Origin of the sequence: Streptomyces sp. NBC_00104 (genome assembly GCF_045160825.1) — a bacterium.
GTDB lineage: Bacteria > Actinomycetota > Actinomycetes > Streptomycetales > Streptomycetaceae > Streptomyces.
The window spans coordinates 5116248-5230901 of sequence record NZ_CP108215.1; the positions used below are offsets into that span (position 1 = coordinate 5116248).

General features: G+C 70.9%; 98 protein-coding genes and 4 pseudogenes (2 of these 102 running past the window's edge). 47 read left to right on the forward strand and 55 right to left on the reverse strand.

Annotated elements, in window-relative coordinates; all coding sequences use genetic code 11:
• Positions 1-458, reverse strand: partial view of a hypothetical protein gene (locus OG272_RS22435; protein ID WP_405894621.1) — the beginning only. Its footprint begins 1258 nt before the window's first position; 458 of the gene's 1716 nt are visible here — the first part of the coding sequence; its start codon is at positions 456-458; its stop codon lies off the left edge, out of view.
• A gap of 156 nt (positions 459-614) precedes the next feature.
• Complete coding sequence (locus OG272_RS22440; protein ID WP_326581977.1) at positions 615-1997, reverse strand: transcriptional regulator; 1383 nt, start codon at positions 1995-1997, stop codon at positions 615-617.
• Between the two features lie 362 nt (positions 1998-2359).
• Here OG272_RS22440 and OG272_RS22445 point away from each other — a divergent pair, with 362 nt between their 5' ends.
• From OG272_RS22445 to OG272_RS22460, 4 genes are all read left to right on the forward strand, one after another.
• Positions 2360-3043 carry a bifunctional DNA primase/polymerase gene (locus OG272_RS22445; RefSeq protein WP_327729102.1) on the forward strand — a complete coding sequence of 228 codons (684 nt, stop codon included), beginning with the start codon at positions 2360-2362 and terminating at the stop codon, positions 3041-3043.
• An 89-nt stretch (positions 3044-3132) separates the two neighbouring features.
• The gene (locus tag OG272_RS22450) at positions 3133-3948 is read left to right on the forward strand and encodes an ABC transporter ATP-binding protein (RefSeq protein WP_405896056.1); all 816 of its coding nucleotides are present in this window, start codon (positions 3133-3135) and stop codon (positions 3946-3948) included.
• Complete coding sequence (locus OG272_RS22455; RefSeq protein ID WP_405894623.1) at positions 3945-5651, forward strand: transporter; 1707 nt, start codon at positions 3945-3947, stop codon at positions 5649-5651. The genes OG272_RS22450 and OG272_RS22455 overlap by 4 nt, the downstream gene beginning before the upstream one ends.
• Before the next feature lie 77 nt (positions 5652-5728).
• A complete protein-coding gene (locus OG272_RS22460) occupies positions 5729-6109 on the forward strand; it encodes a helix-turn-helix domain-containing protein (protein ID WP_326581974.1) in 381 nt (126 codons plus the stop codon).
• On the opposite strand, the gene OG272_RS22465 is transcribed toward OG272_RS22460, so the two are convergent.
• From OG272_RS22465 to OG272_RS22480, 4 genes are all read right to left on the reverse strand, one after another.
• Positions 6106-7269, reverse strand: coding sequence for a GDSL-type esterase/lipase family protein (locus OG272_RS22465; protein ID WP_327729099.1), 1164 nt, complete (start codon positions 7267-7269; stop codon positions 6106-6108). The genes OG272_RS22460 and OG272_RS22465 overlap by 4 nt on opposite strands.
• Positions 7270-7444: 175 nt before the next feature.
• Positions 7445-7903, reverse strand: a complete 459-nt coding sequence (locus OG272_RS22470; protein ID WP_326581972.1) for a nuclear transport factor 2 family protein — start codon at positions 7901-7903, stop codon at positions 7445-7447.
• A gap of 28 nt (positions 7904-7931) precedes the next feature.
• Entirely contained in the window at positions 7932-8297 is a 366-nt protein-coding gene (locus OG272_RS22475) for an antibiotic biosynthesis monooxygenase family protein (RefSeq protein ID WP_327729097.1), read from the reverse strand.
• A 20-nt stretch (positions 8298-8317) separates the two neighbouring features.
• Entirely contained in the window at positions 8318-8941 is a 624-nt protein-coding gene (locus tag OG272_RS22480) for an NAD(P)-dependent oxidoreductase (RefSeq protein WP_405894625.1), read from the reverse strand.
• Positions 8942-9537: 596 nt separating this feature from the next.
• Between OG272_RS22480 and OG272_RS22485 the strand changes: the two genes are divergently transcribed.
• Complete coding sequence (locus OG272_RS22485) at positions 9538-9975, forward strand: VOC family protein (RefSeq protein WP_005474438.1); 438 nt, start codon at positions 9538-9540, stop codon at positions 9973-9975.
• 48 nt (positions 9976-10023) lie between these two features.
• Here OG272_RS22485 and OG272_RS22490 read toward each other — a convergent pair.
• The 5 genes and pseudogenes from OG272_RS22490 to OG272_RS22510 all read right to left on the reverse strand — a co-directional run bounded on the left by OG272_RS22490 (position 10024) and on the right by OG272_RS22510 (position 17380).
• Positions 10024-11215: pseudogene (locus OG272_RS22490) on the reverse strand (IS110 family transposase).
• A gap of 247 nt (positions 11216-11462) precedes the next feature.
• On the reverse strand, positions 11463-13109 hold the full coding sequence (locus OG272_RS22495; protein ID WP_326581969.1) for a SpoIIE family protein phosphatase: 1647 nt from the start codon (positions 13107-13109) through the stop codon (positions 11463-11465).
• A gap of 777 nt (positions 13110-13886) precedes the next feature.
• Entirely contained in the window at positions 13887-14519 is a 633-nt protein-coding gene (locus OG272_RS22500) for a helix-turn-helix domain-containing protein (protein WP_405896057.1), read from the reverse strand.
• A 216-nt stretch (positions 14520-14735) separates the two neighbouring features.
• Positions 14736-15671 carry an alpha/beta hydrolase gene (locus OG272_RS22505; RefSeq protein ID WP_328223406.1) on the reverse strand — a complete coding sequence of 312 codons (936 nt, stop codon included), beginning with the start codon at positions 15669-15671 and terminating at the stop codon, positions 14736-14738.
• A gap of 1016 nt (positions 15672-16687) precedes the next feature.
• Positions 16688-17380, reverse strand: a complete 693-nt coding sequence (locus OG272_RS22510; RefSeq protein WP_316727666.1) for a metal-dependent transcriptional regulator — start codon at positions 17378-17380, stop codon at positions 16688-16690.
• Positions 17381-17894: 514 nt separating this feature from the next.
• Between OG272_RS22510 and OG272_RS22515 the strand changes: the two genes are divergently transcribed.
• The 5 genes and pseudogenes from OG272_RS22515 to OG272_RS22535 all read left to right on the forward strand — a co-directional run bounded on the left by OG272_RS22515 (position 17895) and on the right by OG272_RS22535 (position 24476).
• On the forward strand, positions 17895-18650 hold the full coding sequence (locus OG272_RS22515; RefSeq protein ID WP_327729092.1) for an SIS domain-containing protein: 756 nt from the start codon (positions 17895-17897) through the stop codon (positions 18648-18650).
• A 189-nt stretch (positions 18651-18839) separates the two neighbouring features.
• On the forward strand, positions 18840-20330 hold the full coding sequence (locus OG272_RS22520; protein ID WP_405894628.1) for a PAS domain-containing protein: 1491 nt from the start codon (positions 18840-18842) through the stop codon (positions 20328-20330).
• Between the two features lie 96 nt (positions 20331-20426).
• A complete protein-coding gene (locus OG272_RS22525) occupies positions 20427-21098 on the forward strand; it encodes a maltokinase N-terminal cap-like domain-containing protein (RefSeq protein WP_405894630.1) in 672 nt (223 codons plus the stop codon).
• A 548-nt stretch (positions 21099-21646) separates the two neighbouring features.
• A pseudogene (iscB, locus tag OG272_RS22530) lies at positions 21647-22953 on the forward strand (RNA-guided endonuclease IscB).
• A 494-nt stretch (positions 22954-23447) separates the two neighbouring features.
• Positions 23448-24476, forward strand: coding sequence for a 2-oxoglutarate and iron-dependent oxygenase domain-containing protein (locus OG272_RS22535; RefSeq protein ID WP_327729088.1), 1029 nt, complete (start codon positions 23448-23450; stop codon positions 24474-24476).
• Positions 24477-24518: 42 nt separating this feature from the next.
• Here OG272_RS22535 and OG272_RS22540 read toward each other — a convergent pair whose 3' ends face one another.
• Positions 24519-25619 (reverse strand): citrate synthase 2, encoded by a 1101-nt coding sequence (locus OG272_RS22540; protein WP_327729087.1) that lies wholly within the window; start codon positions 25617-25619, stop codon positions 24519-24521.
• A gap of 213 nt (positions 25620-25832) precedes the next feature.
• On the opposite strand from OG272_RS22540, the gene pdxH reads away from it, so the two are divergent.
• On the forward strand, positions 25833-26462 hold the full coding sequence (gene pdxH, locus OG272_RS22545; RefSeq protein WP_327732202.1) for a pyridoxamine 5'-phosphate oxidase: 630 nt from the start codon (positions 25833-25835) through the stop codon (positions 26460-26462).
• Between the two features lie 162 nt (positions 26463-26624).
• On the opposite strand, the gene OG272_RS22550 is transcribed toward pdxH, so the two are convergent.
• From OG272_RS22550 to OG272_RS22585, 8 genes are all read right to left on the reverse strand, one after another.
• On the reverse strand, positions 26625-27257 hold the full coding sequence (locus tag OG272_RS22550) for a TetR/AcrR family transcriptional regulator (protein WP_326581959.1): 633 nt from the start codon (positions 27255-27257) through the stop codon (positions 26625-26627).
• Positions 27245-27982: an enoyl-CoA hydratase family protein gene (locus tag OG272_RS22555; RefSeq protein ID WP_327729086.1), complete on the reverse strand. Its 738-nt coding sequence runs from the start codon at positions 27980-27982 to the stop codon at positions 27245-27247. The genes OG272_RS22550 and OG272_RS22555 overlap by 13 nt, the downstream gene beginning before the upstream one ends.
• A complete protein-coding gene (locus OG272_RS22560; RefSeq protein ID WP_405894633.1) occupies positions 27979-29547 on the reverse strand; it encodes a 4-coumarate--CoA ligase family protein in 1569 nt (522 codons plus the stop codon). Before OG272_RS22560 ends, OG272_RS22555 begins: the two co-directional genes overlap by 4 nt.
• A gap of 43 nt (positions 29548-29590) precedes the next feature.
• Positions 29591-30751, reverse strand: a complete 1161-nt coding sequence (locus tag OG272_RS22565; protein WP_327729084.1) for an acyl-CoA dehydrogenase family protein — start codon at positions 30749-30751, stop codon at positions 29591-29593.
• 103 nt (positions 30752-30854) lie between these two features.
• Entirely contained in the window at positions 30855-32720 is a 1866-nt protein-coding gene (locus OG272_RS22570) for a biotin carboxylase N-terminal domain-containing protein (protein WP_328224710.1), read from the reverse strand.
• A 37-nt stretch (positions 32721-32757) separates the two neighbouring features.
• Entirely contained in the window at positions 32758-34356 is a 1599-nt protein-coding gene (locus tag OG272_RS22575; RefSeq protein WP_327729082.1) for a carboxyl transferase domain-containing protein, read from the reverse strand.
• Entirely contained in the window at positions 34353-36104 is a 1752-nt protein-coding gene (locus tag OG272_RS22580; RefSeq protein ID WP_405894634.1) for an acyclic terpene utilization AtuA family protein, read from the reverse strand. Before OG272_RS22580 ends, OG272_RS22575 begins: the two co-directional genes overlap by 4 nt.
• Positions 36101-36997 carry a TIGR03084 family metal-binding protein gene (locus OG272_RS22585; RefSeq protein ID WP_405894635.1) on the reverse strand — a complete coding sequence of 299 codons (897 nt, stop codon included), beginning with the start codon at positions 36995-36997 and terminating at the stop codon, positions 36101-36103. Before OG272_RS22585 ends, OG272_RS22580 begins: the two co-directional genes overlap by 4 nt.
• Positions 36998-37249: 252 nt before the next feature.
• On the opposite strand from OG272_RS22585, the gene OG272_RS22590 reads away from it, so the two are divergent.
• Entirely contained in the window at positions 37250-38203 is a 954-nt protein-coding gene (locus OG272_RS22590; protein ID WP_405894637.1) for an EamA family transporter, read from the forward strand.
• A 78-nt stretch (positions 38204-38281) separates the two neighbouring features.
• Here the strand turns inward: OG272_RS22590 and OG272_RS22595 are convergent, their stop codons facing one another.
• From OG272_RS22595 to OG272_RS22610, 4 genes are all read right to left on the reverse strand, one after another.
• On the reverse strand, positions 38282-38878 hold the full coding sequence (locus tag OG272_RS22595; protein ID WP_327729078.1) for a hypothetical protein: 597 nt from the start codon (positions 38876-38878) through the stop codon (positions 38282-38284).
• Positions 38879-39048: 170 nt separating this feature from the next.
• Positions 39049-39828, reverse strand: coding sequence for a GntR family transcriptional regulator (locus tag OG272_RS22600; protein ID WP_328223413.1), 780 nt, complete (start codon positions 39826-39828; stop codon positions 39049-39051).
• Positions 39825-40379, reverse strand: a complete 555-nt coding sequence (locus OG272_RS22605; protein ID WP_328223414.1) for a UTRA domain-containing protein — start codon at positions 40377-40379, stop codon at positions 39825-39827. Before OG272_RS22605 ends, OG272_RS22600 begins: the two co-directional genes overlap by 4 nt.
• A gap of 54 nt (positions 40380-40433) precedes the next feature.
• Positions 40434-40697, reverse strand: a complete 264-nt coding sequence (locus OG272_RS22610) for a GntR family transcriptional regulator (protein WP_326581948.1) — start codon at positions 40695-40697, stop codon at positions 40434-40436.
• A gap of 142 nt (positions 40698-40839) precedes the next feature.
• Here OG272_RS22610 and OG272_RS22615 point away from each other — a divergent pair, with 142 nt between their 5' ends.
• The 3 genes and pseudogenes from OG272_RS22615 to OG272_RS22625 form a co-directional block, all read left to right on the forward strand.
• Positions 40840-41148 carry a hypothetical protein gene (locus OG272_RS22615; RefSeq protein ID WP_327729075.1) on the forward strand — a complete coding sequence of 103 codons (309 nt, stop codon included), beginning with the start codon at positions 40840-40842 and terminating at the stop codon, positions 41146-41148.
• On the forward strand, positions 41148-41465 hold the full coding sequence (locus tag OG272_RS22620) for a hypothetical protein (protein ID WP_328223415.1): 318 nt from the start codon (positions 41148-41150) through the stop codon (positions 41463-41465). Before OG272_RS22615 ends, OG272_RS22620 begins: the two co-directional genes overlap by 1 nt.
• 64 nt (positions 41466-41529) lie before the next feature.
• Positions 41530-41837 (forward strand): annotated as a pseudogene (locus OG272_RS22625) (IS630 family transposase); the annotation flags it as partial.
• A gap of 32 nt (positions 41838-41869) precedes the next feature.
• On the opposite strand, the gene OG272_RS22630 reads toward OG272_RS22625, so the two are convergent.
• Both OG272_RS22630 and OG272_RS22635 read right to left on the reverse strand, forming a co-directional pair.
• Positions 41870-42721 carry an ABC transporter permease gene (locus OG272_RS22630; RefSeq protein WP_327729074.1) on the reverse strand — a complete coding sequence of 284 codons (852 nt, stop codon included), beginning with the start codon at positions 42719-42721 and terminating at the stop codon, positions 41870-41872.
• Positions 42718-43689 carry an ABC transporter ATP-binding protein gene (locus OG272_RS22635; protein ID WP_327729073.1) on the reverse strand — a complete coding sequence of 324 codons (972 nt, stop codon included), beginning with the start codon at positions 43687-43689 and terminating at the stop codon, positions 42718-42720. Before OG272_RS22635 ends, OG272_RS22630 begins: the two co-directional genes overlap by 4 nt.
• A 306-nt stretch (positions 43690-43995) precedes the next feature.
• On the opposite strand from OG272_RS22635, the gene OG272_RS22640 reads away from it, so the two are divergent.
• Positions 43996-44358 carry a DUF952 domain-containing protein gene (locus tag OG272_RS22640; RefSeq protein WP_327729072.1) on the forward strand — a complete coding sequence of 121 codons (363 nt, stop codon included), beginning with the start codon at positions 43996-43998 and terminating at the stop codon, positions 44356-44358.
• A gap of 65 nt (positions 44359-44423) precedes the next feature.
• Here OG272_RS22640 and OG272_RS22645 read toward each other — a convergent pair whose 3' ends face one another.
• The gene (locus OG272_RS22645) at positions 44424-47801 is read right to left on the reverse strand and encodes an FAD-binding and (Fe-S)-binding domain-containing protein (RefSeq protein ID WP_405894638.1); all 3378 of its coding nucleotides are present in this window, start codon (positions 47799-47801) and stop codon (positions 44424-44426) included.
• 260 nt (positions 47802-48061) lie between these two features.
• On the opposite strand from OG272_RS22645, the gene OG272_RS22650 reads away from it, so the two are divergent.
• The 5 genes from OG272_RS22650 (at position 48062) to serC (ending at position 54158) form a co-directional block, all read left to right on the forward strand.
• A complete protein-coding gene (locus OG272_RS22650; protein WP_405894640.1) occupies positions 48062-50650 on the forward strand; it encodes an ATP-binding protein in 2589 nt (862 codons plus the stop codon).
• Positions 50647-51135, forward strand: a complete 489-nt coding sequence (locus OG272_RS22655) for a roadblock/LC7 domain-containing protein (protein ID WP_326581941.1) — start codon at positions 50647-50649, stop codon at positions 51133-51135. Before OG272_RS22650 ends, OG272_RS22655 begins: the two co-directional genes overlap by 4 nt.
• Positions 51132-51479, forward strand: coding sequence for a DUF742 domain-containing protein (locus OG272_RS22660; protein WP_326581940.1), 348 nt, complete (start codon positions 51132-51134; stop codon positions 51477-51479). Before OG272_RS22655 ends, OG272_RS22660 begins: the two co-directional genes overlap by 4 nt.
• Positions 51460-52728, forward strand: a complete 1269-nt coding sequence (locus tag OG272_RS22665; protein ID WP_405894643.1) for a cytochrome P450 — start codon at positions 51460-51462, stop codon at positions 52726-52728. The genes OG272_RS22660 and OG272_RS22665 overlap by 20 nt, the downstream gene beginning before the upstream one ends.
• Positions 52729-53039: 311 nt before the next feature.
• Positions 53040-54158, forward strand: coding sequence for a phosphoserine transaminase (gene serC, locus OG272_RS22670; RefSeq protein ID WP_328506856.1), 1119 nt, complete (start codon positions 53040-53042; stop codon positions 54156-54158).
• 74 nt (positions 54159-54232) lie between these two features.
• Here the strand turns inward: serC and OG272_RS22675 are convergent, their stop codons facing one another.
• Together OG272_RS22675 and OG272_RS22680 are read right to left on the reverse strand one after the other, a co-directional pair.
• Entirely contained in the window at positions 54233-54457 is a 225-nt protein-coding gene (locus OG272_RS22675; RefSeq protein ID WP_405894645.1) for a hypothetical protein, read from the reverse strand.
• A 232-nt stretch (positions 54458-54689) separates the two neighbouring features.
• On the reverse strand, positions 54690-55037 hold the full coding sequence (locus OG272_RS22680; protein WP_405894646.1) for an ATP-binding protein: 348 nt from the start codon (positions 55035-55037) through the stop codon (positions 54690-54692).
• 38 nt (positions 55038-55075) lie between these two features.
• Here OG272_RS22680 and OG272_RS22685 point away from each other — a divergent pair, with 38 nt between their 5' ends.
• From OG272_RS22685 to OG272_RS22695, 3 genes are all read left to right on the forward strand, one after another.
• Positions 55076-55240 carry a hypothetical protein gene (locus OG272_RS22685; RefSeq protein WP_405896058.1) on the forward strand — a complete coding sequence of 55 codons (165 nt, stop codon included), beginning with the start codon at positions 55076-55078 and terminating at the stop codon, positions 55238-55240.
• Between the two features lie 21 nt (positions 55241-55261).
• Entirely contained in the window at positions 55262-55477 is a 216-nt protein-coding gene (locus tag OG272_RS22690; protein WP_405896059.1) for a DUF397 domain-containing protein, read from the forward strand.
• A 455-nt stretch (positions 55478-55932) separates the two neighbouring features.
• Entirely contained in the window at positions 55933-56202 is a 270-nt protein-coding gene (locus OG272_RS22695) for a hypothetical protein (protein WP_327729067.1), read from the forward strand.
• Positions 56203-56394: 192 nt separating this feature from the next.
• On the opposite strand, the gene OG272_RS22700 is transcribed toward OG272_RS22695, so the two are convergent.
• Positions 56395-58005 (reverse strand): alpha/beta hydrolase, encoded by a 1611-nt coding sequence (locus OG272_RS22700; RefSeq protein ID WP_405894648.1) that lies wholly within the window; start codon positions 58003-58005, stop codon positions 56395-56397.
• 823 nt (positions 58006-58828) lie between these two features.
• On the reverse strand, positions 58829-59239 hold the full coding sequence (locus tag OG272_RS22705; RefSeq protein ID WP_405894650.1) for an ATP-binding protein: 411 nt from the start codon (positions 59237-59239) through the stop codon (positions 58829-58831).
• A 126-nt stretch (positions 59240-59365) separates the two neighbouring features.
• Between OG272_RS22705 and OG272_RS22710 the strand changes: the two genes are divergently transcribed.
• Both OG272_RS22710 and OG272_RS22715 read left to right on the forward strand, forming a co-directional pair.
• Complete coding sequence (locus OG272_RS22710; RefSeq protein ID WP_405894652.1) at positions 59366-60325, forward strand: helix-turn-helix domain-containing protein; 960 nt, start codon at positions 59366-59368, stop codon at positions 60323-60325.
• Between the two features lie 6 nt (positions 60326-60331).
• Positions 60332-60562: a DUF397 domain-containing protein gene (locus tag OG272_RS22715; protein WP_405894654.1), complete on the forward strand. Its 231-nt coding sequence runs from the start codon at positions 60332-60334 to the stop codon at positions 60560-60562.
• Here OG272_RS22715 and OG272_RS22720 read toward each other — a convergent pair.
• Positions 60549-61134, reverse strand: a pseudogene (locus tag OG272_RS22720) (methyltransferase domain-containing protein); the annotation flags it as partial. The gene OG272_RS22715 and the pseudogene OG272_RS22720 overlap by 14 nt on opposite strands.
• 106 nt (positions 61135-61240) lie before the next feature.
• On the opposite strand from OG272_RS22720, the gene OG272_RS22725 reads away from it, so the two are divergent.
• A complete protein-coding gene (locus OG272_RS22725) occupies positions 61241-61654 on the forward strand; it encodes a peptidoglycan-binding domain-containing protein (protein ID WP_328223420.1) in 414 nt (137 codons plus the stop codon).
• 437 nt (positions 61655-62091) lie between these two features.
• Here OG272_RS22725 and OG272_RS22730 read toward each other — a convergent pair whose 3' ends face one another.
• The 3 genes from OG272_RS22730 to OG272_RS22740 form a co-directional block, all read right to left on the reverse strand.
• Entirely contained in the window at positions 62092-63657 is a 1566-nt protein-coding gene (locus tag OG272_RS22730) for a cellulase family glycosylhydrolase (protein WP_405894656.1), read from the reverse strand.
• Between the two features lie 179 nt (positions 63658-63836).
• Positions 63837-64658 carry an ABC transporter permease gene (locus tag OG272_RS22735; protein ID WP_326581929.1) on the reverse strand — a complete coding sequence of 274 codons (822 nt, stop codon included), beginning with the start codon at positions 64656-64658 and terminating at the stop codon, positions 63837-63839.
• Positions 64655-65713 carry an ATP-binding cassette domain-containing protein gene (locus OG272_RS22740; RefSeq protein ID WP_405894659.1) on the reverse strand — a complete coding sequence of 353 codons (1059 nt, stop codon included), beginning with the start codon at positions 65711-65713 and terminating at the stop codon, positions 64655-64657. The genes OG272_RS22735 and OG272_RS22740 overlap by 4 nt, the downstream gene beginning before the upstream one ends.
• A gap of 90 nt (positions 65714-65803) precedes the next feature.
• On the opposite strand from OG272_RS22740, the gene OG272_RS22745 reads away from it, so the two are divergent.
• Positions 65804-66679 carry a TetR/AcrR family transcriptional regulator gene (locus tag OG272_RS22745; RefSeq protein ID WP_405894661.1) on the forward strand — a complete coding sequence of 292 codons (876 nt, stop codon included), beginning with the start codon at positions 65804-65806 and terminating at the stop codon, positions 66677-66679.
• Positions 66680-66760: 81 nt separating this feature from the next.
• Here OG272_RS22745 and OG272_RS22750 read toward each other — a convergent pair whose 3' ends face one another.
• Positions 66761-67780, reverse strand: a complete 1020-nt coding sequence (locus tag OG272_RS22750) for a WD40 repeat domain-containing protein (protein WP_326581926.1) — start codon at positions 67778-67780, stop codon at positions 66761-66763.
• Between the two features lie 279 nt (positions 67781-68059).
• Between OG272_RS22750 and OG272_RS22755 the strand changes: the two genes are divergently transcribed.
• Positions 68060-68743 carry a GDSL-type esterase/lipase family protein gene (locus OG272_RS22755; protein ID WP_327729059.1) on the forward strand — a complete coding sequence of 228 codons (684 nt, stop codon included), beginning with the start codon at positions 68060-68062 and terminating at the stop codon, positions 68741-68743.
• Positions 68744-68779: 36 nt separating this feature from the next.
• On the opposite strand, the gene OG272_RS22760 is transcribed toward OG272_RS22755, so the two are convergent.
• Complete coding sequence (locus tag OG272_RS22760; RefSeq protein WP_327729058.1) at positions 68780-69556, reverse strand: methyltransferase domain-containing protein; 777 nt, start codon at positions 69554-69556, stop codon at positions 68780-68782.
• A 68-nt stretch (positions 69557-69624) separates the two neighbouring features.
• Positions 69625-69828 carry a hypothetical protein gene (locus OG272_RS22765; RefSeq protein WP_405896149.1) on the reverse strand — a complete coding sequence of 68 codons (204 nt, stop codon included), beginning with the start codon at positions 69826-69828 and terminating at the stop codon, positions 69625-69627.
• A gap of 542 nt (positions 69829-70370) precedes the next feature.
• On the opposite strand from OG272_RS22765, the gene OG272_RS22770 reads away from it, so the two are divergent.
• The gene (locus OG272_RS22770; protein ID WP_405894664.1) at positions 70371-71930 is read left to right on the forward strand and encodes an MFS transporter; all 1560 of its coding nucleotides are present in this window, start codon (positions 70371-70373) and stop codon (positions 71928-71930) included.
• A 218-nt stretch (positions 71931-72148) separates the two neighbouring features.
• Here OG272_RS22770 and OG272_RS22775 read toward each other — a convergent pair whose 3' ends face one another.
• Complete coding sequence (locus tag OG272_RS22775; protein WP_327729056.1) at positions 72149-74755, reverse strand: DUF6185 family protein; 2607 nt, start codon at positions 74753-74755, stop codon at positions 72149-72151.
• Positions 74756-74865: 110 nt separating this feature from the next.
• Positions 74866-75828, reverse strand: coding sequence for a nuclear transport factor 2 family protein (locus OG272_RS22780; protein WP_327729055.1), 963 nt, complete (start codon positions 75826-75828; stop codon positions 74866-74868).
• A gap of 152 nt (positions 75829-75980) precedes the next feature.
• Between OG272_RS22780 and OG272_RS22785 the strand changes: the two genes are divergently transcribed.
• A complete protein-coding gene (locus OG272_RS22785) occupies positions 75981-76973 on the forward strand; it encodes an aldo/keto reductase (RefSeq protein WP_327729054.1) in 993 nt (330 codons plus the stop codon).
• Positions 76974-77338: 365 nt separating this feature from the next.
• Here the strand turns inward: OG272_RS22785 and thpR are convergent, their stop codons facing one another.
• The 3 genes from thpR to OG272_RS22800 form a co-directional block, all read right to left on the reverse strand.
• Entirely contained in the window at positions 77339-77911 is a 573-nt protein-coding gene (gene thpR / locus OG272_RS22790) for an RNA 2',3'-cyclic phosphodiesterase (RefSeq protein ID WP_405894666.1), read from the reverse strand.
• 218 nt (positions 77912-78129) lie between these two features.
• Complete coding sequence (locus tag OG272_RS22795; protein WP_405896060.1) at positions 78130-79407, reverse strand: MFS transporter; 1278 nt, start codon at positions 79405-79407, stop codon at positions 78130-78132.
• Between the two features lie 909 nt (positions 79408-80316).
• Entirely contained in the window at positions 80317-80754 is a 438-nt protein-coding gene (locus tag OG272_RS22800; RefSeq protein ID WP_326581917.1) for a MarR family transcriptional regulator, read from the reverse strand.
• A gap of 165 nt (positions 80755-80919) precedes the next feature.
• On the opposite strand from OG272_RS22800, the gene OG272_RS22805 reads away from it, so the two are divergent.
• Positions 80920-81102, forward strand: coding sequence for a ribbon-helix-helix protein, CopG family (locus OG272_RS22805; RefSeq protein WP_033525916.1), 183 nt, complete (start codon positions 80920-80922; stop codon positions 81100-81102).
• Between the two features lie 43 nt (positions 81103-81145).
• Here the strand turns inward: OG272_RS22805 and OG272_RS22810 are convergent, their stop codons facing one another.
• A complete protein-coding gene (locus OG272_RS22810; protein ID WP_405894668.1) occupies positions 81146-82558 on the reverse strand; it encodes an NCS2 family permease in 1413 nt (470 codons plus the stop codon).
• Positions 82559-82704: 146 nt separating this feature from the next.
• Between OG272_RS22810 and OG272_RS22815 the strand changes: the two genes are divergently transcribed.
• The 3 genes from OG272_RS22815 (at position 82705) to OG272_RS22825 (ending at position 86473) form a co-directional block, all read left to right on the forward strand.
• Positions 82705-83010, forward strand: a complete 306-nt coding sequence (locus tag OG272_RS22815) for a DUF2530 domain-containing protein (RefSeq protein WP_327729049.1) — start codon at positions 82705-82707, stop codon at positions 83008-83010.
• A gap of 300 nt (positions 83011-83310) precedes the next feature.
• Positions 83311-85719, forward strand: coding sequence for an HAD-IC family P-type ATPase (locus tag OG272_RS22820; protein WP_328223431.1), 2409 nt, complete (start codon positions 83311-83313; stop codon positions 85717-85719).
• A gap of 199 nt (positions 85720-85918) precedes the next feature.
• Positions 85919-86473, forward strand: coding sequence for a hypothetical protein (locus tag OG272_RS22825; RefSeq protein WP_405894671.1), 555 nt, complete (start codon positions 85919-85921; stop codon positions 86471-86473).
• A 105-nt stretch (positions 86474-86578) separates the two neighbouring features.
• On the opposite strand, the gene OG272_RS22830 is transcribed toward OG272_RS22825, so the two are convergent.
• From OG272_RS22830 to OG272_RS22850, 5 genes are all read right to left on the reverse strand, one after another.
• Entirely contained in the window at positions 86579-87496 is a 918-nt protein-coding gene (locus OG272_RS22830) for a hypothetical protein (RefSeq protein ID WP_327729048.1), read from the reverse strand.
• A gap of 182 nt (positions 87497-87678) precedes the next feature.
• Positions 87679-88467, reverse strand: coding sequence for a DUF5707 domain-containing protein (locus OG272_RS22835; protein WP_326581912.1), 789 nt, complete (start codon positions 88465-88467; stop codon positions 87679-87681).
• Between the two features lie 223 nt (positions 88468-88690).
• Positions 88691-89236 (reverse strand): MOSC domain-containing protein, encoded by a 546-nt coding sequence (locus OG272_RS22840; RefSeq protein WP_327729047.1) that lies wholly within the window; start codon positions 89234-89236, stop codon positions 88691-88693.
• Positions 89237-89301: 65 nt separating this feature from the next.
• Entirely contained in the window at positions 89302-92454 is a 3153-nt protein-coding gene (locus OG272_RS22845) for a sacsin N-terminal ATP-binding-like domain-containing protein (protein WP_405894674.1), read from the reverse strand.
• Positions 92455-92762: 308 nt separating this feature from the next.
• Positions 92763-93695 (reverse strand): DUF3027 domain-containing protein, encoded by a 933-nt coding sequence (locus OG272_RS22850; protein WP_326581909.1) that lies wholly within the window; start codon positions 93693-93695, stop codon positions 92763-92765.
• 539 nt (positions 93696-94234) lie between these two features.
• On the opposite strand from OG272_RS22850, the gene OG272_RS22855 reads away from it, so the two are divergent.
• From OG272_RS22855 to OG272_RS22870, 4 genes are all read left to right on the forward strand, one after another.
• Complete coding sequence (locus tag OG272_RS22855) at positions 94235-95581, forward strand: MFS transporter (protein WP_326581908.1); 1347 nt, start codon at positions 94235-94237, stop codon at positions 95579-95581.
• Positions 95582-95643: 62 nt separating this feature from the next.
• A complete protein-coding gene (locus OG272_RS22860) occupies positions 95644-96138 on the forward strand; it encodes a hypothetical protein (RefSeq protein WP_326581907.1) in 495 nt (164 codons plus the stop codon).
• Positions 96139-96154: 16 nt separating this feature from the next.
• Entirely contained in the window at positions 96155-97144 is a 990-nt protein-coding gene (locus OG272_RS22865; RefSeq protein WP_405894676.1) for a futalosine hydrolase, read from the forward strand.
• Between the two features lie 10 nt (positions 97145-97154).
• Positions 97155-98024 (forward strand): 1,4-dihydroxy-6-naphthoate synthase, encoded by an 870-nt coding sequence (locus tag OG272_RS22870; RefSeq protein WP_327729044.1) that lies wholly within the window; start codon positions 97155-97157, stop codon positions 98022-98024.
• Positions 98025-98045: 21 nt separating this feature from the next.
• Here the strand turns inward: OG272_RS22870 and OG272_RS22875 are convergent, their stop codons facing one another.
• From OG272_RS22875 to OG272_RS22885, 3 genes are all read right to left on the reverse strand, one after another.
• A complete protein-coding gene (locus tag OG272_RS22875; RefSeq protein ID WP_306819878.1) occupies positions 98046-98429 on the reverse strand; it encodes a cold-shock protein in 384 nt (127 codons plus the stop codon).
• A 503-nt stretch (positions 98430-98932) separates the two neighbouring features.
• Complete coding sequence (locus OG272_RS22880) at positions 98933-99976, reverse strand: radical SAM protein (RefSeq protein ID WP_328223440.1); 1044 nt, start codon at positions 99974-99976, stop codon at positions 98933-98935.
• Complete coding sequence (locus OG272_RS22885; protein WP_326581904.1) at positions 99973-100164, reverse strand: hypothetical protein; 192 nt, start codon at positions 100162-100164, stop codon at positions 99973-99975. The genes OG272_RS22880 and OG272_RS22885 overlap by 4 nt, the downstream gene beginning before the upstream one ends.
• A gap of 173 nt (positions 100165-100337) precedes the next feature.
• On the opposite strand from OG272_RS22885, the gene OG272_RS22890 reads away from it, so the two are divergent.
• From OG272_RS22890 to OG272_RS22910, 5 genes are all read left to right on the forward strand, one after another.
• Complete coding sequence (locus OG272_RS22890; RefSeq protein WP_405894680.1) at positions 100338-103730, forward strand: LodA/GoxA family CTQ-dependent oxidase; 3393 nt, start codon at positions 100338-100340, stop codon at positions 103728-103730.
• Complete coding sequence (locus tag OG272_RS22895; protein WP_328223444.1) at positions 103730-104893, forward strand: tryptophan 7-halogenase; 1164 nt, start codon at positions 103730-103732, stop codon at positions 104891-104893. Before OG272_RS22890 ends, OG272_RS22895 begins: the two co-directional genes overlap by 1 nt.
• A 98-nt stretch (positions 104894-104991) precedes the next feature.
• Entirely contained in the window at positions 104992-105219 is a 228-nt protein-coding gene (locus OG272_RS22900; protein ID WP_326581901.1) for a hypothetical protein, read from the forward strand.
• A 96-nt stretch (positions 105220-105315) separates the two neighbouring features.
• Positions 105316-105696 (forward strand): hypothetical protein, encoded by a 381-nt coding sequence (locus OG272_RS22905; RefSeq protein WP_405894682.1) that lies wholly within the window; start codon positions 105316-105318, stop codon positions 105694-105696.
• Between the two features lie 73 nt (positions 105697-105769).
• Positions 105770-106021 (forward strand): hypothetical protein, encoded by a 252-nt coding sequence (locus OG272_RS22910; protein ID WP_327729038.1) that lies wholly within the window; start codon positions 105770-105772, stop codon positions 106019-106021.
• A 671-nt stretch (positions 106022-106692) separates the two neighbouring features.
• Here OG272_RS22910 and OG272_RS22915 read toward each other — a convergent pair.
• Together OG272_RS22915 and OG272_RS22920 are read right to left on the reverse strand one after the other, a co-directional pair.
• Positions 106693-107319 carry a haloacid dehalogenase-like hydrolase gene (locus OG272_RS22915; protein WP_326581898.1) on the reverse strand — a complete coding sequence of 209 codons (627 nt, stop codon included), beginning with the start codon at positions 107317-107319 and terminating at the stop codon, positions 106693-106695.
• 192 nt (positions 107320-107511) lie between these two features.
• On the reverse strand, positions 107512-108588 hold the full coding sequence (locus OG272_RS22920) for a hypothetical protein (RefSeq protein WP_405894684.1): 1077 nt from the start codon (positions 108586-108588) through the stop codon (positions 107512-107514).
• Positions 108589-108855: 267 nt separating this feature from the next.
• Between OG272_RS22920 and OG272_RS22925 the strand changes: the two genes are divergently transcribed.
• Complete coding sequence (locus OG272_RS22925; RefSeq protein WP_405894685.1) at positions 108856-111498, forward strand: helicase-associated domain-containing protein; 2643 nt, start codon at positions 108856-108858, stop codon at positions 111496-111498.
• Positions 111499-111686: 188 nt separating this feature from the next.
• Positions 111687-111866, forward strand: a complete 180-nt coding sequence (locus OG272_RS22930) for a hypothetical protein (protein ID WP_328223452.1) — start codon at positions 111687-111689, stop codon at positions 111864-111866.
• On the opposite strand, the gene istB is transcribed toward OG272_RS22930, so the two are convergent.
• The gene (gene istB / locus OG272_RS22935) at positions 111850-113295 is read right to left on the reverse strand and encodes an IS21-like element helper ATPase IstB (RefSeq protein WP_405894687.1); all 1446 of its coding nucleotides are present in this window, start codon (positions 113293-113295) and stop codon (positions 111850-111852) included. The two genes, OG272_RS22930 and istB, sit on opposite strands and share 17 nt — an antisense overlap.
• Before the next feature lie 239 nt (positions 113296-113534).
• Between istB and OG272_RS22940 the strand changes: the two genes are divergently transcribed.
• On the forward strand, positions 113535-114654 hold the 5' portion of the coding sequence (locus tag OG272_RS22940; RefSeq protein WP_326581893.1) for a DNA repair helicase XPB. 524 nt of this gene lie beyond the right edge of the window; 1120 of the gene's 1644 nt are visible here — the first part of the coding sequence; it begins with the start codon at positions 113535-113537; the stop codon falls past the right edge of the window.

Consider the following 114654-nt stretch of genomic DNA (forward strand, 5'->3'; position numbering starts at 1 on the left):
GCGGCCGGCGGCAGCGGCGCGCCCGATCCCGCCCCGCCGTACCCCTCGCTGCCGTACGACGGCCCCTGCGCGCCCTCGGGCGGCAACGGCATCCCGCCCTGGGTGCCGTACCCGCCCTGAGCGCCGTACTCGGTCCGGCCCCCCTGGACGCCGTACTCCGTCTGGCCCCCCTGGACGTCGTATCCGCCCTGAGCGCCGTACGCGTCCTGCGCCCCCTGGCCACCCCACTCCGGCGCGGGCTGCGCGCTGTTCCAGGGGTCGGACGGCGGCTGGGCGGGCGCCGCGCCCCCCTCGGAGCTCCACTGCCGCTGCTGGTCCCACGGCTGGACCGGGGCCGGCGGCAGCGGGGCCGGCGGCAGATCGCTCGGATGGAGCGGCGCCCCACCGTCCGAGGGCAGCACGATGCCTTCGCGCGCGGTCCGCGCCGAGGGCTCCTCGCCCTGTCCACTCTGCGTCACCGAGACTCCTACGAATGGGGGACTTGCGGAATCGTCGACTCACGCTACCGGGTCCCGGTGACCGCCCACGCACCACCCGCACCCCGAGTAAGGGGCCAGGCCCCTCCCCGGGGGGGGCGCGGTGCTGCCTCGTCCTGCGGCTCCGCCGCGTGAGCGCTACGCGGCCTGAAGATCCATCCGCGCCCCGAACTCCCTGACCACCGCCTCCTCCCTGAACGGCTCCAACCGCTGCTGGAAGTCCTCCAGGTACTCGGCCCCCCGATTCGACCGGAGCGACCCGAGCAGTTCCACGGCCTTCAGCCCCGTATGGCAGGCCTGTTCCACCTCTCGTTGCTGCACCTGCGCCGTGGCGAGGAGCACATACCCGATCGCCCGCCGCCGGGCCCGCGACTCCGGATGCTTGGCCAACGACTCCTCGGCCCGTCGGGCCGCCGCCTCCGCCTGCCCGAGATCCCGGTGGCAGTGCGCCAACTCGTCGGCCAGATAGGCCTCGTCGAAGTGCTTGATCCACGCCGGGTCGTCCCCGGACAAGGGGTCCGCCGCCTCCAGCGCCTCCACGGCCCGCCCCGCCGCCGCCTGCGCGGCGCGCGCGTCTCCCATCAGCGCGTGCCCCCGCGCCTCCGCCGCGTGGAACATCGACTCCGCCCGCGGCGTGGACCGCCCCCGCGCCCCTTCCTGCGCGGCGCGCGCCAACTGCGCGATCTCCCGCGGGTTTCCGAGCTGCGCGGCGAGATGGCTCATGGACGCGGCGAGGACGTATCCGCCGTAGGCGCGGTCGCCCGCGGCCTGGGCGAGGCGGAGCGCCTGGATGTAGTACCGCTGGGCGAGCCCGGGCTGCCCGGTGTCGACGGCCATGTACCCGGCGAGCTCGGTCAGCCGGGCGACCGCGGCGAACAACTCCCGCCCCACGGCCTCCCGGTAGGAGCCGGCCAGCAGCCCCGAGACGACACTGTTGAGGTAGTGCACGACGACCGGCCGTACATGCCCGCTGCCGTACTGGTGGTCGAGGTCGACGAGCGCCTGCGTCATCGCGCGCACGGCCGCCACGTCGGCGAGCCCCACCCGGGGTCCCGCCGAGCGGGCCACCTGGGAGTCCGGGGCGGAGATCAGCCAGTCGCGGCTGGGCTCGACGAGCGCGGAGGCGGCGACGGACGACCCGGAGAGGAAGTCCCGCCGCCCCACGTCGCTGCGCCACAGCTCGCAGACCTGCTCGATGGCTCCCAGTACCGTCGGCGAGAACTGGAGGCCGACGCCGGACGCGAGGTTCTTGCCGTTGGCCATGCCGATCTCGTCGATCGTGACCGTACGGCCCAGCTTGCGGCCGAGGGCCTCGGCGATGATCGCGGGCGCCCGGCCCCGTGGCTGCTGTCCGCGCAGCCAGCGCGCGACGGACGTCTTGTCGTAGCGGAGATCGAGACCGTGCTCCGCGCCGCACATGTTGACCCGACGGGCCAGCCCCGCGTTGGAGCAGCCCGCTTCCTGGATGAGCGCCTGCAGTCGTTCGTTCGGCTGCCTGGCGACGAGCGGCCTTGCGGCCATGGCGTACCCCCTGTGGCTGTGGTGCCGTGCCCACGCACCGAGTTGACGTGTCTTCAGCGGCCCGCTCTCTTCGCACACGTGGTCCCGCGCCGCCGATGCGCACGGCACCCACACACCGAACACGCGTACCGAAAACGCGTACCCACATATCGAAAAGATCCGGCCTCGAAGATCAATGCCCCGCCGACATACCGAAGATGCGAGACATACCAGGATTGCCGGGGTAAACACGGATGCTGTACCCCACACGTGGCTACCCGGCTCACTCCGTGATCCCTCCCGCGCGCCCCCGGCCATGCACCCATGCGCCCCGGCCCCGTTGACGATGCTCTCCCCCGCGCATGTGACTTCCGTAACCCCTGATGACCGCTAGAGTTGTGTTCATCGTGGAAGAGACCATCGCGGGCCCTGAAGCTGCCCAAATCCCGAAGCAGCGTGGTGAATCGCTGCTGGACACCGCCGTTCGATACACCGAAGAACGCCACTGGGACGTGTTCCCCGGTACCTGGCTGGAAGCCGTCGACGGGATGCAGCAGTGCTCCTGCGGCAACACGGCGTGCGCCACCCCCGGCGCGCACCCGGCGCGCGAGGACTGGGCGACCCAGGCGACAGGCAGTGCGACCGTCGCGCGCCGTCTGTGGTCGAAGCAGTCCACCGCGTCGATCCTGCTGCCGACCGGCCGTACGTTCGACACGATCGACGTGCCCGAGACCGCCGGCCTGCTGGCGCTGGCCCGTATGGAACGCATGGAGCTGACCCTCGGCCCGGTGACCTGGACGCCGGATCGCCGGATGCACTTCTTCGTGCTGCCCGGCGCCTCCGTCAAGGTCCCCGACCTCGTACGGAAGCTGGGCTGGTCGCCGCTCGTGCTGGACCTCAAGGCGTTGGGTGAGGGCGAGTACGTCGCGGCTCCGCCGACGCGGTACGGGTCGCGGGGGGCCGTGCAGTGGGCTCGGCGGCCCACGCCGGCGAACCGGTGGCTGCCGGATGCCGAGGAACTGATCTCGCCGCTCGCCTATGCGTGCGGCAGGGACGGGCGTCGGTAACACTCCGGGTGGGGACTGCGGATCGGTTTCGCGGCTACGGGTGAGTCGTGGTTGTTCGCGCGGTTCCCCGCGCCCCTGAAGACAGAGACCTGGGGCGCTGTCTACCCGAAAGGGCGGCCGGTGTGAGTGGTGCTGCAGCTGTTCGTGTCCAGGGGCTCTGGAAGCGGTTCGGGGCCCAGGCCGCCGTCGCCGGGATCGATCTGGAACTGCCCGCCGGGCGGTTCATCGGGCTGGTCGGGCCGAACGGGGCCGGGAAGACCACCACCCTGTCGATGGTCACCGGACTGCTCCGCCCCGACCAGGGCTCGGTGGAGGTCGTCGGGCACGACGTGTGGCGGGACCCGGTCGAGGTGAAGGCCCGCATCGGCGTCCTGCCGGAGGGGCTGCGGCTCTTCGAACGCCTCACCGGGCGTGAACTCCTCGCCTACACCGGCCGGTTGCGTGGACTGCCCGGCGCCGAGGTCGACAAGCGGGCCACCCAGCTGCTGGACGTCCTCGATCTCGCGGGCGCCCAGCACAAGCTCGTCGTCGACTACTCGACGGGCATGCGCAAGAAGATCGGCCTCGCCGCGGCGCTCCTCCACAACCCCGAAGTCCTCTTCCTGGACGAGCCGTTCGAGGGCGTGGACCCCGTCTCCGCGCAGACCATCCGGGGCGTCCTGGAGCGGTACACCGCCTCCGGCGCCACCGTCGTCTTCTCCTCCCACGTGATGGAGCTGGTGGAGTCCCTCTGCGACTGGGTGGCCGTCATGGTCGCCGGCCGCATCCGCGCCCACGGCCCCCTCGCCGACGTACGGGGGGACGCGCCCTCGCTGCAGAGGGCGTTCCTGGAGCTGGTGGGCGCGGGCGACCGGGACACCGGCTCGGATCTGGACTGGCTCGGCGGCGGGGCGGGCGGCCGATGAACACGACGGGCGCAGCGGGCACTACGGGCTCAGCGGGCTCAGCGGGCACGACGGGCTCAGCGGGCACGACGGGCTCAGCGGGCACGACGGGCTCGACGGGCTCGACGGGTGCCGCGTCGGTGACCTCCGTCGTCGTACGGCTGAAGCTGTCGCTGCTGCGCAACGGACTGCGGCAGTCGGCCGGGCGGCGGGCCGCGTATGTCTTCTCCGTCGTCCTCGTGCTGCTGTTCGCGGCGCTTCAGCTGATCGGGCTGATCGCGTTGCGCGGCGACGAGCACGCGGCGGCCGTGACCGTGCCGCTGGTGGCCCTGCTGGCGCTCGGGTGGGCGGTGCTGCCGCTGTTCTTCCCCAGCGGCGACGAGACGCTGGACCCGACCCGGCTGGTGATGCTGCCGCTGCGCCCGCGCCCGCTCGCACGGGCACTGCTCGCGGCCTCGCTCGTGGGCATCGGCCCGCTGTTCACCCTGTGCGTGCTCCTCGGATCGGTCGTCGCGGTGGCGCACGGCCCGGCCGCGTACGTCACCGCCGTGTTCGCCGTCCCCCTCGCGCTGCTCTGCTGCGTCGCGCTCGCCCGAGCCGTGGCCGCCGCCAACATCCGCCTCCTGACCAGCCGTCGGGGCCGCGACCTCGCCGTCCTCAGCGGCCTCGTGATCGCGATCGGCCTCCAGGTCGTCAACTTCGTGGTTCAGCGCCTCGGCACGGCCGGACTCGGCCAACTGGAGCCGGTGGCGGATGTGTTGAGCTGGATCCCGCCGTCCTCCGCGATCGGTGCGGTGCGGGCGACGAGCGAGGGCTCCTACGGGGTCGGGGCCGCCCAACTGGCCCTGTCGGCCCTCGCGTTGACCGTACTGCTGCGTCTGTGGGCACGGACGCTCACCCGGCTGATGACCTCCCCGGACGGCTCGACGCTCCAGGCCGTCGAGACGGGCCGGGCGCGGACCCGGACGCGGTCCACCGGCCTGAGCCGACTGCTCCCCGCCGGCCGCACCGGTACGATCATGGAACGCAGTCTGCGCTACATCGGGCGGGACCCGAAGACGAAGGCGGCGTGGGTGACCTCGCTCGCCATCGGCCTGATCGTGCCCGTCTTCAACGCCGTGCAGGGCACCGGCTCGATCTACTTCGCCTGCTTCGCGGCGGGGATGCTCGGAGTCCTGATGTACAACCAGTTCGGACAGGACACGTCGGCGTTCTGGATGGTCGCGATGACGATCTCGTCCACCCGGGACGCGTACGTCGAACTGCGCGGCCGGGCCCTGGCGTTGCTGGTCATCACCCTGCCGTACGCCACGTTCGTCACCGTCCTGACCACCGCGCTCCTCGGCGACTGGCCCGCCCTCCCCGAAGCCCTCGGTCTCTCCTTCGCCCTCCTCGGCGCGATGCTGGCGACCGGCGCCTGGACCTCCGCCCGCTTCCCCTACTCCATCCCCCAGGAGGGCTACAAGAACGTCGCCCCCGGCCAGGCCGGCCTCGCCTGGCTCTCCGTCTTCGGCGGCATGATCGCCGCCGCCCTCCTCTGCCTCCCGGTCATCGGCCTCACCATCTGGCTGCACGTCTCGGCGGACGGCGACTCCTGGACGTGGCTGCTGCTACCGGTGGGAACGGCGTACGGGGCGGGGCTCGCGGAACTGGGCCTGCGGCTGGCAGCACCCCGCACGGCCGGGCGACTGCCGGAGATCCTCACGGCGGTGAGCAAGGGGTAGTGCCGCACACGCGCCGTCACCGAGAAGGTATCCATGGGATACTGTCTACTTCAACGATCCTTAAGTACCCTTCGGATATGAAGGCTGCTGCCAACAACTCGGACATCTGCTGCCCGCCCCGGCTGGTGCTCGACCGCATCGGTGACAAGTGGTCGGTGCTGATCGTGCTGAACCTGGGCGACGGCCCCAAGCGGTTCAGCGAACTGCGCGAACTGCTTCACCACGTGACGCCCAAGGTCCTCACCCACACACTGCGGGGGATGGAACGCGACGGCCTCGTCACCCGGACGGTCTTCGCCGAGGTCCCGCCCCGCGTGGAGTACGAACTGACCTCGCTGGGCCACTCCCTGCGGCCCGTCATGGAGCCGATCAACACGTGGGCCGCGGAACACGTGGACGAGGTCCTGTCCTTGCGCAAGGCCCACGACGCCCGCTCCGCGGACGAGTTCGTGGGCTAATCACCGAGCCGCAGCATGGACAGGTCGACGGCGTCGGCGATGGCTTTCGCGCCGGCGTCGTTGACGTGGAGACCGTCACCGCTGTCGTACTCCTCGCGGATCCGCCGGGGTCGCTCCGGGTCGGCGACCGCGGCGGCGATGTCGAGGACGGCGTCGAAGGGCTGGTCGGGGCCGAGCAGCCAGTCGTTGATCCGGTGGCGCAGGGCCTGACCGGCCGGGGTGTCGGCACCGTCGTACACCGTTCCCTCGTAGGGGCCGAGTGTGGCTGCGACGGCGACGAGGCCGGCAGCGTGGAGGCGGTCGGCGAGTGTTGCGTACCCGGCGACGAGGTCGTCGAGGTCCGGCAGGACCGGGGGTTCGGGGAAGGACTGGGTGCCTGGCACGCCCAGGTCGTTGAGGCCGATGTGGATGAGGACGTGGCTGACGCCGGGCACGTCGAGCACATCGTGGTCGAGACGGGCCAGGAGGTGTTCGCCGATGCCGTCGGTGAGGAGCCGGTTGCCTGAGATGCCCTGGTTGACGATCCAGCCGCGGGGGAGACGACGGCCGAGCTGAGCGGGGAAGCTGTTGTCGGCTCCGGGCGTGGTGGCGAAGCCTTCGATCCAGGAGTCCCCGAAGGCCACGGCGATGGCGGTGCCTTCCGGGGCGAGAACGTCGACGCCGGTGAGGAAGTGCCCGGTCGTGAGCTCCTCGGCGGCCGTGAAGGACGGGGCGGTGAGCTGGTTGCCGGGGACCGCGTACCCGATGTCGTAGGGGACCGCCGAGTAGGTGGTCAGGCCCGTGTCGTGCGGGAGATAGAGGCTGAGGACGAGTTCTTCCCCCGCGCTCACCTTCTGCTCGACGGGGTCACTGACGACCTCGTCTCCCACGCCGATCGTGACGGTGCCGGCGCCCGCGAAGCGCAGCACGGTGTCGCTCGCCGGGACGATGGCGCTTGCTTCGGTGCGCCTGGCGAGGTGTGCGCCGGCGATCTCCAGCGGCTCCTTTCCGTAACGGTTGCTGAGGCGTATGCGCAGGGCCTCACCTCCGCCGGCGATGCGCAGCGGCTGGCGTACGGTCTGGTCGGCGAATCCGCGAAGTTCGAAGAGTGTGAAGTCCTTATGGGGATTGATGACGGCGGATCGGTGGGTGGCGATCCAGTTGGCGGACGAAGCGGCCATGGAAGCTCCATTCGTGGCGTGCCGCGCGCGCTGTGGCAGCGCGACCGCGAGATACGGACCGCCCTGCACGAGACCATGGTGCTGTGGTCGATGACCGTGCAGGGCGGGCCGCTTTTTGACTCAATTCGAAATCACTGGGAATTCACTTGGGACTCACCTTGAACTCGCTTGGAACTCAGAAGAGCCCGTTCGTGTTGGCAGCCGGGAGGTCCGGCGCAAACCAGGGCGCCGAGTTTTCCGGAGTGCCTACGATCTGCAGGACCTCCCAGTGCTCGATCGCCTTGCCGTCGGCGTTCATCTTGAAAATGTCCGCGCCGGCGATCCCCGTGTCGTCCGGATCGTCGTTGAAGAGGTTGAGGAAATTCGAGTGAATCCACACGTAGTCATCCACCGCGATGACGCGATGACCCACCCAACGAGCGTGCGGGCGGTCCTTGAGGACGTTGTCGAAGAAACTCGACAAGCCTTCCGCACCAGTGGTGAGGAGCGGGTCGTGCTGGATGTAACCCGGGTCCAGGAACTGCGCCACGGCTTCCGCGGGCCGCCGTTGGTTGATCATCACTTCGTGAAGGTCCACGATGTTGTTCAGGTTGCGAACGGCTCGATGATCATTACTGTCGACCAATTTGAGCATTACTTATCTCCTCTTTGATGCGTTTGTCTCAGTCTTCGGTGCTCTGGCGGCCGGGGAAGTCCGTGAACGTGGTCGGCTGCGGATTCGACCCCACCCATTCCCGAAGCTCGGACCCGATCGGCCCGTGGAGTTCCACGGCCCCGACTGCCGCGCATTCCGTCAACCGTTCCAGCAGTGCCGCCGCACGCTCCATGTGCGCCATGGCCGCCGCGGAGTCGGCGTATTCCTCGATCACCAGATAGCTGCCGTCCTCGGCCGAGAACCACCGGTAGCTTCTGGTGCCGGGCTCGTCGTCGGCCTGCTGGCGCAGCGCGACCACCAACTTCTCGAATTCTTCGTGCCGTTCTTCTCGGACATCGAACCGTACGCGTACGAAGATGCTTTCCTTGTCCACCTCTCCCCTATTCTTTTCGATCAATATGCGACGTGGACGAAGTGGTGGATATGTGCCTTCTTCTCCAACTCGTCGACAAGGGCGACGGCGTAGTCCTCGATGCTGATCCGGCTGTCACCCTTGCCGTCGACGAGAAACTGGTCACCGCCTGTCCGGTAGACACCGGTGCGCACACCGGCCTCCAGCACCATGGGCGGGGAGAGGTAGCTCCACTCCAGGTCATCGGCACTGTCCCGGATGAGTTCGAGCAGTGCTATCTGGGCGAGTGCGCGCGGCAGCAACTCCTCGGGGAACCCGGTGGCGTCGACGGCCCGTACACCTGGCGCCACCTCGACGGCGCCCGAGCCGCCGACCACGACCAGGCGACCCACCCCGGCCTTGCGCACGCCGTCCAGTACGCCCCGGCCCACCTCCAGGAGCGACTCGGTGGACTCGCTGCCGCCGCGCGGCGGCGACACCGCCAGCACCACCGCGTCGTGGCCGGCCACCAGGCGCGCGACGGTATCGGGGTCGCTCGCGTCCGCCGCCCGGGTGCCGTTCTTCCCGCCGCGGGTGACGCCGGTGATCTCGTGCCCCCGTCTGCGCGCCTCGGCGGCGATCTGGCTGCCGATCATCCCAGTGGCTCCGAACAACACGATCCGCATGTCAATGGCCTCCCTGAAACGCTGTCAAAAGCGCCGTCGACCAGGAAGGTACCTACGGGGTACTGGTTACTTCAACGATCCTTGAGTTTCTCTCGGAAACCGTGCTGCCCAGCGATGCGCGGGGTGGGAAAGCGTCGGCGGGTGGACAGTCGGCCGCGGCCCCTCTCCACCGCCGCCACCAGCGCCGCTACTGCAGCTGATCGTCGACATGCGCCTTGACCAATGCGCCGACCAGGCCGCGGTGGCGTGCGGGGCTCGGTGCCGATCGCCTCGTGGTCGCCCGCGGCGAACGCGTAGCGCGCGCGGTGGTCGCACTGTGCGGGTTCGTTCACATGACAGGCGGTCGCCCCAGTCGGACATAACGCTCGGACGTCAGGCAGAGCCGGCCGAGGAGTCGCCGGGACACCGGGTTGAGGGAGGGCGCGAGCATGCTCTCGGGAATCTGCGGTGCGCGTCCGGGATCTGTTGCAGCGAAGGTTGAGCGATTCCCATCGATTCCTAATGCCGTTTGTCAAGCCGCGGCGCACGCTTGAGGCAGCGGGCAGGAGGTGTCGGAGGAGCGCAGTACAGTCCGTTCATCCGACTGGGGAGGGCTCATGGGGACCAAGTGGAGCTTGACGATCGACTGCGCGTACCCGGGGAAGCTGGCCGCGTTCTGGGCGCTGGCGTTGGGCTACGAGGAGAAGCCCGCGCCCGCAGGGTTCGGGAGCTGGGAGGAGTGGTTCTCGCATCATGAGGTTCCGGAGGACGAGTGGGATGACGGGGCGTACCTCTCAGATCCGGACGGCGTGGGCCCCACCTTGTCCTTCCTGAAGGTGCCGGAGCCGAAGGTGGCGAAGAACCGGCTGCATATCGACGTGCAAGTTGGTGGCGGCCGTGAAACCCCGTGGGAGGTGCGCTGGCCGCGCGTGGTCGAGGCGGTGGAGCGGTTGACCGCTGCGGGCGCGACCGTGGTCCGCGAGGACGAGTTGCAGGGCAGGCCGGATCACGTGGTGATGGCAGACCCGGAAGGTAACGAGTTTTGTCTGGTCTGACGGAGTCGGTCAGACCACCTGGCCGCGCGCAGCGTGTCGCGTCCCTTCCTATGCGGCAGCCCTTGCCGGCGGAGCCGGCTCGTAGCACCGTCCGTCTCGCAGGAGGGCCCAGAGGACGTTGACGCGGCGGCGGGCGAGGGCGAGGACGGCCTGGGTATGGCGCTTGCCTTCGGCACGTTTGCGATCGTAGAACCGGCGCGACTCGTCGCAGTGCCGAATGCTGAACAACGCCGAGGTGTAGAAGACGCGTTGGAGGCGGCGGTTGTATCGCTGCGGACGGCGCAGGTTCCCGCTCAGCTTCCCGGAATCGCGGGGCACCGGGGCGACACCGCCGAAGCCGGCGAGGCGGTCGGCGGTGCCGAATGCCGTCATGTCCCCACCGGTGGCAGCCAGGAACTCGGCGCCGAGGATGACGCCCAGGCCGGGCATGCTGGTGATCACCTCGAAGGTGTGGTGGTCGCGAAACCGGGCCTCGATGGCCTTGTCGAGCTCGGCGACCTGCTGGTTGAGGCTCATCACTTCCTTCGCCAGCGTGTGTACCAACGTGGCGGCCAGCTTCTCGCCGGGCAGGCTCGTGTGCTGCCGTTCGGCGGCCTGGACAGCGGTTTCGGCGAGCCGGTCGGGGCGGACGACGTGGCGGTTGCGCAGCCAGGTCTCCAGCCGCTTGACGCCGATCCGGCGAATAGCCGCGGGGGTCTGATAGCCGGTCAGCAGGGTGAGCGGGCCGGTGTTGGTGAGGTCCAGGGCCCGCTCCAGGCCGGGGAAGATGCCAGTGAACTGGGCACGGAGGCGGTTGACGGTGCGGGTGCGGTCGGCGACCAGGTCCATGCGGCGGCCGGTGAGGATCTTGAGATCGATGACGGTGTCGTCGCCGGCCCGCAGCGGATGCAGATCGCGGCGGACGCGGACCTGGTCGGCGATGACGGCGGCGTCCTTCGCGTCGGTCTTGCCCTCGCCGCGGTAGCTCTCGGAAGCGCGGTGGATGGCCCGGCCGGAGATGTAGTGGACCGGCTGGTCGCGGTTGACCAGGAGCGCGATGGCCAGGGCGGCTCCGCCGTCGGCCAGGTCGATGCCCCAAGGTCACCTCGTCCCCCAGGGCCAGGATGTCGGCGAGGAGTTCGAGCAGTTCGGGTTCGTCGTTAGCGACGCGTCGCGACAGCAGCCGGCGGCCGCTCTCGTCGATCGCGACGCAGTGATGGTGGGCTTTGCCTGCGTCGATGCCAGCCCAGATCGCGGCCATGTGGTGCCTCCGTGCGGTGGTGTTGCTGGTGCCTCCCACGGACGACCTCGCTGTCGATTCCCTACGTAGCGATCATTCGCAATTCCTAATTGGCAGCCGAGTCGTCGTGGGGCGTCGGGCGGCCAATCGATGGAAGCCACAAGTGGCAGAAGTTTGAAAGCCACACCCGACGCCCCTGGGTGGATGAACCATACGAAGGGCTCACCACGTCCCGCAGAACAACGTAGGGAAGCTTGAGTGGTGTGGGTCACTCATTCTCGTCGCGTTGGCGGGCGGCGAGGATCGCGACATCGTCCTCGTACGCGCTGTTCGTCAGGTGGGTCAGGAGTGTGTCAAGCATGTCGTCCAGAGTGCGGTCCGCCGGCAGGCTCAGCGTCGCGAGCGCCTGCACCGAGACGTCGATGTCCGTGTCGCGTCGCTCCACCAGCCCGTCGGTGTAGAGCAGCAGTGCGGTGCCGCGTTCCATACGTACGGTGATCGATTCGTAGCCACCGAGCCCGGTGCCGATGGGTGGGCCGGCCGGGAGCCACAGAATCTCCGTGCTTCCGCTGGGACGCACGATGGCGGGCGGCAGATGCCCAGCGCTGGCCGCTGTACAGGTGCCCGCCCGGGAATCCATGACCGCGAGAAGACAGGTGGCGAGGCGGTCGAGGCCAACGTGTGCGACCCGGCGGTCGAACTCGCCGAGGATCTTGTCGACGCTCATCCCGGACGTGGCGATGGTGCGCAGCAGAGAGCGGTACTGGCTCATGGCGACAGCGGCCTGGAAGCCGTGGCCCATCACGTCGCCCATGACCAGCAGGGTGCGGGAGTCCGGCAGTGCAATCGAGTCGTACCAGTCTCCACCCACGAGGACGCTGTCGCCGGAGGGGAGGTAGCGGGCGGCCACTTCCACAGTGGGGTGCGGGGCACTGGGTTCGGACAACAGGGCACGTTGGAGTTCCAGCGCCATGGTGTGTTCGTAGCTGTAGCGGCGCGCGCTGTCGATGGAGACGGCGGCTCGGGCGGCCAGTGCCTGGACCGTCTCGACGTCGTCGTCATGGAAGGGCGGCGATGTGCCGGCCCGGCCCAGAAGGACGACGCCGACCGCGCGGCCCGCCGTGATCAGGGGGGCGATGAGAAGCGAGTGGATGCCGGCCGCGCGGAAGATCCTGGCGCGCTCGGGGTCCACGGTCACCTTCTGGAACAGCTCGTCCGAGGCCAGGTTGCCCAGCCATGGCCGCCCGCTGTCCATGCAACGCCGTGGGGCCGAGCCGCGGGGAAGGTCGACGTGTGGTCCGGGTCCACCCAGTTGGCGCAGCAGCCATTCCAGTCCCGGTAGTGCCGCACCCTTCATCTTGCGCAGCCTCAGGAAGCCGGGAGGGGGCGGGGGAGCGCCGGTGAACTGCTCCTCGACGAGTCCCACTGCGGCGGTGTCGGCCAGCGACGGGGTGAGGAAGTCGGCCAGCTCCTGGCACGTGGTTGCGATGTCGAGCGTGGTGCCCACACGCGTGGTGGAAGCGTCCAGCAGGGCGAGCCGCTGATGCGCGGTCTCCAGGTCGTCCAGATAGCGGCGCAGATTGCTGATCTCCACGCTGATCCCGCACAGACACGCGTCCTGGCCCGGCAGATCGATCCGGTGATAGACCGCTCGCCAGAGCCTGTCACCTAGCGGCGAGGCGACCCTCGTCGTTCCTGAGACGGTTGCCTCCCGAGGTTGCCCATCCGCGAGTACCTCGAACAGGACGTCGTCCGGGCACTGGAGGTCCGGCAGCACCTCCCCGAGCGTTCGCCCCAGGAATGCGGTGGCGGGCACGCCGCTGGCCTCGACCCATGCGGGGTTGACGTACAGATGGCGAAGCTGCCCGTCGAGAACGACGACGGGGGCCAAGGTGCTCTCAACCAGCTGACGCACCGGAAGGCCAGCACCTTCTGGGAAGTGCCACTGCGGCATGGGGCCCTCACCGTTCACGAGTTGCCTCTCTGTCTTCACTGGAGCCAATCCATACCCCGTTGACGGAGCGACCTCTCGCGTGAGGTGGAGCGTCCACCACGACACGTTGAACGCGGGGCATGTCCAGGTCAAAGAGCTTTGGAGCCGCAATGGACCGTGGCGACCGGTCCGCTGACCAGCTGGTCCGCAGCGGCTGCTCCTCCCGGCGTACGACACCCCCTGAGCTGTGCTTAACCAATGATGAGAGGAACAGCCGGTCACCGGCCTTCGCTGAGAAGTGCGTTCGATTCGCCAGCTCATGACGGCCTCCCGATCCGCGTGAGGCGGTACGTGCCCCAGAGTTCACGTCCGGTCTCACAACCGTCCTGTGCCTTGGGCCTCCCCTCGCAGTCGGCACACTTCGTGGTGTGCTCGAACCACAGGCGGTAAGCGCGCAGCATGGGCAGTTCGGCGTTCCGCACGCTCGACTCGACCCTTCCACCGGTCATCAGCCCACCCCCGTGAACTGACGTACAGCCAGAACGCGTTGGCGCTCCTCAGGCGGCAGGACGTAGGCGCGTACGAGAGGATGCCCGGTGTCCATCGGGGCCGGACCACCTCCGTCACGGCACCGGCATGCGAACGCGAGCGCCGAGCCCCATGTCTCCGGCGGCGACTGCACCGCGGACACGGGCGCCTGTACGGGATGGTCGGGAAGGGAGCGTGTGCCTGCCTTCCGGGGTCCTCACAGCAGGGCTCTCACCCGTTCGAATGCCTGTGATACGAATCGCATGTTGGCGCTCCTTCGCAGCGTCGGCCACGCCCCGGGACCGTCGTGAGCGGGAAGGCGTCGACCGCGGCCTTGACCGGAGCGAGTCGAGGATGACCGGGACCGGCGAACAAGTCGATGTGTACGGACTGGTCGCCGGTGAGGTCCGACAGATCACGGACGCGCAGCAACTCGGCGATGCGCAGGATCGTCTCCAGCTTGGGCGTCTTCAGGCGTCCGGTCTCGACGCCCTTGACCCAGGACCCGGTCTTGCCGAGGAGTCCGCCCAACTGGTCGCGTGTCATACCCCTGCGGGTACGCAGGATCTGTAGGCGTTGGCCGAAGACCAGCGGGTCGGCATACGGGTCCGGGGTAGCAGCTTCAGACGACACGGCCTTGCCCCTCTCTGAACAGCTCGACACTGTCAGGGTATGGGGCAGGGCCGCTCTGATGTGAGGATCCCGCCGTCCGCCCGTCCCCTGCCCGCTCCCCTCGCCCCGCGCCCCGCGCCCCGCGCCCCGCGCCCCGCGCCCAGTGCGCAGTGCGCAGTGCGCAGTGCGCAGTGCGCAGTGCGCAGTGCGCAGACGCCGGAGAGGCTGAGGTTCCGCGCAGTTCCCCCGCATCTCCGACACTGCCCCCTCTCTAGGGTGACCGTCATGACTGAGGCACGGGGCGCCGCGCTGGTGTGGTGGATGCGACGACGGAGGAACGCGGAGGGCTGAGCCGCGCCGAGGGCGGCGCGGCGGCAGGCCGTACAACGCAGGCCGTACAACGCAGGCCGTACAACGCAGGCCGCGTGGAACGCAGGAGGGCCCCGGAGCGATTCGGGGCCCTTTCGTTCAGTCCGAGAAGCTGTCGAGGAACGGCTCTATCGCCGCGCGCCACGCGTCCGGCTGGTCGTAGTGGACCAGGTGCCCGGCGTCGGCGACCTCGGCGTACTGGCCGCGGGGCAGGACGCGGACCATCTCCTGGGACTCGGCGCGGCCCAGCTCACCGTCGAGGCCGCGGACGACGAGGGCGGGGCAGCGCACCTGGGTCAGCTCCTCCCAGTGCGCGTCGTACACCCAGGTCTCACGGGTCGTCAGCATCTGCTCGGGGTCGAAGACGGGCCGCCAGCCGTCGGGGCCCTCGTGCATGACCTCGGCGTAGAACTCACCCCGGGACGGACTGGGGCGCTCCACCCAGGGGTCGTCCTCGCCGAACCACTTGCGGACGTCGGCGAGGGTGGCGAAGGGCAGCGGCCAGGCCTTGAACCAGCTCTCCCACTCACGCTGCGAGGCGGCGCCGAGCGCCGAGGCCCGCATGTCGCAGATGATCAGGCCGCGCACCAGGTCCGGGCGGCGGGCGGCCAGCTGCCAGGCGGTCAGCGCGCCCATGGCGTGACCTATGAGGACGACCGGGGCGAGGCCCAGCTGTTCGACAGCGGCCTCGGCGTCCTCGACGTAGGCCTCACGGGTGTACGCGGCCTTCTCGGGCTTGGCGCTCTGGCCGTGGCCGCGCTGGTCGAGTGCGACGGCGCGGTGCCGTTCGGAGAGCCAGCGGGCGGTGGGAGCCCAGTGCGAGGCGCGGCCCATGAGGCCGTGCAGTAACAGCACTCCGGGCCGGGGCTCGTGCCCGCCGCTCGTCTCCGCGGCCTGGGCCGCGGCGCCCTGCCCCGCCCCCGCCCCCGCCCCCGCGATGTCCCCGACCTGGTCTCCGGTCTTGGGCGGGTCGCCGAACTCCCAGGCGGCGAGACTTACGCCGCCCGCTCCCGTCACGTCGATGCGCCGCACCATTGGCACCCCCCAGACTCCCGCCCGGACCGCTCGCTCCCGCCTCTCGCTCCCGCTTCGAGCCGGCCGGTCCACTCGTCCCAACTGCTGTCGTACCGCTGTCCCGCTGCTGCTTCCGCGTCGCATCCGCCGTCGCTTCTGCCGTGGCTTCCGCCGTTGCCTCTGCCCTTGCTTCTGCCCCGTTGCTCCAGCTGTTGTCATCGCCGTGCGCGCCGCTCGGACGGCGGGCACTTTTGTTACAGCGTGCATATCGGTTGACACGTTACGTGTGGGGTGCGCGCGTCAGGTATGGCAGGGGTCACGCAACGCCACGCCGCACACGCTATCGAATACACATTCGAAGATGTCGCTCTTGGCGACAACACCCCTCATTCGAGTGACCTTCGCCAAGGATTGCCCGCCGCCGCCGAGGGGAGATCTTCAACGGGAGGCGGACCGCTCGGGGAAAACGGTCCGAAGGGGATGACCCTGGGAGCTCGGGGCTCCGGGTCAGCACAGGGGAGGACAGGCTCCGGCGCCGCATGGCGCCGGAGCCCTCCTCATGTCCACGGCACATCCGCCCCGCCCCCTCCCCTGCCACCGGAGATCGCCGTCTCGGGCGGCCAAGAGCCCCTCAGGTCATATGCCTCACGCGCAAGCCTCGCACGCGAACGGCCCGAGCGCTGCGATTCGGCGCACTGAATCTTGGATTCGACGGGATCCCGGACATGGACCCCAATACGTCACAACTTCCCCTCCCGCATCGGGAGTTGGCGGGCGATACGGACATCCGCCGACGCCGGCCGAACAGCGGCCGACGCAGGGTGTCGGAGGACGACGCCGGGCGGTCGAAATCGGTCGGCGCGAGTACCCGTGGCGGGCGACCGTGAGCTTGGCTGGTGGCCGTGGGCGTGACCGGTAGCCGTGGGCGTGACCGGTAGCCGTGGGCGTGACCGGTGGCATGTCCGCGCGGCAGAGCTCGGCGCCGTCGCCCGGCGTCAGCGATCCGTGCTCAGCGCTTGACGTTCAGCGCTTGACGTTCACTGCTTGGCGACGAACACGTGGGAGGCGACGTCCGCCTCCAGTTCCGCCGCCTCGCCGCCGCTGCCCACGAGGACACCGCCGGCCGCCTCCGTCACGCTCACCACGGACCCGGGCTGCACGCCCGCGCGCCGCAGCGTGTACATCAGCTGGGCGTCCGTCTGGATGGGCTCGCCGATCCGGCGCACGACGACGGTCTTGCCCTCCGTGCCCGGGTCGAGGTCCGCGAGCGACACCATGCCCTCGTCCAGGAAGGGGTCCGCGCCGTCCTTCTCACCCAGCTCCTCCAGGCCCGGGATCGGGTTGCCGTACGGCGACTCGGTGGGGTGGCGCAGCAGCTCCAGGACGCGGCGCTCGACCGCCTCGCTCATCACGTGCTCCCAGCGACACGCCTCCGCGTGCACCTGCTCCCACTCCAGGCCGATCACGTCGACGAGCAGGCACTCCGCGAGGCGGTGCTTGCGCATCACGCGCGTGGCCAGCCGCCGACCCTCCTCGGTGAGCTCCAGGTGGCGGTCCGCGGCGACGGACACCAGGCCGTCGCGCTCCATGCGCGCGACCGTCTGGCTCACCGTGGGGCCGCTCTGGTCCAGCCGCTCGGCGATCCGGGCGCGCATGGGGACCACACCTTCCTCCTCCAGCTCGAGGATGGTGCGGAGATACATCTCCGTCGTATCGATCAGTCCGGACATACGTGCCCCTCGAGAGATTCAGCCGGAGGCTTCGACGGCCACACCGGCTTGCTGCGCTGGCCCTGGACCCAATTCTTACGCATCCGACTGACAACCGGGTGATGGCGGGGGAACGACGGCGGTATGACTCCCGTCGGGTGGCCGATTTGTGACCTGGCGCCCCCTTTCTTTTCATCGGTGGGAGAGCTCGGGAGGTTTCGGTGGGGGCGGGTGCGGGTCGTACGTGGCCGGCCGCGCGGTTCCCCGCGCCCCTTTTACGGCACGGGTCGCACCCGGTTACAGCACGGGTCGCACCCGGTTACAGCACGGGTCGCACCCGGTTACAGCACGGGTCGCACCCGGGGTTCGCAAGGGGCGCGGAGAACTGCGCGACCAACCCCCGCGCGCCCGCAGCCGAAAAACGCACCGAGGAAAGCCCGCAGGTACCCTCCGGCCATATTGACACCCCAGTGGTCCAGACCTCTAACGTGATCCGCGACACTGCGGGCCGGCGAGAGGGCTGAGGGGTTCACACATGGACGACGGCACGCCGGGCGGGCGATTCCTCGACGCGGCCATCAGACTGCTGGAGCGCGTGCGGGACGAGGAGAGCGAGACGATCACCGCGGCCGGCGGGATGATCGCGGACACGGTCGCCGACGGAGGCCGGCTCTTCGCCTACGGCGCCGGCCACTCGTCCCTCCCCGCACAGGACCTCGTCTACCGCGCCGGGGGTCTGGCCCTGATGAACCTGCTGGCCGTCCCCGGCGCGGTCGGCGTCGACGTACAGCCCGCCACCCTCGGGTCGGCACTGGAGCGGATCGACGGACTGGCGACCGCCGTCCTCGACACCAGCCCCCTGCGCGCCGGGGACCTGCTCGTGGTGATCTCGCTCTCCGGCCGCAACGCGCTGCCCGTCGAGATGGCCGCGCACGCCCGGGAGCTGGGGGTGAAGGTCATCGGCGTGACCTCGGTCGCCTACGCCACGCAGACCACGTCGCGCCACTCCTCCGGCACCTTCCTCAAGGACCACTGCGACCTCGTCCTCGACTCGAAGATCGCGGTCGGCGACGCGGAGCTCACCCTCGAAAGCATCCCCGCGCCCTTCGCCCCGGCCTCCACCGTCGTCACGTCCGCCCTCCTCCAGTCGGTCATGGCCACCGCCGCCGCCTCCCTCGCGGACCGGGGCATCGAGCCGCCCCTGCTCCGCTCCGGGAACGTCGACGGCGGGCTCGACTGGAACGACCGGGTGATGCGGGAGTACGGAGACCGGATCTTCTACCTGCGCTGACTGCACCCCCGGGTTCGTGGGAACACTGAGAAGGGTGAGGAGGAAATCCGGCGTACAACGATTTCGTCCATATCTTGCGCGAAGCAGATGTGGGCTGGGTCACGTTCGAGTTGAATGATGACCAGTGAGCGAAACGACGCGCCGTACCAGCCGTACATGCGGACGCAACGGAGCCTGGAGGGGGTTCAGGTGAGTGCTTCCCGGCGTGGTGGGACCACCGACGAGCTCGGGCCCGACAAGCCCGAGCGGGACGGTCCGACGAACGAGGACACCGAGGACACCGAGGACATCGAGGGCACGGTGAACACCGAGGACACCGAAGGCACCGAGCGATCCATGGACGCCACGGACTCCGGTGGCTCGGATCTCCTAGCCGCCCTCCTCGACGGAATGGACGCGGCCCTGTGCGCCTTCGACGCCGACGGCGTCGTCACCCACTGGAACCGCGAGGCCGAACGCATCCTGGGCTGGAGCGCGGAGGAGGCCGTCGGGCGCCGCGGCTTCGCCGGGTGGGCCGTACGCACCGCCGACGCCGAGGAGGTCGAGGGGCGGCTGATGGCCGCCATGCACGCCTCCGGCCGGCAGGTGCACGAGTTCGCCCTGGTCACCAAGGACGGCGGACGCGTCCTCGTACGCACCCAGTCCGCCGCCGTACGCGGACCCGACGGCAAGCCCGCCGGCCTGTACTGCGCCTTCAGCGAGGTCCACGCGCAGATCGACCTCGAACGGTCCATCGCCCTCAGCGAGGCCCTCTTCGAGGACGCGTCCTGGGGCGTCGTCCTCGTCGACGCCGACCTGCGCCCCGCCGTCGTCAACGCGCACGCCGCCCGCTCCCTCGGCATCGGCCGTACGGCGGTCCTCGGACGCCCCCTCGGCGAACTGCTCGCCCAGGGCGTCGAGGAACTGGAGAGCGCCCTCACCCACGTACTCGCCGAGGGCGCCCCGCCCGCGCCCGCCGAGATCTGGGTCGGCGTCCGCACCCCCGACGGCGAGAAGCGCCGCTGCTGGCGCAGCGGCTTCCTCCGCCTCGCCTCACCGCTGGCCGAGGAACCGGTCCCCCTCGGCGTCGGCTGGCTCTTCCAGGACATCACCGAGTCCAAGCAGACCGAGCAGGAGGCCGCCCAGCTGCGCTTCCGCTTCAACCAGCTCCACCGGGCCGCGCGCGCCGCCGCCGAGTGCGAGGACCCCGGCGAGGCCGCGACCGTCCACCTCGACTTCGCCCTCGCCGGCTTCGCCGACCACGCGCTCATCGACCGCGTCGCCGGCGGCTCCCTCGCCGACGGCGAAGGGCCCGCCCGCCTCGTACGCGCCGCCGGCACCCCCACCGGCCAGCCCGGCCCCAGCCACCTCGCCGGCCACGCCGGCATCCCCGTCCGCTACGGCCCCGGCCACCCCGCCCTGCAGTGCGTGGAGCGCGGGGGCTCGGTCCGCGCCAGCGCCGGCACGGCACCCCCGGAAGCGGCCCGCATCTGGGCCACCGGCCGCCAGTGGCCCCCGGACACCGTCCACTCCCTCTGCGCCGTCCTCCGCAGCCGCGGCCGCACCCTCGGCGTCGTCACCTTCCTCCGCAACGCCGGCCGCACCCCCTTCGAACGCACCGACGCGCTCTACGCCGAGGACATCGCCGTACACATCGCATCGGCCCTGGACCTGGAGGCGCTGGAGAGGCCGGCGGAGTAGGCGAAGCGCGCAGCACGGCCTCGTGGGACGGCGAGCACCTCAGCGGCGGGAGAAAGGGCTCGCGTCCGCTCATCGGACCGGCGGAGAATCCCCACCATGGCGCTCATCCACCGAACCACCCTCAAGCCCACCAAGCTCGAACTCCTGGCCTCCTGGCTGCCCACCCGCCCCTGGTACGCCGGCGGCCCGGACGCCCCGGAACTGACCAAGGCCGGCGGCTTCCGTCTCGACGACCCGGAGGGCGAGGTCGGCATCGAGTTCATGGTCGCCACCGACACCTCCGGCCCCGCCCCGGTCCACTACCTGGCCCCCCTCACCTACCGGGGCGCCCCGCTTCCCGACGCCGAACACGCCCTCATCGGCACCATGGACCACGGCGTCCTGGGCAGGCGCTGGGCCTACGACGGCTGCCACGACCCGGTCCTGATCACGCAGCTCCTGGCCCTGCTCGAAGGCAAGGCCGAACCCCAGGCCCAGAGCCTCACCGACACCCCGGACCACGAGGTCACCCGCACCTACACCGGCGAGGGCGCGCTGTCCGTGGTCGCCCTCACCGCGACCGACACCCCTAAGGCCACCGAGCTCCCCCTCCACCCCGGCCCCACCGTCCTCCACCTGAACCGCGTCCTACGGCCCGGCCCTCTCGACCTGCCGGAGGGCGCGAAAGGCCACGTCACCGGGCACTGGACCCTTCCGGACGACACCCGGGTACACGGGGTCTTCGCCGTACTGTTCACGGGCCCAGACGGCCTTCATGAGGCCGAGTAGAGCCCCCAACTAGGGCTAGCTCCAGACATGGTTATCCGTTCGAAAAATCGGGATGATCCGCATGAATGAGTGCTTTTGCGGCGAGATCCGCATTGGCATGGCGCTAGATCGCTAACGTCTCGAAGACACGCCGAAAGGAGGTCACTCGCTCCTCGGCCACACGGTCGTCGAGTGACCAGCCTCAGTCATCACGATCTCATGATCAGGGAGGTGCCCCGATGACTACGTTCCCCGCAGGTGAGCAGACCCACCAGGCTGTGCTTCCTCAGCAGCCTGCTCTGGAATCCGTGGGAGCAGACACCCCTGGGAGCAGGGACGAAACGGCTCACGGACACCCCGTCGGCGCGCGGGGCACCGGCGGGATACATGGGCGAGGGGAGACCGGCGGGCACGACACCAGGGCCCATCGGCGTCACGCCAAGACCACTGCCCCGGCAGTGGAGGCGGCAGAGAACGGGGACGGTGACGTTCCCACACGAGGTGACGCGTACGCGGGTGGCGTCGGCGCGGGCAGGGTCTTTGTCCTTTCCAAGGACGGCAAGCCCCTCATGCCGTGCCATCCTTCCCGCGCCCGCGAACTCCTCGGGAAGGGGCGAGCCGTGGTCGCCCGGCAGGTTCCCTTCACCATCCGGCTCAAGGACCGCACACACGCCGAGTCCGAGGTCGACGGCCTTCAATTACGCATCGATCCGGCTCCAAAGGGACGGGCCTCGTTCTCACTGATGAGAAGAAGGAAATCGATGGAGCCGGGCGCACGGTCGTGGTCCGGCGCGGGCTGATCTCCGTCGAATTGCAGCACCGCGGCGACCAGATCCACAAGTGCATGCAGCAGCGTGCCGGGTACCGACATCGGCGGCGTTCCGCCAACTGCCGTTACCGGGCCTGCCGTTCACGGAACCGTGCCCTTACTCAGGGCGGGCTGCCACCATCGCTGCGGCACCGCGTCGACACCACTCTCTCCGTAGCAACCCGCATGTGCCGCTACGCGCCCATCACTGAGATTCACGTCGAAAGCGTCTCCTTCGACACCCACTCCATGAGTGCGGGCAGAACACTGCGTGGCATTGAGTATCAGCACGGCCCGCTCGCGGGCGCCAATGCCCGCGCTTATCTGCATGCGAAGTGGGGCAGTGCGTGTGCTTACTGTGACGCGACCGGCGTACCACTGAACATCGACCACCTGCGACCTCGCAGCCGGGGAGGTTCGGACCGCATCTCCAACCTCGTCCTCGCTTGCGCACCCGGCAACCAAGCCAAAGGAAGCCAAGCCGTCGACGCCTTTCTCACTCACCGGCCGGAACGCCTCGCCAAGATCCTCGAGCAGGTCAAAGCACGGCTACAGGACGCCGCCGCCATGAACAGCACCCGCTGGCGTCTGTTGAAGGATCTGCAGGCTCTTCGGAGACCTGTCCACCACTGGCTGGGCACCGAGACGCAAGAGAACCGCATCGCTGTCGGGCTGACCAAGACGCACACCCTCGATGCCCTCTGCGTCGGAGCACTTGATCACGAGGGCGGTGACACGGTCGTCCGGGTTGCTGATCCTGTCCTCGTCGCCAAAGCCACAGGACGCGGCTCGTACGCTCGCACCACGCCCGATCGGTTCGGATTCCCCCGGCTGAGGCGGCCTCGTACGAAGCAGCACTTCGGGTACATGACCGGTGATCTCGTGAGAGCCACAGTGCCTTCGGGGAGGTGGGCAGGCACCTGGACGGGGCGCATCTCTGTCCGGGCCATGGGTCAGCACAGCCTCACCACGCCGCAGGGTCGGTTCAACGTGAGGCACCGAAATCTGCAGCTGCTGCAGCGGGGCGACGGCTATAGCTACGCCAGGCGCGAGGAGATCGTGGAGTAACTCCTTCGGAAAATCGCTTGAGTGCCTCCAGGACGCTGCCTAGGGTTGTGACTACTTCAGAAGGGAGGTGGTTCGGCAGATGTATGCATACCGGACGGAAGAGGTGGCTGCGGGCTAGCAGCCCGTCACCATACTCAGTGCGGTGTCGGACCCGCGTGTGATCGGAGCACGCAGCCGGCCCAATCTCAAGCAGTCACCCGACCCGCAGACTCGCCGGTACGTCCGGCCGGCTTCTCCGCCCCCTGGGCGGAGGGACCCAGAGTCTGCGGGTCGCCTGCGTTTGCATGGGTGTAGGGGCGGGTTTTCCCCATGATCACACGCAGGTGACGCGGGGCACGCTCGAAAGCTCGTCAGCGGAGTATTGTCGGAGCATGCTTCCGATACTCGTTCGACGCCGGCACGTGGACTACGTGCGCGTCACGAGCACGGGCTGTCGGTCTTCCGTCTGACCTCGGAATCCGGAACCGGCCCTTCTTCTCTCGCGGACGCATCTCATGACGAACACCTCGACGGATCCGTCGTACCCGCAGTTGCCCATCATCGATCTCTCCGCCGCCGATCGCGGGCCCGGGGCGCGCGCGCTGTTGCACGCGCAGTTGCACAGCGCCGCGCATGACGTGGGGTTCTTCCAGCTCGTCGGGCATGGGGTGAGTGAGGAGGAGATCGGGCGGCTCACCAGCGCCATGCGGGAGTTCTTCGCGCTGCCCGAGAGCGAGCGGCTGGCCCTCGACAACGTCAACTCGCCGCACTTCCGGGGGTATACGCGGACCGGGGACGAGCGGACGGGCGGGAGTCGGGACTGGCGGGATCAGCTGGACATCGGGGCTGAGCGGCCGACGCGGACACCGGGGGCCGGCGAGCCTGCCTACTGGTGGTTGCAGGGGCCCAATCAGTGGCCCGGTTCACTGCCCGCGCTGCGGGACGCCGCCCTCGCGTGGATCGATCGGCTCAGTTCGGTGGCGCAGCGGTTGCTGCGCGAGTTGCTGGTCTCCATCGGGGCGCCTGCCGATTTCTACGACCCGATCTTCGGGGAGCGGGCGCATCCGCATCTGAAGCTGGTGCGGTATCCCGGGAGTGCGGGGGATGGGGGCGATCAGGGGGTGGGGGCCCACAAGGACTACGAGTTTCTGACCTTGTTGTTGCAGGACGAGGTCGGTGGGCTTCAGGTGGAGCGGGCGGACGGGGTGTTCCATGCGGTGCCGCCGATTCCGGGGGCGTTCGTGGTCAACCTCGGGGAGTTGCTGGAGGTGGCGACCAACGGGTATCTCGTCGCCACCCATCACCGGGTCGTGAGTCCGCCCGGGGCCACCGAGCGGTTCTCCGTGCCGTTCTTCTACAACCCGCGGCTCGACGCCCGGGTCGAGCCGCTCGTCTTTCCGTACGCCTCCACCGCGCCCGGGGTCACCGATGATCCGGGGAATCCGCTGTTCGCCGAGTACGGGTTCAATGAGCTGAAGGGGAAGCTGCGGGCGCATCCGCTGGTTGCCGAGCGGCATCACGCGGGGCTGCTCAGCCCCGCGTGACCGCCGCCGGGGACGGCTGGCGCGCGATGTCGCCGGGAGCGGCTAGCGCGCGATGTCGCCGTAGCCCTCGATGTCCCTCGGGTCGCGCGGGCCGGGGCCGATGTAGCGGGCCGAGGGGCGGACGAGGCGGCCGGTGCGCTTCTGTTCGAGGATGTGGGCGGACCAGCCGGCCGTGCGGGCGCAGGTGAACATGGACGTGAACATGTGGGCCGGGACCTCGGCGAAGTCGAGGACGATCGCGGCCCAGAATTCGACGTTCGTGGCGAGGACGCGGTCGGGGCGGCGGGCGTGGAGTTCGGCCAGGGCGGCTTTCTCCAGGGCTTCCGCCACCTCGAAGCGGGGGGCGCCGAGGTCGCGGGCGGTGCGGCGGAGGACTCGGGCGCGGGGGTCCTCGGCGCGGTAGACGCGGTGGCCGAAGCCCATGAGGCGTTCGCCCTTGTCGAGGGCCCGCTTCACATAGGCGTCGGCGTCGCCCGTGCGTTCGATCTCCTCGATCATGCCGAGGACGCGGGAGGGGGCGCCGCCGTGGAGGGGGCCGGACATGGCTCCTACGGCGCCGGAGAGGGCCGCTGCCACGTCCGCGCCGGTGGACGCGATGACCCGTGCCGTGAAGGTGGACGCGTTCATGCCGTGTTCGGCGGCGCTCGTCCAGTACGCGTCGACCGCCGCCACGTGCTTGGGGTCGGGCTCGCCGCGCCAGCGGATCATGAACCGTTCGACGACGGACTGGGCCTTGTCGATCTCGCGCTGCGGGACCATGGGCAGGCCCTGGCCGCGGGCGGACTGGGCGACGTAGGAGAGTGCCATGACGGCGGCGCGGGCCAGGTCGGCGCGGGCCTGCTGCTCGTCGATGTCCAGGAGCGGTTTGAGGCCCCAGACCGGGGCGAGCATGGCCAGCGCGGACTGGACGTCCACGCGGATGTCGCCCGAGTGGACGGGGATGGGGAACGGCTCGGCGGGCGGCAGGCCGGGGCGGAAGGCGCCGTCGACGAGGAGGCCCCAGACGTTGCCGAAGGAGACGTGGCCGACCAGGTCCTCGATGTCGACGCCGCGGTACCGGAGTGCGCCGCCTTCCTTGTCCGGTTCGGCGATCTCCGTCTCGAACGCGATGACTCCTTCGAGTCCGGGTACGAAGTCGGACATCAGGCGGCTCCTCTTGATGTGTGCGACAGGGGGCGACCGGCGGGGGCGGCGGATGCGAGGCCCCACCGGAATGTTCCAGCACCTTACGCCTGAGTGCCAGGTTTGGGGAGGGCGCGCGGCACTCAGTGCCACCAGCCTTCCGGTCGGCCGTCGATACGGCAAGATGACCGCGTGAACGATCCCGGCCTGGAACCCGTGCCCGACCCCGCTCTCATGCGCAAGCAGTACCGTGCCGAAGGGCTCGACGAGAGCGAGCTGGCCGGTGATCCGATGGAACAGTTCGGGCGGTGGTTCTGGCAGGCCGCGCAGGAGGGGGCGGTCTACGAGCCGAACGCCATGGTGGTGTCGACGGCGGACGCCGAGGGGCGCCCCGGTTCTCGTACGGTGCTGATGAAGGCGTACGACGCGCAGGGCTTCGTCTTCTACACCAACTACGACTCCCGCAAGGCCCGTGACCTGGCGGAGAACCCGCATGTCTCGCTGCTCTTCCCGTGGCACGCGCTCGCCCGGCAGGTGATCGTGACGGGTACGGCGCGGCGGACCGGGCGGGACGAGACGGCGGCGTACTTCCGGACCCGGCCGCATGGTTCGCAGCTCGGCGCGTGGGCCAGCGCGCAGTCCTTGGTGATCTCCTCGCGGGCCGAACTGGACGCCGCGTACGAGGAGTTGCACACCCGCTATCCGGAGGGTGAGCAGGTGCCGGTGCCGCCGAACTGGGGTGGTTTCCGGGTGGCGCCGCGGAGTGTGGAGTTCTGGCAGGGGCGGTGGAACCGGCTGCACGACCGGCTGCGGTACGTGGCGGAGCCGGACGGGTCGTGGCGGGTGGAGCGGCTGAGTCCGTGATTCGGTGGAACGGCTCGGTCCGTGACTCGGAGGAGCGGCTCGGTCCGTGACTCGGTGGAACGGCTCGGTCCGTAACTCGGAGGAACGGCTCGGTCCATGACTCGGAGGAACGGCTGAGTCCGTGACCTCGGCGGGGCGGCTGTGTCCGTAGGGACCGGTCGGTCAGCCGAGTACGTCGTCCAGCAGCGCCGCCCACTGGGCCACCACCTTCGCGCGGCGGCCCGTGTCGTCGGTGAGGAGGTTGGCGAGGCCGAGGCCCCGGGCCATGTCAAGGAGGCCCTGGACGGATTCGCGGACGCCGGGGACGGTCTCGTCGGCGCGGAGGAGGTCGACGGCGATGCGGTGGGTCTCGCGGCCGACGCGGGCTTCCAGTTCGGTGACGCGGGGGCGGAGCTGGTCCTCGTTGGAGGCGGCGACCCAGAGGTGGAGGGCGGCGCGGAAGAGGGGGCCGGTGTAGAGGTCGACGATGGCGGCGACGACGGCCCGGCGGTCGGCGGGGCCCTCGGGGAAGAGGGCGCGCAGGGCGAGGGAGCGCTCCTCGGCGACGTATTCGACGGCGGCGGTGAACAGGTCCTCGCGGGTGCGGAAGTGGTGTTGCGCGGCGCCCCGGGAGACGCCGGCGCGTTCGGCGACGACGGAGACGGTGGAGCCGGCCCAGCCGTGTTCGGCGAGGCAGGACACGGCGGCTTCCAGGAGGCGTTTGCGGGTGACCCGGCTGCGGTCCTGTTTGGGGCCCCGGTCGGCCACCGTGCCGGTGTCCTCGGTCGTGTCGTCCGCCGTGTTCACAACACCCATCCCGGTTCCCGTCTTTCGAGGAAGGCCGTCATGCCCTCGCGGGCGTCGGCGGAGGCGAACAGCCGGGACGAAATCCGGGTCAGTTCGCCCGCGTCCAGGTCGAAGTTCTCCAGCACCTTAGCCGTGAGCAGGTGTTTCGTCTCCGCCAGGGCCCGCGGGGAAGCGCGGCGCAGTCCGTCGAGGATGGGTTCGAGCAGGTCGTCGACGTCGGCGCCGGCGGTGGTGAGGAGGCCGATGCGGGCGGCTTCGGCGGAGTCGAACCTCTCGCCGGTGAGGGAGTAGCGGGCGAGGGCGCGGGGGTCGGTGCGGGGGCGGAGGGTGAGGGTGATGACGGCGGGGGCGACGCCGATGCGGACCTCGGTGAGGGCGAAGGTGGCCTCGGGTCCGGCGGCGGCGATGTCGCAGGCGCCGAGCAGGCCGAGGCCGCCCGCCCGGACGTGTCCGGTGACGCGGGCGACGACGGGTTTGGGCAGTTCGAGGAGCCGGCGGAGGAGATCGACGAGGGCTTGCGGGTCGGGTGGGTCACGCAGGTCGGCGCCGGCGCAGAAGGTGTTTCCGGTGTGGGTGAGGACGACGGCCCGTACGGTGTCGTCCTTGCCGCACCGGTCGAGGGTGTCGTGGAGTTCGGCGACGAGGGCGGCGGAGAGGGCGTTGCGGTTGGCCGGGGAGTCGAGGGTGAGGGTGGTGACGCCCCGGTGGTGGGCGTGCTGGATCAGGTCGGTCACAGGCGCTCCCTGAGTTCGCGGCGGAGTATCTTCCCGGACGCCGCGCGGGGCACCTCGGCGACGAAGGTGACGTGGCGGACGCGTTTGTAGGGGGCGACGCGTTCGGCGACGTACATCATGACCTCGCCCTCGGAGAGTTCGGGCGCCGTGGGCCGGCGGGCGACGAAGGCGTGCGGGACCTCGTTGCCGTCGTCGTTGTAGTGGCCGATGACGGCGGCGTCGGCGATGCCGGGGTGGGTGACGAGGAGGGCTTCGAGTTCGGCGGGGGCGACCTGGAAGCCCTTGTACTTGATCAGTTCCTTGACCCGGTCGACGACGTACAGCCAGCCGTCGGCGTCGGTGTGGCCGACGTCGCCGGTGAAGAGCCAGCCGTCGGCGTCGATCATGTCGGCGGTGGCCTCGGGGCGGCCCAGGTAACCCTTCATGACCTGGGGGCCGCGGATGACGATCTCGCCCTGTTCGCCGACGCCGACGTCCTTGCCGGGGTCGGCGAGGGAGACGATCCGCATCTCGGTGCCGGCGATGAGCTTGCCGACGGTGCCGGGGGGCGCGGTGGCGGCCTGGGTGAGGGGGACCAGGTGGGAGCAGGGGGAGAGTTCGGTCATGCCGTAGCCCTGGACGACGGGCGGCAGGCCGAGGCGGGCGGAGCAGGCGGCGGCGAGCTTCGCGTCGAGGGGTGCGGCGGCGGAGAGGATGTGCCGGACCGTCGAGAGGTCGTAGCGCTCGGCGGCCGGGTGCTTGGCGAGGGCGAGGACGATCGGCGGGGCGACGTAGAGGTGTGTGATGCGGTACTTGGCGATGGCCGCGAGGTAGACCTCCAGGTCGAAGCGGGGCAGGACGACGACCGTGGCGCCGAGCCGCAGCGGGGCGTTCATCAGGGCAGTGAGCCCGTAGATGTGGAAGAACGGGAGTACGGCGAGGATGCGGTCGCCGGGGGCGGCCGGCATGACCGGTTCGAGCTGGGCGAGGTTGGTGGCGATGGACCGGTGGGTGAGCATGACGCCCTTGGGGACGCCGGTCGTGCCGGAGGAGTACGGGAGGGCCGCCAGGTCCGTCACCGGGTCGATGTCGACGGCGGGTTCGGGCGCGGCGGAGGCGAGCATGTCGATCAGCGAACGGTGGCCGGGGGCGCTGTCGCAGACGAAGATCTCCCGTATGCCGCCGACACGTTCGGCGGCGGCGCGGGCGGTCTCGAGGAGGGGTGAGACCGTGACGATCCAGGTCGCCCCCGAGTCCCGCAGTTGTGTGGCCAGCTCGCCCGGGGTGGCCAGCGGGTGCACGGTGGTGACCGTGGCGCCCGCGCGCGTGGCCGCGTAGAACGCGGTCGGGTAGGCGATCGTGTTGGGGCTGTGCAGGGCGAGAACGTCTCCCTTGCGGACGCCCGCCTCGGCGAACGCGGCCGCGAGACGCCGGTGGAAGCGGTCCACCTGTTCGTAGGTGAGGGTCGTGCCGTCGACGCCGTCGATCAGCGCGGGCAGGTCGCCGAACTCGGCGGCGCGGCCCAGGACGACGTCGTGGATGGGGAGTTCGAGGGGCGGGACGTCTGCGTACTCGCTGCGGAACATGGTTCCTCCTCGCGTGCCGGCTCGTACGGCCGCGTTCGACGGCTCAGTACGACTTCGGCAGGCCCAGGGTCTGGTGGGAGACGTAGTTGAGAATCATCTCCCGGCTCACCGGTGCGATACGAGACACGCGGGCGGCCGTTATCAGCGAGGCGAGACCGAACTCGTGGGTCAGGCCGTTGCCGCCGAGGGTGTGCACGGCCTGGTCGACGGCCTTCACGCAGGCCTCCCCCGCCGCGTACTTGGCCATGTTGGCGGCCTCGCCCGCCGCCGCGTCGTCGCCCGCGTCGTAGAGGTGGGCCGCCTTCTGCATCATCAGGCGGGCCAGTTCGAGTTCGATGTGCGACTGGGCGAGGGGGTGGGCGATCGCCTGGTGGGCGCCGATGGGCTGCCGCCATACGGTGCGGTCGCGGGCGTAGTCGACGGCCTTGGCGAGGGCGTACCTGGCCATGCCGATCGCGAAGGCGGCCGTCATGATCCGCTCGGGGTTGAGGCCGGCGAAGAGCTGGAGGAGACCGGCGTTCTCGTCGCCGACCAGGGCGTCCGCGGGAAGCCGGATGTCGTCGAAGGAGAGCTCGAACTGCTTCTCGGCGGCGCGGAGTTCCATGTCGATCTGGCGGTACTCGAAGCCGGGGGTGTCCGTGGGGACGATGAAGAGGCAGGGCTTGAGGCTGCCGGTGCGGGCGTCTTCGGTGCGGCCGACGATGAGGACGGCGTCCGCCCTGTCGACGCCGGAGATGAAGACCTTGCGGCCGGTGAGCAGCCAGTCGCCTCCGTCGCGTCGGGCCGTGGTGGTGATGCGGTGGCTGTTGGAGCCGGCGTCGGGTTCGGTGATGCCGAAGGCCATGAGGCGGGTGCCGTCGGCTATGCCGGGGAGCCAGGCCTGTTTCTGGGCTTCCGTGCCGAAGCGGGCGATCACCGTGCCGCAGATCGCCGGGGAGACCACGAGCATGAGGAGGGGGCAGCCCGCGGTGCCGAGTTCTTCGAGGACGATGGAGAGTTCGGCTATGCCGCCGCCTCCGCCTCCGTACTCCTCGGGGAGGTTGACGCCGAGGTAGCCGAGTTTGGCTGCCTCGGACCAGAGTTCGTCGGGGTGGCGGCCCTCTTTGTCGACCGTGGCTATGTATGCACGGCCGTAGCGCTTTCCGAGGGCGGAGACGGCGGCTCGTAGGGCCTTGTGTTCTTCGGATTCCAGGACGGGGGTCATGGGGGCTCCTGAGGGGAGGGTGCGTCTGCCGTTGGGAGGTGCGGGTGGGTTGTGGCTGGTCGTGCCCGCGCGGCGGAGCCGCATATCGATACGGCCCGCGCCCCTAGCGGAGTTCGGCTTGCACTACGGCCAAAAGGGCGCCCATCTCGACCTGTTGGCCGACCGTCGCGTGCAGGGCGGTCAGCGTGCCCGTCGTCGGGGCCGTGATCTTGTGTTCCATCTTCATCGCCTCCAGCCAGAGGAGGGGTTGGCCGGCCTGTACGGCTGCGCCCGGCTTCAGGCCCTCCGCCACGCGGACGACCGTGCCCGGCATGGGGGCCAGCAGAGAGCCCGGGGTCTGTTGGGTGGTGGGGTCGGGGAAGCGGGGGAGGGCGGTGAGGTGGGTGGTGTTGACGTAGCGGTGGGGGCCGTGGCGTGCCACCTCGAACTTCCGTCGTACGCCGTCCACTTCGAGGACGACGAGGTGGGCGTCGGCGTGGACGACCGTCACTCCGTCGGCCTCCGGGCCGGTGCGGGTGTGGCGGTACGTCGCCTCGTGTTCCTCGGCCGCCCTCGCGTAGCGCCTGGTCCGTGGCTGTGAGGGCACGTTGCGCCAGCCGCCGAAGCGCGGGTCGCCTTCGGTGGCGGCGTCGGCGAGGGCGGCGGCCAAGGGGGCGTACGGGTCCGGAGTGGGGCTGGTCAGGTCGGCGAGGTGGCGGTCGTAGAAGCCCGTGTCCATGCGGGCCGTCGTGAACTCCTCGTGGCGCAGGGAGCGGACCAGGAGGTCGCGGTTGGTGGTCGGGCCGTGGAGGGTGGCCCGGTCCAGGGCGGCGGCCAGGCGGCGGATCGCCTCCGCCCGGGTGGGGGCGTGGGCGATGACCTTGGCGAGCATGGGGTCGTAGTGGACGCCGATGTCGTCGCCGTCGGCGTAGCCGGTGTCCAGGCGGACCCCCCGAGAGACGTCCTCGGGGAGGGCGAGGCGGTGCAGCGTGCCGGTCTGCGGGGTCCAGTGCCGCGCCGGGTCCTCGGCGTACAGGCGGGCCTCGACCGCGTGGCCACGCGCGCGCGGGGGATCGGCCGGGAGGGCGTGGCCCTCGGCGACGCGGATCTGTTCGGCGACGAGGTCGAGGCCGAAGACGGCCTCGGTCACCGGGTGTTCGACCTGGAGGCGGGTGTTCATCTCCAGGAAGTGGGCCTTGCCGTCGGCGACGAGGAACTCCACCGTGCCCGCGCCGACGTAGGAGACGGCTCGGGCGGCGCGGACGGCCAGCGTGTGGAGTTCGTCGTTGAGTTCTGCGGAGAGGGCGGGGGCCGGGGCCTCCTCGACGACCTTCTGGTGGCGGCGTTGGAGGGAGCAGTCGCGGGTGCCGAGGGGCCAGATCGTGCCGTGGGTGTCGGCGAGGATCTGGACCTCGACGTGCCGGCCGTTCTCCACGTACGGCTCGACGAAGATCTCGCCGTCACCGAAGGCGCTCGCGGCCTCGGCGCGGGCGCTCTCCAGGGCGGCGTCCAGATCGTCGAGCCGGCGTACGACGCGCATGCCTCGTCCGCCGCCGCCGGCCGCCGCCTTCACCAGGACCGGCAGGTCGTTCTCGGTGACCTCGGTGAGGGGTTCGACGCCCATCAGTTCCTTGGCGCGTGTCTTGGACGCCATCGCCTCGACGGCTTCGGGCGGCGGTCCGATCCACACCAGGCCCGCGTCGAGGACCTGGCGGGCGAAGTCGGCGTTCTCGGAGAGGAATCCGTAGCCGGGGTGGACCGCGTCGGCGTCGGCCGCGAGGGCGGCCTTCACGATCAGGTCGCCGCGCAGGTAGGTGTCCGCGGGGGCCGCGCCCGGCAGCCGTACGGCCCTGTCGGCCACGCGTGAGTGAAGGGCGTGCTCGTCGGCGTCGGAGTGCACGGCGACCGTCTGGATTCCCAGCTCACGGCAGGTGCGGAAGATCCGGCAGGCGATCTCGCCCCGGTTGGCGACGAGAACAGAAGTGATCACTGATGTCACTGGTGTCAATGGTGGTTCCTCACGTTCCTTACATCCGGAAGACGCCGAAGCCACCGCGTGCGCCCTCGTAGGGCGCCGTGTGGATCGCGGACAGGCACAGGCCGAGGACGGTGCGGGTGTCGCGGGGGTCGATGACCCCGTCGTCGTAGAGCCGCCCCGACAGGAACATCGGCAGGGACTCGGACTCGATCTGCTGCTCCACCATCGCGCGCAGCGCGGCGTCCGCGTCCTCGTCGTACGGCTGCCCCTTCGCCGCCGCCGACTGGCGGGCGACGATCGAGAGCACGCCCGCCAGCTGCTGCGGGCCCATCACCGCCGACTTGGCGCTGGGCCAGGCGAAGAGGAAGCGGGGGTCGTAGGCCCGGCCGCACATGCCGTAGTGACCGGCGCCGTAGGAGGCGCCCATCAGGACGGAGAGATGGGGGACCTTCGAATTGCCGACCGCGTTGATCATCATCGCGCCGTGTTTGATGATGCCGCCCTGCTCGTACTCCCTGCCGACCATGTAGCCGGTGGTGTTGTGGAGGAAGAGGAGGGGGATGTCGCGCTGGTTGGCGAGCTGGATGAACTGGGCCGCCTTCTGCGACTCCTCGCTGAAGAGGACCCCTTGGGCGTTGGCGAGGATGCCGACCGGGTAGCCGTGGAGGCTCGCCCAGCCGGTGGCGAGGCTGGTGCCGTAGAGGGGCTTGAACTCGTCGAAGTCGGAGGCGTCGACGATCCGGGCGATCACCTCGCGGGGGTCGAAGGGCACCTTCAGATCGCCGGGGACGATCCCCAGCAGTTCCTCCGGGTCGTACTTCGGGGGCGCGGCCGGGGCCGGATCGGCGTACGCCTTGCGGTGGTTGAGGCGGGCGACGACACGGCGGGCCTGGCGGAGGGCGTCCTGCTCGTCGACGGCGAAGTGGTCCGCGAGGCCCGACACGCGCGCGTGCATCTCGGCGCCGCCCAGCGACTCGTCGTCGCTCTCCTCGCCGGTGGCCATCTTCACGAGCGGCGGCCCGCCGAGGAACACCTTCGCCCGCTCCTTGACCATGATCACGTGGTCGGACATCCCGGGGATGTAGGCCCCGCCGGCGGTGGAGTTGCCGAAGACGACGGCGATGGTGGGGATGCCGGCGGCGGAGAGCCGGGTGAGGTCGCGGAAGATCGCGCCCCCGGGGATGAAGATCTCCTTCTGGGACGGCAGGTCCGCGCCGCCGGACTCCACCAGGCTGATGCAGGGCAGGCGGTTGGCGAGCGCGATGTCGTTCGCCCGCAGGGCCTTCTTCAGGCTCCACGGGTTGCTCGCGCCGCCGCGTACGGTCGGGTCGTTCGCGGTGATCAGGCACTCGACGCCCTCGACGGTCCCGATGCCGGTGACAAGGGAGGCCCCGACCGTGTACTCGCTGCCCCAGGCGGCGAGCGGGGACAGTTCGAGGAAGGGCGTGTCGGGGTCCAGCAGCAGTTCGATGCGCTCGCGGGCGAGCAGCTTTCCACGCTTCCGGTGCCGGGCGATGTACTTCTCGCCGCCGCCCGCGAGGGCCTTCGCGTGCTCGGCGTCGACTTCGGCGAGCCGGGCGAGCATGGCCTCGCGGTTCGCGGTGTGGTCGGGGGCGCCCGGGTCGAGGGCGGAGCTGAGGACAGTCAAAGGAGGCTCTCCGGTATGTCCAGGTGACGGGAGCGCAGCCATTCGCCGAGGGCCTTGGCCTGGGGGTCGAAGCGGGCTTGCGAGGCGACGCCCTCGCCGAGGATGCCGACGATCTCGAAGTTGAGGGCGCGGAGGTTGGGCAGGACGTGCCGGACGACGGTCAGGTCGGCTGTCTCCGGGAGGAGTTCGCGCAGGCGGTCGGTGGTGAGGGTGTGTGCCAGCCACCGCCAGGCGTCGTCCGTACGGGCCCAGAGGCCGATGTTGGCGTCGCCTCCCTTGTCGCCGCTGCGGGCTCCGGCGACGAGGCCGAGGGGCGCGCGCCGCAGCGGTCCGGGGGGCAGCGGCTCCGGGAGGGGCGGCTCGTCGACCGGTCGCGGTACGAGGGTGTCGTCGGCCGGGGGCACGGGGAGCCGGCGGCCGTCGTGGAGGACCGCCGTGTGCGGGACGGTGCCCCGGTCGACGTAGGCCGCCTCGAACACCCCGTAGGGCGCGCCCTTTCCCGGTGGGGCCAGGACGTGGAAGCCGGGGTAGCTCGCGAGGGCCAGCTCCACGGCGGCTGCGCCGAGGGTGCGGCCGACGGCGTTCTGGTCGGGGTCACGGACGACGACCCGGAGGAGGGCGCTGGCGGTCTCCTCGGTGCGGGCGTCGGGGTGGTCGGTCCGCGCCAGCTCCCAGTCCACGTGCTCCGGGCGGTACTTGGCGGCGGCGAGGGCGGTCTCCAGCTGGTCGCGGACGAGGGCGGCCTTGCGCTCGATCTCCAGGCCGGTCAGGACGAAGGTGACCTCGTTGCGGAACCCGCCGAGGCGGTTGAGCCCGACCTTGAGGGTGGGGGGCGGGGCCTCGCCGCGGACGCCCTCGACGCGGACGCGGTCGGGGCCGTCCTGGGTGAGCCTGATCGTGTCGAGGCGGGCGGTGACGTCGGGGCCCGCGTACCGGGCGCCGCCCGTCTCGTAGAGGAGCTGGGCGGTGACCGTGCCGACGTCGACGAGGCCGCCGGTGCCGGGGTGCTTGGTGATGACGGCCGTTCCGTCGGCGTGGAGTTCGGCGAGGGGGAAGCCGGGGTGCCGGAGGCCGGCCGGGCCCGGCGCACGGGCCCCGTGGAGGTCGTGGGCCCCGTGCGCCCCGTGGACCTCGTGGAAGAAGGCGTAGTTGCCGCCGGTGGCCTGGGCCCCGCACTCCAGCACGTGCCCGGCGACGACGGCGCCCGCGAGGCGGTCGTACTCCCCCGGGCCCCAGCCGAAGTGGGCGGCAGCGGGCCCGGTGACCAGGGCCGCGTCCGTCACCCGGCCGGTGACCACGATGTCGGCGCCCTCCCGCAGACAGGCCGCGATCCCGAAGCCGCCGAGGTAGGCGTGGGCGGCGAGGCTGCCGGGGTGGAGCGCGGTGAGGTCGTCGCCCTCGACATGGGCGACGCGGACGGGGATACCAAGCCGGTCCGCCAACTCCCTTACGGCGTCGGCGAGTCCGGCGGGGTTGAGGCCGCCCGCGTTGGCGACGATCCGCACGCCGCGCTCGTGAGCGAGGCCGAGGCACTCCTCCAGCTGGCGGAGGAACGTGCGCGCGTACCCGGCGGTGCGGTCGGTGGGGTTCTTCAGGCGGTCGCGACCGAGGATGAGCATGGTCAGCTCGGCGAGGTAGTCGCCGGTGAGGACGTCGAGTTCGCCGCCGGTGAGCATCTCGCGCATCGCGTCGAAGCGGTCGCCGTAGAAGCCGGAGGCGTTGCCTATGCGGAGGGGGGCCGCCGTCATCGGGAGACCCGCTTGGCTCCCGCAGCCGCTTCGACTCCCTCGGCCTTTTCTGCTCCCGCAGCCTTTTCGGCCCCCTCGACTGCTTCGGCGCCGTCGACCGCTTCGGCTCCCTCGGGTGCGCGTCCCGGCCCGGGTGGGCCGGCGAAGGCCTGGGCGATGTCCAGCCAGCGGTCGGCGTCGGAACCCTCGGCGTGGAGGGCGAGGTCGGCGCGGTGGGCGCGCTGGGTGACCAGGAGGCAGAAGTCGAGGGCGGGGCCGCTGACGCGGTCGGTCGCGTCCTCGGGGCCGTAGGTCCACAACTCGCCGGCGGGGCTGGTGAGTTCGACGCGGAACTCCTCGAAGGGCGGGGTGAGTCCGTGCACGCCGAAGGCGAAGTCACGGGTGCGGATACCGAGTCGGGTGATGTGCCGGAGCCGGTCGCCGGGGGCGATCCGGGGGACGCCCAGGGCGTCGGCGACGTCCAGCCCGTGGGCCCAGGTCTCCATGAGGCGGGCGGTGGCCATGGAGGCGGTGGACATGGGCGGGCCGTACCAGGGGAACCGCGCGCCCTCGGGTGCCGCGCGCAGGGCACCCTCCAGGGCCTCGCGCCCGGCCCGCCAGTCCGCGAGCAGCCGCGCGGGCGGCTTCCCGGCCCCTTCCTCCGCGCCACTGTCCACGAAGTCCCCGGGCGAGGTCAGCGCGCTCTCGACCTCACGGGCGAAGGCGTCCTGGTCGGTCACCGCCAGCACCGAGGAGTGGTCGGTCCAGGCGAGATGGGCGATCTGGTGGGCGACGGTCCAGCCGGGGGCGGGCGTCGCAAGCGCCCACCGTTCCGGGCTCAGCTCGGCCACGAGCAGGTCGAGTGCCTCGCTCTCGGCACGGAGATCGTCGATGACGGGCGTGGGGTCGGCCATGGGGGGAGCATGGCAGCGGAATCATAAACAAGCAAGCGTGCTTGGATTTTTTTGGCGGCGAAACGAGGGCGACCTCCGGGGCCATCCACCAAGACCTCAGCGACGCCAGCGTAAGCTCCAAAATTGATTACGGACCTGACTTAGTCCATTGCTTTGAACTATCCAGTCCCTCATACTGAACGAAGCACGCCACCACCCCCTCCCTCTCCCCGCTCCCCGCTCCCCGCTCCCCGCTCTTCCTGGACGGCCCCCGTGACACTCCCCAGCGCTGACCAGTCCGCGCCCGCCGCCGCGACGGCGCCATCGACCGGCCTCACCTCCGGCGGCTCCCGCGCCCCCCGTCGCCCGGGTTCCCTCGGGCCGGTGGGGCTGGTGCTGGCCGGTGGGATATCCGTGCAGTTCGGCGGGGCGTTGGCGGTGACACTGATGCCGCGGACCGGGGCGCTCGGGGTGGTGACGCTGCGGCTCGCGGTGGCCGCGCTGGTGATGCTGGTGGTGTGCCGCCCCCGACTGCGCGGGCACTCGCGCACCGACTGGGGCACGGTGATCGTCTTCGGCGTCACCATGGCCGCGATGAACGGCCTCTTCTACCAGGCCCTCGCCCGCATCCCCCTCGGCCTCGCCGTGACCCTGGAAGTGCTCGGCCCACTGGCGCTCTCCGTCCTCGCGTCCCGCCGAGCGGTGAACGTGGTCTGGGCCGGGCTGGCGCTCTGCGGCGTGTTCCTCCTCGGAGGAGGCGGAGGCTTCGCCGACCTCGACCCGCTCGGCGTCGCCTTCGCCCTCGCCGCCGGGCTGATGTGGGCCCTGTACATCGTCTTCAGCGCGCGCACGGGGAGGCGGTTCCCGCAGGCCGACGGGCTGGCGCTGGCCATGGCCGTCGCGGCGGTGCTGTTCCTGCCGCTGGGGATCGTCGAATCGGGGGCGCGGCTCGTCGACCCGACGACGCTCGCCCTGGGCGCCGCCGTCGCCGTACTGTCCTCCGTCCTCCCCTACACCCTCGAACTCCTCGCCCTGCGCCGCCTGCCCGCCTCCACCTTCGCGGTCCTCATGAGCCTGGAGCCCGCGATCGCCGCCACCGCCGGCTTCCTGATCCTCGACCAGGCCCTCTCCGCCCTCGAAGCCCTCGCGATCGCGCTGGTCATCGGGGCGAGCATGGGGGCGGTGCGGACGCAGGCGGGGCGGGGGAAGATGGAGGTTCCGGGGTAATCGGGGCGACCGGGGCGACCGGAGCGACCGGGGCGAGGACAGTCCGGACCTCGCCCCGGGCCCCTGCCCGTGATCGCGTCAGCTCACCACGCCGCCCGGCACGAAGTGGACCGGGATGTACTGGTCGTACAGCCGCTCGTTCGTCGCCGTGAAGTCGGCGCGGGTGACGATGGCGCAGCGTACGGTCTCGCCGCACACCTTGCCGTCCGCGATCTCGGGCCGGAGGTTCAGCGTCGTACGGAACCTGCCGCCCTTCTCGTACGGGAGGGTGATGCCCGGCGTCCCCGTCCCCGTGTCGGTGATCCGGCGCGACGACCCGTCCTGCGCGTCACGGCCGGGCAGACAGGGGCCGGGGAGTGTGGTGTACGTCGAGGGGTCGCCGACCCTGACTCCGTCCGGGATCACGCAGAAGGCGAGGAAGATGCCCTGCGCGCGGTTGTATCCGGCGCCCTTGACGTTGACGGTGCCGCCGGTGGCGGGCAGGACGACGGGGCCGGCTTTCAGCCGCAGCCGGAAGGTGTCGCCGTCGGCGGTGGTGACGGTCCGCTGGGCCTTGCCGGTCAACGGAGTCGCGGCAGCCGTTCCCGCCAGCGGAACCACGGCGGCGAGCCCGGCGGCGATGACGGCGAGCGCGCCGCGCAGCAGGTTCCTGGGCCTCGGGGTGGGGGGTGTCATGAGGCGGAGGCCATCCCTTTCACTTATGTATTACTTGAGATCTGAAGTTCTTGATCCCATGCCTAAAACACGACTGGCCAGTAGGCAACGCCGACCAAAGCCCTTCACACTTCACCCACCGGACCGCCACAGCGGTGAGCCTGGGGTCCGTGGCCCATGGGTCGTACAGGTCACTCAGGCGTGAACTCGTACTCCAACTCGTAGAGATGGCCCGCCTTCACCATGACCGTCGCCTCGATGGGACGTTCATCGTCGCTGTAGACGACGCGAAGGGTACGCAGCACTGGCAGGCTGCCGGGAAGGTTCAGCGCCTGGTACTGGTCCTGGGTGGGAATCCTCGCGGAGACGCGGTCCACACTGCGCCGGGGTGGATAACCCAGGTCCGCGAGAAGGGTGGGAGTGCCGCCCCTGATCTTGCGACGATCCATCATCGCCGTATCTCGGACGATGTCCAACGGGTAGTACGACCGCACAAGTTCAGCGGGCTCGTCGTCGATGAGGAGCAGCTGGCAGCGGAGCAGCGCCAAGCCGCCCTCAGGTAGACCGAGGGCCGCACGGATGTCGGCGGGCGGACGGCACTCGACCACATCCAGCAAGTCACTGCGGGCACTCGTGCCGTGCTTGGCCGCTTCGGTGAGCCAGCGGTAGGGCTCCCCGGGCACCGCAGGTGCCATGAATGCGGCGGGCCGCATCGTGCGCTGGCGGTGTTCCCGGACGGTGACCGCGGCTCCGGCCCGCCCCACCACCAGGCCCTCGCCCTTGAGGAGTTGGAGTGCCTTCTGCACGGTGGCGTTCGAGGCGTCGAAGCGGGTCTTGAGGTGGGTGGTGGAGGGCAGCTTGGATCCGGGCGGGAGTTCGCCGCTCATGATGTCGTCGCGCAGGTCGGCCGCGATGCGCTCATGGAAGGAGCGGCGGTCGGAGGCGTCGGGTTCGGCCTTGGGCATCGTCATCCGACTCCGTTGTCGATCGCGATCTCGTAGCGCAGTCGCTGGCGCCTCGCCGGCATCACCATGCGGTCGACCTGGATCGGGCGGTCGTCGCGGTCGAGGGTGACCCTGGTCAGCCGGAGCACCGGTTCTCCCGGCGCGGTCCGGAGGGTCTCCCGCTCCTCGTCGTCCGGGAGGTCGGCTGTCACGTCCTCGCGAACGAGGCTGGCGACATGGCCCAGTTGGGCGAGCAACGTGACCGCACCGCCGGGAATCTTGGCGGTTCCGGCGAGACGGGTGCCGCGGGCGATGCCGACCGGATAGTAGGTGTCGGTCAGTTCGTTCGGCTGGTCGTCGAGGAGGATCAGGCGGCGGCGTACGACGACCGGCTCACCCTCGGCCAGCCCGAACAGCCCCGCAACCTCGGCGGGCGCCGCCACCTCACCGGCGTACAGAATCCGCTGGGTGCCCCGGCGCCCCTGGGCCGCCGCGTCCGCGCCCCAGGCATCGCCCTGCCCCTTCTCCCGCGGCGTCAGATACGGCATCGAGGTGCTGACCCAGCTGTTCGCGCTCACGGAGCCTCCCGGACGACCGACTTCTCTGCGAACCCTGCCGCACTCAGTCCGGGACTATGCCTCCCGCTGCTCCGGGGACCCCTCCGACCGCTCGGCGACGAAAGACCCGAGACCGACCTCGGCTCGGATCAAGCCCTCCGCCTTCAGGTGGGCCAGCGCCTTCTGCGCCGTCGAGGTCGCGATGCCGAACTCGGCGGCCAGTTCGACGACGGACGGCACGCGGGCGCCCACCGGGTACTCGCCACTGACGATACGGGCCCCTATGGCTGCGGCGACCTGCCGCCAGACGGGTCGGGTGCGGTCGAGCTCGGTACTCATGCGGTGGACGCTAAAACTCTGCGGTAGACCGCGCGACCGCAGTAGACTGCGGTAGACCGCGAAGGCAGTGCAGAAAACCCCCGCGACGGGTGGAGCCGTCCGGGGGCGCGGTCATCAGCGAACTGTGAACGGAGCCAATGACATGTCCGACCTTATCGGTCGCCTTCTCACCTGGGTGGGCTTGTTCCCCAGGCCGCGCGGCAGGCATCGAGCCTCCGCCCTCAGCCAACGTCTCGCACCGACCGCCCCACCCCCTGCGCTGGACGCCTCGCTCCCCGCCCACCGCAGCCCATACGGCCTCGACACCCCCATCGACGGCGCCGCCACCATCGCCGTGCGCCCGTACGTCGCCGCCCACGAGCAATGGCAGCGACACCGAGAAGTGGTCATGGCGGCCATGGGATTCGACGTGCCTGGCCCGTACTGGATCCGCGAAACGGAGGTCGCGTGATGGAAGCAGAAGCAGAGCCCGAAGCCGAGGCGTTCGAACCGAGAGCAGACGTACGCCTGCTGCCCTGGGCCGGCCTCGAAGGCAAGCCCTGTTACCTCATCACCGACGACCAAGGCGGACCGATCTCCCGTCTCGCCGACAGCACCGAATCCATCCAGCTCGGCATGGGCACGGAACTCCTCGCCCACGCCCAGAACCTGCTCCCGGACACCCCTCGCGGCGAACTCCGTTTTCTGGCCGAGCGGTTGGCCGAGGCCCTCGGCGACGCACTCCGGGTCGCCGAGAGTCGTGGTCGGCGGTTGCGGCGGCTCAACTGAGGACAGGAGGGGTGAGGACGGCGGGCCCGTTCCTGCCGCCCTCGAACGGCGGGGCCCCTGTTTCGCCCACACCGGCGCGGACATCCGCCGCTGGGCGAAGAAGAACAAGGTCGAGCCGAGCTTCACCCCGACCTACGCCTCCTGGGCCAACCCATCGAGGCGCACTTCGGCCCGCTGCGGCAGTTCACCCTGACCAACTCCAACGATCCGGACCACACGGCGCAGACCCGGGCCTCGCACCGCTACCTGCGCTGGCGCAACGCGAACGCCCGCCACCCCGACGTGCTCGCCGCCCAGCGCAAGGAACGCGCCCGCATCCGCAGCGAGAAGGGCGTCCGCTGGGGCGGACGCCCTCTGCCCAACGCGGCCTGACCAGGAGCCGGGTTGGCATCCCCGGCACATCACTAACCGACCCGCTGCATCGCCTTCCGGTGCCGTTCCGCCATCGCGGCCCCGGACTCGCGGCGGGCCATCCTGCGCAGGACGGATGGTGCGAGGAGCAGCCCGGCGACTGCCCAGGCGCCCAGCACGCCCGCTGTCTCCAGGTGCCGCCAGGACTCGCCGATCTCGGCGGCGACCGCATCGGCCGGCAGCAGCGCCGAGCGGAGACCGAGGCCGAGCCAGTACACGGGGAAGATCTGCCCGACGGTCTGCAGCCACTGGGGCAGCTCGGACAGGGGGAAGTAGATCCCGGAGATCACGATGAGTCCCATCACCGGGAGCATCAGCAAGCCGACGGTGCGCGGACTGCTGACCAGTGAGCCGATGACGGCGCCGATCGGCAGGGTCGCCAGGAGACCCAGCGGCATCACCCACACCAGCGTCAGCAGCGCTCCGCCGCCCTGCCGGGCCACCCCGTCCACCAGGAACATGCCGACGGCGAAGGGAAGGGCCATGGAGAGTAGAGCCGTGCCCGACACCATGATGATCTTGCCGACCAAGTGGCCGACCATGCCGTGCGGCACGGCCTTGGCCCGCAGCAGGGTGCCGTCCTCGCGTTCGGTCGCGAGCAGCTGTGCCGTGGTCATCATGCCGGTGAACGCGAGCGTCATGCCCATCATGCTCGGCAGCATGAACGCGCCGGTCGAGATGCCGGCGCCCTTCAGCGGGTCGTCCTTGAGCAGGAACAGAGGCACGAGGAGCATGACCGTCCAGAGTACGTAGCCGAACACGTCCTGGCCGGTGGTGAGGGTCTGCCGGAGTTCGGTCCAGCCGCGCCGCACTCCCACTCCCGCCGCGTACCACAGCGGACTCATCGCGATCCCTCCCCGAAAGCGTGCACCGCCCGCTCAGCGGGAGCGTTCCCCGCCTCGATCTCCCGCACCATCGTCAAGTAGGTGTCCTCCAGGCTCGCCCGGCGCACCTCCAGCCCGCCGATCGTCTCGCCGTGCTCCTCGAACAGCCGACGGACGAACCGGGTGGGCTCGGCCGTCGCCTCCTCGAAGGGCCGCCCGTCCCGCGTCCAGCGCACAGTGGCCTCGGCCGATGCCTGCCGCGACAGCTCCTCGGCCGACCCATCGGCCACGATCCGGCCGCCGGCCAGAATCAGGATCCGGTCGGCGAGCCTCTCCGCCTCGGCAAGGTCGTGCGTGGTCAGCAGAACAGTGGTGTTCTCGTCCGCCAGCCCGCGTACCAGGCCGTGGAACTCGTTCCTCGCCTCCGGGTCCAGACCCGCCGTCGGCTCGTCCAGAAACAACACCTCAGGCCTGCCTACGATGCCGACGGCCACGTCGAAACGCCTGCGCTGCCCGCCGGACAGAGTTCCGACCCGCTTGTCCGCCTGCTCGGTCAGCCCCACGGCGGCGAGGAGCTCGTCAACGTCCCACGGCCGCCGTACGAGGGCCGTGGAGTACGGCGCGTAGTACGAGCCAAGGTGGTTGAGCAGTTCCCGCACCCGCCACTTGCCGTGGTCACGCCAGGACTGCAACACGATGCCCAGGCGCGCACGCCACCGCTCGTCCCCGCCAGCCGGATCAGCGCCGAGGACGGTCACGTCACCGGCCGAGCGCATCCGGAAGCCTTCCAGGACCTCGATCGTGGTCGTCTTGCCCGCGCCGTTCGGGCCGAGCAGCAGGACGACTTCGCCGCGCCGGGCCGTGAAGCCGACACCCTTCAACACGTCCTGGCTGCGGTAGCGCATCCGCAGATCCCGTACGTCGATGACCGTGTCGCTCTCTGGCGGTGGGCTGCTCCCAACCCCGGATAAGCCGTGAGCGGTCGTCATCTGTGCTCCCCCGTCCGTCTCGTGGTCCGTCCTGTGGGATCAGGGGCCGGAGGCCGTGCCGACGTCCGTGGTCATGGGACGTGTCTCCGGCTGTTGCTGCCGTTGCCACCTGGCAGCAGCCGTTCGGGCCCTCCCGGACGAACACATTACCGAACGGCTCAGGTATCTCATCCTGGTCCACCGACCCGGCGAAGGTTCCCGGTCAGAGCATGAGGCGGCGGCCCTGAATCGATCAAGGTCGGTGGCCGGGCGCCCGCCGTCGCGGCCGTCGGGCGCTGCTGTACGAGCAGGCTGTATAAACAGCCTGTGATCTACCACGTCGTATCCCTTGATGCCTGGAACGCCCGACCCGAGCGGCCGTACGCCCCCGCGTCGCTCCCGGAGGACGGTTTCGTCCACTGTTCTCCGGATGAGGCGACGACTCTGGCCGTCGTCAACGCCTTCTACCGGGACGCGCCGAGGCCGTTGCACGTGCTGGTCATCGACGAGGAGCGGCTGCAGGCCAGGGTGGAGTTCGAGGCGGCCGCTCCCGCTCCGCCTCCGGGAGTCGGGGCGGACGTGCTGTTCCCCCATGTGTTCGGGCCCCTCGACCGTGACGCCGTCGTGCGGGTCCTGGAGATCCGGTGGGACGAGGAGGGCCGGGCGGCGGGGCTCGGGGCGGACCACTGAGCAGGCGACGCCCGTTCCGCAAAACCAGCACCGAAGCGCCCGTTTCCGGACCTTCTTCGAAGCGGTCACCGGGAGGGCTCGTCAGACGGCTCCTCCCTCACCACCCCCTCGGCCCGCTCCAGTCCCTCCGCCAGCACCTCGGCCAGGTGCGCCCCCCGCCTCCCCGCCAGCTGCTCCAGCTGGGTCCGGCAGGAGAAGCCGTCCGCCAGGACGAGCGCGTCGTCGGCCGCCTGCCGTACGGCCGGGAGGAGTTGGTCCTCCGCGCAGGCGGCGGAGACGTCGTAGTGGCCCTTCTCGAAGCCGAAGTTGCCGGCGAGGCCGCAGCAGCCACCGCTGAGGTCGCCGGTGAGTCCGGCGGCGGCGCGGAGGCGGCGGTCGGGGGCGTCGCCCAGTACCGCGTGCTGGTGGCAGTGGGTCTGGCCGACGACCGGGCGGTCGACGGCGGGCGGGGTCCAGTGCGGGGCGTGGCGTTCGAGTGCTTCGGCGAAGGTGATGACAGAGGCGGCGAGTCGGTGGGCCCTCGGGTCGTCGGGAAGGAGTTCGGGGAGGTCGGTGCGGAGCGTCGCCGCGCAGCTCGGTTCGAGGACGACGACGGGGAGGGGAGGTGGGGCGAGGTCCGGGTCCTCGGCCGGCGGCCGCTGCGGGACGGGGTTCAGGAACACGTCGAGGATGTCGAGCGTGCGGCGCAGCACCGCGCGGGCCCGGTCGAGCTGGCCCGTCGAGATGTACGTCAGACCGCAGCAGACCCGGCCCTGCCGCATCGCGAACAGGGCCCGGGTCAGCCTCAGCTGGGTGAGGGCGACCTCCTCGCCCGCCTCGGCCCTCCGCGCCCAGGCCGGCTTCCGCTTCATCCACAGCGTCGGCGGCACGATCACGTGCAGCCCGGCCGCCTCCAGCACCCGTAGCGCCGCCTGTCCCACGGACGGCGAGAGGTACTCCGTGAAGGTGTCCGTCCACAGGAGCACGGTCGTGGGCGCCTCGTACGTCTCATCATCGCCGCCGTCGTCGCCCTCGCCGCCGTCGTCGTCGCCCTCGTCGTCCTCGTCGTCCCTGTCATCCTCGTCGTCCCTGTCGTCCCCGCCGTCCCCGCCGTCCCCGCCGTCCCCGTCCTCGCCGAGGTCCGCGAGAGCGCCCTCCCCCTCGGAATCACCCACGCCCTCGACATCGCCGACGCGCTCGGAGTCCCCGTCGATGCCCGCCCCCTCCTCCGCCTCGGCCACCGCTTTCACCTCAGCCACGGCCGCCGCCTCCTCCCGCTTCGCCCGCTCCCTGAGCATCCCCTCGTACCACCGCGTGAACGGCACCCTCGCCAGCCGAGGCAGCTCCCGCTCCCCCGCGATCCCGCCCAACCGTTTCGCCACCCCCGCCAAAGGGCGCACACCGGCGAGGAAGTTGACGAGTCCTGCCGTGCGCGTACGGGCGACCAGGCGGAGCCACAGCGGCAGCCACCCCATCGCGTAGTGGGCGGCCGGGCGGCGGCGGCCGGTGTAGTGGTGGTGGAGGAACTCCGCCTTGTACGTGGCCATGTCGACGCCGACCGGGCAGTCGGAGCGGCAGCCCTTGCAGGAGAGGCAGAGGTCGAGGGCGTCCCGCACCTCGGGCGAGCGCCAGCCGTCGGTGACCACCTCGCCGGCCAGCATCTCGTGCAGGAGGCGGGCCCGGCCCCGGGTGGAGTGCTCCTCCTCGCCCGTGGCACGGAAGGAGGGGCACATGACGGCTCCGGACGCCGGAGTCACCTCGGTCGTACGGCACTTCGCGACGCCCACGCAGCGCCGAACCGCCGCCGAGAAGTCCCCGCCGTCGTCCGGGTACGCGAACTCCACCGGCACGGGCGTACGCGGGAGGACCGCGAAGCGCAGGTTCGAGTCCAGCGGCGCGGGGCGGACGAGCATGCCGGGGTTCAGGAGGTCGTCCGGGTCCCAGACGCCCTTGACCTGCTCGAACAGCCGGACCATCGCGGTGCCGTACATCGTCGGCAGGAGTTCGGCGCGGGCCTGGCCGTCGCCGTGTTCGCCGGAGAGGGAGCCGCCGTGCGAGGTGACCAGTTCGGCCAGTTCCTCGGAGAAGCGGCGGAAGCGGGCGATGCCCGTCGGTGTCAGCAGGTCGAAGTCGATGCGGACGTGGATGCAGCCGTCGCCGAAGTGGCCGTAGGGCGTGCCGCGCAGGTCGTGGGCGCGCAGCAGACCCCGGAAGTCGCGGAGGTACGCGCCGAGTCGGGCGGGCGGTACCGCGCAGTCCTCCCAGCCGGGCCAGGCCTCGCTGCCGTCGGGCATCCGGGTCGCCGTACCGCTCGCGTCCTCCCGGATGCGCCACAGCGCGCGCTGGCCGGCGGCGTCCGTCACCACGAGGGAATCCACGAGCGCGCCGTCGGCCTCCGCCGCGCGGACGAGCGCGCCGGCGTGCGCCCGCGCCTCGGCGGCCGTGTCGCCGCCCGTCTCCACGAACAGCCAGGCCCCGCCCGCCGGGAGGCCGACCGCGCCGGGCGGCACGAGGTCCGCGGCCATGCCCTCCACCGTGAGCGGGCCGTGCGGCAGCAGACCAGGGGCCGCCTCGGCCGCCGCGCTCTCGTCGGCGTACGCCAGGACGGCGAGGGCACGCGCGCGTGGGGCCTCGACGAGGCGGACGACCGCTTCCGTGAGCACCCCGAGCGTGCCCTCGGAGCCGCAGAAGGAGCGGGCCACATCCGCGCCGTTCTCCGGGAGGAGGGCGTCGAGGGCGTACCCCGAGATGCGGCGGGGGAGGTCGGGGAAGCCGGTGCGCAGGCGGGCCAACTCCCGCTCCACCAGGGGGCGGAGGCCGTCCGGCGCCCCGGACCAGCCCTGCCCGGGCCGCAGCGCGTGGCCTCTCCCGTCGAGCACGGACAGTTCGCGCACGCTGTCGGCCGTCGTGCCCCAGGCGACCGAGTGCGAGCCGCAGGAGTTGTTGCCGATCATGCCGCCGAGGGTGCAGCGGCTGTGGGTGGACGGGTCGGGGCCGAAGCGCAGGTGGTGCGGGGCGGCGGCCTCCTGGAGGCGGTCCAGGACGAGGCCGGGCTGGACGACCGCCGTACGCGCCTCGAGGTCGAGGGAGACGAGCCGGTTCATGTGGCGGGTGAAGTCCAGGACGACGCCCGTGCCGGTGGCCTGCCCGGCGATCGACGTGCCGCCTCCGCGTGCCACGACCGGGACGCCGTGTTCCCGGCACACGGACAGGACGGCCGCCACGTCGTCCGCGTCCCGGGGCGCGACCACGCCCAGCGGCACGCGCCGGTAGTTGGAGGCGTCCATCGTCGTCAGCGCGCGGGCGGTCACGTCGAAGGCGGCCTCGCCGCGCACGCCCGCCGCCCGCAGCGCGTCCGACAGCGCGCCCCGCAGCTTCGCCGTGTCCGCGTCACCTACCGCACCACCTGCCGCGTCCCGCGCGCTCGTGTCCCCCCGGCCCGTCGTACCCCCGAGTTCCGTCATGCGTCCCAGGATGCACCCGACCACTGACAGTGACCGTGAGGTGACGGGGTGGCCGGTGGCCAGGCGGCGCGCCGCCCACCGGGCAGGTTGGCCGGATTCCGGAGAGCTAACCGGAAACCGGCCAACCACCGTCACGAACTCCCATATAGTGACGGCCAATTGAGCACCAGACGTCGCTTCTCGTTCAGGGACCGACCGAGTTACCGCCTCCAGGAACCGACTGAGTTACCGAGTTCAGAACCGACCGAGGACACCAGCCGATGACCGCGCCCAGCCCCCCACGCTCACCAGGCGAACGCCCCGCCCTGCGCTCAGTCCTTCCCTTTCCCCTGGTGACCGCCGTGCTCACCGCGACCGCCACCGGAGCCGCGGTCGCGGTGGCACCGCAGTCCGTACGGGTGCCCCTCGCGGGCGGCGCGGGCGTGGCCGCGCTGCTGCTGACGCTCGCCGTCGCGGTCGCCGCGCACGCGCGCGTGTCGGCGAGACTGCTGCGCCACCGCCTGAACGCCGTCTCCCGGGACACCGGTCTGCTGCTCCAGGAGCAGGTCCGGACGGCCGAGGAGTTCGCGCGGGAGCGGGGTCGGCTGACCGAGGAGTTCGTCCAGGAACGGGCGCGGATCGCCGCCGAGTACGCACGGGAACGGGCGCGGCTGACCGCGGAGTCCGAGCGCGAACGCGAACGGCTGTCCGGCGAACGGGACCGGACGGCGGAGGAGACCGCCCAGGAGCGGGCCCTGTTCACCGAACGTGCCCAGCGCGCCGAGACCGACCGCACCGTCCTCCTCGCCGTCACCGCGAACGTGGCCGGCCGTATGCAGGCCCTCGCCACCGGTACCCTCGCCGACCTGCGCGCCATGGAGGAACGTCACGCCGACGAGGACGTCCTCGCCGACCTCCTCCACCTCGACCACCGCACCGCCCAGGCGGGCCGTCTCGCCGACTCCGTCGCCGTCCTCGCGGGCGCGCGCTCGGGCCGCCGCTGGGCGCGCCCGATCCCCATGGAGTCGATCCTGCGGGGCGCGATGGGCCGTATCGGCGCCTACCGCCGGATCCGGCTGCACTCCTCCAGCGAGGCCGCCGTCGCCGGTCACGCCGCCGAGGGCGTCATGCACGCGCTCGCCGAACTCCTCGACAACGCGGCCAACTTCTCGCCGCCGACGGCCGAGGTCCATGTGTACGTCGAGGAGGTCCCGGCGGGCGCGATCATCTCCGTCGAGGACTCCGGGCTCGTGATGAGCGATGTCCAGCTCCGGCGCGCCGAACGCGCCGTGTCGGGCGAGGCGGCCGACCTCACGAGCCTCTCCGGCACCCGCCTCGGCCTCGCCGTCGTCGGCCGTCTCGCCCGCAAGCACGGGCTGAGGGTCTCCTTCCGCCCGTCCGCGCGCGGCGGTACGGGCGTCCTGATGCTCATCCCCCAGGACGTCCTGGCGAGCACGGTTCCCACGACCACCGCTCCCACGACCACCGCTCCCACGGCGTCCGCGCCCGCCCAGTCGTCGCCCTACGGGTCCGTCCGCCCCCCGCACGACCTGGACGCCGAGCCGACGCCCACCCACGAGTTCCCGACGGAGGTCCCCGCCGCCCCGGTGGCCGATCCCGTGGCCGAGGCCCTGATCGACTCCCTGTCCGGTTACCGGCCCGGACCGCCGGCCCCCACTCCCGCCCCCGCCCCCGACGCCCCGCCCGCCACCACGGCGTTCGGCGCCTCCTACGCCTCGCCTTACACCTCTCCCTACGACGCCCCCGCCAACTCCTCCTTCACCTCGTCGTTCAGCTCCGAATTCGGCACGGGCGGCCCTGCTTTCGGCGCAGGCGGCTCCGCGTTCGGCACGGGCGGCTCCGCGTTCGACTCCGAGTCGGTCTCCGGGTCCGTTTCCGGGACCGGCTCCCCCACCGGCCCCCCCACCGGCTTCGAGCCGGGCGGTTCCGACGGTTCCGAGCCCGGCACTCCGGCCGCCGACGACGAGACGCCCACCGCCTTCGACTCCCTCCCCCGGCGCCGTCGCGGCCAGTCCCTCGCCGAGGCGGAGGCCCGCACCCGGGCACACGCCGCCGACGCCGCCGACGCCACCGGCGGTGCGGAGCGTGCTTCCCGGCCCGCCGAGGACGCCAGCACGGGCGCCGTCCGCTTCAGCAGCTTCCGCCGCGCGGTGCGTGGCACGGGCGGGCTGGACCAGGCGTTCGTCCAGGGGACGGCCGCCGGGGACGAGGGCTCCACGGGGATGCCGGGAGCACCGTCGACACCGGAGACGGCCGCGGCCGTGGACCGGCACCCCAACCCGGCCGAGGCCCCCGTGCGGGAGGCCGCCCTGGAACCCGTACGGGACGCCGCTCCGCCCGCGGAGGCCCTGCGGCAGCCCGAGTTGGAGCCGGTGCGGGAGTCCGAGTGGGGTGCCGTGGCGGGATCGGCGTGGGCGCCCGGACCCGAGCCCGTACGGGAGGCCGCGTGGGAGCCCGGGCCGCCCGTGCCGGAGGCCGGGTGGGAGCCCGAGCCCGCGCGGGGACTCGCGTGGCGGCCGGACGCGGCGAAGCAGGCGGCCTGGGAGGCGGAGGCCGCCGCGGAGCTCCCGTGGGCGCCCGGACCCGAGCCCGTACGGGAGGCGCAGTGGGAGCTCGATCCCGTACGTGAGCAGGCGTGGGAACCCGTACGCGAGCAGGCGTGGGAACCCGTGCAGGGCACCCGCCCCGGCCCGGACGACGGCATCCCTTCCGCCTCCTTCCGCCCCTCCTCTCCGGCCACCACGGGCCCGGACCCGGACGCGGATCCGGGCCCCGACCCGGCCGGACAGCGGCCCCACGCCCCGGACCCGCGCACGCACCCCCACCTGGAAGGCGACCACACCCCATGACCGGCACCGGCATCACCGCCGACGACAGGCTCACCTGGCTCATGGAGGGGTTGCTGGAACGCACTCCGGGCGCCCGGCACGCGCTCGTCCTCTCCCGGGACGGCCTGAGGCTGTGCCGTACGCCCGAGCTCTCCGTCGACCGGGCCGACCAGCTCTCCGCGATCGCCGCCGGCATCCAGTCGCTGTCCCACGGGGCGTCCGTGGAGTTCGGCGACGGCAGCGGGGGCGTGCGGTCGGCGATGGCGGAGTTCTACGGCGGGGTCCTGTTCATCGTGGAGGCGGGCGAGGGCGCGCATCTGGCCGTGGTGACGGACGAGGACGCGGACGCCGGGCTCGTCGGACACAACATGAGCGAGCTGGTCGAACAACTCGGCGAGCACCTGAGCGCGAAGCCGCGCCACCCGACGCGCACGGCGACCGGTACGACCGCCGCCTCGACGACGACCGCGGCTACGGCTACGGCTCTGGCGCCCCGTACGTCATGAGCCGGCCCGGCAGGGACGATCTGCCCGACCGGCTGTACACGCTCACCGGGGGGCGCAGCCGGTCCGCGCCCGGAGCCCCGTTCGACCTGGTGACCCTGGTGGTCGCGGAGAGCCAGCCGATGCCGGGCATGCAGTCGGAGCATGTGGCGATCCTGCGGCTGACGGAGCGGCCGACGGCGGTCGTGGAGATCGCCGCCGAGCTGCGGCTGCCGGTGAGCATCACCAAGGTCCTGCTCTCCGACCTCCTCACGGCGGGCCGGGTCAGTGCCCGGCATCCGGACCGGGCCATGCTGATCGATCTGGACATTCTGGAGCAGGTGTTAGTTGGACTTCGCAACCTCTGAGAACGGCGACGGCCACGCGGTCCCCCTGCCCGCGGCCGTGCCCGTGCCCCTCTTCGACACGCGCTTCCGGGGCGAACCCGCCGCCCTGTACGGGGAGTTGCGGCGGGAGCACGGCGAGGTGGCACCCGTGCTCCTCGACGGGGGCGTACCGGCGTGGCTGGTGCTCGGCTACCGCGAGCTGCACCAGGTGACGAGCGATCCGGAGCTGTTCAGCCGGGACTCCGGTCTGTGGAACCAGTGGCCGAACATCCCCGCCGACTGGCCGCTGCTCCCCGTGATCAGCCCGGAGCAGCCGTCGGTCCTCGGCACGGTCGGCGAGCGGCACCGGCAGCGTGTCGCGCTGATCGACGAGGCGCTGGAGGCGGTCGAACCGCTCGAACTGCGCGGTCACGTCGAGCGGTTCGCCGACGAGTTGATCGACGTGGTGTGCGGGGTGGGCGCGGCCGACCTGGTGGGGCAGTTCGCGGCGCTGCTGCCCGTGCGCGTCCTGGCGTTCCTCTTCGGCTTCCGGGAGGAGCACGGTCCCGGACTGGTGGCGGCGCTGAACGACATCCTCGACGGCCGGGACCGGGCGATGGCGGCCGAGGGGTATCTGCGGACGGCGATGGCCCGGCTGGTCGCGGAGCGCGGGCAGCGGCCCGGGGACGACGTGGTCTCCCGGCTCCTGGCGAACGCGCGCGCGTACGAGGTCACGGTCGAGGAGGTGACCCACGACGTGATGGTGATGCTGGCGGTGGGCCACCAGCCGACGGCCGACTGGATCGGCAACTCCCTCCATCTGATGCTGACGGACGACCGTTTCGCGGCGTCTCTCTTCGGCGGGCGCAGCAGTGTGGCCGAGGCCATGAACGAGGTGCTGTGGGAGGACGCCCCCGTCCAGAACGCCGCCGGCCGCTGGACCACCCGCGACACCCGCCTCGGCGGCCGTGTCCTCCGTGCGGGTGACCTGGTCGTCCTCGGTCTCCAGGGCGCCAACTCCGACCCTCGCGTCCGTACGCACGGGTCCGCCCTCACCGGCGGCAACAACGCCCACTTCTCCTTCGGCCACGGTGACCACCGCTGCCCCTTCCCGGCCCAGGAGACCGCCGAGGTCATCGCCCGAACGGGTATCGAGGTCCTCCTGGACCGGCTGCCGGACCTGGACCTCGCGGTGCCGGCCACCTCCCTGACGCGGCGGACGTCTCCTTGGCTGCGGGGATGGCTGGAGCTGCCGGTGAGGTTCACGCCGGGGCCGGCCCGCCGGGCTTGAACACCGGCCCCCGGGTGCGGGTCCGGTGGGGGCTGGTCGCGCAGTTCCCCGCGCCCCTGAATAGCAGGGGCTGCGCCCGTGCTTTTCGGCCCGCGAGGGCCGTAGGCCCTCAAGGGGCGCGGGGAACTGCGCGAGAAGCCCCACTCACCCGCACCCGCACCCGCACCCACACCCGCACCCGCACCCGCACCGGCACCGGCCAACACACCCGAACCCCCGAGCCATCAGGCGCCCCGCCCAACAGCCGAACGCGCCGTCTCACCCGACGGACCGTTTCGCCCATGTTTCGCGGAGCCGCTACGCTCGCGGTCGTGGCTGATATCCAGATCCCCTCTGACATCAAGCCCGCCGACGGACGTTTCGGCGCGGGCCCCTCCAAGGTGCGGACGGAGGCGCTGGACGCGCTGGCCGCCACCGGTACCTCCCTGCTCGGCACCTCCCACCGCCAGGCCCCGGTGAAGAACCTGGTCGGCCAGGTCCGCGCGGGCATCAGCGAGCTGTTCTCCCTCCCCGAGGGCTACGAGGTCGTCCTCGGCAACGGCGGCTCCACGGCCTTCTGGGACATCGCGACCCACGGCCTGATCGAGAACAAGAGCCAGCACCTGACCTTCGGTGAGTTCAGCTCGAAGTTCGCCAAGGCCGCGAAGCTCGCCCCCTGGCTCGCCGAGCCGACGGTCGTCTCCTCCGACCCCGGCACGCACCCGGAGCCGGCCGCCGAGGCGGGCGTCGACGTCTACGCCTTCACCCACAACGAGACCTCGACGGGCGTCGCGGCCCCCCTGGCGCGCGTCCAGGGCGCCGACGAGGGCTCCCTCGTCCTGGTCGACGCCACGTCCGGCGCGGGCGGCCTGCCCGTCGACATCGCCGAGACCGACGTCTACTACTTCGCCCCGCAGAAGTCCTTCGCCTCCGACGGCGGCCTGTGGATCGGTGTCTTCTCCCCGGCGGCGATCGAGCGCGCCGAGCGGATCCACGCCTCCGGCCGTCACATCCCGGAGTTCTTCAGCCTCCCCACGGCGATCGACAACTCCCGCAAGAACCAGACGTACAACACCCCGGCCCTCGCGACCCTCTTCCTGCTGAACCAGCAGCTGGAGTGGATCAACGGCCAGGGTGGTCTGAGCTGGTCCACGGCCCGTACGAAGGACTCCTCGACCCGGCTGTACACCTGGGCGGAGGAGTCCAAGTACGCGACCCCGTTCGTCTCGGACCCGGCCAAGCGCTCGCAGGTCATCGGCACGATCGACTTCGCCGACGAGATCGACGCCGCCGCCGTCGCCAAGGTCCTGCGCGCCAACGGCATCGTCGACACCGAGCCCTACCGCAAGCTCGGCCGCAACCAGCTCCGCGTCGCGATGTTCCCGGCGATCGCCCCGGCGGACGTCGAGGCCCTGACCAAGTGCGTCGACTACGTGATCGAGAAGCTCTGATCACTCCCGTACGACATCTACGACACGTACGACGCTGAAGGGCGCCCGGCGACCATCGCCGGGCGCCTCGGCACTCACGGGCCAGGCGCCGCCCTTGCCCACGCCTCGAGTACGGCCTCACGCAAAGGGACCGCCTCGGCGCACTCCACGCCCAGGCTGACCCGGCACCCGCTGACGCACCTCCGCACATGCGTGGCCCAGGCGAGGAACTCCCGCTCCTCCACCGCGTGCCGTACCCGAGCGGCACGATCACCACGGCCCGACACCTCGCCGAGGGCGACGAGCACGTAGGTACGCACCGGGTGCCCGGTCTCCCACTGCCCTCGTCGGGCAGCTCGACAGGACGCGGCCGGCACCCGCCTGACCCCCGCTGCCGGCACTCCTCCTCCGGCAGCAGCGGGAGGCTCCCACCGCTCCGCCGCAGCCGCTCGGCCTGCCTCGCCCGGGGTTCCTCACGTCCACAGCTCCCTCGCTTGCTGTTGACACAGCGCCCCGCAATGGCCCTCTACGCCACTGCGGGGCACCTTTGCTTCACTCGCCGACGTTCCCCGTGCCGAATTCCTTCTCGGCCCACACGGTTTTTCCGATACCCTCCGGCCGCACGCCCCACTTGTCCGCCAGGGAGTCGACGAGCAAGAGCCCTCTGCCCCCGCCGTCCAGGCCATTTCGCGCTTCGCACAGCAGAGGCATCGCATCGCGCTGGGTGTCCCGCACTTCAACGCGGTAGATGTTGCCGTCTTTTTCGGTGGACATGCCGACCCGTCGGCCGGAAGTACCCGGCACCCGACCGTGAGTTACGGCATTCGTCACCAACTCACTGACGACGAGCACCGGATCGCCCGCGAATTCATCCTCCCGATCGATACCGCAGGAGGACATTCGTCGTCCTCTCGTTTCCCGAACGCTGGGGGCCCGACATCGTCTACCTCGAAGGGCTGACCGGCAACAGGTTCCTGGAAGAGACCGGGGAAGTCCATTCGTACAGCAGGCTGTTCAACCGACTCATGATGTCCGACTCCCTCAGGGGAGCCGCATCGATGAAACTCATCGAGAGCCACCTCAACAACTACCGCATAGGTTAGGCAGGAAGGTCGGAGAATATAATCCCGGACGCCTCCAAAGTAGCCACCACATGGCAGAAGTCACCCTCCTCCGGAGGGGACGGAAACTGCGTCGAGTTCGCTGCCCACGAAAACGGCGTAGCCGTCCGACACAACAAGGCGCCGGACGGCCCCGCCCTCCTCTTCACCCACTCCGAGATCGCCGCCATGCTCGCGGGCGCGAAGGCCGGGGAGTTCGACCACCTCACCCGGGTCTAGGGCCATCGCACACACGAGAGGGCGGCCAGGGCTTCGGTAGTCGCAGGGCGTCCGGTTCAGAGATCCGGCGACTCCTGGGACGCTCTCCTGCCCCACCTGGATCAGGACACGAACCGCTGCTGGAGTCCAAGGGCGTCGGCGGTGTCCACCCGCCACTGGGAACCGAGAAGCCCCGTCCGCGCCTGCTCTCCTTGCCGGTCACAAGAAAGCCAGTCCGTCGCGCAGCGCCGCTTTCTCTTATCTCTACGAAATTAATCGAGTAATCAGCGTCGATTATCAGAGTCTGATCAGAGCCTGATCAGAGAAGTGGGGAGATTACATGGACGCCGCCGGCGTCTGGTGATCAGCGGGGTTACGGTGAACTCGCGGAAGAGGAAGGGCAGTTCGGGTCGGAAGACACGGGAGATCCGATGCCGCATCCCTTCCGGCTTTCACTGTACATAAGGAGTAAGTAAATGAGGACCTTCGCGAAGAAGGCTTTTGTGGTGACGGCTCTGGCCGGGACCATGGCGTTCGGTGCCACTGGTATCGCGGCCGCGGCCAACGTGGGTGACACGGTGACGGGCCGGGGCAACGCTTCACAGGAAGGCGTGGCGTACGCCAACGCGCTGACCCAGGCGCGGGACCAGTGCCCCAACCGCAATGACATCTCGCTGGTCGACCGGAGCACCTGGCAGGAGAGCAACGGTACCTGGAGCGCGCAGATCCGCGTCAGGTGCAACTAACGGCCGACGGCCGACGACCGCAATCACGTCACTGGACGCCAGACTTGAGGGTCTGGGGTCAGGGCTTCGGCGCCATCACATGATGGCCGCTTCCTGATCACGTGAGTCGCAGGACAAGGGCACCCGGCGATACGCCGGGTGCCCTTGTCATTGCCGTACGAGCCGTACGAGGTGCTGTTCAGGCAGACGCGCTCAGCCGCGGAAGCCGAGGATCCCGTGCAGGGTGGCACCGCTCGTCGCGGTCGGTCCCTGCGTCGAGCTCAGCGTCGACTGGGCCGAAGCCTCCTGCGGGGCCTGCGGCTTCGGGTCGGCCAGCTTCTTGCAGGTGGCGTCGACCTTGCCCTTGCCGTGCGGCACCTTGCCGTTGGTGAGGTAGGTCGCCAGGTACTTGTCGAGGCAGCTGTTGCCGCTCAGCGTGATGCCGTGGTTGCCGCCGCCCTGCTCGACGACCAGGCTGGACTTCTTGAGCAGCTTGTGGACGGTGAGACCACCCTGGTACGGGGTGGCCGCGTCGTCCGTCGCCTGGAACAGCAGCGCCGGAGGCAGCTTGGAGTTGGCGATGTTCACCGGCTTCAGCGACTTGGTCGGCCAGAACGCGCACGGCGCGTTGTACCAGGCGTTGTTCCAGGCCATGAACGGCGCCTTCTTGTACACCGCCCAGTTGTCCTTGCTCCACTTCTTCCAGTCACGGGACCAGGACGCGTCACGGCACTGCACCGCGGCGTAGACGCTGTAGCCGTTGTCGCCGGAGGAGTCGATGGCGGCGAAGTTCTCGTACGTCTCGACCAGCGGGTCGGCGTCCTTGTCGTTCACGTAGGCCGCGAACGCCTCGGCGAGGAAGGGCCAGTAGCCGTTGTAGTAGCCGCCCGGGATGAAGGTGTCCTCCAGCTCGGAGGCGCCCACCTTGCCGCCCGCGGGCTTCTTGGCGAGGGCGGCCCGCATGGCGTACCACTTGGCTTCGATCTTCTTCGGGTCGGTGCCGAGCTTGTACGTGGAGTTGTACTTGGCGACCCACTTCATGAACGCCTTGTGGCGCTTGTCGAAGGCGTAGTCCTGGTCGAGGTTGTCCTCGTACCAGACACCCGTCGGGTCGACGATCGAGTCCAGCACCAGGCGCCGTACGCGCTCGGGGTACAGCTTGGCGTAGACGGCGCCGAGGTAGGTGCCGTACGAGTAGCCGAAGTAGTTGATCTTCTTCGCGCCGAGGGCCTTACGGATCGAGTCCAGGTCCTTCACGGCGCTGATCGTGTTGATGTACGGCAGGACGTCCTTGTGCTTCGTACCGCAGGCCTTGGCGAAGGACTGGGCGCGGTCGAGGTTGGCCTTCTCGATCGCGGACGTGCTGGGCACGGAGTCCGGGCGCACCGGGTTGAAGTAACCGGGCTTGCAGTCCAGGGCGGGCTTGCTGGCACCCACTCCGCGCGGGTCGAAGCCGATGACGTCGTACTGGGCCGCGACCTTCTTCGGCAGCGAGGACGCGACGAACGCGGCCAGACCCGTACCGCTGCCGCCGGGGCCGCCCGGGTTGACCAGCAGCGGGCCCTGGTACGTCTTGGAGGTGTGCGGCACGCGGGACAGCGCCAGCGTGATCTTCTTCCCGCTCGGCTTCGCGTAGTCGAGCGGGACCTTGACCGACGCGCACTGGAGCGTCGGGGAGTTGTCCGTGGCGCACTTCTTCCAGGCGACCTTCGCGGCGGCGGCCTGGACGGTCTGCGCGGACTGCGACGCGCTGGCGGGTACGGCGGTGAGCGTCCCCGCCAGGACGACAACGGCACCGCTCAACACGGCTGCGCTTCTTCTCATATGTGGAGTTCTCTCAGAACAAGTGAGGGGGGTTCAGGTCCACGAGGTACGCGGCCCGTGCCGCATGTTTCCGGAAGAGCACGCCACACAAGAACACATTCGACCAAGACTTGACCGAATTGAGTCATTGCAAACTCTCAAATGCCCCACAGAAAGGGCAAGTTGGGCCCCCATCGGGGACATGCCGCCCGCCGACAAGGGTGTCCGGCGAGTGCCGGGCGCGCCTCTTCAATGCGAGGACGGTCCTTGCGGAGCCCTGCGCGCGGCTCGCTTCGCACGCAGGTGGAGGGCCTCGAACCACATGGATTCGTAGCAGTCCATGCCTCGTACGCGGCGGCCACGCCGACAGGCGACGACATGGTCGAGCCACTCGCCGAAGGTGACCCCGACAGGGTCGAGAGGGCGCCGGGACTCCCCACCACTCACGCTCACGTCCACCGCTCCCCGCACGCCACGTGCACGGAGACATAGAGCCGCACCATGGTGTCCGCGTCCTGAGGTTGCTCGTCCCGGGCGGGCAGGACGGGACGCCCCCAACACGGTTCGGACGCGAGAAACGGCGAGCCTCGCCCACTCTCCGCCCGTCGCCGTTCAGAACACCTCCACCAGCGACGCCGACGCGCCCTCTCCGGGCTGAGGTGAGGCCACACATACAGGTCCGGTTGCCGTGGGGTCCCTTCGACGCCGGGCGCCAATACGCCACAACCACCGCTCCGCTGCGGCGAACGCGGACGCCTGGCACGGACAACGCCCATGGCACCCAGGACGCCCAGGACCATGCCGACGCAGGCAGCCACGCCGCCGGCCGAGCCGATGAGCCCGGTCACCGCCCGAACCTCTTCTCCACCCACACGGTCTTTCCGACAACTTCCGGCTTCACGCCCCAGGAGTCCGCGAGCGCTTCGACGAGTACGAGGCCCCGTCCCCTGGTGTCGTAGGCGCTCCCCTCGCACAGGCGCGGCATGTTGTCGCTCCGTGTGTCCCGCACCTCTACGCGGATGACGTCACCGGCCTTCTCGATGGCCATGCGCACCTGTCGACCGGAGGTACCGCCGACACATCCGTGGGTGACCGCGTTGGTCATCAACTCGCTGACCACGAGCACGATGTCGGCCATGGCATCCAGGGACCCGGGGAGGTCGCAGGACTTGAGGAAGTCCCAACAGTCGGCGCGGGCACGTGCCACGGACCGTTCAGTGGTGGGGTAGTTGCGTTGTGCGGTCACATCGGGCATGCGGGCAATCCCCTCGGGGGGCACGTCAGGACGGAGGGTAGGCACTCGACTACGAAGCGCCATGTTGCAATCCTGCATGCCGAATTCGGGAGATTGCAACCCTGCAAGGAAGCTCAACTCTTTCGAGTGCTTGTCAGGTTGTTTGCCGAACAGGCCTCCGGCACGCTGCTATCGCTGGTCGAAACGGGAAAGGGGGCGCACGTGGCGACGCGCCGGATGCTGCAGCCGACTGCGCGCCAAGTGCGGCTCGGGTCCATCCTTCGAGGACTGCGCGAGGACGGCGCTCACGGCAGTCAGGACACCGTGGCAAGTGAACTCGGCTGGTCCGAGTCCAAGTTGTCGCGCATCGAGGCCGGGCGTCTGGGCATCAGCGTCGACGACCTGGAGCGACTGCTCGACCGATACGGCGCCGAGGATCAGGGCCTACGCACATACGTGGCCGACCTCCGCAGGCGGGGCAACGTCCGCGGCTGGGAGACCGACATCCGCTCCGTCGTGAGCGCCATGTACGCCGACTACATCGGCTACGAGTCAGACGCGTCGGACACATACAACGCACAAACAACCCTGATTCCCGGGCTGCTGCAGACGCATGAATACGCGGCTGCCGTGATCAGCCAACTGGTACCCGACATGGACGAGGAAGAAAAACACGAGCGCCTCGCCATCCGGAAAAAGCGACAACAAGCATTCGATCGACCGAACCCCCTGGTCTTCTGGAGCGTCATCTCGGAGTCCGTATTCCGGCACACAGTCGGCGGCCCCGACGTAATGGCCGCTCAGCTCGAACACTTGTTGACTCTGGCCAAGGAATACCCAGGCACAATCAACATTCACGTACTGCCAGAAGCTTCCGAATCTCACGCGGCCTTGTTCGGCCCGTTCGTCATCCTCTCGTTTCCAGAACAATGGGAGCCCGACATTGTTTACCTTGAGGGACTGACCGGCACTCGATTCCTTGAGGAGCCTGGAGAAGTTCGGGCCTACTGTAGACTTTTCAACCGGCTCATGATGTCGGAATCCCTCAGAGGCACCGACTCGTTGAAGCTCACGGAAAGCCATCTGAAAATTTACCGCAAAGGATAATTCGGCATGTCGCATCACATAGTCCCGGACGCATCCGCGTTGGGCGTTGCGTGGCAGAAGTCATCCGCCTCCGGGCACGATGGTGACTGCGTCGAGTTCGCCGCTTACGCGGATGGCATCGTCATGCGACACAGCAAAGCCCCCCAAGGCCCCGCCCTCCTCTTCACCCGCTCCGAGATCGCCGCCATGCTCACCGGTGCCAAGGCCGGGGAGTTCGATCACCTCACCTGGGACTGACGTCCGCGCGGACGATCAACGTGCCGATGTGCCCCGGCTTCGGAGCGGCCGGCACACCAGGGCCCTGGCCAGCACACGGGCCTTGGCCGCGCCGAAACCGGCCCGGGTCAGCAGGCGTTCCCAGACGGCGGGGCGGTAGCTGTAGCGGTAGGTGAACATCGCCCTGCCCGCGAAGCCACCCTTGTACATGCCCTGCGGACCGTACGCGCCAGGGATCGCCGGTGGCGGGGAGAACACGAAAACGCCGCCCGGGTTCAGCCGCGCCCGTACGAGCGGGAAGAGGCGGCCAGGGTCGGCGAACCAGGCCGCACCGAAGACCGAGCAGACGGCGTCGTGGGTCTCCTCGCAGGAAGCCGGCCACTCCCGGGCCTCCCCGCATGCGAAGACCGCGCCGGTGCGGCCCACCGCTCGCCGGTCTTCTTCACCATGACCGGGAGAGATCGACGCCGTGCGCGGTGATCCCGCGCCGCGAGGTACGCGAAGGCGCGGCCCGTACCGCAGCCGACTCGCACGGCGAGCAACTCAGCAGCATCTCGCACGGCGAACAGCTCAGCAGCAGGTCGGTACTTCGCTCGCAGGCGCAACTCCTGCGAGCGCGGTTGATGTCATCGCCGGGATGCAGCCTCTGGGACGGAAGCGCACGGTAGTACTGGGGGTGTGTCTTTGGAGGTGATGGACATGCGACGCCTGACCACTACCGTGGCTCTGGTCGCCTCTCTCGTCTTCGCGGGAGGCGCGGCCGTAGCGGCACCTCAGAGCGCTGGATCAGAGGTGCCTCGCGCGAGAACGGCAAGTGCAGCGCTGCCCGAGAGGCTCGTTGCCCACGGATCCGAAGACGTCTGCAACTACACCATCAAGCGGCCGACACTGAAGGCCGGATCGTCCGGAAGCGCTGTCCAGCAGGTTCAGTGCTACCTGAACAACGCCATGACACGCGCCGACCTGGACGAGGACGGGGACTTCGGGCCGGTCACCCACTCGGCGACAAAGCGGTTCCAGCGCTGCGCCGGCATCACCGTGGACGGGACCGTCGGAGCCCAGACATGGTCCTTCCTGGTCTTCTGGGCCAACTCGACGGACAGCGTGTGCTGATCACCAGAGTCAGGAAGTCTGTGGTCGGCCCCCATGGGCCATCCATGCCGCGCAGACCGCCCTTGACGCGGGTCGCGGTGCATCCCTCGGGGGAGGGTGCCGAGTTGAGATCACGGGTCCGGCTGCTTCGCCCTTGCGTTCACATCGGTGCCCCGGTCAAGCGGTGGCACCGTAATCGGAGTCACCAGCCGCCTCGGCGATCGCGGCGACATGTGGGCCTGTGGCGGGATCGGTATGTGGGCCGGTGGCGGGCTCGGTCGCGCGGACGATGGCCGCGTGCATGCCGACGGCGACCGGGTGGGTCACCGGATCCGAGTGAGCGGCCGGGGATGGACGGGTGGCCGGTGGGGCTCGGCCGTGGCCGGAGCCCGGGCGCGGGCGCGGGCGGACGGGGTGCCCGGGTTGGCCACCGGGCACCCCCTCTCACGCCGTCCCTCTCACGCGGCCGCACAGCTCACACTCGGCACACCCCCGCCCCCGGGCGCGCCCCCGAAGCCGAAGCTCGCCGAACCGCCCGCGGAGACCGCCCCGTTGTGGGCGGCGTTCGCGGCGGTGACGGTCGCGCCGCTCTGGGTGTACGACGCGTTCCACATGTTCGTGACGCGTTGGGAGCCGGGCCAGGTCCAGGTGACCTTCCAGGAACTGATCGCGGTGGTACCGGTGTTGGTGACCTTCACCTCGGCGTTGAAACCGCTGCCCCAGTCGCTGCTGACGGTGTAGGCGGCGGTGCAGGCGGGCGTTCCGCCGCCGGGGTCGCCGGGGTCACCCGGATCTCCCGGGTCGCCGGAGCCGCCGCCCGAGGGGAAGCCCGGGGCCTTGATGCTCGTCAGGTAGCCGTCCTTGACGGTGTCGACGGTCTGCCAGTCGTCCTTCAGGATGCCTCCGGTGTCACCGGAGTTGGGGTTCCAGGACCAGAAGGTCCAGTGGAAGGAGTCCGAGCCGTACGCCGACGTGGAGCGCAGGTACGTCACCAGGGCCGCCAGCCATCGCTGGTCCACCGTCGACTGGAGCGTCGTACCGAACTCGCCCACCCACACCGGCGCGATGTTCTGCTTGAAGATGTAGCCCCAGTATCTGTCCCAGACGCCGGGCATGTTGGCCGGGAAGGACGGGTCACTGAACCAGCTCTGCTGGGCGACGCTCGTCGCGTAGTCGTGAGCCGAGTAGACCACCCGGTTGGGCACGTCCAACTGCACCGGGTACTGGGCCACGCCCATCAGGTTGCCGCCCCACCAGCCCGAGACGCCGTCGTACGTCTGGACGCCCTCGACGAGGATCAGCAGGTCGGGGTTGACGGACAGGACCGCGTTGCCGGCGCGCTGGGCGGCCAGACGCCAGTCCCTGGCCGTGTCGCCGCAGCCCCAACAGGCGGGATCGTGGGGCTCGTTGTGGAGGTCGATGCCGATGACCGTCGAGTTCCCCTTGTAACGGGTCGCCAGCGCCTTCAGGTTGGTGATCCACGTCGTCTCGGGGACGGCCGACGTGTACCAGAGGGCCGACTGGCCCGCCCCGTCCGGGCGGTGGCGGTCGAGGATGATCTTCAGGCCGCTCTGACCGGCGTACGCGACGATTCTGTCCAGGACCTGGAGGGACGTCAGGCCCTGCAGATCGGCGTTCTTGCCGTCGGAGTAGTTGACACTGTCGGGCATGGCGCCGGACTTGAGGATGTCGTCGCTGTAGGGCATCCGGATGGTGTTGTAGCCCAGCGACTTCATCTGGTCGATCATGCTCTTGTAGTCGCGTGTCCAGAGGCCGTGGGTGACCCGGTTGGCGGTCTCGAAGCCGAACCAGTTGATACCGGCGATACGGACCGCCTGACCGTCCGCGTCCAGGATCTGACGGCCGCTGGTGTGCCAGTAACCGGCACCGGCCTCCGCCACACCCACCTCGGCCGCGTCGGCCTCCAGCGCGGCCACCGGATGCGCACCGCCGGCCAGGGGCAGCGCGAGCACGGCGGCGGCCGCGCACAGGGCGCCCAGGGTTCTCCGTAAGCTGCGGAACATTTCGCTGCTTCCTCCTCGGGAGGCGCGGGGCCGAAACAGGGTGGGAGCGCTCCCACCCCCCGCATCCCCCATGGAAGACAGGTCGCATGAACACGTCAAGACGTCCGGCGTCACCTGATACAGGCGTCACCCGATACACCGGACGCCTCGACGTGCGGCCCCGACCACGACCGCCTACGTCACCGGCTCAGCTTCTGGAACCTGCGCACCGCCAGCGGCAGGAAGACCAGCGTCAGCACCACCGGCCACACCCCGGCCATCAGCAGCGCGTTCTGCTCGACCCAGGAGTCACCGCCGCCGACCGGCGTCCCGAACAGCTCGCGGGTCGCCGCGGCCGTGGAGGAGATCGGGTTCCAGGCGGCGATCCAGCCCAGCCAGTCGGGCATGAGCTGCGGGGCGACGAAGATGCTGGAGATCATCGTCAGCGGGAAGGCGACCGCGAAGAGGCCGCCCGCCGCCTCCGGGTTGGGGACCAGCAGACCCAGCCAGACACCGATCCAGATCAGCGCGAAGCGGAGCCAGAGGAGCAGTCCGAACGCGGCCAGGAAGCCGAGGCCCGCGTCCGGGCGCCAGCCCATCGCGAGGGCCGTCAGCATCATGATGGCCAACTCCGCGCAGGCGGCCAGCAGATCGGTCACCCCGCGCCCGGCGACCACCGCGGAGGGCGCCATCGGCATGGAGCGGAACCGGTCGATGACGCCCTTGGTGGAGTCGTAGACCACGAGGGTCGCCGTGTTGATGAACCCGAAGGCCATCGTCATCACGAACATGCCCGGCATCAGGAAGTCCCGGTAGTCCCCGCCGCCGGGCACCTGCATGGCGCTGCCGAAGACATAGCCGTAGAGGAGGACGGAGAGGATCGGGAAGCCCAGCTGCCAGGCGATGTTGACCGGCTGGCGCTGGTAGTGGGTGAGGCCGCGCCGGACGATGTTCCAGACGTCGGCGAGCAGCCAGTACGTGCGGCCGCGCGGGCTCGGCGTGGTCAGGTCGACGGCGCTCATGCGGCGGCCCTCTTCTCGGTGTTCCCGGCGTTCCCGGTGTTCCCGGCGTTCCCGGTGCCCTCCGTGCTCTCCGTGGTCCCGGGCTTCGCCGCGCGGTGGCCCGTCAGGCGCAGGAACACGTCGTCCAGGCTGGGCCTTCGCAGGCCGATGTCCTCGACCCGTACGCCCTCGTCCTGGAGGGTGCGGGCCACCTCGGTCAGGGCGGAGACACGGTCGGTCACGGGCGCGTGGACGCGCAACTCCGTCTCGTCCGACTCCGGTTCGCCGTCCGAGACGCGGGCGACGACCTTCACCGCGCGCGGGATGTCGGCACGCTCGGCCACGACGACCTCGATGCGGTCGCCGCCGACCGTGCTCTTCAGCCCGTCCGGGGTGTCGTCCGCGATGGCCCGCCCCTGGTCGATCACGGTGATGCGCGAGGCGAGCTTGTCGGCCTCCTCCAGATACTGCGTGGTGAGCAGCACGGTCGTGCCGCCCGCCACCAACGCCCTCACGGATTCCCAGACTTCACCCCGGCTGCGCGGGTCGAGACCGGTCGTCGGCTCGTCCAGGAAGAGGACGGCCGGGGCGAGGATCATCGAGGCGGCGAGGTCGAGCCTGCGCCGCATGCCGCCGCTGTACTTGCCGACGCCCTTGTCGGCGGCGTCGGTGAGATCGAACTGGGCGAGCAGCTCGGTGGCGCGCAGCTTCGCCCGCTTCCCGCCCAGGTGGAACAACCGGCCGAACATCTCCAGGTTCTGACGTCCCGTCAACACCTCGTCCACGGCCGCGTACTGACCGGTGAGACCGATCCGGGCCCGCACCTCGCGCGGGTGCCGTGCCACGTCGAGGCCGGCCACCGTCGCCCGGCCGCCGTCCAGGCGCACCAGCGTGGAGAGGATACGTACGGCGGTGGTCTTGCCCGCGCCGTTCGGGCCGAGGAGGCCGTGCACCGTGCCCTCGCGGACGGTGAGGTCGAAACCGTCGAGCGCCCGCTTCTCCCCGTACCGCTTCTCCAGGCCCTCCGCCCGCACCGCGTATCCGTCGCCGCCTCCGGCGCCGTTTCCGTCGCTCATGAGTCCCCCTTCCGACTCCAACTGGGTACACCGTACCCGATTGCGCGTACGTCGTACCCAGTTTTTCCGCGAGGACCTAAACTCGGGTCCATGACAAGGGGCAAGAGCGGTACGGACGACGGCGCGAGCGGCGGCCGTACCGGTGGCGGAGCCGGCGTTGGCGGGGTTGGCGGCGTCGGTGGCGGTACGGAGACCAGCGGCAGCGGGGACATCGTCCGCACACTCCATCTGCTGTGGGACACCGGGCGGCGCCCCAGCCGCGGCCCCAAGCCGGGGCTCACCCTGGACCGGATCGTGGAGGCGGCCGTCCAGGTCGCCGACGCGGAGGGTCTGCACGCCCTCTCCATGCGCCGGGTCGCCACCGAACTCGGCACCGGGACCATGTCCCTGTACCGCTACGTCCCCGGCAAGGCCGAACTGCTGGACCTGATGCTCGACCGCGTCCAGCGCCCCTCCGAGAACCCCGCCGACCTCGGCGACGGCGGCTGGCGCTCCGCCCTGGAGGCCATGGGCCGCGCGACCCTCGCCCTCTACCGCCGCCACCCCTGGCTGCTCCAGGTCAACCAGTCCCGCCCGGTGCTCGGCCCGAGCGCCCTCGACGGCATGGAGAAGGTGCTCTCCCGCATCAAGTCCATGGGGCTGACCGACCCCGAACTGATCTCGGTGATCATCGCCGTGGACGGCTATGTCGTCGGCGCCGCCCGCACCCAGCTCTACCAGCAGGAGGCGGAACACCGGTCCGGCCTCACCGACGCGGAGTTCTGGCAGGCCCAGGCGCCCGTCCTCGAAGAACTCATGGCCTCCGGCCGCTACCCCCTCCTCTCCAGCCTCTCCGAGGACGCCTTCGGCACGGACTTCGACCACTTCGAGTTCGGCCTCCAGCGCCTCCTGGACGGCCTGGAGACCCTCGTCGCGCGGCGGGGCGGGGGAGGGAACGGGGACGGCGGACCGCGCCGGAGCGGTTAGCCGGGGGCGGACCGCGCCGGAGCGGCGGCCGACGCCGAGGTGGCGGTCAGTGTCCGCGTGGTGAGCCGCCGGGGTGGCGGCTCAGGACGGTCGGCGCCGCAGTCGCTTGAAGCCCCACATGACGACGACCGCCCCGCCGACGGCGAGGGCGCCGACCTTGAAGGTGGAGCTGGTCCCGTCGCCGTCCGCCTGGGTGGTCCCGGAGCCGTTCCCGTCGGAGGACGAGGAGCCGGAGCCGCCGCTTCCGGAGCCGCCGCCGGGCACCTCCCGCGCGACGACCGAGCTGCCCGACCCCTCACTGCCGTACATGACCTTCGAGCCGTCGGTGCTGAAGGTCACCGACTCCCCCTGCCGCTGCAAGGGCACGCTCAGCCGGTCGACCTTCTTGATCTTGCCGCCGTTCCAGTCGTAGAGGATGCCGCCGAAGTACGCGCGCAGGGCGAGCTGCTTGCCGTCCGGCGAGAACGCGCCGTCGGTGACCTCCAGATCGGGGACGGAGGCGACCTTCTTGAACACGTTCGTGCCGGAGGAGGAAAGCTCGGCCGGTCCCTCGTACAGCGACCCGCCCGCCTCGTTCTTGTCGGCGATGTAGACCCGCCCGGTCTTCGGATGCACCATCAGCGCCTCCGCGTCCCGCGCCCCGTCCTCGTACTTCACGACATACTGCGTGGCCTTGATCGTCTGGTCCTTCAGCTCCTTCGGCTCCGGGAGCTCGTAGATCCACACGTACGCCCAGGTGCCGCCGAGGTTGTCGCCGATGTCGCCGACGTAGAGCTTGTTGCCCGGGCCCATGGAGATCGCCTCCACGTCACGCGGGGTGCCGACGCCCGTCAGGGTGACCGTGGCGACCGTCTCGCCGCTCTCGCTGTCGACGGCGTAGAGGAACGCCCCGTCGTCGCTGTCGTTGTGGGTCCAGTAGACGCCCGGATGCTGACGCGACGCGGCGAGACCGCTCGACTCGGTGATCCGCGAGTCCTGCATCGTGAACCCGTCGTCGTCGGCGACCGCGGGCGCGGCCGGGAGGGCGGCCAGCAGGATCGCGGCGAGACCGGCGAAGCCGGCGCGGAACCGGCGGCGGGGGTGAAGGGGGCGACGGCGCATGCGCCCAAGCCTGCCATCTCGCTCCGCCGGGTGGGGTGGGGGAGCGCCGTGGGGGTGCGGGGTGGTGGTCGGGGGCGGGCGAGTGGGGGCTTCTCGCGCGGTTCCCCGCGCCCCTTGAAAGACCAGCCCCCACCGGAGCCGCACCCGCCGACTCACCCGAACCCCCGAGCCATGACGCACCCGAACCCGCGAGCCAGGAGGCGCCACGTGGCAGGTTTCACAGGGCCGGGTGGGGCGACCGGCGCCTACCAGCCGGTAGCGATCGTTCATGATGAGCGCATGCTCAGGTTCATGCCCGTAGGCGACTCCATGACGATCGGGAGCGCGGGCGAACACACATGGCGCTTCCGGCTCTGGCAGCACCTGCGCACGACGCACGACGGCCCCTTCAAGATCGTCGGCCCGCGCGAGACGCTCTACGACAAGGCGACGGACACGCCGACGTCGTACGAGTACGCCGACACGGACCCGCGTTTCCCCCGCGCCCATCTCGCGGGCTGGGGCGAGGGGTGGCTGCACATGGCCCCGCTGATCGCCGACGCGATCCGCGCCCACCGCGCCAACGTCCTCCTCGTCTCCCTCGGCCTGATCGACCTGGGCTTCTACACCAACGCCGAGCAGACCGCCGAGAACACCCGCCGCTTCGTCGAGGCCGCCCGCGAGGCGAACCCGCACGTCCGCATGGTCCTCCTCCCGGTCACCCCGAACGTCCGTGCCGAGTCCGACGCCCCCTTCGCCGCCCAGGTCGCCCGCTTCAACGAACTCCTCGGCAAGACGGCCGCCGACCTGGACGAACCCCGCTCCCCCCTCCTCCTGGCCTCGCCACCCCCGTCGTACGACATCCACTGGGACACCTACGACGGAACCCACCCCAACGCCTCCGGCGAACACAAGATCGCGGCGACCTTCGCGAACGCGATGCACGAGGCGTGGGGGCTGGGGGGACCGTACGAGGAGTCGTGACAGACCGGTCGGCGTAGGCGGTGCGAAACAGTGGCCCTACTCGCTCTTCCTGGCCGTCACCAGTGCGAACGTCAGATACTCCCCCTCGTCCGCCTCCAGCATCTCCACGACCGCCTGATCGACGCCCCCGGACGGCGACGGCCTCCGCTCCACGCCCGCCCGCGCCCACAGCAACCAGTCCCGCCAGCCGTCCTCCTGGAGCCGTGCCGAGGTGACGTCGACCAGTTCGGTGACCGCCCACTGGAACCGCCACCACTCGGCGGTGTGCCAGGCGATGGCCTCCCAGCCGACGACGTCCTTGATGTGGGCCGGTATGAACCCGAGGTCGCGCACCTCCCGGGTCAGGGCCGGCGTGGCGACACCGAGCTGCCCGCCGGGCCGCAGGAAACGCACCAGGTACGGCAGATAGCTGTCCGCCGTCCCGAAGTACTCGAACGCGTCGACGCTGACGACGGCGTCGAAGCTCCCCTCCTCGAACGGCAGGGCGTGCGCTTCCGCCCGCACCGCCGTCACCCGGTCCCCCACCCCGGCCTCCTCGAAGACGGCCGCCGCCTCCTCCGCGGGGATCCACCAGTCCGCGGCGACCACCTCCACCCCGAACTCCCGCGCCAGGAACACGGAGGTCGCCCCCTTCCCCGACCCCAGGTCCAGCACCCGCATCCCGGGCCGGAGTTCGAGGTCCCCCACCAGGTCCTCCAACAGCCACAGCGGATTCGGCCCCATGTCGAGGTCGAGCAGCCAGGCCGGGTCGTAGGCGGAGGCGCGGGGGTAACGGTCGGGGCGGTGGAGGGCGGCGAGCGCGGTCGTGGTCATGGAAGCCGACCCAAACCGTTGGGACACCGGCCGCGCAAGGGAGTTTCGCCGTACCGACCGCGCCCAGGTCACCGTGCGTATCGTTGTACTGCGCAGCCGTCTTCGATCGAGGGGCGGCCGGGGAGGAACGCCACGATGACCGTCCTTGAAGACAGGATCGCGATGGCCGAGAGCGACAACGCGGCCGCCAGCGACCCCAGGTGCGCACCCACCAGACGCAGCACCTTCTCGTCCCCGGGCGTCAGCTGCTTGAGACGGGTCCGGACAGCCACACCACTCGGACCGGACACGACGAACGACGCCGCGACACTCCGCAGCTCACCCACCCCGTCACCCCCTGCCCGACCCCACCCGAAGAACCCGTCGCCATGAGAAACGAGCACCACCCGTAAAGGTCACGCATTCGATGCGAGAACGTCAGTTCCCTACCGAAACCCGCCCCCACGGCCGAGACACGCGACCCGGCACAGACCACCCACACTCACCCCCACTCACCAGAACGCTCCTGAACGCACTCCAGCGGCAGCAGCTCCAAACCCCTACGCGGGGAAGTGCCGGCTGTTCACCCAGCCCAAGGACGGCGACTACGTCAGCGACCTGTCCGTCACCTACGGCGGCGACGTCGACATGAGCACCACCCTCCTCGGCCTGGTCCTTCCGACCGCCGACTTCCCCCGAGGCTGACGGCGTCGTCCGCGGCCTCCCGGCTCGGGCGCTCCGCGCTTGATCGGTCGGCTCTCGCTCGCTTGGATGACCCGGTCGGACGTGACCCGCGCGGGCCGCGTCGAGCGGCGCGGCGGAGGCGGGGGCGGGGATGGCGCGGGGCGGTGGGCTGGGGCGGGACTTCCGGTGGTTGTGGGCGGCGTACTCGGTCAGTGCGTTCGGTACGCGGCTGTCGTTCGACGCGTTCCCCCTGATCGCGGTACTGGTCCTGCACGTCGGCCCGACCGAGGTCTCCGCGCTGGCGGCCACCGGCCTGGCGGTGGGCGCGGCCGTGGCCGTACCGCTGGGCCCCTGGGTGGAGTTCCGCCCCAAACGCCCGGTGATGATCACGATGGACCTGGTCCGCTGCGCGGCCCTGCTGACCGTCCCGGCGGCCTACGCCCTCGACCTGCTCACCTTCCCCCAGCTCCTCCTGGTGTCCGTGATCGTCGCCGTGGCCGACATCGCCTTCACCGCGGCGAGCGGCGCCTGTCTGAAGTCCCTGGTCCCGCCCGAGCACCTCGTCGCCGCCAACGGCCGCTTCGAGGCCACGACCTGGACCACCACCATGCTCGGCCCGCCTCTCGGCGGCGCCGCGATCGGCCTCTTCGGCCCGGTCACCACCCTGCTCACCGACGCGGCCAGCTACCTGCTCTCGGCAGCCGGCATCCGAGCGATCGGCGGCAAGGAACCGCACCCGGTACGCACCGCATCACCCACGCCACCGACGAAGCCCGCCGAGCCGACGGAGCCCGCCATGCCCGCGACGCCCGCCGAGCCGCCCCACCCCGCCAGGCCGACGGACCCCGCCGGGCCTGCGAGGCCCACCGAGCCCGCGAAGCCCACCGAGGCCACGGCACCCGCCATACCCGCACCACCCGCACCACCCATGACACCCGCGCGGTCCTCTCAACCCACGCAGCCCACGCAGGGCACGGCCGGCACAGACGGCACGGACGGCACGGCCGGCACACAGGGCAACGCCCCCCGCCCCACTCCCGCGCCCCGTCTCCGCCCCGGCGACCTCCTCGACGGCTGGCGGTACATCCTCCGCGACCCGGCCCTGCGTCCCCTCTTCCTCAACACCGTCCTGGTCAACGCCCTGATCATGGCGCCCGCACCCCTGCTGGTCATCCTCATGGTCGGCCAACTCGGCTTCGCCCCCTGGCAGTACGGCCTCGCCTTCGCCCTCCCGTGCGCCGGCGGCCTGATCGGCTCCCGCCTCTCCCGTCGGCTGGTCGCCCGGCACGGCCATCACAAGGTCATCCGGATCGCCGGAACCCTGCGGGTGTGCTGGCCGCTGGGGCTGGCGTTCATCGGCCCGGGACCCGCCGGCCTCGTCCTCGTCATGGTCGTCGAGCTCGGCCTGATCACCTGCATCAGCGTCTACAACCCCGTGCTGACCACCCAGCGCCTCACCCGGACCCCGCCGGACCGCGTCGTCCGCACCCTCACCGCCTGGTCCGTCACGGGCAAACTCACCACCGCCGCCATGACGGCCCTCTGGGGTCTCCTCGCCGCCCTCACCACCCCCCGCGCCGCGATCGCCGCCGCCGGCGTCCTCCTCCTGGCGACCCCGCTGTTCCTCCTCTCCTACCGCCGCCCGCCCGAGCCACCCCTCCCCCGGGGTCACCAGGACCGCCAGAACCCGCAGCCCCTCCCGAAGTGCTGAGGCCGAGCGCCGCCAGGAACGCCGAGGACGTGGGCGCCACCACCCGCCACTCGCACCGCCGGGGGTCCGTCCAGAACGCGCTGCCCCGACCCGGGGTCCGCCGGATCCGTGCGGTGGTCGAGCACGAGGGCCAGGCCGTCGCCCGGCCGCCGGTTGACCGCGCCGACGTACGCCTTCTCGACGGCCGGCCAGGGCAGCGCGACGAGGCCTCCCGCCTCTCAGCCCCCCGCCCCCTCGTTCGACGACGAAGGCGGCGCCTCCCCACCCGACGGCACCGCGTCCGGCTCCGCGAAGAACTGCCAGATGGTGATGATGGCGATGATCTGACCGATGAGATAGGCGACCTGGAGCGAGTAGTACCGCATTTGGTAGACGGACAGGAGAAGCCCCAACCGGGTCTGCCAGTAACGCCGTTCCCCCGCGAACGTGTCGAGATCGAGCGCGATCCCGGTGACGGTGAGGACGAAGAGCATCGTCAGGACGTACAACGCGACATTGGCCGCACTCTCCCGCATCAACCGGGCCACGAGCACGTCGAGACCCACCGGCACCGCGAAAGCCGTCGCGACCGGCAGCGCCTTGACCGCACCTCGCCGCCCCGGCAGCACGCGCCACAGCGCCCCCAGAACGAAGCCCGCCCCGGCGAACATGGCCGTCCAGGAGACGAGGGTGATCGCCAGGCTGGGGAAGCCGAGCAGGTCGTCGAGGGTGTTCTGCCAGCCCTCCCCTCGGATGCCCTCTGACCATGTGTTGAGGACTGCGGCCGGCATCCCCGGCACCAGGGCGAAACGGGCGCCGCGAACGCCATTGCCCCACCAGTCGTCGCGCGGCCCCAGGGCCAGGGCCACGTCGACCACGGACACCCTGGCGGGCAACCGGTCGGGGGCGGCGTCGGGGGCACTGTTCACCCGCCAGTCGTGCAGCTTCTTCAACCGCCTTTCCAGGGCGTCCCGTTTGGGAGGCACATCACCGAAGAGGCCTTGGTCGAGGCGGCGCAGTTCGGCGTGGATCTCACGGTAGGAACGGGCCTTATCCAGCAGTCTCCTGCGGGCGGCCGGACCCGCCGCCGTGGAACAGGGTCGTCTGGATATCTCGAAGGGCTGGGCGAGGACGGAACGGCGGGCGAGCAGTGCCGTGACCCCGAACAGGGCCAGCATGTAGAGGGGTATCCAGAGGAATTCGAGCAGGGCGTTGTCGAGATGGTTCTGGGTGTCCAGGCCGACTGCGAGCGGGAAGAAGACGAGGAGCGGGAGGCGGTCCGCCCAGTCGTGCAGGGGGGACAGAGCGGTGGAGTCGTGCCAAGTGCGGAGTACGGCGATCACGGCCAGGCTCGTGAGCAGCCGACCGTGATCGACGATGAGCCAGTCCTCGACGTTGGAGACCGACCAGAGCGCCTCCCAGAGGAAGCCTTCCCGGTGCGACTGTCCGAAGCCGCGATCCGTCCGGTCCATCAACCTGCTGCTCTGCTGCCAATTCTGCTCCTCCACGAGCGCGAAGCAGAGAGCCATGACCGAAGTGGCCACGAAGACCGAGGGGCCAGCGACCCGCATCCGGAATACGCGGTCCCGGCCGGGAAAACGACGGCTCTTCGGCAACAGCCGTCCGTCGGCCGCCAGTCTCCAAGCCGCCGCGGCGAAGCCCAGGAGAAGCAGGCCCACGAGGCAGAAGGAGTTGACGGTCTGCGACGCGACGGCGATCTCCAGAGCGCCGTATTCGGTCTCCCAGTTGACGGGCTTCTCCAGGGACGCCGCGATCACCACGTGCGGCACGATGCAGGCCAACGCCACGAGCGCGACCGCGAGGGCTGCCCAACGAACACGTCGCGGCGGGCGGGCGAAGCCGAACAACGCGCATGCTGATGCCCAGGCGAAGCCATGCTGAATCAGTTGCTGCTGCCCGAACTGCAGGTCCAGCCCCACGAAGCCCAGGTACCGCTCGACCAGATCATCGGCGGCGGCGAAGGTGCAGGAAGCGGCAGCGGTCAGAGTCCACCACTTCAGGTTGCTCAGCGCGCGCGACTGGAGATCGGTGGGTGTGCCAGGTCGCCCGCGGTAGCGCCGGACCGCCATCAGCAGCAGCGCGGAGTACGTGGACACCCAGAGCACCACACCGAGGAAGTCCAGCCCCTCGGCGATCGGGTGGCTGCTCCAGGCGGCCCAGGAGCGCTGCCAGGGCGGCCTGACCCAGACACTCACAGTGAGTTCTCCAGGAACCCCCGTCGGATCCGCCAGGTCGATACTCCGCTGCACCCGCCCTGGCCGCCAGACCAGAGCCGTGGACCCTTTGCCCTCCCTGATCTCGGGTTGAGCCCACTCGGCTCCGGGTCCGCCAGGATCGACCGTGATCTCGTCCCACCGGGCGCCCCACAGGGCGGGCGGCGGCATGAGTTGCACAGTCCACTGCTCTCTGGAGAGCGACCAGAACTGCCACAACCCCACCTGGGAGTACTGCCGTTGGTCGTCGACCCAGCCGTACGCCTCGTGGACAACCTCGATCCGGCCGTCCTTCGCCGTCACGATCGGGTGCCCGGCCAGCCGCTCCCACCAGCGCGGCTTCTCGGCATCGGCGCCGACGAGGCAGGACATCGCAGTGATGTACGGCCGACTGTCCGCGCTGAGCAGTAGGCCGTACGCCGGCGGCCAGGTCGCCGGAACATCGACCCTCAGCTCGGTGACGACCCTGGTGTACGTCCGGTTGTCGTGCTCCAGCCGCACCGAGGTGCCGACCTCGGCGCCGACGAGCCCGGCACTCTGACACGGGTCTTCCACCGCCCACGCGGCCCCCGGCGTGACCAGCGTGCACACCACGCACAACAGGCCGGTCAACACCGGTAGGACCCACCCGAACGCACGGCTTCTCACCACAGTCGTCCCCCCGAACGGCACCCGTGCCGGACATCATGACCGCCGAGCCCATCGGGGAAACGGTGCGGCGGTCAGAACATCGTGTTGTCGTTCGCCGCAGTCGCCGGAACGTCCTGGAGCACGTCCCAGTGTTCGACGATCTTCCCGTTCCGCACCCGGAACAGGTCGAGGACGGCCTGGCCGCGCTCGCCCGGCGCGTTGACGTAGTGGCTGTGGACGGCGACGAGGTCGCCCTCGGCGATGACGCGCTTGCGCGAGACGGTGAGGCCGGGGAACTGCTGGAAGTAGCCGCCCAGACCGGCCTCGGCCCCCGCCACGCCGTCGGCGATGTTCGAGTTGTGCTGGTGGTACTCGGGGCCCCAGTACTCGTCGAGCGCCGAGAGGTCCTTCCGCACCAGCAGCCGGTCGAACGCCTTGGTCACCAGCTTCTCGTTGTACGCGGTCAGCCAGGCCGGCCCCGGTGTACTGGTCCTCGGCCGGCTGACCGTGGAGAACATGTCGTTGCCGTTGGCCGAGGACTCCGGCACCTCCTGTGCCACGTCCCAGTGCTCCGCGATGCGCCCGCCCTGGAACCGGAAGATGTCGAAGACGGCGGAGCCCCGACTGCCGGGCGTCAGCACCACGTTGGAGTGCACGAGGACCAGGTCGCCCTGCGCGACGACCCGCTTGACGTCGTACTCGGCGTCCGGGAACTGCTGGTTCATCACCCCGGCGAGGCCCTTCAACGTCTCCGCCCCGTCCGGCGCGAGCGGGTTGTGCTGGATGTAGTCCGGCCGCACGTAACGGTCCACGACCGCCGTGTCCCCCTCCTCGAACACCCCCTTGAGGACGCGTACGGCGACAGCCTTCTGGTACCCGAGGCGCGCGGCATCGCCGTACGCGCTCCGCTCGGCGGCGGCCGTCGACGATGCCGCAGCCGATGCCGCAGCCGCTGCCGGGGCGGCGACGGCCGGGACGACGGCGACGGTCGAGGTGAGCGCGACGGCCGCGAGGGCGGCGACGAGGGCGCGGCGGGCAGGCGTGGTGGGGGTCACGATGCTCCCAAGTGGGTAACTTGAAGATTCAATATGATGCTTACCGAAGGAAAGCACTAACCGCGAGATAGCGTCAAGATCCCACCCACCCGGGCCGCCGCGGACCCGCCCCGCTTGCCTAGAGCGCACTCCACCGCCTTGGCTAAGGAGTCATGAAGTACACACAGCTCGGACGCACAGGACTCAAGGTCAGCCGACTGGTCCTCGGCACGATGAACTTCGGTCCGCAGACGGACGAAGCGGACAGCCACGCGATCATGGACGCGGCGCTGGATGCAGGCATCAACTTCTTCGATACCGCGAACGTGTATGGCTGGGGCGAGAACAAGGGCCGCACCGAGAGCATCATCGGCAACTGGTTCGCCAAGGGCGGCGAGCGCCGCGACAAGGTCGTGCTCGCGACCAAGGTCTACGGGAACATGGCGGCCTCCGCCGACTCCTGGCCCAACCACGACAAGCTCTCCGCGCTGAACATCCGGCGGGCCGTGGACGCCAGCCTCAAGCGGCTGCGGACGGACTACATCGACGTCTACCAGTTCCACCACATCGACCGGGCCACCCCCTTCGAGGAGATCTGGCAGGCCGTCGACGTCCTGGTCCAGCAGGGCAAGATCCTCTACGCCGGGTCCAGCAACTTCCCCGGCTACAAGATCGCCCAGGCCAACGAGACCGCCGCCCGCCGGGGCGGCACCATCGGCCTCGTCAGCGAGCAGTGCCTCTACAACCTCGCCGAGCGCCGCGCCGAGATGGAGGTCATCCCGGCCGCGCGGGAGTACGGCCTCGGAGTCATCCCCTGGTCACCGCTGCACGGCGGGCTGCTCGGCGGGGTCATCAGGAAGGAGGCCGAGGGCGGTCGCCGTACCTCCGGCCGCTCCGCCGACGCCCTCGCCGACAGCGCCGTACGCGCCCAGGTCCAGGCCTACGAGGACCTCCTCGACAAGCACGGCCTCGAACCGGGCGAGGCCGCCCTCGCCTGGCTCCTCACCCGCCCCGGCGTCACGGGCCCGATCGTCGGCCCGCGCACGGCCCAGCAACTGCAATCCGCGATCCGCGCGGCCGAGCTGGACCTGAGCGACGAGCTCCTGACCTCCCTGGACGAGATCTTCCCGGGCCCGGGCCCGTCGCCGGAGGCCTTCGCCTGGTGAGCGTCGGCCGCTCGCCCGCTGCTTGACCGGCGGCACCACCCGCTGCTTCCAGGGGCGCGGGGAACTGCGCGACAAGCCCCCACCGGGCCTCATGTCCGGTACGGGCCTTATTCGGTACGGGCCTCAGGTCCGGTACGGGCCTCAGGTTCGGTACGGGCCTCAGGTCCGGTACGGGCCTCAGGTTCGGTACGGGCCTCAGGTCCGGTACGGTCCGCAGTTCCCCGGCAGGCGCCGGCACGCGACGGCTACTTGCCGAGCGCCGCCGAGAGAGCGACCACCACGAACATCAGCACAAGCACACCGGCCATGATCCGGTTACGGGTCTTCGGGTCCACGCCACCGAGCCTAACCGGCGGCCCGAACGGTCATCCGGCCGCCCCAAGGCCCCACCGCCCGACCGCCTCGTACCGCGGCTGCTCCCCCGCCACGCCGGACGTCGGCAGATCGCTGCGCACCAACGCGAGGTCGGCCACCGTCCACGGACGCCCGGCGAAGGCGTCGAGGACGGCGACGAACGGCCGTACGTCGAAGTCCTCGCGGCTGCGGGCCACGGTCAGGTGGGGCGTGTACCGGCGGTGCTCCCCCATCGGCACCCCGGCCTTGCGCGCCGCCGCCTCCGCGCGGTCGGCCAGCAGCCGCAGGGCGCCGAGGTCCCCCTCGGCCCCCGCCCACAACGCCCGGCCGTGCCCGAACTGCCCGCCACCGCGCACCGCCAGCGGAAACGGCTCACTCCGCCGCGCGGCCCGCTCCAGCCGCCGTGACAGCTCCGGTACGACGTCCTCGTCGACCTCTCCGTAGAAGGCGAGCGTGAAGTGCCAGCCGGGCGACGCGGTCCAACGCAACCGGTCCGCACCGGCCAGACCCTTCAACTCCCCCATCACCGAGCCGAGTTCATCGACGACCTCGGCGGGCGGAAGCACAGCGGCGAACAGTCTCATGCCCGCCACCTTCCCAGGTGGCCGGATCACCTGGCGACCACCGCGCCCCGAAAGGGGGAGCGGGAAACCGCCCGACCGACCACCACGTACCGCAGCCGCCCGCCCGACCGACCACGACGCCGCCGCAGCCGCCCGACCACCACGACGCCGCAGCCGCCCGGCGGTGCTTCGCGGCACCTGCGTAGGCGTCACGGCTGCCCCCGGCGGAGCGCCACCGCTCAGACCGGTACCGACCTCGGTTCGTCGGCCCGCTTCCGGGACAGGACCCGCACCCGTGGGTGCCCCTGGTTCCATCCCACCGACAGCCGCATCCCACCGGCCCTGACGAGGATCAGGCCCACGACGACCGCGGCGACCACGGAGACGACACCGCCGGCGACGAAGCCGATCCGGGCGCCGTACGCGTCGGTGGCCCAGCCCGCGATCGGCGCGCCCAGAGGCGTACCGCCCAGGAAGACCATCATGTAGAGGGCCATGACGCGGCCGCGCATCGCAGGGTCGGTGCCCATCTGGATGGCCGTGTTGGTGGTGACGTTCACGGTCAGGCCGAACATCCCTATCGGCACCATGAGCAGGGCGAAGATCCAGTACGACGGGGCCAGCGCGGCCATGATCTCCAGCAGGCCGAAGGCGAGCGCGCCCCCGATCAGCACGCGCAGCCGGGCGGTGCCGCGGCGGGCCGCGAGCAGGGCACCGGCGACGGAGCCGACCGCCATGAGCGTGTTGAAGAGGCTGTACGCGCCGGCGTCGGCGTGGAACACGTCGTCCGCGTACGCCGACAGCCAGACGGGGAAGTTGAAGCCGAAGGTGCCGATGAAGCCGACGAGGACGATGGGCCAGAGCAGTTCGGGGCGGCCGGCCACATAGCGCAGGCCCTCACGGAGCTGGCCCTTGGCGCGGGGGGCGCGGCGGACGGGGTGCAGCTCGCGGGTCCGCATCAGCAGCAGACCGGTGAGGGGGGCGACGAAGGAGAGGCCGTTGTAGAGGAAGGCCCAGCCCGAGCCGACGGTGGTGATCAGCACACCGGCGACGGCGGGGCCGACCAGACGGGCCGACTGGAAGTTCGCCGAGTTGAGGCTGACCGCGTTCTGGAGCTGGCCGGGGCCGACCATCTCCGACACGAACGACTGCCGGGCCGGGTTGTCGACCACGGTGGCCATGCCCACGGCGAAGGCGGCCACGTACACGTGCCACACCTGGACCTGCCCGGAGAGCGTCAGCGCGGCGAGCGCCAGCCCCGTGACCGCCATCGACGTCTGTGTCAGGAACAGCAGCCGCCTCTTGGGGAACCGGTCGACCAGCACCCCGCCGTACAGGCCGAACAGCAGCATCGGCAGGAACTGCAGCGCCATCGTCACCCCGACGGCCGTCGACGATCCCGTCAGGCTCAGTACCAGCCAGTCCTGCGCGATCCGCTGCATCCAGGTGCCGATGTTCGACACGACCTGCCCGACGAAGAACAGCCGGTAGTTCCGAACCCGCAACGACCGGAACATGGAGACGCGTTCACGGGTGGCGGGGGACTCGGCGGTGTCCGACGAGGAATCGACGGCGCCCGGCGAAGAGTCGGGGGCGGTCACCGACGGGCCGGAGCCAACGGCAGAAGCAGAGGCAGCGGCAGAGGCAGGGGGCGAGGAGAGGGGAGCGCTCACCGGCAGGCCGGGGGCCTGAGCGGGGCCGGGGCCGGGGCCGGCGACAGCCCCGGACGGCCCCTCGGCCGTCGGCTCGGCGGCTCGCGCGAGCGGAAGGGCGTCGGATCCAGCGGCCGGTTCGACAGGCGTCGGCGCCCCGGACTTCCCCGGACCGGCGCCCCTCGCCTGCACCGGGCAGACGGCCTCCGGCGGAACCGAAGCGGCGGCGCCACGCTTCTCCGCACCGGCGGCAGCGGACACCACCAGGGCGCCGGGCTCCGCCTTCACCAGGCGAGCGGCGTCCCCGATCGCCCTGCCGACGGGCGTCTTCCCCGAACCGGCGGCATCGGACACCACCAAAGCGCCGGGCTCCGGCATCACGAGGCGGGCGGCATCCCCGTTCGGCTTGCCGACGGGCGTCTTCCCCAGGCCGACGGCGTTCGGCGTCGGTGGAGGGACTGCGGCTCGGTGCGGCGGGCCGGTGGTATCCGGCGGCGCTTCCGGTGCGTCGGGGGTCGGCGGGGGCTCGTGGGCGGTCGGGGGTGCGGGGACGGAAGGTGTTCCGGGGCCCGTACTCAAAAGGGCTCGCCTCCTTGCGTGAAACGCGGGTGTGTCCTGCGGTTGTGTAAGCCTCACCGCTCCTGTTCTGTCTGCTGGTTTTCACGTCGGCCCATGCACGCCCCCCGACGGCGCACGGGCTGCAGGCCGGGGCGCACCGGCGGCCGATCCGGCGTACCCCCAGGGCTCCGGCGCACCCGGCGGCCGGGCGCGGGGTCAGAGATGGGCGAGCTTCTCCAGCACCGGCGCGGCGGCGCGGAGCTTCTCCCACTCGTCCTCGCCGAGGCCCTCGACGAGGGAGGCGAGGAACGCGTTGCGCTTGCGGCGGCTCTCCTCCAACATCGCCTCGGCCCGCTCGGTCTGGGTGACCACCTTCTGCCGCCGGTCCTCGGGATGCGGCTCCAGCTTCACCAGCCCCTTGCTCTCCAGCAGGGCGACGATGCGGGTCATCGACGGCGGCTGCACATGCTCCTTGCGGGCCAGCTCACCGGGGGTGGCGGTGCCGCAGCGGGCGAGTGTGCCGAGGACCGACATCTCGGTCGGGCTCAGCGACTCGTCGACCCGCTGGTGCTTGAGCCGACGGGACAGGCGCATCACGGCGGAACGGAGGGCGTTCACAGCGGCCTCGTCGTCGCCATGGTTCAGGTCAGGCATGTTCTTTAGCGTAACTCATTACTCTCGCTAAAGACCACCGGAACTCCACAGCTGTGCCCGTGAGCCCCGCCACTCATACCGATACCGGCACCGACATCACTCATATGAGTGACTAGTACGCAGAACATGACACGACAGACCAGAGCACACCTGACCCTCGTACATATGGGGACCACTGTGCTCAGCCTGCGGATAGACGAGGAGCTGCTCGAACGGCTCCGGACCCACGCGGCGAAAAGGGGAATGAGCGTCCAGGACTACGTGATCGGGACGCTCATCCGGGACGACTTCGACGAGCGGTTCCAGACCGCCGTCGACGAGACGGAGAAGTTCTACGGGGTGACGTGAGCAACCCGGGCGACGAAAGCGACGAAAGGAACCCGGGTGCCGCTCACGTCAGCCCCAGCGCCGGCATCAGGTAGTAGAAACCGAAGACCGCCGACACCACGTACATCGCGACCGGCACCTCGCGCCCGCGGCCCGCGGCCAGGCGCAGGACGACGAAGGTGATGAAGCCCATGCCGATGCCGTTGGTGATCGAGTAGGTGAACGGCATCATCACCATCGTCACGAAGGCCGGGATCGCGATCGTGTAGTCCGCCCAGTCGATCTCGCGGACGGAGTTCGCGAGGATCAGGAAGCCGACCGCGAGCAGCGCCGGGGTGGCCGCCTGGGAGGGGACCATCGTGGCGACCGGCGTCAGGAACAGCGCGACGGCGAAGAGGGCGCCCGTGACGACGTTCGCGAAGCCGGTGCGCGCCCCCTCACCCACACCCGCCGTCGATTCCACGAAGCAGGTCGTGGCCGACGAGGAGCTCGCGCCACCGGCGGCGACGGCGATGCCGTCGACGAACAGAACCTTGTTGATGCCCGGCATCTGACCGTCCGCGTCGGTCAGCTCGGCCTCGTCGCCGACGCCCATGATCGTGCCCATCGCGTCGAAGAAGCACGACAGCAGGACCGTGAAGACGAACAGGACACCGGTCAGCACGCCGACCTTCGAGAAGCCGCCGAAGAGGCTGACCTCACCGAGCAGCCCGAAATCGGGGCTCGCGACCGGGTTGCCGGGCCACGTCGGCGTCGTCAGACCCCAGGAGCCCGCGGGCAGGTCGGCGGCGGCCTCGATGACGACCGCGAGCAGCGTCATCGCGACGATCGAGAGGAGGATCGCGCCCGGCACCTTGCGCACGATCAGCGCGAGCGTCAGCAGCGCGCCGAGGACGAAGACGAGCACCGGCCAGCCGTCGAGATGCCCGCTCGCGCCCAGCTGGAGCGGCACGGTGGTCCGGGCGACGTCCGGGATACGGGTGACGAAGCCGGAGTCGACCAGCCCGATCAGCATGATGAACAGGCCGATACCGATGGAGATGCCCTTGCGCAGGCTCAGCGGCACGGCGTTCATCACGCGCTCCCGCAGCCCCGTCGCCACCAGCAGCATCACGATGAAGCCGGCCAGCACGACCATGCCCATCGCGTCCGGCCACGACATGCGCGGGGCGAGCTGGAGGGCGACGACCGTGTTCACGCCGAGCCCCGCCGCCAGCGCGATCGGCACATTGCCGATGACACCCATCAGGAGGGTGGTGAAGGCGGCGGTGACCGCGGTCGCGGTGACCAGCTGGCCGTAGTCCAGCTGATGCCCGTACATGTCCTTCGCGCTGCTCAAGATGATCGGGTTCAGCACGATGATGTACGCCATCGCGAAGAAGGTGGCGAAACCGCCCCGGATCTCGCGCGACAGCGTGCTGCCGCGCTCCGTGATCCGAAAGTAGCGGTCGAGGGAGCTGGAACCCTGCGGGGACATACGAGACCTCACCCCCAACAGGTCTCGCACACCGTTGGAGTTTTCTACGAACAGAAGTGGCCAAACAGAAACCGTTTCAGTATGAACATATGATGCAGGGAATGCCATCTCCGCGCGTAGACCCGTCCGCCTCGTAAGCTGTGCCCATGGCGAAGTGGATCCCCAAGCACGAGGCACCGGAGCCCCTGGAGGGGCCGATCGTGCCGACCATCATCGGTGGCACGATCCTGTGGCTCGTCCTCTTCGTCGTCCAGCTCCCCTTCTACGGCTGGTACGAGGACCACGGGCACACCTGGTGGGTGTGGACCTGCCTGGCGGGCGGCGGGCTCGGGTTCATCGGCATCTACTACGTACGCAGACGGGACGCGGCCATCAAGCGGGACGCGGAGCGCAAGGCCGCCGCCGAGGCCGACACCGACACCGACGCCACCGACGTGACGCCGGTCGAGTAGGCGCCCCCTGCTGAAGCCGGTCACCGGAGGCCGCGCCACCAGACCCCCGCCGCCGGGCCTTCGGCCTCGCCCCCGACCGCGGACGCGGAGCGCCGGACGCCGGACGCCGGACGCCGGACGCCGGACGCCGGACGGACTGAACGGGCCGAACGGGTCGAACGGACTGAACGGGCCGAACGGACTGAAGGAGCGGTGGTGTACGACCACGGCATCACGGCGTCCTCTCCCCGCTCCTCCCCAGGTCGGATCTTTCGCGCACTCGGCGGGTGAACCCCCAAATCCGCACGTACCGTCGAATGCATGACGCACATCGACGCGGGCACCGACCTCGATCCTGTGCACCCCACCACCGCCCCGGCCACGGCACACACGGGCCGGGCGCGCGGTCTCACGGCCGCCGAGGTGGCCGGACGAGTGGCCCGCGGCGAGGTGAACGACGTACCCGTACGGAGCAGCCGCTCCACGGTGGACATCGTCCGCGCGAACGTCTTCACCCGGTTCAACGCGATCATCGGCGTGCTCTGGGTGATCATGCTGTTCGTGGCGCCGTTCCAGGACAGCCTCTTCGGCTACGTGATCCTCGCCAACACGGGCATCGGCATCATCCAGGAGTGGCGGGCGAAGAAGACCCTCGACTCCCTCGCGGTGATCGGCGAGGCGAGGCCGACGGTCCGGCGGGACGGGGTCGCCGTGTCGGTCGGCACCTCCGACCTCGTCCTCGGAGACGTCATCGAGATCGGCCCCGGCGACAAGATCGTCGTCGATGGGGAGTGCGTCGAGACCGACGGCCTGGAGATCGACGAGTCGCTGCTCACCGGCGAGGCCGACCCGGTCGTCAAGCAGCCCGGCGACCAGGTGATGTCGGGCAGTTTCGTGGTCGCGGGCGGCGGCGCGTTCACCGCGACGAAGGTGGGCCGGGAGGCCTACGCGGCCCAGCTGGCCGAGGAGGCGAGCCGCTTCACCCTCGTCCACTCGGAACTCCGCTCCGGCATCTCCACCATCCTCAAGTACGTCACGTGGATGATGATCCCGACCGCGATCGGCCTGATCATCAGCCAGCTGGTCGTGAAGGAGAACGACTTCAAGGACTCCGTCGCCCGCACGGTCGGCGGCATCGTGCCGATGGTCCCCGAGGGTCTCGTCCTCCTCACCTCCGTCGCCTTCGCGATCGGGGTGATCCGCCTCGGCCGCAAGCAGTGCCTGGTCCAGGAGCTGCCGGCCATCGAGGGCCTGGCCCGCGTCGACACTGTCTGCCTCGACAAGACGGGCACCCTCACCGAGGGCGGCATGGACGTCACCGAGGTGCGCTCCCTCAACGGCGCGGACGAGTCGTACGTACGCAAGGTCCTCGGCGCCCTCGGCGAATCGGACCCCCGCCCGAACGCCTCCCTCCAGGCCGTCGTCGACGCCTACCCGGACAGCGAGGACTGGCGCTGCACCGAGTCGCTGCCCTTCTCCTCGGCCCGCAAGTACAGCGGCGCGTCCTTCAGCGAGGGCGACGGCGAGACCAGCACCTGGCTGCTCGGCGCCCCCGACGTCCTCCTCCCCGACGGCGACCCGGCCCTCACCGATACCGAACACCTGAACGAGGAGGGGCTACGGGTGCTCCTGCTGGCCCGGGTGACCCGGGAGCTGGACGACCCCGAGGTCGCGACCGGCGCGCACCCCACGGCCCTCGTCGTCCTCGAACAACGGCTGCGCCCCGACGCCTCCGACACCCTCCGCTACTTCGAGGAACAGAACGTACGGGCGAAGGTCATCTCCGGCGACAACGCGGTGTCGGTCGGCGCGGTGGCCGGAAAACTGGGCCTCACCGGCGAGGTCGTCGACGCCCGCCGGCTCCCCGCCGAACGCGACGACATGGCGCGGGCCCTCGACTCCGGCACGGTCTTCGGCCGGGTCACCCCGCAGCAGAAGCGGGACATGGTCGGCGCGCTCCAGTCCCACGGCCACACGGTCGCGATGACCGGGGACGGCGTGAACGACGTCCTGGCCCTCAAGGACGCCGACATCGGTGTGGCGATGGGCTCGGGCTCGGAGGCCACCAGGGCCGTCGCCCAGATCGTCCTCCTCAACAACAGCTTCGCGACGCTGCCGTCGGTGGTCGCGGAGGGCCGCCGGGTGATCGGCAACATCACCCGCGTCGCGACCCTCTTCCTGGTGAAGACGGTCTACTCGGTGCTCCTCGCCGTCCTGGTGGCCTGCTGGCAGGTGGAGTACCCCTTCCTCCCCCGCCACCTGACCCTGCTCTCGACCCTGACGATCGGCGTCCCGGCCTTCTTCCTCGCCCTGGCCCCCAACAAGGAACGCGCGCGACCCCACTTCGTACGCCGGGTGATGCGGTACGCGATCCCGGGCGGCGTACTGGCGGCCCTGGCCACCTTCGCCACGTATCTGATCGCCCGTCACCACTACGCGGGCGAGGGCTCGTTGGAGGCGGAGACCAGCGCCTCCACCCTCACCCTCTTCCTGATCTCCATGTGGGTGCTGGCCATCATCGCCCGCCCGTACACCTGGTGGCGCCTGGGCCTCGTCGCCGCGATGGGCGCCGGCTTCCTGGTGGTCCTCGTCGTCCCCTGGCTGCAGGACTTCTTCGCCCTGCGGCTGGTGGGGACGGCGATGCCGTGGACCGCGGTCGCCGTCGCGGCGGGGGCGTCGGCCGTACTGGAGTTCCTGTGGAGGTGGGTGGACCGCCGCTTCCCGGCGTAGGGCCTACGGCCCCGCAGGACGTACGACCCCCGCAGGACGTACGGCCCGCGCAGGACGTACGGCCCGCGTCGGAAACCGGACGCTCCCCGTCGGCGTCCTCGCCTCCGACCGACCTCGTTGGGGCCGCGCCGTCGCGTCACCGACTTCGAGCGGCTTCGAGCGGCATCGCGAGGCGGCACAGGGAGGGGAGAGACAGCGCATGAACCCGTATCAGCAGGTGGAGTTCCACGCCCCGTGCGGACACCTGATCTCGGCTCCGGCCGATCGTGTCGGGCAGGACGTCCGTTGCCCGCACTGCCACCAGGTGGTCCGGGTCCCGGCACCCGACGTTCCGTACGCCTCGCCGGTCCCCGTACCGGCCGGCGCCATCGAGCCGGCCGCCCTGACCGCGATCTACGTGACCGCGCTGATCGGCGGCCTCCTGGGCGCCGGTCTCGTCTATCTGGTCATGTTCGACGAGTTCTCGGAGTCCGAGCTGGTCACGATCACACCGCTGTGGTTCTTCCCCATCGTCTTCGGCCTGTACGGCTTCGCCTCCCAGCGACTGCTGCGCCGCATCTCCACCGGCCGCGCGAGAACCCTCGGCGAAGCCGCACGCGTGTCCATCGACGTGGCCGGCCACTGGGCGGCCCTGGTGCTCTTCCCGTTCCTGGTGCTGAAGTGGCGCAGTTCCCTGCTCGTGTCGCTGGCGGCGGCCCTCTTCTGGGCCGTGCTGCTGTGGCTCTTCTTCGCGCTGCTCTTCCCGAGCCTCTGACAGCGCCGAAGCGCCGGTAACCGTCCCCTGACGACTTCTTACGAGAAAGGCGCCGGCCCCGGGAAGTCCCGGAACCGGCGCCAACACCTCTTACGGCTACCGCGCTTACTTCACGTCGACGGCGTCGGCCGCCGAGGTCACGGCCGCCGTGCCCGCGCTGCCCGCGAAGACGTAGCGGTACGAGCCGTCGGCGGTCGCCTTGACGGTGGTCTTCAGGACGCCCGTGGAGGACGTCTTGACCGTCTTGACGTCCTTGTAGACGGACGTGCCCTTCTTCTTGAACTGCAGCTTCACGGGCTGGCCGCCGTACGCCGGGGTCTTGTTGGTGTTCCAGTTGGCGCGGGTCAGCTTGCTGGTGACCGTGAGGGTCTTGCCCTTCTTGACGGGCTCGGGGGCCGCGTTGGCGCCGGTGAGCCTCGTCTCGCGCTGGAGCTTGGCGGTGCCGAGTTCGCCCTGCCAGGTCTCGCCCAGCTCCAGGGAGTCCTCGTCGAACTGCAGGGCGAGGCCGCCGACCTTCCAGGTCTTGGCGTACGAGTTGACGAGTTCACCGTCGGCAGGCCTGATGTCGATGAGCGCCTTGCAGTTGGCGGTGGTCGCGGAGGTGGCCGTGCAGGACGCCGCCTCGTCGCCGAAGAGCACCGGCACCTCGAGCGTGTCCTCCACCGAGCCGGGCATCGACTTGAGGTAGAGGAAGGGCCCGTTGGCGAAGTCCTCGGAGGTGATGTCGAGGTCCGCGGCGTGCGTGAGCTTGTAGGTGACCGACACCGTGCGGTGCTTGGTCGCGCCGACGACGATCGGCTTGCCGCCGTTCACCTTCATGGCGGAGAAGGAGACATCGAGGTCTCCGTCGGCGGCGGTGGCCGCGCCGAACGCGGACGGCCCGCCGGCGGCGGTGGCCGCCGCCCACTGCGGGGAGGTGGCGATGCCGTTCGCCGAGTCGTCCGCGGCGTACACGGCCGGAGCGGCGAAGGCGGAGAGAGCGAGGGCGCCGGAGACGGCGACCGCGGTGGTTCGGATACGCATGTGTTCCCCCGGTGAAGAAATGGGGCCCGAGGGCGTCGTCACATCGAGCCCGGAAACAACGCGGGTTTGTCGGCCCGCGTGATCTGGTGTGCAGGGGGACGCGCCGGTTCACCCGGCGCGTCCTCCTGCCTCCCGCCGCGGCGACATACCGGCCGAGAGGGGTGAGCCCGTGGGCTCGCTGCCTACTTCACGTCGATGGCGTCGGCCGCCGAGGTCACGGCCGCCGTGCCCGAGCTGCCCGCGAAGACGTAGCGGTACGAGCCGTCGGCGGTCGCCTTGACGGTGGTCTTCAGGACGCCCGTGGAGGACGTCTTGACCGTCTTGACGTCCTTGTAGACGGACGTGCCCGCCTTCTTGTACTGCAGCTTCACGGACTGGCCGCCGTACGCCGGGAACTTCTCGGTGTCCCAGTTGGCACGGGTCAGCTTGCTCGTGACCGTGATGGTCTTGCCCTTCTTGACCGGCTCCGGAGAGGCGTTCGCGCCCGTGAGCTTCGTCTGGCGCTGGATCTTGAAGGTCTTGGCCGGGTCCTTCTCGACGTAGTCGGCGTCCTTGGCCGCGGCGAGCGCCCAGACCTTCCAGGTGCCGGCCACGGAGTTGATCAGGTTGGACTGCGTCTCGACGGTGAAGCTCGCCTTGCAGGACGCTGTCGTCGCGTTCACCTTCTTGCAGGTGGCGCGGCTGTCGTCGTTGCCGTTGGCGACGGCGCCGCTGTCGGCGGTCTCGAGGCTCGCGCCGTGGTACAGGACCACGGTGACGTCCTTGAGGCTGATGCCCGAGTCGTCCGTGGCGGTGAAGGAGACCGCGAAGGTCTTCTTCCCGGAGCCGACGACGACCGACTTACCGCCGTTGACCACGACGTTGGAGATCTTCGTGTCGCCGGCGGTCGGAGCGGCCTGCGCGGCCGGGGCGACGAAAGCGGTCAGAGCCAGGGCGCCGGTGACGGCACCCACGATGGCACGCTTGTTCAATGCATTCCCCACGTGGAAGGGATCTCGCGGACGGTCGGTCCCAGGAGATCCGGTTCAGGTCTGTTGAGCCGGTCGACTTCCGGGAGTCGAGTGACTCCTGAGAAACCCGTCGGTTCGGGTGATCAGATTCACGAGGGAGGCGAATGGTTGTACGAGATTCGAGTTTCCCGTGAAGATGTCGTCCAGATCACACCGACCCCCGGACGCAACCCGGCAAAAGCCGCTATACGCGCTCCAGCGGGTGATGTGGCCCCACCGGAAGCTCGACGTCGATCGCGTCGCCGGGACGGACCGTTCCCCCCTGCCGGACCACCCCCATGATCCCGGACTTGAAGGTGAAGTCCCCTGTCGCGGCGTCGAGTTCGAAGACCTCCTTCAGCAGCCCCTTCTGGAACGTGTTGATCTGGTCGCACGGGTTGCGGAGCCCCGTGACCTCCACGATCGCCTCGTCGCCGAGGTGCAGCAGAGCCCCCGTGGGAAGGCCCAGCAGGTCGATCCCACGGGTGGAGATGTTCTCGCCGAGCTGACCGGCCGCGACGGTGAAGCCCTTCGCGGCCAGCTCGTCGAAGAGCTCCTCGTGGATGAGGTGCACCTGACGCAGATTGGGCGCGTCCGGCTCGTACGTCATACGGAACCGGTGCTTGACGGTCCTCCCCGCGTGGACATCGCCCTCGACGCCGAGACCGGTGAGCAGCGTGATGCTCGCACGGTTCGGCTTGCTGAAGGAGTACGTCCCGTTCGCGCTCACAGCCGTGACCCGCGCCGCCATCGTGTGCTCGCCTCTCCTGCCGTGCGTATCCCCACTCCGACCCGGCCCGCCGCGCGCGGGCACGCTCAGTCGAACCAGCGGTCCCGCGCCAACTCCGCCGTCCTGGACGGGTCTTCGAGCAGCGCGGCCACCTCGAAGCGGCGTGGCCACTGACCCGCCGCCCAGGCCAGCCCGGCGGCGACCCCCTCCAGGGTGGAGGCGTGCAGTACGCCGTCCCGGGTGCGGCGCCAGTCCAACTCGACTCCGTCGACGACCAGTTCCTCATGCTCGAAGTACGACGAGGGGGTGGCCGGGCCGAGCAGGACCCGTACCGACTCCGGTACGTCGTGTTCCGTGCCCTCCGAGTCCACCTCGCCCGTCACCGACTCGCTGAGCCGCCGCACCTGGAACAGCTCGGCCAACTCGGCGGCCCGGGACGGCCGTACGGGCAGCAGGGGCATCCCGGAGGTGAAGGGCAGCAGGTCGGGCGAGTCGACGACCACGGCGTCGGCCGCGTCCACGACGGTCACCTCGCCGTCCACCACCGCGCGCAACTCGTCCGGCAGCGTCACCTGTTCGGGATCGAGGTCGGCCAACGCGCCGTAGAGTCCGTGCAGTTGGGCGGCGGACACGGGCAGGTCCGGGTCGGCCAGGCGCTCCAGCAGCTCGGCGGCGCCTCCCGGTTCGTCCAGCAGCGCGGCCACCGACGTCCGGACGCCCAGCGCCCGCAGGACCTGTTCGTCGTCGAAGCCGGTGGCGTCGGCCTCGTCGTACAGGCCGTGCAGGAGCGGGTCGCCGCCGGCCGCCAGGAGGCCCGCCGGGCGGCGGCCGTCGAGGACCGGGTGGCCGCGCAGCCACCAGGCGGTGTAGGGGCGTACGACCTCGTGCGTGCCGTCCGGGAGCAGGATGCGTACCGGCTGGACGAGGGCGTCGCGCAGCGGCGGCCGGGCGAGCAGCGCGAGCGCCTCCGGCCAGCGGTCCTCGTCGACGAGGTCCAGGTCGCGCACGGCCACGATCTCGGTCGCGACGGGCGGTACGGGGCTGTCCGGGAACCGGTCGAGGATGTCCTCGGACCACACGTCCACCGCGTCGAGCAGCCCGGCGTCGTCGGGTTCGGCGAAGTCCCCGTCGCGCGGCTCCAGTTCGTCCGGGTCGAGGACGACGTCGGTGGCGCGGACGAGGGCGAAGTTGGCCAGGACTCCGCAGGCGGCCAGCGGCTGTTCGCCCCAGCGGTCGGCCAGCTCGGCGTCCACGAAGGCGAGTTCGTCCTCGCGGATGACCTGGGCGAAGGGGCTGCCGGGGAGGACGAGTTCACCGGCGGGTGCCAGTTCACCGTCCTCGTCGGTCAGGGCGAGGGCGCCGAGCCAGGGTTCGTCGCCGGGGTCGAGGGCGGCGTCTCGGACCAGGGCGAGGACGAGGTCGGCCAGTTCGTCGGCGTCCGGTCGTCCGTCCTCCTCGTCCCAGACACCGCCGTCGTCGTCCAGGGACGCGGCCACGGCGGCCCGTACCTGCGGGGTGGTGAGCACGGCGCGCGGGGTCGCGGGCAGGGCGCCCAGCTTCTCCAGCAGCGGATGTGCGGCGTCCGGGTGGGCGACCTTCAGACCGAGACGGGCGAGGGTCTCGGGGGCGGCCTGCGGCCCGTCGGGGGTCGGCAGGAGCACCTGACGCGGCCCGATGGTCGTCCGTCCGTCCGCGAGCGGCACCGGGAGCCCGGACAGCCGGTCCGGGTCGACGCCGGCGAGGCTGTCGTAGAGCCGCCGCCACCAGTCGGGCGCCTTCTCCAGGCCCGCGAGCCGGTCGATCGCGTCGCCCAGCGGCAGGCGCGCGACGCCCAACGTACGCAGTTCCGCGCGCCGTTCGAGCCCGGCGGGCAGCAGGCTGGGCAGTACGTCGGAGAGAACGTGCACGGTCTCGGCGCCGGCCCCCTCGACGACCTCGGCGTCACGCGGCCGGAGGGAGGCCGGAAGGTCGTCGTCCTCGTCCTCGGGATCGGGCCGGTGCGCGGGCGGGAGGAAGGAGGTCCGCGGCAGCCGCTCCAGGATCGCCTGGCGCAGGGCGCCGTCCAGCTCGCCCTTGCCCAGCGGGCCGGGCACGAGGTCGATGATCCCCTCGTCCACCGGCTCCCAGGCGGCGAGCAGTCCGGCGTACGCGTCCGCCGCGCGCTGCACGAGGAAGTCGGTGAGCGGCCCGGGCGCGGCGTGCCGCCGGGTCGTGTCCAGCGGGAAGGAGGCGATGAGCAGCGCGGGCACGCCGAGGGCCTCGTCGCTGGGTGTGGGCGCGTGCACGACGGGGCTGGTGAGCGGCCGTACCGGCGCGCCGTCGGGCCCCGTCGGCACCGCCCAGGTGACGGACCAGTGCGGCCGCAGCCGCTCCTCGACGGGCCGGTCGGTGAGCAGGGCGCCCTCGATCACCCCGTGCTCGGCGACGGTACGCCAGCGCGTGACCCCGTCCCGCGAGTCCTCGACGACGACGTACGCCCCCTCCACGCGCCGCCGCATCGTCCGTACCTCACCGGCGCCGACCTCGATGACGACCTCATCGAGGCCGGGCAGCGCGAGCAGCAGGGCGTCGTCGACGGCGTGCAGCAGCCGCTCGGCGAGATCGGCGGCGGCGGTGTCGCGCAGCGGCAGGATGACCACGGTGTCGTACGACTCCGGGGCGGACCCCTCGGCCGCGAACGGCAGCCGCAGCAGCGGCACATGGCCGTCACGCCGGCGGATCTCGTCGCCCAGCCCCGGGCTGTGCCGCGCGGTGTCGGCGGCGAGCAGCCGGGCCTCGGCGAGCGACCAGCGGATACCGCCGTGGCGCCCGACGACGGCGGGCTCGTCGGTGACGGCGAGCACGGCGGCGAAACCGACGCCGAACCGTCCCACCGCGCCGACAGCGCTGTCAGCGCCGACAGCGGGCTCCCGCTTCGCGGACGCGCGGAGCGTGGACAGCGACTCGACGCCGCCCGCGTCCAGCGGGGCACCGGTGTTGGCCGCGACGAGGACGCCGTCGCGGAGGGTGAGCCGCAGCCGTCCCGGCACCTTGGCCCGCGCGGCGGCGTCGGCGGCGTTCTGCGCCAACTCCACGACGAGACGGTCCCGGTAGCCGCCGAGGACGAGATCCTCCTCGGCGTTGGCATCCTCACGGAACCGGGCCGGGCTGGTCGCCCAGGCGTCGAGCACGCCCCGCCGCAGCCGAGCCGTCCCGAACGGGTCCGCACCCTCGGCCGCCGGCCGCACGAACTTGCTCACGGTCACTTCTTCCTGTCGCCTGATGGCACGAAGGTACCGCGTCGCTGCGCTGCGTATGCCGGACGCCCAGGGGGGTGGGGGGTACCTGTAATTTCGGCGGGTGCGGCTGCGTGGGGGCTGGTCGCGCAGTTCCCCGCGCCCCTGAAGACCCACGCCCCTGCGGGGCCTGAAGGCGGCGGTCGGCGGGCCGAAAAGCACGGGGCGGAGCCCCTGCTTTTCAGGGGCGCGGGGAACTGCGCGAGAAGCCCCACCGGACCCGCACCCGCCGACGCACCGAACCCCCGGACTCTCAGGCGAACCCACGAACCCTACGAGTGCCCCAGATCCGCCTCGTCCTCGGCCTCCTCGGCCCCCACCGGCACCGAACCGGAATCCGGCGACGGCCGCAGCGGGAAGGGATCCACGCGGGTCTCGTCGAGCCGGGGCGGGGCCGGCCGGGGCGGAGCGGGCATGACCGCCGCCTCCGAGTGGCCCCCGCATCCGTACGTGAGGGAGACCATCCGGCCGTCCGCCGGCGCGTACTCGTTCGCGCACACCCCGAAGGCCTGCCCGAGCGACCCCCCGATCGGCACCAGGAATCCACAACTCACACACGCCGCGGGCGCGGCCTGGGCCATCGCGGTCTTCGCCCCGAACCCTTCCTCCCACCGGTCCGCGGCCGTGTGCAGCCCGTACCGGGACAGGACGCGCGCCCGCCGCATCCCCAGTTCCTCGGCGACGGCCGCGATGGACCCCCGGGTCGGCACGAGCGGCAGGTTGGCCGGTACCCCGGCGGTGACCTCGGCGTCCTCCGCCTCCACCAGCTCGGCCATGTCGTGCGAGACCGGGGAGTTCGGCAGCGGCTCGTCCTCGCCGGAGTACCCGGGCTCCAGCCGCAGGTCCTCGGCGTCGGTGGGCAGCAGGTCGCCGGGGCCCATGTCGCCCGGCCGGAGCCGCTCGCTCCACGGCACCCACTCCGGCGCGAGCAGCGCGTCCGGACCGGGGAGCAGCACCACCTCGTCCAGCGTCACGAACTTCGCGCGTGAGGCACGGGCGACGGTGACGGCCCAGCGCCAGCCGCGGTAGCCCATCTCCTTGCATTCGAAAAAGTGCGTCACCACGCGGTCGCCCTCGGAGACGAGCCCCGCGTGCTCGCCCACCACGCCGGGCGCGGCGGCCTCCTCGGCGGCGCCGCGGGCGAGGTCGACGGCCTCGGCGCACAGACGGTCGGGGGTGCGGCTTCGCGTTGTCGCTGCGCTCACAGGTATCGCTTCTCTCCTACGCCGTCTCACGAGTGCGCCTCCCTCGGCGAGGGGTGCGGACGGAGCGGACCAGTGGGCCGCGTCGACGTCCGCGCCCGATCGCACTCGGGCGCACCTATGTCATCCATTCTGCGGGATGAACGAGAGGCGCGCGGCCGAGAACAACCGCCGCAGGCGCGCTATGCACGCTACCTTCTCCCGGGCTCCACGCCCACACCGACGTACGGTTCCACGGCGCTCGGCTTCGGCGCCGGTTGGCCTGAACGGCACGCCCGGGAGCCCGGGAGGGCGGTTCGTCGGGCGTCCGCGGGTGGTGCGTGGCCGCTCGCGCGGACCCCCACCGGCCCTGAAAAGCAGGCGCCGCGCAGTCACCGTCGCCCGTGCCCGGGGCACGGAGAACCGCGCGACCAGCACCCACCGGCCCTCGGCCAACACACCCCGCAGCCATACGAGCGGTAACCGCACTACGGCCCGCCTTCTCGGGGCACTATGACGAGGTGAACGGCGCCGAGCGGGGCGAAGCGCGCGGATCGGGTCGGGTGACCGGCACCGTCCGCTCGGTGGGCCGCGCCCTGCACCTCCCGTTCACGGGCCCGGCCCGAGGCATCCGCAGGGCCACCCACGCCCACGGCGCCGGCGAATCGGGCCTCGGCAAACTCATCGAACTGCACGGGGTGAACGGCGCCGGCGACGTGATGATCACCGTCTCCCTCGCCTCCACGGTCTTCTTCTCCGTCCCCACCGACGAGGCCCGCGGCCGCGTCGCCCTCTACCTCGCCATCACCCTCGCCCCCTTCGCCCTCCTCGCCCCCGTCATCGGCCCCCTCCTGGACCGCCTCCCGCACGGCCGCCGCGCCGCGATGGCCGGCGCGATGCTGGTCCGCGCCCTCCTCGCGCTGCTCCTCGTCGGCGCCGTCGAGACGGGCAGCCTCCAGCTCTACCCCGCCGCCCTGGGCGTCCTGGTCGCGTCGAAGGCGTACGGAGTGGTCCGCAGCGCGGTCGTACCCCGGCTGCTCCCGCCCGGGTTCTCCCTGGTGAAGGCCAACTCCCGGGTCACCCTCTGCGGCCTGCTCGCCACCGGCGTCGCCGCGCCCATCGGCGCCGGACTGCAGGCGATCGGCGCGCGCTGGCCGCTCTACGGCGCCTTCTTGATCTTCGTCGCGGGGACGTTCCTCTCCTTCACGCTTCCCTCGAAGGTCGACTCGGCGAAGGGCGAGGACAGGGCCCTGCTCGCGGCGGACGCCGAGCATCTGCACGGCCCGCACCGCAGTGAGTCGCTCAAGCGGCCGGGGCTGCGGACGGTCGGCCCGGCCGTCACCCACGCCCTCGCCGTGAACGCCGCCCTGCGCGGCCTCTCCGGCTTCCTGATCTTCTTCCTGGCGTTCCTGCTGCGCATCCACCCGCTGGACGGGCAGAGCGCCGCCGTCTCGCTGGGCATGGTGGCCGTGGCGGCCGGTACGGGCAACGCGCTCGGCACGGCCGTGGGCGCCTGGGCGAAACAGCGCTCGCCGGAGCTGATCATCGTGACCGTCGTCGCCGTCGAACTCGGCGTGGCGATCACGGCGGTCCTGTTCTTCGGCACGTTCCTCATCGCCTGCCTCGCCGCGGTCGCCGGCTTCTCGCAGGCCCTGTCGAAGCTGTGCCTGGACGCCCTGATCCAGCGCGACGTCCCCGAGCTGGTGCGGACCTCGGCCTTCGCCCGCTCCGAGACCCTGCTCCAGATGTCCTGGGTGGTCGGCGGCGCCATCGGCATCGCCCTCCCCCTCAACGGCACCCTCGGGATGGCCGTGGCCGCCGCGATCGTCGCCGCCGGCTGGCTCACCACCGTCCGTGGCCTGCTCTCCTCCGCCCGCCACGGCGGCGCGCCCCGCCCCCGTGTGGCATGACCGACCCGGCACGCCGGACCCCACGTAAGGGCACCCCTGGACATGCCAGATAGCCTTCGCCCATGACCTCCCAGCCCCGCGGCGGAGCCGCTCGTCGACGCGGCCGTCGCGCCGCAGCCACTCTCGGCGCTGTTTCCGCCGGACTTCTCGTCCTGTCTGCCTGCGATGAGCCGACGCCGATGGCCACCGTCACGATCGGCACCGACTCGATCAGCGCCGAGGCCGCGTGCTACCGGACCCTGGACGCCGCACAGGCCAAGGAGTGCGCGCAGGAGAAGCCCTCCAAGTCGATCGAGCTGCCCCAGGGCGAGACCCTGCGCATCGGTGTCGACCCCGAGGTGTCCGAGACGGGCTGGGCCCTGTGGATCAACGGGGAGCAGGCCACGAACAACACGTTCGACAAGACGTACTGGTCGTTCGAGAACGCGGACCTCTTCGCCACCCAGCCCGGTCAGCCCGCCCAGAAGTCGCTGACCATCAGCGTCGTCGAGCAGAACGCCGAGGGCTCGAAGATCGAGGGCGTGTGGAACTTCGAGCTGAAGAACCCGGACGCCTGATCCGCACCCGCCGCTCATGCGCATTCTCGTAGCCACCGCCGTCCCCGCCGAACGGGACGCGGTGGCACGAGCGCTCCCGGGCCCCACTTCCGAGGTACGGCTCCCGGCGGCGACCCTCCACCGCTACCGAGCCGTCGGCCACGACGACGGCCCGCTGCCGTCCGGACACGACGACGGCGCCCTGCCGTCCGGGCACGACGACGGCCCGTCGGCCGCCGATCCCGGACACGGCTCCCCGGCCGCCGATCCCGGACACGGCTCCCCGGCCGCCGATCCCGGACACGGCTCCCCGGCCGCCGATCCCGGACACGGCTCCCCGGCCGCCGATCCCGGACACGGCTCCCCGGCCGCCGGTCATGGCCACGGCACCCCGCCCGATCGGCGCTCTGCGCCCTCCTCTGGCCTGGATGTCGACCTCCTCGCCGCCGGTGTGGGCCCCGCCCTGGCCGCCGCCTCCGCCGCCGGGGCGTTGACCGCGGCGGTTCTGGAGGGCAGGCCGTACGGGCTGGTCGTGTCCACCGGGATCGCGGGCGGCTTCCTGCCGGAGGCGCCCCTCGGCTGCCTCGTCCTCGCCGACGAGATCACGGCGGCCGATCTCGGCGCCGACACGCCCGACGGCTTCCTGCCCGTCACCGACCTGGGTTTCGGAACCGTCACCCACCACCCGCCGCAGGACCTCGTACGCGCCGCCGCGGCCGCCACCGGCGCCCGCACCGGCACCGTGCTCACGGTCTCCACGGTCACCGGCAGCGCCGAGCGCGCCGCCGCGCTGCGCGCACGCCATCCGCGCGCGCTGGCCGAGGCGATGGAGGGCTTCGGCGTCGCCGAGGCCGCCGCCGCGCACACCACGCCCGTCCTCGAACTGCGCGCCGTCTCCAACGCCGTGGGCCCGCGGGACCGCGCCGCCTGGCGCATCGGCGACGCGCTGACCGCACTCACCGAGGCCTTCGGGAAGCTGACGCCCGTACTGGAGAGTTGGGACCCCTATGAGCCCTATGAGCCCTGAGGCGACACCCATGAGCCGCGCGACCACCCCCGCCGGGACCGGCACGCTGCGGATGGCGTACTCGCCCTGCCCCAACGACACCTTCGTCTTCGACGCCTGGGCCCACGACCGGGTCCCCGGCGCGCCCGCGCTCGACGTGACGTTCGCGGACATCGACATCACCAACGGCATGGCCGAACGCGGCGACCTCGACGTCCTGAAGGTGTCGTACGCCGTCCTGCCGTACGTCCTCGACGAGTACGCGCTGCTGCCCTGCGGCGGCGCGCTCGGGCGGGGCTGCGGCCCGCTGGTGCTGACGCGGGAGCCGGGCACGGACCTCACCGGCCGTACGGTGGCCGTGCCTAGCGAGCGGTCGACCGCGTATCTCCTCTTCCGCCTCTGGGCGGCGGACACCCTGCCGGGCGGGGTCGGCGAGATCGTGGTGATGCCGTTCCACGAGATCATGCCGGCCGTGCGGGACGGCAAGGTCGACGCCGGTCTCGTCATCCACGAGGCCCGTTTCACGTACCGGAACTACGGCCTCCACAAGCTCGCCGACATGGGCGAGCACTGGGAGGACACGACCGGCCTGCCGATCCCGCTGGGCGCGATCATCGCGAAGCGCTCGCTGGGCGAGGAGACGCTGACGAGGGTCGCGGAGACGATCCGTACGTCCGTCCGCGCGGCCTGGGACGACCCCGAGGCCTCCCGCCCTTACGTCCTCGAACACGCCCAGGAGATGGACCCGGCCGTCGCCGACCAGCACATCGGGCTGTACGTCAACGAGTTCACGGCCGATCTCGGCGAGGACGGCTACGCGGCGGTCAGGGGTCTGCTCACGCGTGCGGCGGCCGAGGGACTGGTACCGCCCCTCGGCCCCGACGCACTCGAATTCCCTTAGAAATCCCCGGAGTCGGCGGGGCTACACATCCAACTGGTCGGCCACGGCGCGGAGAAGACCCGCGATCTTGTTGCCCGCGGCCCGGTCGGGATAGCGGCCCCGCTCCAGCATCGGCGTGATGTTCTCCAGGAGCGTCGTCAGATCCTGCACGATCGAGGCGAGCTCGTCGGGCTTCTTGCGCTGGGCGGCGGCGACCGAGGGGGCCGGCTCCAGGATCGTCACGGAAAGAGCCTGGTCGCCGCGCTGACCGGCGACCACCCCGAACTCCACCTTCTGACCCGGCTTCAGGGTGTCGACACCGGCGGGCAGTACGGAGGAGTGGACGAAGACGTCACCGCCGTCGTCGCGGGAGAGGAAGCCGAAGCCCTTCTCGCTGTTGAACCATTTGACCTTGCCAGTCGGCAAAGCACACGCTCCCTCTATCGCTGCCGGACTGACACCGGACACCCTTGAACTGCCGTCATGACAGCCTACCGGGGCTCTCCCCAGCGACACACAGGCTTAATCACGCCTGGAAACAGGACTGAGCCCCTACCTGTGCCGGCAGGGGCTCAGAGGGGCGCGGGAGACTCCAAGAGCCTTGGCGGCGTCCAGACCAGCACGGGTGCGCGCTCAATGAGCATGTCTCGCTCAAGCTCGGCAAAGGCAACCATCATGGTGAAGAGGAATTCGCTTCCCCTCCATGCCGGCCGGCCTTGCGGCGAACTCCACCGGCACCCGCGCCGTAAGGCGATCGCGCATCTGCTCGTGGGACGTTTCAAACTCGACAACCGGCGCCTCGCGCCGGCCTCGGAGGGAAGCGGGAGCGGCAGCCCGTACCGGGCGGAGCATTACCCGACCCGCCTGCCACGAGAAGATCCACCGGGCGTCGGCCGAGCCGGACCCTCGTATCCCCGAGGGACGCGGCTTCAGCGCGAGGTGATCTGCAGAAGGGGAGGCGGGGTGGGCCGGGACATCCCTTGGTACGGGCAGGCGACCGCCTCCCCGTCCTGCGTGAACCATCCGCGTAGCCAAGGGCGCAAGCGGGTGTTGTCGATACTCAGGGTGCCGTCCGGCCGCAGCCGCCCGATGGTGTTGGCCGGATCGGTCAGCGCCACCGTGCACTTTCCGACGGATCCGTCGGCCCGGATCACCAAGGAGTCGGGAAGCGACGCGTAGCAGACCTCGGCCTGGCCGCTGAGGGAACCGAAGCCGCCCGGATCGTCGGAATCATCGGAGGAGACCAGGGCGGTCAGCTCCGCCAGAACCCGTGGCCGGTCCTCCTCCGGCACGATGCCGATGTGCTGGTCGTTGGGTCCGCCGAGGTGCTCCACCGGCTTGAGCCTGACCGAAAAACGGGAGTCATGGAGAAACGTCTCACGGATCCGCCCGAGGAAATCCGGCATGCCGGCCAGGTTGGCGGCGGTCAGGTGAATCCGTAGCGTCACATGGACCTGCACGGCGCTTTCCCTGATGTCCATCAGGTTCTTCCAGATCCTCGTGAAGGAACCCTTTCCGTCGGCGCGGACGCGGCTCTGGTCGTGCATCTCCTGCGGGCCGTCCAGGGAGATCTGGTAGCGCCCGACGCCGAGGCCGGCAAGCCTTTCGGCCGTGACCGCGTCCAGGGTGTAGCCGTTGGTCGTCATCTCGGCCGTGCAGGAGAGATCCGGCCTCGTGGCCGCCCTCCGTCCGATGTGTGCGGAGACCTCCTCGACGACGGGCAGGGCCAGCAGAGGTTCACCGCCGAACCAGGACACGTCGAGCGAACGCAACCCGTCCAGGCGCCGGTCGATCAGCCGCTTCACGCCTTCGACCACCGAGGCGGGCATACGGCCGACCGCGAAGTCCTCGTAGCAGTAGCCGCACCGGAAATTGCACTGCTCGGTGGGGAGGAGAATGAGGTGCAGCCTGTGGTTGGACAGGGACGAGGCCAGCACTCGTCCCTGTGGTGCGCTGAGCGTCGTCCTCGTCATCGCCCGGGGCGACACATGACATTGACGCTGCTTACCGTCACTTCCGGCAACATCGGCTCTGCTTGCACCATGTTGGAGACGCGAGCCGCCGCGGCGGAATTGTTGATGACGATCCGGCCGGCCGGATCCACCGAGACTTCGTCGAGCTGTACGTCGGAGAGCGCGTCGATGAAATCCTTCTCAGCCATGTTCCCGGACCTTTCCTCAGGCACTGCGACAGGGTGTGCGACGAGTGAGGAATCCCACCGCCCGCAGCAGGACACGCATCACATAGCCCGATTGCCCTGCCGGTCACTCGAAGGAATACGACCACTGCCGCATATGCCGACGGAATCTGCGCACGCGTGATAGACGCTGGGCCATGAACGCCGACGACATCGCCTCCTGCGAAATCCATCCGCCCCTCGGCATCGCCCGTGTCGGGAACAGCCCAGGCGAATTCTTCGTGGGCCCGGAGGCACCAGGCGTCGGTGTCGACCCGGCCGGCGGGTTCAAGGACTCCGAAGGACGGGTGAAGCGCCAGGCGGCACGATTCCGTGTCTACGCGTACGACAAGGACCACAACGTGCTCGGCGAGGTGACCGCCGCGGAGGCAGAGATCCGCTGGACGGTGGAGCTGGCGAACGCGAAGGGGGCCTGGTTCAAGTTCAACGGGCGTAACAACCCGTCCGATCAGCCCGAGAACCGGCGCAACGGGCACATCGACCCCGCCGATCCGCAGGCACGGGCATCCCTGGTGATCGCCCCCGGCCCGCGCAGTGTCGAAGGCGTGCACGCGGACGGCACGGGCGCCCGTTTCGACAGCGGGAAGTTCCTCGGGACGACGGTATCCCTGGGCGAACTGCGTACGGACGAGGCGGGTCGGCTCCTCGTGCTGGGCGGGTACGGGCGCTCGGCGTCCGTGAAGCCGGACAACCCCGTCCTGCACTACGCGAACAACGACCACTGGTTCGACGACACCTCTGACGGCCCGGTCACGGCGACGGTCACGGTGAGCGGCGGCCGGTCGGTACCGGTGAAGCCGGCGTGGGTCCTCGTGGCGCCTCCCGACTTCGCCCCGGACATCACCAACCTGGTCACGCTCTACGACGTGGCCCGGGAAGCCGCCGAACGCGCCGGCTCGCTCCCGCCGGAACGCGAGGTGTCGTTCACCCGGGACATCCACCCGCTGCTCGCCCGTATCTGCCGATACAGGTGGGTGAACAGGAATGCCCTGCGGGGACACGGCACAGGCGGGAGCGCCGACTTCCTCGACGCGTACCGGCTGGCGCGCCTGGCCTCCAACGCCCCTGGGGACGCGCCGTTCCGGAAGGCGGTGTTCGCCCGGCTGCGCGCCCCCGGCGCCCAGGATGTGACGCAAGCGAACTACTCGTTCATGCCCCAGCTCGCGGGAGACGGCGGTGACCCGGTCGACGGCAACCCGCGCAGATGGTTCGCGCTTCTCCCGGGGCAGTACGAGCGGATGCGGCGCTGGGCCGAAGGAGACTTCGTCGCCGACGGAACGAACCCCGCGGAACCCGTGCCGCTGACCGACCTGCCGCCGGCGGAACAGCCGCACGCCCTGGTCCGGGCCGCGCTCGAGGCATGCGTCGGAGGACCGTTCTTCCCCGGGATCGAGATGACGTTCATCGCCGACGAACCGGAGACCTGGCAGGGGCCCTTCCGGTTGCGCGAAGAGCTGGCGGTAGGAGACGTCACCAAGCACATGGCCGTGCCTTGGCAGGGAGACTTCTTTCAGTGCAATACGCATTGGTGGCCGGCCCAGCGCCCCGACGACGTGCTGCCGGAGGAGCAGTACCGCACCCTGATCCGAGCGGCGACGAAGGCTGCCGGACAACTGTCGGAACTGGACACGGCCCGCAAGCCCTGGGCACGCGGCCTCGGGCTGCAGGTGATGCGGCCGGTGGACCTCGCGCGACAGCCGGGGGAGACCGCGCAGCAGTACCTGGAGAGGGTCTCCGAGTTCAACGAGACCGTTCGCGGCTCCAACGACATGGTCGACAAGTGGAGCTCCCTCGGGTTTGTGACCGCTCGCGCCGGTGCGGGCGGCGAGAAGGTGTTCGTGGAGACGGAGCGGGCCAGACAGGCCGGGCTCAGCGACCGCGAGTGGCTCTACGTGCTCCAGCACCCGGACCGCTTTCCGGAACAGGCGCAGGCTGCCAGGCAGTACGCGCAAGAGGTCCTGGATCGTGCCGCGGCGGCACAAGCCGACGACCCCAGCCTGCCGTTGACACTGCGCCCGTTCCGCTTCTCGGCCGACGCGCTCGAGTCGCGCCTGCAGCGCATCTACACCGACATCCTGGAGTGGGTCGAGAGTTATGATCCGGCGACGGACGACATGTTCCGGACCCGTCGTGACGTCGTCGAGCGGATTCGTCAGTACGCGCCGTTCAACCTGCTCGACGGTGCATGGCTGCGGAACATCACGCCGGCCGGGCCGATTTCCGAAGTCCACGCATTCCTGTTCTCCATCTGGATGGATGAGACGGGCAACGGAAACCCGGCCCTGAACCACGCCAACATCTACTCCGGCCTGATGCACAGCGTGGGCTTGTACCTGCCGCCGGTGGACTCCTACGAGTTCGCCACGCTGCCCGAGATGCTCGACTCGGCCTACACGCTTCCCGCGTTCGAGCTGGCCATCTCCCAGCACTCCCAGGAGTTCTTCCCCGAGTTGCTCGGCATGACGCTCAACCTGGAGTGGGAGGTGCTCTGGCTGAGGCCCACGGTGAAGCTGCTGGAATACCACGGCATCGACCCGCAGTTCTACACGCTGCACATCGGAATCGACAACGCGGCGGACGGACACGGCGCGAAAGCCCGCGATGCCGTCCTCCTGCACCTGGAAGCGGTCTACAACAGCGGCGGTGAGGCAGCCGTACAGGAGCAGTGGCAGCGGATCTGGAACGGCTACGTCGCTTTCGCCCGAACCGGCACGCTGTACGACGATCTGTCGAACCTCTTGAAGTTCCCACCCACTCCGGAAATGCGATTGGTCGACGTGGTCAAACGCAAAGCGGCGTTCGCCTCCCTCAACCACGGGGAGAAGCAACTCGGTGAGAACAGGATCGACAACTGGTTCCTCGACCCGCCGGGCCTGCTGAACGAACTTCAGGAATCCGGCCTCATCTCGGCCGGTGACCCGGAGAAGAGCACCTTCTTCGAGCTGACCACCTCCACCGGCCCCATGTACAAGGTCTTCACCGACGACGAGCTGGAGCTGTGGCGTGAGTGGACACGCTCGCTCGGTGCTCAGCCGCCCCCAGCGGAACTGACTCCCCTGGAGGCGATGATTCTCCTGGTCGACACCCTCCGCCGACGCCAGGCGGGCAACACCGCCCACACCAATGTGGTCATCAGCGGCCCCGATCCCGCGGACCCCGGCCGCACCAGGACGGAATCGGTGGCATGGTGGTTCGCCCAGCCGACGGGGTCGCTCCTCGCAGCGATCGCCCACTCGGACAACCGGCTCGTCTCCCCTGGCCACCCTGAGGAAAGCTCGTTCCTCAGCGATCTCCTCGCCCCGGCGAACGCCATGGGCAGGGCCTTCGCCGCCGTTGTGCCCGGCACGAACAGAACCGGCCGCGACATCACCGTCGAGTGGATCACGGCCGGCTGCCCTCTGCCGGACCTGGCCCCACCGCGATCCCAGGTCATGGTCACTCCACCGGTCCTGTCGAAAGCCATGGCCCAGGCATGCGCCGACGGTGGCGTCAGCCGGCCGAAGGTCCGCGGAATGGGCCCGGTCCACTGATGACCCTCCGCCCGGGGGAGGAGACCTGCGACGTACTGATCGCCGGAGGCGGACCGGCGGGCGTGGCGGCCGCCTTGACCCTGCTGCGCCAGGGGGCCTCGGTCCTCATCGCCGAGCCCGGCCGCGCCCGGCGGGGCTGGAAGCTCGGCGAGAGCCTCTCCCCTCAGGCCGGGCCCCTGCTGGAAGGCCTGGGCGTGCTGGACCGCGTGACCCACGCACCGCACACACCGTGCTTCGGGAACCAGTCGGCCTGGGGAGGGAGCACACTCACCGACACCGACTTCCTCCGCGACCCCCATGGGCCGGGGCGGCACCTGGATCGCACCCGCTTCGACAGCGCGCTGCTCGACGCCGCCCGCGAGGCCGGCGCCCTGCACCGACCCTGCCCGGCCCGCGCCCCACGGCGGCTTCCCGGACACTGGAGCATCACTCTCGGCGGAGAGACGATCCGTGCCCGCTACCTCATCGACGCCACCGGCGCGAACGCCGGCCTCGCCCGGCGTGTCGGCGCCACCCTCCGACGCGACGACCGTCTGGTCGCTCTCGCGGCACGCCTGCCCCCGCCCCAGCGCTCGTGCCACAGCAGCCCACGAGCCTCCCTCGTCGAGTCCGTGCCCCTCGGCTGGTGGTACACCGCACCACTGCCCAGCGGAGCGGCCCTGGCCATGGTGATGACCGACGCCGACGTCGCCGCCGGGCATTCGCTCCACGAACCGGACGTCTGGTGGCGGGAGCTCATGGCGACCGCGCACGTCCGAGCACGCCTGCACCCCCGCACGACAAACCCGCCGGCCCCGCTGCGGATCGCACGGGCCTCGACCTCCCGAACCTGCCCCGCGGCCGGACCCGGGTGGGTCGCGGTCGGAGACGCGGCCACGGCCTGCGACCCCATCGCCGCCCGCGGCATCACCACAGCCCTGGCCACAGGCCTCACGGCTGCGGAGGCCGTCACCGCCGACGCGGCGGGCGACGCGCACGCGCTGAGCGGATATGCGGAACGCATCGAGGCGATCCACACGGAATTCGTTCGCGCCCGAGCTCTCTGCTACAGCGCCGAAGAACGCTGGCACACGTCGTTCTGGACACGGCGGCGGCAGCCGCCGCCCGGGGACACCCGGTCGGACGCGAGCGATGGCACGGCGCCCGGCGCGGTGTTTGGCTGACCGAGTGCGGCCGCCGTCGAGCGGCCCGGCACGCCCGACCCGTACGCCCCCGGAACCGGTTTCAGAACGGGCGACCGAGTGAGACGAGGTAGGTTGCCATGCCGAACAAGAGCCAGAAGTTCCAGGTCGACATCGACGGGATCGACCTGCCCGACGAGGTGGTGCAGCGCCTCGACGCCGCCGTCCGCAAGGCCGTGCTGATCGAGCTGGCCGCCGTCAACCTCGACGGCCGCTCCGTCGACCTCCTCGGCCAGGGCTTCGCGGTGGAGTCACTGGGCCGGCCGGGGCACACACAAGGGCTCCGCGTACGGACGATGGAGGTCTGAATGCCCGGTCCGGACGCCGGTACCGGCTCGCCGGCCCATCCCCCGGTGGTGACGCAGGGCATGACGTGTCCGAGCTCCCCATGCCATGAAGGCGCCGTGCTCATCGCGGTGCTGGGGGAGGACGGCCGCCTCGGATACCTCCGTCCCGCCCTCCCCGTCGACCAGGAGTTCCTCGACGCCTGCGGGCAGCACGGCGACCCCGAGTCACGCTTCCGGTTCGCCGACGGGTGCCGACAGGGCGGCTGTGAGAACTGGAGCGGACGGGACTGCTCCCTCATCGGCCGCCTGATCAGCGCCAGACCCGCCGACACGCCCGAGGCGTCCGACAGCGGCCTGCCGCGATGCGCCATCCGGAGCGACTGCCGGTGGTTCGCCCAGGAAGGCTCGCGTGCCTGTGGGGTCTGCCCGCTCGTCGTCTACCGCCCTCTGCCGGCCCGCTCCGACCAGGTCCGACGCTCAGGGACATCGGTCGGATGACGTCGGTTGGTCCGGGGGCGGGTGACAAGACGTCGGCCGGCTGTTCCCTGGCGCCGGGAACTACCCTGGTCGGGTGCGTGACAAAACCCAACCGAATTCCGCCGAACCCGGTGACCGGCTGATCCGTGCCGGCGCCGTCGTGTTCATCGTCGGCGCCGTGGCCACTCTCGTCACCGTGGCCCCGCTGTTCCTCGGAACGACTCCGTTCCCCACCTACATGTTCGTCCTGAGCATGCTCATGGGCGTCGGATTCCTCCTCGCCGGCGCCGGAGTCCTCCAATCCGCCGCCGCGGGACGCAGAAGGGCGCGCGAGGCGCGTTTCTAAGCCTAGCGGTTTCCGTTCCTGCCGGTTTCCGTCCTGCCGGACTCCGGCCCCAGCGGTTTCCGAGTCCTACTGGCCTCCGGCCCCAGCGGTTTGCGGGTCCTACTGGTCTCCGGTTCTGCCGGACTCCGGCCCCAGCGGTTTCCGGGGCCCACCGGACTCCGGTCCTGCCGGACTCCGGCCCCAGCGCTTTCCGGGACCTGCCGGACTCCGGTCCTGCCGGACTCCGGCCCCAGCGCTTTCCGGGACCTGCCGGACTCCGGTCCTGCCGGACTCCGGCCCCAGCGCTTTCCGGGACCTGCCGGACTCCGGTCCTGCCGGACTCCGGCCCCAGCGCTTTCCGGGACCTGCCGGACTCCGGTCCTGCCGGACTCCGGCCCCAGCGCTTTCCGGGACCTGCCGGACTCCGGTCCTGCCGGACTCCGGCCCCAGCGGTTTCCGGGACCTGCCGGACTCCGGTCCTGCCGGACTCCGGCCCCAGCGGTTTCCGGGACCTGCCGGACTCCGGTCCTGCCGGACTCCGGCCCCAGCGCTTTCCGGGACCTGCCGGACTCCGGTCCTGCCGGACTCCGGCCCCAGCGCTTTCCGGGACCTGCCGGACTCCGGTCCTGCCGGACTCCGGCCCCAGCGCTTTCCGGGGCCCACCGGACTCCGGTCATGCCCGGCTCCGGGGCCTACCGGGAGCGGGTCCGGCGGTGCGTGTCGAGCCATTCCGGGAACGCGGTCAGGTCCGTGAGGACCACGTCGGCGCCGGCCTCCTGGAGCTCCCGCTCGTCGCAGGGGCCGGTGGCGACGGCGACGGCGTACGCCTGTGCCGTGCGGGCGCCGCGTACGTCGCCGGTGTGGTCGCCGACGTACACGCTCGCCCCGTGCTCGCGCAGCGCCCGGGCCTTGGCCTCCGCCCACAGGTCGCCGACGAGCTCGTCCGGCTCCATGCCGAGGTGCTCCAGGTGCAGCTTGGCGTTCGGCTCGTACTTGGCCGTGACCACGATCGCCCGGCCACCGGCCGCCCGGACAGCCGCGATCGCCTCCGGCGCGCCCGGCATGGCGGGGGTCGCGGCGATCGCGATCGTCGGGTACATCGAGCGGTAGAGGTCCGCCATCGCGGGGATCTCCGCCGCCGGGAACCAGTGCGCCAGCTCCTCCGCGAGCGGCGGCCCCAGCCGCGTGATCGTCAGATCGGCGTCTATGTACGTCCCCGTCCGCGCCGCCAGCGCCTCGTAACAGGCACGGATCCCCGGCCGCGAGTCGATCAACGTCATGTCGAGATCGAACCCGACGGTCAGCACGCGAGAGTTCATGCCGTCCATTGTGAGCCGGGGGATTCGTGGGCCGGGTGCGGGAAGCGGAAAGCACGGGGCGCAGCCCCTGCTTTTCGAGGGGCGCGGGGAACTGCGCGACCAGCCCCCACCGGACCCGCGGCTGGGGGGCGAAGGGGCGCAGCCCCTTGAGGAAGGGACGGGTAGGGGCGGCGGGGGCGAGAGAAACCCTGTTCACCGGGGGCGTTGGGAGCGCCAGAAGAGGTACAGCGCGGAGGAGACGGCGGCGACGCGGAGCATCCAGGGCCAGGTGTCGCCGAGCGCGTCGCTCATGTGGCCCTGGGCGATCGGCTCGCCCCAACGTCCGTCGCCGCGCCCCCAGAGCCAGACGATCCCCCCGGCGGCCACGACCCCCGGAATGCCCATGACCGCCCACTTCGACTCGGCCGGCGTCAACCGCCGCGAGAGATAGGCGATCAGCCACCCGAGCCCCAACGGCACCAGACTCCCCATGACCGCCCCCGCGACCAACAGCACGGCGGCCAGCAACAGCAGCGGATTGCTCCACCCCCCACCCGCGGGGCGCAACCGGGGCAGAGGCAACCGCCGCCGCGACCCGCCCTCCTCCGTCTCGACCGCCGCAGCAGTCTCCCCCTTCCCGGCGGCCCCCGCAGCGGCCCCGGCAGCGGCCCCGGCCTTCTCGACCGCCCCGCTCTCCCCCTCCGCCTTCACCGGCGGCGGCTTGAGCAACTCGGGAATCTCCACACCGCCGACGAACCCCGGCACCGCGTCCCCGAGCCCGAACCCGAGATCAGCACCCCCGGGCCCACCGCCCCCACCGACCCGCCACCAGTCGGGCTGCGCGTCGCCGTCCCCCAGCTCGTGCAGGGGAGCGAGATGCGGCGGAGCGGCGCCACCCACCACGGGAGACGGCCCCGCCTCGGCGGGACGCGGCCGGGGAACGACCCGCCGCAGACTCCTGGACAGCCCCTTGGGCCGCTCCTCCGCGTCCGCGTCGTCCTCGTCCCCACCGGTCACCCGCTGCACGGGCACGGCGGCCGCCCGAGGCTCCGGTACGTCACCGGGCGCGCCCGCCGCCTCGACGACCTCGTCCGGCGTACCCAGGCGGGCGATGATGCGCCGCACGGCGGCCGGGCTGTCCACCGGCGCCTTCGCCCGCCGCCGGTCGATCTCGTCCCGCAGCCCCGACACCAGACGCATCCGCGTCGCCGACGGCAACTGCCGCTGCTGAGCCAGGTCGCCGACCCGGCTCAGATACTCGTAGACGACCTGGTCGCTCTCAATCCCCACGAAGCCCCTCCGGGGTTGGCGCGCGTACTCCCCCGACGGTATCGCTTCCGAGCGGGGTTCTTCGGCGCCCGGCAGTCGGGGTTGGGGGTCGGCGGTCGGGGGTTGGGGGTTGGGTCCGGCTCGGCGGTGCGAGGTGCCGCCGCGTCCCTTCAGGGGCGCGGGGAACCGCGCGATCGGCCACCTCCCACCCGCAGCCGCCCGAACACAGTCCGCCCCGAGCCACCAGGCGCCCCGGTCCGGCGCAGCCCAGGCGCTAACGTTGGCCGGATGAGCACCGAGGAGCACATCCCCACGGAGGCGGCGCCGGCCGGTGGGGCCCCCCGTTCGCTGGCGGAGGCGCTGCGCGGGCGGGACGACCGTTCGCTCGCCGTGCTGCTCCGGGCGCGGCCGGACCTCATCACGCCCGTGCCCACGGACCTGACCCAGCTGGCGACCCGGGCCGGGACCCGCGCGTCGGTCGTACGGGCCCTGGAGCGCCTGGACCGGTTCGCCCTCCAGACGGCCCAGGCGCTGGCCGTGGCGGCCGACCCGGCGTCGTACGACGAACTCGCGTCCCTGCTGGCCGGTGACGACGCGGACCCCGCCGTCACCGCCGCGCTGCCCCACGCGCTCGGCACGCTGCGCGACCAGGCCCTGGTGTGGGGCCCCGACGACCGTCTCCGCCTCGTGCGCACGGCCCGTGAGCTGCTCGCCCCCTCGCCGCAGCACCCCTCCCCCACCGGTCTCGGGCCGACCGTCGCGGAGGCCACGGCCGGTATGTCGCCGGGTCGGGTGCAGGAGATCGTCGCCGAGGCCGGTCTGGCGAGCACCCACGACTCGGTGTCGGCCGTCACCGCCCTCAGCCGCCTCTTCACCGACCGCCGGCGCATGGCCGCGCTCCTCGCGTCCGCGCCCCCCGAGTCCCTCGACGTCCTGACCCGTCTGGTGTGGGGCCCGCCGTACGGCCAGGTCACCGCCAGCCCGGCGGCCCATCTGCGCTGGCTGCTGGACCGGGGCCTGCTCCTGCCGACCGCCCCCGGCACGGTCGTCATCCCCCGTGAGGTCGCCCTGCATCTGCGGGCGGGCAAGGCGCACCAGGAGGTCGAGCCCGTGCCGCCGCCCGTCGAGGCGGCGGCCGCGCACCATCCACAGGTTGTGGACGCCACGGCGGCCGGCCAGGCCTACACCGCGCTGGCGACCGTGGAGGAGCTGCTGAAGGACTGGGACGAGGGCGGGCCGGGCGTACTGCGCGCGGGCGGGCTCAGCGTGCGGGACCTGAAGCGGACCGCCATGGCCCTCGACGTGTCCGAGCCCGTCGCCGCGTTCTGGGTCGAACTCGCCTACGCCGCCGGGCTGTTGGCGTCGGACGGCGAGGCCGACGAACGGTACGCCGCGACCCCCGCGTACGACGAGTGGCTGGAGCTGCCCGCCGCCGAGCGCTGGGCGTGGCTCGCCACGGCCTGGCTGACGGCGACCCGTACACCGGGCGTCATCGGCGAACGGGACGCCAAGGACCGTACGTTGTCGGCGCTGGGCCCGGGCCTGGACCGTTCGGCCGCGCCCGAGGTGCGCCACCGGGTTCTCGCGCTGCTCGCCGCGCTCCCCGCAGGCGCCTCGGCCACCCCCGACTCCGTACTGGCCCGCCTCCGCTGGGAACGCCCCACCCGCGGCGGCCGGCAGTCCCCACCGCCCCAGCAGCAACCCGCACCGCCCGGCCGGCCCGCACCGCCGGCCGGCCAGGCCGACGACCTGCGCGCCCGTGTCGCCCGGTGGACCCTCTCCGAGGCCGAGTCGCTCGGTGTCACCGGGCGCGGCGCGCTGTCCTCGCACGGCCGGGCGCTCCTCGGCCTCCCTCACGAAGCCGTGGCCACGGCCGAGCTGCCGGCGACCCCCGGCGACAAGCTCCCCGCCCACCACGTCCCGCTGCCGCACCATCCCGGGCCCGCCCCCGCCCCCTCCCCCGACCCCGTCGCCGAGCAGGCCGCGGCCGCCGCCCGGGCCGCCCGGCTGCTCGCGCCGCTGCTCCCCGAGCCGCTGGACCACGTCCTGCTGCAGGCGGACCTGACGGCCGTCGCGCCCGGCCCGCTGAAGCGGCCGCTGGCCGACGTGCTGGGTGTCCTGGCGGACGTGGAATCGAAGGGTGGCGCGACGGTGTACCGGTTCACGCCGGGGTCGGTGCGCCGGGCGCTGGACGCGGGCCGGAGCGCCTCCGACCTGCACGACTTCCTGACCGCCCACTCCCGTACGCCGGTCCCGCAGCCGCTCGCGTATCTGATCGACGACGTGGCCCGGCGCCACGGCCATCTGCGGATCGGCGCGGCGTCGGCGTACGTGCGCTGCGACGACGACGCGATGCTCAGCGAGATCCTCGCCGACAAGCGGTCGCAGGGGCTCGGGCTGCGGCGCCTGGCACCGACCGTCCTCGCCGCCCAGGCGGACCCGGGGACACTGCTCGACGGGCTGCGCGCGATGGGGTACGCGCCGGCCGCCGAGTCCGCGGAGGGCGACGTCCTGATCACCCGGGCCCACGCCCACCGCACGCCCGCCCGCACGGCCCCGGAGCCGGTCCCGGACGGCCCGCCGGTCCCGGACGACACCCTGCTGGGCGCCGCGATCCGCGCCATCCGCGCCGGTGATCTCGCCTCCACCACGCCCCGCAGGACGACCGGCGGCCCGGCCGCTCCGACGGGCGAACTGCCCCGCACCGGCTCCGCCGAGACCCTCGCGACGATGCAGGCCGCCGTCCTCACCGGCGAGTCCCTGTGGATCGGCTACGTCAACGCCGAGGGCTCCGCCAGCCAGCGCGTCATCGCCCCGGTGCGCGTCGAGGGCGGCTTCGTGACGGCGTACGACCACACGGCGGACGAGGTACGCACGTTCCCGCTGCACCGCATCACGGGCGTCGCGGAACTGGCGGACGACTCGCTCTGAGCGAGTTGATCAAGCGGTCTCCCGCGCTTCACCCATTCGGGCGTATGCGGGAGTTCATGCAGGCCATCCCCGTTTTTCCCACCCATGGGCGAGGGCGGGGCACCCGGCGCATCCTCTCGCGTGACGCGGGGCAGCCACCCTGTGTCCGATCGAGATCGACCCCTGCGCTCGAAAGGCCCCACCTACGCATGCGCCCGCTCGCCACGCTCGTCTCCGCTGCCGCCGCCGTCGCCCTGGTGGGGGCACTCGCCGCCCCTGCCGCCGCGAACCCGCCCCTACCCCTGCCCCTGCCCGAACTCGGCACGCTGGTGGGCGAGGGCGTCGGCGTGGAGGGGCCGTTGATCCAGAACGTCAGCCTGCTGAAGTAGCGCGGCGCAGCCGGTAGCTGTCCCCTTCGAGCAGGACGATCTCGGCGTGGTGCGCGAGGCGGTCGACCATCGCCGGGGCGGCCCCGCCGAAGATCTCCTCCCAGCGGCCGAGCGGCCGGTCGCTGGTCACGATCAGCGAGGCCCGCTCGTAGCGGTGGGCGACCAGCCGGAAGAGGAGCCGGGCGGTGTCCGTGTCGAAGGGGAGGTAGCCGACCTCGTCGACGATCAGCAGGGGGCAGGCGTCGAGCGCGGACAGCTCCTCGGCCAGCCTGCCCTCGGCCCGCGCCCCGGCCAGCCGCGCGGCCCACTCCGTGGCGGTCGCGAACAGCACCCGGTGCCCGTCCTGGCAGGCCCGTACGCCGAGCCCGATCGCCAGATGCGTCTTGCCGGTGCCGGGGGCGCCGACGAACACCACGTTCCGCCCGGTGGCGACGAAGTCCAGCGTCCCGAGCCGCGCCAGCAGCCGCCGGTCGAACGATCGCGGGTGCCCCTCGTCGAACTCCTCCAGCAACTTCCGCGCCGGGAACCCGGCCGCCCGCACCCGCCCCTCGGCCCCGGCCTCGCCGCCGAACGCGGACCCGCCCTCGTCCCCGTACGCCGTGCGCCGCGCCTCGTCCCGCACGAGCCGCGCTCCGCCCCGCGTGAAACGGGTCTCGGGGGAGGAGGGGGCGCCCCGGGTCTCGTACGTCTCGTAGTTCTCGTAGTTCTCGTACGAGGTGGCCTGGGCCGGGATCGGCAGCGGCGACCGGAGCAGCACGGGGGCGGTGGCGGACCCCTTCGGCTCCCTCCGCTCCGTGGGTTCCGTCGGCCTCTGTGGACCCTGCGGCGGCTTCGGGGCGTCGGGCGGGCCGTGGTGGTGGGAACCGTGGCCCTTGTCCTCGCGCAGCATCGGCCCCGACATGTACGCCAGCAGCACCGCCGAGGCGATGAAGGCCATGTGGATGACCGTGCCCCACAGCAGCGCGTGGTGGGAGGTGTGGTGGACGTCCACGAACATCTGGAGCAGATGGACGGAGGAGATGCCCACGATGGCGGTGGCGAGCTTGACCTTCAGCACGTTGGAATTGACGTGCGAGAGCCATTCGGGCTGGTCACGGTGGCCCTGGAGACCGATGCGGGAGACGAAGGTCTCGTAGCCGCCGACGATCGTCATGATCAGCAGATTGGCGATCATGACGACGTCGACCAGCTTGAGCACCGCGAGCATGACGTACGTCTCGGTGGCACTCCCGCTCACGCACCGGACGATTAACGTCCACAACTCGTTGAAGAACTTGTAGACGTACACCCCCTGCGCGGCGACCAGACCGAAGTACAGCGGCGCCTGGAGCCAGCGCGTGGCGAACAGGGCGTAGCCGAGCGTGGTGCCCTGCGGGGAGACGGACGGGGTGACCGGATCGGCGGTGTCGGCCGGGGTGGGTGGCTGCACGGTTCGCCATTCTTCGGAACCATGGGCGCAAATCTGAATTCCCGCCACTCATGGGAATGAATAGACATTCAATAACACTGGTCAAGGTGGGCGGGATCGCACGGGCGACCCCAACTGAATGGCGGAACGATCAGGCACACTGGACGTTTGGCCGAAGCGCCGAAGAGCCCACGACGACCAGGGGATGTTCACAACACCCCCCTCACGCTGGTCCGGGCCGTATCGAAAGGGTGTCGCGCGTGAATGGTCCACTCATCGTGCAGTCCGACAAGACGCTGCTCCTGGAAGTCGACCATGAGCTGGCGGACGAGTGCCGTCGGGTCATCGCGCCGTTCGCCGAGTTGGAGCGGGCGCCCGAGCACATCCACACCTACCGGGTGACGCCGCTCGGGCTGTGGAACGCGCGGGCGGCCGGGCACGACGCCGAGCAGGTCGTGGACGCCCTGGTGCAGTACAGCCGCTACCCGGTGCCGCACGCGCTGCTCGTGGACGTCGCCGAGACGATGGACCGCTACGGCCGCCTCACCCTCTCCAAGCACCCGGTCCACGGCCTCGTCCTCACCACCACCGACCGGCCCGTGCTGGAGGAGATCCTGCGGTCGAAGCGGGTCACTCCGCTCGTCGGCGCCCGGATCGACCCGGACACCGTCGCCGTGCACCCCTCCGAGCGCGGGCAGATCAAGCAGACCCTGCTGAAGCTGGGCTGGCCCGCCGAGGACCTCGCCGGTTACGTGGACGGCGAGGCGCACCCGATCGAGCTGGCCGAGGACGGCTGGGCCCTGCGGCCCTACCAGAAGCAGGCGGTGGAGAACTTCTGGCACGGCGGCAGCGGTGTCGTCGTACTGCCGTGCGGCGCCGGAAAGACGCTGGTCGGGGCCGGTTCCATGGCCCAGGCCAAGTCGACCACCCTCATCCTCGTCACGAACACCGTCTCCGCGCGGCAGTGGAAGCACGAGCTGGTGAAGCGGACGTCGCTGACCGAGGAGGAGATCGGCGAGTACAGCGGGACGAGGAAGGAGATCCGGCCGGTCACCATCGCCACGTACCAGGTGCTGACGACCCGGCGGAAGGGCGTCTACCCGCACCTGGAGCTGTTCGACTCCCGCGACTGGGGTCTCATCGTCTACGACGAGGTGCACCTCCTCCCCGCTCCGGTCTTCAAGTTCACCGCCGATCTGCAGGCGCGCCGGCGGCTCGGGCTGACGGCGACGCTCGTCCGGGAGGACGGGCGGGAGTCGGACGTGTTCTCGCTCATCGGGCCCAAGCGGTTCGACGCGCCCTGGAAGGAGATCGAGGCGCAGGGCTACATCGCGCCCGCCGACTGCGTCGAGGTCCGGGTGAACCTGACCGACTCCGAGC

Excerpts from the sequence above, each read along its gene's own strand:
- OG272_RS22440 (WP_326581977.1), bottom strand. The coding sequence starts at position 1,997 with ATGGCCGCAAGGCCGCTCGTCGCCAGGCAGCCGAACGAACGACTGCAG.
- OG272_RS22445 (WP_327729102.1), top strand. The coding sequence starts at position 2,360 with ATGACCGCTAGAGTTGTGTTCATCGTGGAAGAGACCATCGCGGGCCCT.
- OG272_RS22455 (WP_405894623.1), top strand. The coding sequence starts at position 3,945 with ATGAACACGACGGGCGCAGCGGGCACTACGGGCTCAGCGGGCTCAGCG.
- OG272_RS22460 (WP_326581974.1), top strand. The coding sequence starts at position 5,729 with ATGAAGGCTGCTGCCAACAACTCGGACATCTGCTGCCCGCCCCGGCTG.
- OG272_RS22465 (WP_327729099.1), bottom strand. The coding sequence starts at position 7,269 with ATGGCCGCTTCGTCCGCCAACTGGATCGCCACCCACCGATCCGCCGTC.
- OG272_RS22470 (WP_326581972.1), bottom strand. The coding sequence starts at position 7,903 with ATGCTCAAATTGGTCGACAGTAATGATCATCGAGCCGTTCGCAACCTG.
- OG272_RS22480 (WP_405894625.1), bottom strand. The coding sequence starts at position 8,941 with ATGCGGATCGTGTTGTTCGGAGCCACTGGGATGATCGGCAGCCAGATC.
- OG272_RS22485 (WP_005474438.1), top strand. The coding sequence starts at position 9,538 with ATGGGGACCAAGTGGAGCTTGACGATCGACTGCGCGTACCCGGGGAAG.
- OG272_RS22500 (WP_405896057.1), bottom strand. The coding sequence starts at position 14,519 with ATGCGGGGGAACTGCGCGGAACCTCAGCCTCTCCGGCGTCTGCGCACT.
- OG272_RS22505 (WP_328223406.1), bottom strand. The coding sequence starts at position 15,671 with ATGGTGCGGCGCATCGACGTGACGGGAGCGGGCGGCGTAAGTCTCGCC.
- OG272_RS22510 (WP_316727666.1), bottom strand. The coding sequence starts at position 17,380 with ATGTCCGGACTGATCGATACGACGGAGATGTATCTCCGCACCATCCTC.
- OG272_RS22515 (WP_327729092.1), top strand. The coding sequence starts at position 17,895 with ATGGACGACGGCACGCCGGGCGGGCGATTCCTCGACGCGGCCATCAGA.
- OG272_RS22525 (WP_405894630.1), top strand. The coding sequence starts at position 20,427 with ATGGCGCTCATCCACCGAACCACCCTCAAGCCCACCAAGCTCGAACTC.
- OG272_RS22535 (WP_327729088.1), top strand. The coding sequence starts at position 23,448 with ATGACGAACACCTCGACGGATCCGTCGTACCCGCAGTTGCCCATCATC.
- OG272_RS22540 (WP_327729087.1), bottom strand. The coding sequence starts at position 25,619 with ATGTCCGACTTCGTACCCGGACTCGAAGGAGTCATCGCGTTCGAGACG.
- pdxH (WP_327732202.1), top strand. The coding sequence starts at position 25,833 with ATGCGCAAGCAGTACCGTGCCGAAGGGCTCGACGAGAGCGAGCTGGCC.
- OG272_RS22550 (WP_326581959.1), bottom strand. The coding sequence starts at position 27,257 with ATGGGTGTTGTGAACACGGCGGACGACACGACCGAGGACACCGGCACG.
- OG272_RS22560 (WP_405894633.1), bottom strand. The coding sequence starts at position 29,547 with ATGTTCCGCAGCGAGTACGCAGACGTCCCGCCCCTCGAACTCCCCATC.
- OG272_RS22565 (WP_327729084.1), bottom strand. The coding sequence starts at position 30,751 with ATGACCCCCGTCCTGGAATCCGAAGAACACAAGGCCCTACGAGCCGCC.
- OG272_RS22580 (WP_405894634.1), bottom strand. The coding sequence starts at position 36,104 with ATGACGGCGGCCCCCCTCCGCATAGGCAACGCCTCCGGCTTCTACGGC.
- OG272_RS22585 (WP_405894635.1), bottom strand. The coding sequence starts at position 36,997 with ATGGCCGACCCCACGCCCGTCATCGACGATCTCCGTGCCGAGAGCGAG.
- OG272_RS22595 (WP_327729078.1), bottom strand. The coding sequence starts at position 38,878 with ATGACACCCCCCACCCCGAGGCCCAGGAACCTGCTGCGCGGCGCGCTC.
- OG272_RS22600 (WP_328223413.1), bottom strand. The coding sequence starts at position 39,828 with ATGACGATGCCCAAGGCCGAACCCGACGCCTCCGACCGCCGCTCCTTC.
- OG272_RS22610 (WP_326581948.1), bottom strand. The coding sequence starts at position 40,697 with ATGAGTACCGAGCTCGACCGCACCCGACCCGTCTGGCGGCAGGTCGCC.
- OG272_RS22615 (WP_327729075.1), top strand. The coding sequence starts at position 40,840 with ATGTCCGACCTTATCGGTCGCCTTCTCACCTGGGTGGGCTTGTTCCCC.
- OG272_RS22620 (WP_328223415.1), top strand. The coding sequence starts at position 41,148 with ATGGAAGCAGAAGCAGAGCCCGAAGCCGAGGCGTTCGAACCGAGAGCA.
- OG272_RS22630 (WP_327729074.1), bottom strand. The coding sequence starts at position 42,721 with ATGAGTCCGCTGTGGTACGCGGCGGGAGTGGGAGTGCGGCGCGGCTGG.
- OG272_RS22635 (WP_327729073.1), bottom strand. The coding sequence starts at position 43,689 with ATGACGACCGCTCACGGCTTATCCGGGGTTGGGAGCAGCCCACCGCCA.
- OG272_RS22645 (WP_405894638.1), bottom strand. The coding sequence starts at position 47,801 with ATGACGGAACTCGGGGGTACGACGGGCCGGGGGGACACGAGCGCGCGG.
- OG272_RS22650 (WP_405894640.1), top strand. The coding sequence starts at position 48,062 with ATGACCGCGCCCAGCCCCCCACGCTCACCAGGCGAACGCCCCGCCCTG.
- OG272_RS22655 (WP_326581941.1), top strand. The coding sequence starts at position 50,647 with ATGACCGGCACCGGCATCACCGCCGACGACAGGCTCACCTGGCTCATG.
- OG272_RS22660 (WP_326581940.1), top strand. The coding sequence starts at position 51,132 with ATGAGCCGGCCCGGCAGGGACGATCTGCCCGACCGGCTGTACACGCTC.
- OG272_RS22680 (WP_405894646.1), bottom strand. The coding sequence starts at position 55,037 with ATGTCCTCCTGCGGTATCGATCGGGAGGATGAATTCGCGGGCGATCCG.
- OG272_RS22695 (WP_327729067.1), top strand. The coding sequence starts at position 55,933 with ATGAGGACCTTCGCGAAGAAGGCTTTTGTGGTGACGGCTCTGGCCGGG.
- OG272_RS22700 (WP_405894648.1), bottom strand. The coding sequence starts at position 58,005 with ATGAGAAGAAGCGCAGCCGTGTTGAGCGGTGCCGTTGTCGTCCTGGCG.
- OG272_RS22705 (WP_405894650.1), bottom strand. The coding sequence starts at position 59,239 with ATGCCCGATGTGACCGCACAACGCAACTACCCCACCACTGAACGGTCC.
- OG272_RS22715 (WP_405894654.1), top strand. The coding sequence starts at position 60,332 with ATGTCGCATCACATAGTCCCGGACGCATCCGCGTTGGGCGTTGCGTGG.
- OG272_RS22725 (WP_328223420.1), top strand. The coding sequence starts at position 61,241 with ATGCGACGCCTGACCACTACCGTGGCTCTGGTCGCCTCTCTCGTCTTC.
- OG272_RS22730 (WP_405894656.1), bottom strand. The coding sequence starts at position 63,657 with ATGTTCCGCAGCTTACGGAGAACCCTGGGCGCCCTGTGCGCGGCCGCC.
- OG272_RS22735 (WP_326581929.1), bottom strand. The coding sequence starts at position 64,658 with ATGAGCGCCGTCGACCTGACCACGCCGAGCCCGCGCGGCCGCACGTAC.
- OG272_RS22740 (WP_405894659.1), bottom strand. The coding sequence starts at position 65,713 with ATGAGCGACGGAAACGGCGCCGGAGGCGGCGACGGATACGCGGTGCGG.
- OG272_RS22745 (WP_405894661.1), top strand. The coding sequence starts at position 65,804 with ATGACAAGGGGCAAGAGCGGTACGGACGACGGCGCGAGCGGCGGCCGT.
- OG272_RS22750 (WP_326581926.1), bottom strand. The coding sequence starts at position 67,780 with ATGCGCCGTCGCCCCCTTCACCCCCGCCGCCGGTTCCGCGCCGGCTTC.
- OG272_RS22755 (WP_327729059.1), top strand. The coding sequence starts at position 68,060 with ATGCTCAGGTTCATGCCCGTAGGCGACTCCATGACGATCGGGAGCGCG.
- OG272_RS22760 (WP_327729058.1), bottom strand. The coding sequence starts at position 69,556 with ATGACCACGACCGCGCTCGCCGCCCTCCACCGCCCCGACCGTTACCCC.
- OG272_RS22770 (WP_405894664.1), top strand. The coding sequence starts at position 70,371 with ATGGCGCGGGGCGGTGGGCTGGGGCGGGACTTCCGGTGGTTGTGGGCG.
- OG272_RS22785 (WP_327729054.1), top strand. The coding sequence starts at position 75,981 with ATGAAGTACACACAGCTCGGACGCACAGGACTCAAGGTCAGCCGACTG.
- thpR (WP_405894666.1), bottom strand. The coding sequence starts at position 77,911 with ATGAGACTGTTCGCCGCTGTGCTTCCGCCCGCCGAGGTCGTCGATGAA.
- OG272_RS22795 (WP_405896060.1), bottom strand. The coding sequence starts at position 79,407 with ATGTTCCGGTCGTTGCGGGTTCGGAACTACCGGCTGTTCTTCGTCGGG.
- OG272_RS22800 (WP_326581917.1), bottom strand. The coding sequence starts at position 80,754 with ATGCCTGACCTGAACCATGGCGACGACGAGGCCGCTGTGAACGCCCTC.
- OG272_RS22805 (WP_033525916.1), top strand. The coding sequence starts at position 80,920 with ATGGGGACCACTGTGCTCAGCCTGCGGATAGACGAGGAGCTGCTCGAA.
- OG272_RS22810 (WP_405894668.1), bottom strand. The coding sequence starts at position 82,558 with ATGTCCCCGCAGGGTTCCAGCTCCCTCGACCGCTACTTTCGGATCACG.
- OG272_RS22815 (WP_327729049.1), top strand. The coding sequence starts at position 82,705 with ATGGCGAAGTGGATCCCCAAGCACGAGGCACCGGAGCCCCTGGAGGGG.
- OG272_RS22820 (WP_328223431.1), top strand. The coding sequence starts at position 83,311 with ATGACGCACATCGACGCGGGCACCGACCTCGATCCTGTGCACCCCACC.
- OG272_RS22825 (WP_405894671.1), top strand. The coding sequence starts at position 85,919 with ATGAACCCGTATCAGCAGGTGGAGTTCCACGCCCCGTGCGGACACCTG.
- OG272_RS22830 (WP_327729048.1), bottom strand. The coding sequence starts at position 87,496 with ATGCGTATCCGAACCACCGCGGTCGCCGTCTCCGGCGCCCTCGCTCTC.
- OG272_RS22840 (WP_327729047.1), bottom strand. The coding sequence starts at position 89,236 with ATGGCGGCGCGGGTCACGGCTGTGAGCGCGAACGGGACGTACTCCTTC.
- OG272_RS22860 (WP_326581907.1), top strand. The coding sequence starts at position 95,644 with ATGACCTCCCAGCCCCGCGGCGGAGCCGCTCGTCGACGCGGCCGTCGC.
- OG272_RS22865 (WP_405894676.1), top strand. The coding sequence starts at position 96,155 with ATGCGCATTCTCGTAGCCACCGCCGTCCCCGCCGAACGGGACGCGGTG.
- OG272_RS22870 (WP_327729044.1), top strand. The coding sequence starts at position 97,155 with ATGAGCCGCGCGACCACCCCCGCCGGGACCGGCACGCTGCGGATGGCG.
- OG272_RS22880 (WP_328223440.1), bottom strand. The coding sequence starts at position 99,976 with ATGACGAGGACGACGCTCAGCGCACCACAGGGACGAGTGCTGGCCTCG.
- OG272_RS22885 (WP_326581904.1), bottom strand. The coding sequence starts at position 100,164 with ATGGCTGAGAAGGATTTCATCGACGCGCTCTCCGACGTACAGCTCGAC.
- OG272_RS22890 (WP_405894680.1), top strand. The coding sequence starts at position 100,338 with ATGAACGCCGACGACATCGCCTCCTGCGAAATCCATCCGCCCCTCGGC.
- OG272_RS22895 (WP_328223444.1), top strand. The coding sequence starts at position 103,730 with ATGACCCTCCGCCCGGGGGAGGAGACCTGCGACGTACTGATCGCCGGA.
- OG272_RS22900 (WP_326581901.1), top strand. The coding sequence starts at position 104,992 with ATGCCGAACAAGAGCCAGAAGTTCCAGGTCGACATCGACGGGATCGAC.
- OG272_RS22915 (WP_326581898.1), bottom strand. The coding sequence starts at position 107,319 with ATGAACTCTCGCGTGCTGACCGTCGGGTTCGATCTCGACATGACGTTG.
- OG272_RS22925 (WP_405894685.1), top strand. The coding sequence starts at position 108,856 with ATGAGCACCGAGGAGCACATCCCCACGGAGGCGGCGCCGGCCGGTGGG.
- OG272_RS22930 (WP_328223452.1), top strand. The coding sequence starts at position 111,687 with ATGCGCCCGCTCGCCACGCTCGTCTCCGCTGCCGCCGCCGTCGCCCTG.